Source organism: Pseudomonas fluorescens (assembly GCF_000730425.1).
GTDB lineage: Bacteria > Pseudomonadota > Gammaproteobacteria > Pseudomonadales > Pseudomonadaceae > Aquipseudomonas > Aquipseudomonas fluorescens_X.
Window position 1 is genome coordinate 1,488,039 of the sequence record NZ_CP008896.1, and the last position, 113,864, is coordinate 1,601,902.

Consider the following 113,864-nt stretch of genomic DNA (forward strand, 5'->3'; position numbering starts at 1 on the left):
GCGAGACCAACGGACCCTACGGCGTCTACGACGTCAAGAAGTTGCAGACCGTGGTGCCGATGAAATACGTCAACCCCAATGTCATTGGCGAGGTGTTCATCGCCCGCCCCGGCCAGAAAACCTATGGTTCGAACTCGCTCTACGGCGCCTGGAGCCTGAGTGGCAAAGAGCTGTTGGCGCCTGTCTATTCTGCGGTCGACGGGCAAGGCGCGTTTATCTATGCCACCTCCGCCGACAAGCATCAAACCGACGTCTATGACCTGCACATGAAGAAACTCAACCCGTCCGGCGCCACCGTCATCGGTCAGTTCGTGCAGGCCCAGCCTCTGCTGATCCAGGACCGCAACAGCCGCCGGTACAGTTTTATCAATGAACAGGGCAAGGCGTTGGCGTTCAGCCTGCCATTCGATGACGTCAACCCGTTCTCCAATGGCATGGCGGTGGTGCAAAAAGGCAACCGCTATGGCGCCATCGATGTGTACGGCAAGCTGCGCATACCGGTGACCTACAGCAAGCTCAACCCCTTCCAGAAAAACCTGGCCTCGGCGCAAATGGACGGGTTTGAAGGCCTGGTATTGATCGACAAAAACAACAGTGTGGTGAAAAAGCTGGGCTCATACACCAGCTACAGCTACCCGTACAACAGCAACGAGGCGACCTACAGCATTTGGGATACCCAGGTACCGAACCGGATCAATGTGTTCGACGCCGATGGCAACCAGACGGACAGCTTCGAGCGCGAGTGACGCCATACAGCCCTTTGCAGGAGCTGGCTTGCCAGCTCCTGCAAGAGCGCGGCTATTGCCTGTATGAAATTTATCCTGTAATTTTTCATGAAATTTCTAGATAAAAATTTCACGAAACCATCCCCATGGACAAACAAGAAGAACTGGACGCCCTGGCGATCCTGATTCACGACCTGCGCAAGTACAAGAAGCTCACCCTGGCCCAACTGGCGCAAAAGATCGAGCGTTCGGTGGGGTTCCTGTCCCAGGTCGAGCGTGGGTTATCGCGCCCCACCGTGGCGGACCTGACGGCCATCAGCCATGCGCTGGACGTGCCCACCACCTACTTCTACAGCCTGTCCAAACCCAAGGCCGTGGATTGGGTGACCCGCCCCAACGAGCGGCGCACGGTGTATTACGCCAATGGCATCACGGACATCCTCGTCTCGCCCAGCATGCAGGGGGCGTTTTCAATCCTCGACAGCTTGCTCGAACCCGGCGCCAACAGTGGCGAGCAGACCATGAGCGACCGCGCCGAACAGGCAGGTTATGTACTCGAAGGCCACCTGACGCTATGGGTCGAGGGCGAGGCCGATGCGGTCACCCTCGGCCCCGGCGACAGCTTCCACCTCGCCAGCTTCGCCCACTGCCGCTACGGCAACCTGACCGACCTGCCGGCCCGCGTGCTGTGGGTCTATAACTGAGGCACACCAAGGAGCGTCACCCGTGAAAAGCCATTCCTCCACGTTACTGGCCGAAGTGCGGACCTTTCGCCAGAACCACCCGGATGTACGTTACGTCGACCTGATTTCCCTGGACATTCCCGGGCGTTTCTACGGCAAGCGCTACCCGGTTGAAATGTTGGAAAAAGTCGCCGCCGGCAGCCCCCTGAAGCTGCCACAGAACGCCGTGCTGCTGGGCGCCCAGGGTGGTTTGTTCAAGATCGGCGACTATTGCTTCCACGACGGCGACCCCGACGCCAGCCGCCGCCTGGTGCCGGGCACACTCAAGCCAGTGAGCTGGGAGGCGCAGCCTCTGGGGCAGATGCTGATCACCTCCGACGGCACCGAAGCCCCCATCGAATTCGAGCCCCGCGAAGTGCTGGCCAAGGTCCTGGAGCGCCTGCACGGCAAGGGCATTCACCCGGTGGTGGCGTTCGAGCTGGAGTTCTACCTGTTCGACCGAAAACTCGCCGACGGCCTGCCGCAATTTGCCCGTGACCCGTTGAGTGACGACCCCGACGACCAACCGACCCTGCATATCGAGCGGCTGTCGCGTTTTGCCCCGGTGCTCGATGACATGGTGCAGACCGCCCAGGCCCAGGGGATCGACATTACAGTGATCACTGCCGAACTGGGCCCCGGCCAGTTCGAAATCAATTTCGGCCACCTCGACGACGGCCTGCGCGCCGCCGACTGGGCTGCCCTGTTCTGCCGCAGCACCCGTGGCGTGGCACTCAAGCATGGCTATCGCGCCAGCTTCATGGCCAAGCCCTACCTGCAGCATCCGGGCAGTGGCATGCATGTGCATGTCAGCCTGTATGACGCCGCCGGCAATAACCTGCTGGCGGCGCACCAGCAGCAGCCGTTGCGCCATGCGGTGGCGGGCTGCCTGGAACTGCTGCCCCACTGCATGCCGATTTTCTCGCCCAACCACAACGCCTTCCGCCGCCTGGGCGGGACGGTCAACGCAGCGACCAAAGCCTGCTGGGGCTATGAGGACCGTGACGCCTGCGTGCGCATTCCCGAGTCCGACCCGCGCAACCTGCGGATCGAACATCGGCTGGCCAGTGCCGACGCCAATCCATACCTGGTGCTGGCGGCGATCCTGGTCGGGCTTGAACATGGCCTGGAGGCGGCGTGCGACCCTATCGCCCCGCTGAACGAAGACCGTGACAGCGGCCACGACTTCCCCCTGGAAATGCTCGAAGCGGTGCGTGCCATGCAGCAGCAACCGGCCCTGCGCGAAGGCTTGGGCGCGGAGTTTGTCGACGTCTACTGCGAGAACAAACGCCAGGATCACCTGGCCTTCCAGCAGGAGATCAATGCGCGGGAATATCGCTGGTACCTGTAAGCCCTTGTAGGCGCTGGCTTGCCGGCGTCTACATTTTGATCTTCGTGTTACCTTGGAAAAGTCTTACGATCACCCTCTCCCGCGGACTGCCCATGACCGACCAAAGCCCCCCCGCCCTCAAGGAAATCTTCAACCTCGAACGCCTGCAGCACATCGCCGATGAAATGCTCGCGGTGTACCCGTCATTCGATGCCAAGGGCTTTCTCAAACACGCCACGCAAGGCCTGGCCGGGTTGTCGGTGATGCAGCGCATGGCCCGCGTCAGTGAAAGCCTGCACGCAGTGATCCCCCTGGACTATGCGCACACCCTCAAGCACCTGTATGCCCTGGCCCCGCGCCTGAACAGCGGATTTGTCAGCCTATTCCTCGGGCACTATGTGGCCAGCTACGGCCTGGATGATTTCAAGCGTTCGATGGCGGCGCTCAAGTACTTCACCACCTTTGGCTCTGCGGAATTTGCCGTGCGGCCTTTTCTGCTCAAGGATTTCGAGCGCACGCTGGCGGTGATGCAGCAGTGGTCGCTGGATGACAACGAACACGTGCGCCGCCTTGCCAGCGAGGGCTCACGGCCGAGGTTGCCGTGGTCGTTTCGCCTGGCCCAGGTGCAGGCCGATCCGAGTCTGTGCGCCTCGATCCTGGATAACCTCAAGGCCGACAGCAGCCTGTATGTGCGCAAGTCCGTGGCCAACCACCTCAACGACATCACCAAGGACCATCCGGGTTGGGTACTGGATGTGATCGAGGGCTGGTCCCTGGACAACCCCCATACCGCCTGGATCGCCCGCCATGCCCTGCGCAGCCTGATCAAGCAAGGCAATCCCCGTGCGCTGACGATCATGGGCGCAGGCGCCCGTGCCGAGGTGAAGATCCACCAATTCAAGGTCGAGCCTGCAGTGATTCGCCTGGGAGAGCGCATCACTCTTTCGTTTACCCTGGAGTCAATGGCCAGCGCCCCACAGAAACTGGTGGTGGACTACGCCATCGACTACGTCAAAAGCGCCGGCCATAGCGCCGCCAAGGTGTTCAAGCTCAAGGCATTTACCCTTGGTGCAGGTGAGCGGCACCCCGTGCTGCGTGGCCAACACATCCGCGACATGACCACGCGCAAGCATTACCCCGGCCAGCATACAGTGCATGTGCTGGTCAACGGCGAACGCCTGGCCAGCGCCGGGTTCGAGCTGGCCGGCTGACCCTTCCCACCCAACAAAAGGCTCTATCCCGGGCCTCTCGGCGATATTTATTGTCCTACAATGCTGGCCTTTGGTGTTGCGATCCATTATCATCTGGCGCCTCTTGGTACCCGAAAGGGTATCTGTGTCAACGCTCCACCCGAGGCGCCCATGCACCGTTTCTCGTTTTATCGCCCTTTGATTTGCGCAGGTTTGGGGCTTGTTTCGCACACCGCCCATGCCGCGTTGCAACCCATGGCCGAAGCTGCACTTGCCAACGAATCCGAGCTGCACTGCCACTTCAACCGTGACGCCAGCACCGATTGCACCACCACCTACCGCTACACCATCCTCCAGCCCAGTGGCCGAGAGATGTTGTCGCGCATCGACTTCAACTATGCCGAAGGCGATAGTTTTGAAGTGCTGCACGCCGAGTCCATCCAGCCCGGCGGCAAGCCGCAAGCGCTGGACGAGTCGCAGATCGACACGCGCACCGCGCCCAACCCTGACCAGGGGTTTTCCCGGCTCAAACAAACATCCCTGGCCTTCCCCAACCTGCGGGTCGGTACACAAGTCCGCTACACCGTGCGCGAACATCACCCGGCCAAGCCGCTGATGACCGAGTTCCACTACGCCCTGCAGTTTGGCCCCAGCAACGCCCGCCGCGACCGGCTCAAGGCACGCTTCACGGCTGAACGGCCAATCGAGTGGCGCGCTGAGTTGATGGACGGCTTCACCATCACCCCCTCGGTCAATCGCAAGACCCTGGATATCGAGCAAAAAGCGCCGACCTACCTCAACTACATCAATGAATCGGGCCATGCTTATATGCGGCTGATCCCGCGTATCGAGGTGGGCAGCAGCCTGGATGTGCAAAAGCACTTCGGCGGCTTTGCCCAACGCTACAACCAGATCCTCGCGGCCAACCTGCCGCAGGGCAGTACCGCCGCCGTCGCCGCGGTGAAGGGCCTGGCCCCGGCGCAGCAAGTGGCCGGGCTGATGCAGCACATCAACGACCACTACCGTTACCTGGGTGACTGGCGTGCCACGGACCGTGGCTATGTGCCGTTCAACCTGGCAGAGATCGAACAGCACGGTTATGGCGACTGCAAGGACCTGGCGATCCTCCTGACCGCCATGCTCAAGGCCAGCGCAATCAAGGCCGAGACCGCCTGGGTCAGCCGTGGGGATGTGGTGGACTCACTGCTGGTGCCAGGCGCTGGCGCGCCCAACCATGCCATCGTGCGCGCCGAAGTGGACGGCCAGGTGTGGTGGCTGGACCCGACCAACCCCGTGTTCACCCCGGGCCAGGCCATGCCCGATATCCAGGACCGCTGGGTGCTGGTCAACGACGCCCAGGGCCAAGTGCGCGAAGAACACATCCCCCTGGCGCGCCCTGACACCAGCATCCGCCTGGACAAACAGGTGCATTACGACAAACAGGGCAACGGCACGACTCGCGCCAGCGTCACCTTCAGCGGCCTGACGCTGATGCAGTTGAGCATCGCAGACCGTGAACAGGGGGCCACCGCCACCGACCAGAACATCTGCGACAACTTTGGCCGGGAGATCAGTGATTGTCAGGTCACCCGTCAACCCACCGGGTTCGTGCAGCCCGACCGCTACACGGTCAAGGCCAGCATGACCGACCTGGGCGCCCTGGAAAAACTCGATGAAGGCTACGTCTACACCGACCAGTCGCTGAAGGAGAAGTGGGACGACCTGCTCAACTACCGCCGCAATGGGCAACGGGGCGACCTGTACCTGGGCAATCCGGACACCGTCGACTACACCTTTACCTTGACCGGCGGGAAGATGGACAAGCCGGTCCCGGGCTGCAAGATCAACTCCCCCTGGTATGACCTGGAACTCGATGGCAAGCCGCTCAAGGATGGCTTGCGCTACCACTACCGGTTGACCCAGAAAGTACGCTGGTTGAGCCATGACGAAATCGTCAGTGCGCCATTTGAAAAAATGATCAACGATGCCCGCGCCTGTGGGGAGCAAGTGCATCAAACCGTAAAACTCTAAGCCCCCTCTGTAGGAGCCGGCTTGCCGGCGATGAGGCCCTTGAGCCCTGCGCAGGCCCTTTGGACGCCATCGCCGGCAAGCCGGCTCTTACCGTTCGCCCAGTAGCAAACCCTGCTCCTTGGCACATAACTGCACCACGTAATCCCACAACACCCGCAACCGCACCGACTTGTGCAGCTCGCGCCGGGAGCTGATCCAATAGCTGCGCTGGATGCCCTCCTGCGGCAATAGCGGCACCAGGTCCGGATCCCCCGCAGCCATAAAACACGGCAACACCGCAATTCCCAACCCCGAACGCGCCGCCTGGTGCTGGGCAATCACGCTGGTGCTGTGGAACACCACCCTGGGGTTGCGGCAAAAGCTGCTGAGCAATTTCAGTTCCTGGCTGAACAGCAGGTCGTCGACGTAATCGATCCAGGCATGGGCGGCCAGGTCTTCACGTTTTTCGATGGCCGGCGTGCGCGCCAGGTAATTGCGGCTGGCGTAGAGCGCCAGGCGGTAGTCGGTGAGCTTGCGCGTGACCAGTTGATCGACGCTCGGACGCTCCAGGTGGATGCTGATCTCGGCCTCGCGGTTGAGGATGCTGACAAACCGCGGCACCGCCACCAATTCCACTTCCAGCCCTGGATAACGCTCGAACAGGCCGCCCATGCGCCCGGCGAGAAACATCACCCCCAGCCCTTCGGCGACCCCCAGGCGAATCTTGCCCAGGGGAGCGGCGGAGTGGGTCAGTTCCTCTTCGGCCAGCAGCGCAACATTCTCCATGGCTTCGGCATGCTTGAGCAGCGCTTCGCCCGACGGCGTCAGCTCATAACCCTGGGCGTGCTGTACAAACAGCGCGGTACCGAGGCTTTTCTCGATCGCCTCGATATGCCGGGCAACAGTGGCATGCGTGGTTTTCAGGCGCTGGGCGGCGGTGAGCAGGCGCCCGCTGCGCTGCAGCTCAAGGAAATACCGCAGGTCATTCCAGTCGAACATGCCACCTCCCCTCTCGGCCATGGGAACAGTACTGTTTAAAAACGCACAGCAGCTGGGTAAAAACTAACATTTTTAAGACGAAAACTAACAACTAGGATGGAGCCAATAAGAAAAACAAGCGAGACCCGAAATGACTATTGCAGTTGAGCAATACGATTACGTGGTAGTAGGTGCCGGCCCTGCGGGCTGCCTGCTGGCCAATCGACTGTCTACCAACCCCGCCCATCGCGTGCTGTTGCTTGAAGCCGGTGGCCGCGACAATTACCCCTGGATCCATATTCCTGTCGGCTACCTGTTCTGCATCGGTAACCCGCGCACCGACTGGTGCTTCAAGACCCAAGCCCAACAAGGCCTGCAAGGCCGTGCCCTGAGCTATCCACGGGGCAAAGTGCTGGGCGGCTGCTCGTCGATCAACGGCATGATCTATATGCGCGGCCAGGCCAACGACTACGACGGCTGGGCCGCCGAAGGCAACCCGGGCTGGGCCTGGGACGACGTACTGCCGCTGTTCAAGCAAAGCGAAAACCATTTTGCCGGCGCCTCGCCCCTGCATGGCGACAGCGGCGAGTGGCGTGTGGAGCAGCAGCGCTTGCACTGGCCGATCCTCGACGCCTTCCGCGAAGCGGCCAGGCAAAGCGGCATCGCCAGCATCGACGACTTCAACCAGGGCGATAACGAAGGCTGCGGTTACTTCCAGGTCAACCAGAAGGGCGGCGTGCGCTGGAATGCGGCCAAGGCGTTTCTCAAGCCCATTCGCCAGCGTCCCAACCTGACGGTACTGACCGAAGTCGAGGTTGATCGCGTGTTATTGGACGACGGTCACGCCAGTGCCGTGATTGGCCGCCAGCATGGGCAAGCCGTCACCTGGAAAGCACGCAAGGAAATCATCCTGTGCGCCGGCGCCGTGGGCTCGCCCGGCATCCTGCAACGTTCCGGCATCGGCCCTTCCAGCGTCCTCAAGCCCTTGGGCATCGAGGTGCTGCACGAACTGCCCGGAGTCGGCGGCAACCTGCAGGATCACCTGCAACTGCGCCTGATCTACAAGCTGGAAAACGCCCGCACCCTGAACCAGATCGCCGGCTCTCTGTGGGGCAAGATGGGCATGGGCCTGCAATATCTGTATGACCGCAGCGGCCCACTGTCCATGGCCCCCAGCCAACTCGGCGCCTTCGCCCGCTCGGGGCCGGAACAGACCTCGGCCAACCTCGAATACCACGTGCAGCCACTGTCGCTGGAGCGTTTTGGCGAGCCGCTGCACGCGTTCCCGGCGTTTACCGCGTCGGTCTGCGACTTGCGCCCCCAGAGTCGCGGGCGTATCGATATCCGCTCGGCCGATCCTTCTGCGCCGCCGCTGATCCAGCCCAACTACCTGAGCCATCCCGAGGATTTACGCGTGGCCGCCGCGGCCATCCGCCTGACCCGGCGCATTGTCGGCGCCCAGGCCCTGCGCCCGTTCAATCCGGTGGAATACCTGCCCGGCGAGGCGTTACAGAGCGACGAGCAATTGCAGGAAGCCGCGGCGCGGATCGGCACTACGATCTTTCACCCGGTCGGCACCTGCCGCATGGGCCAGGATAAAGACGCCGTCGTCGATGCCCAATTGCGTGTGCATGGTGTGCCGGGCCTGCGCATTGCCGATGCCTCGATCATGCCCCGCATCACGTCCGGCAACACCTGCTCACCGACACTGATGATCGCGGAAAAAGCCGCGCAACTGATCCTGTCCCCTCAAACAAGGAGCCTGCCCCCCGAACGAGAGCTGACAACACCGGTATGACCTGTAGGAGCCCGGCTTGCCTGCGATGGCGCCCCCAACTGAGGCGGCCATCGCCGGCAAACCGGGCTCCTGCAGGGCAAGAGCGGCGCTGATGCTGGCGCCGACAGTGGAACAACAATAAATAATCACTGTGAGGGCTACCCCATGTCAGAACGTGCTCAACCCCTGGACGCCTTACCTGGCGCCACTGTCAGCAGCAAGGAGTCGCAAAAGGTCATTTTCGCCTCGTCCCTGGGGACGGTGTTCGAGTGGTACGACTTTTTCCTCTACGGCGCCCTGGCGGCGGTCATCAGCAAGCAATTCTTCGCCGGGGTCAACGACACCACGGCCTTTATCTTCGCCCTGATGGCCTTTGCCGCCGGCTTCGTGGTGCGGCCATTCGGCGCGCTGGTGTTCGGCCGCCTCGGGGACATGATCGGGCGCAAGTACACCTTCCTCGCCACCATCGTCCTGATGGGCGTGGCAACCTTCTGTGTGGGCCTGCTGCCCACCTACGCCAGTATCGGCATCGCCGCGCCGATCATCCTGGTTGTGCTGCGCATGCTCCAGGGCCTGGCCCTGGGCGGTGAATACGGTGGCGCCGCGACCTATGTCGCCGAGCACGCGCCCCAAGGCAAACGCGGCTTCCACACCAGCTGGATACAATCCACCGCGACCCTCGGCCTGCTGCTGTCCCTACTGGTGGTATTGGCCTGCCGCTACTTCACCGGCGATCAATTTGAAGTCTGGGGCTGGCGCCTGCCGTTCCTGCTGTCCATCGTGCTGCTGGGGATTTCCACCTGGATCCGCCTGAGCCTGCACGAATCGCCCGCCTTCCTGAAAATGAAAGAGGAAGGCAAGGCCAGCAAGGCGCCGATCCGTGAGTCGTTCGGCAACTGGGAAAACCTCAAGGTGGTGCTGATTGCCCTGTTCAGCATCAACGCCGGCCAGGCCGTGACCTTCTATGCCGCACAGTTCTACGTGCTGTTCTTCCTGACCCAGTTCCTGAAAATGGACCCGGCCCTGGCCAATATGCTGTTGATCATCAGCGTGGTGATTGGCGCACCGTTCTTTATCTTCTTCGGCTGGCTGTCGGATAAATGGGGGCGCAAGCCGGTACTGATGGTCGGCCTGCTGCTGGCCACGGCGCTGTACTTCCCGATCTTCAAGGGCCTGGCCCACTACACTAACCCGGCAATGGACCAGGCCAGCCGCCAGGCCCCGATCACCGTACTGGCGGACCCGGCCACCTGCACCTTCCAGTTCGACCCGGTGGGCAAGGCGCGGTTTGATAGCCCATGCGACAAGGTCAAGACCTTCCTGGTCAAACAGGGCCTGCCCTACAGCAGCGAAGCCGCACCTGCCGGCAGCGCCGTGCAAGTCAGCATCGGCGATGTACGCATCGATGGCTACGACGAAGATGCCCTGCGCGGCGCCGTGACCCTGGCCGGCTACCCGAAATCGGCGGACGTGGCCCAGGTCAACAAAACCATGGTGGTGGTGCTGATCGTCGCCCTGATCCTGATCGCTGCAATGTGCTACGGCCCCCTGGCCGCGCTGATGGTGGAACTGTTCCCGACGCGCATCCGCTATACCTCCATGTCCCTGCCCTACCACATCGGTAACGGCTGGTTTGGCGGGTTCCTGCCGACGGTGTCATTTGCCTTGGTGGTGTACACCGGCGATATCTTCTACGGGTTGTGGTACCCGGTGGTGATTACCGGGGTGAGCCTGATCGTCGGGCTGCTGTGCCTGAAGGAAACCAAGAACGTGGATCTGGATAACAACTGATATCCCGCAAACACTGTAGACCCCTTGTGGGAGCGGGCTTGCCCGTGATTGCGGTGGATCAGTCAATACATCTAGTGACTGACACCGCGTCATCGCGGGCAAGCCCGCTCCCACATTGGTTTCCCGGCTCCCACACAAATTGCTGTATATCCATCCAGATAAAGGTTGCTCAATTCTCTTCTTTTGCCCATTCTGCTTGCCATTCAACTGTGTAACGAATGGGCTGAGCATGCGGCTGTTCCTCTGTGAAAAACCCTCCCAGGCCAAGGATATCGCGGCTGTGCTCGGTGCCAGGCGCCGGGGTGACGGTTGCTGGCTGGGCACCGACGTCACCGTCACCTGGTGCATCGGCCACCTGCTGGAAACCGCCCCACCCGATGCCTACGACGCCAAGTACAAGCGCTGGGTGCTGGCCGACCTGCCCATCGTCCCGGAAAAATGGAAGATGACGGTCAAACCCAAGACCGCCGGCCAGTTCAAGGCCGTCAAGCGCCTGCTGGGGGAAGCCCGGGAACTGGTCATTGCCACGGATGCCGACCGCGAAGGCGAGATGATCGCCCGGGAGTTGGTGGAGCATTGCCGCTATCGCGGGCCGATCCAACGCCTGTGGCTGTCGGCGCTGGACGATGCCTCGATCCGCAAGGCCCTGGCCTCGTTGAAACCTGGTGCGGACACCTTCAGCCTCTATCATTCGGCCCTCGGCCGTTCCCGTGCCGACTGGCTGATCGGCATGAACATGAGCCGCCTGTTTACCCTGCTCGGCCGCCAATCCGGTTATCAGGGCGTGTTGCCGGTGGGTCGGGTGCAAACCCCGACCCTGCGCCTGGTGGTGGATCGAGACCGCAGCATTGCCGACTTCGTCCCGGTGGCTTACTGGGCGATCGATGTCGAACTGCTGCATCAGCAGATGAGTTTTATCGCCCAATGGCGTGCCGCCGACGATGTCTGTGATGACCAGGGCCGCTGCCTCAACCCAGAACAGGCACAACAGGCAGCGACGGCGATGAGCAATGCCGCCAGTGCGCGCCTGGTGAAGCTGCGTACCGAACGCATGCGCGAAGTGGCGCCCCTGCCCTTTGACCTGGGCACCCTGCAGGAAATCTGCTCGAAGAAACTCGGCCTTGGTGCCCAGGAAACCCTGGATATCGCCCAGTCCCTCTACGAAACCCACAAGGTCATCACCTACCCGCGCAGTGACTGTGGCTACCTGCCCGTGAGCCAGCACGGCGACGCAGCGACTATTCTCGCGGCTCTGGGACGCGCCGATCCGGCGGTGAACGCACTGGTGCCGTACCTCGATGCGCAGCGCCGTTCCCGCGCCTGGAACGACGCCAAGGTCAGCGCCCACCACGGCATCATCCCCACCGGCGCCGGCAAGGACCTGGCCCAGTTGCCCGGCAAGCACCGCGCCGTCTATACCTTGATCCGCGCCCGTTACCTGGCGCAGTTTTTGCCCAACCACGAATACGACCGCACCCAGGCAGATTTCGATTGTGCCGGCGAGGCCTTGCGTGCAGTAGGCAAAGTGGTGGTAGAGCCTGGCTGGAAGCGCGCATTGCCCGAAGCCCTGGCACCGAGCAAGGGCCGCGAGGCGCCGGCCCCGCAACCCTTGCCGCCGTTGGTGCAGGGCCATGATTACGGCGTGGCGAAGGTCAACCTCAAGGATTTGTGGACCCAACCGCCCAAGCCCTTCACCGAGGGCGACCTGATCAAGGCGATGAAGAACGTGGCCAAGTTGGTGGAAGACCCGCGGCTCAAGCAAAAACTCAAGGACACCACCGGCATTGGCACCGAAGCGACACGGGCGGGGATCATCCAGGGCCTGCTGGACCGTGGCTACCTAGTAAAGAACGGCAAGGCGCTGTCAGCCACGCCGGCGGCCTTCAGCCTGATCGACGCAGTGCCACGGGCGATTGCCGACCCCGGCACTACCGCGATCTGGGAGCAGGCCCTGGACATGGTGCAAAGCGGTGAGATGAGCCTGGAGACGTTCGTTGCCAAGCAGGCGGCCTGGATGAGCAAGCAGGTGGCGCGTTGCAATGGCATGCAGATGATCATCAGCGGTCCGGCCAGCCCGGCAGGTCGTGGCGCCGCCCCCTGGAAGAACAAACGCAAGCCGGCCAAGCGCAAGGCCGCTGCGAGCCCGAAACGGGCGGCAAAACCAGCAAGCAAGGGTTAAATGGCGGAAAAAATCCGCACAATGACGCTTTTTGACGGGATATACGCCGCTTTGGGTCTTGCTCCAGCGCCTGCGGTCTAGGATTCTGTAGGAACGGCCTAATAACAACACCGGGTGGACACCATGAAAACCGTCGCACAGTTGCTCAAGTCCAAGGACCAGAAAAATCAGAGCGTGCATACCATCAAGTCGGATCAGACCGTGATGGAAGCGCTGATACTGATGGGCGAAAAAAACGTCGGCGCCTTGCCCGTAGTAGATGATGGCAAGGTTATTGGGGTGATCAGCGAACGTGACTATGCTCGCAAGCTGGTCCTCAAAGGCCGCTCCTCAGCGACAACCGCCGTCAAAGAGATCATGAGTTCACCAGTGATTACCGTTAACACTCATCAAAGTGTCGAGCAGTGCATGGGCATCATGACCAATGGCCACCTGCGCCACCTGCCCGTGGTGGAGGATGGAAAACTGCTGGGCCTGCTGTCCATCGGTGACCTGGTCAAGGAAGCCATCGCAGAGCAAGCGGCCTTGATCCAGCAGCTGGAGCAGTACATCCGCGGCGAATGAGAACACCACAAATCCAATGTAGGAGCGGCTTGCCGGCGATGGAAACACCTCGGTGTGTCAGTTAAACCGAGTTGATGCCATCGCCGGCAAGCAGCTCCTACGCCGGGTAAACACCCGACCCGCTAGCACAAAAAATGACGCCTAAGTCACCTCCCCCCGTAGTTCTCCCCTCCCGGCAAAAATTTATGTAGTGAACAAAAATAATCACTACATAACCGTTGACGTAACCATTTTGACCTTGCATGATTCAGACGTCTCCCGGATCGGGAGCGTTGGTAACAAGCGTTTTGAACAGGCTCGTCTGACCGCCGAGCTGTTTTTCCGGATGTACACTGCCCACAAGGCAGATTGATGAAGCTGACCGGCCCGAAAGGATCGGTACAAGAAGCTCAAATGCTGCTTGTCTTCGTTATGAAACCATTGCGTAGCAGTTCATCAGAAACACTACATGCATCAGGTTCAAGACCCTGCCCGTATTCGGCAGACCGTTACTGACGCCCGGTTTTCGCAACCGGAGACAACTTAAAAGTGTATTAACGAATCAACTGAAGATCGCCAACTGGTCAAGGGGCTTACACATGAATCTGAACAACCAACCAACTATCGACGAATTGGCTGAGATGTTCGCAGCGCAGAAAGACACACTCGACGACCATATCCTGTGGATTGGCAAATCGGGCGAAGTGCAAATTGACTGCCTGGCGCCCCATACCGAAGAAGCCGAGTTCGACCGCAATAACCGTGAACTGGCGGCGCGCCTGAAGATGTACCGCCGTGGCCAGGGTTATGTCGGCAAAAAAGCGGCTGCCGATCGCAACTTTATCGAGCAAGTATTCGACACGCTTAACAATGCCTGGGAGTCCTTCAAGGACAACTCGCAAGTTAAAGTGATTGACCGCTACTACTAAAAACTATTTGCCCTTTGTAGGAGCTGGCTTGCCAGCGATGACGGTTTAACTATCAACACTGTTGTTGAATGTTAGACAGCTATCGCCGGCAAGCCCGCTCCTACAGTTGTTTGTGCAGACTTAAATACCGGGAAAGCGTCCCTTCCCCGCTTCGTCCCTGAAGATATCGAACAGGGCTTGCGCCGCCGCCGACAGTTCATGCCCCGGCTTGGTCAGGACGCCAATCGGTCGCTCAATCACCGGGTCACACAAGGTGATGCAATGGGCACCCGCTTCTTCCATCTGCTGTGCGCACAACGCTGGCACAGCGCTGACGCCCAGGCCACTGGCTACCATCTTGCCGACAGTTGCCAATTGATGGCTTTCCAACGCTACCGGCAGCTTCATCTGCAATGCACCCAGATGCTCTTCCAACATCACCCGTACCGTGGAAGGCCGTTGCAAGGTAATGAAGGGGTGCGCCAGCAGGGTTTGCCAAGCGATCTCGGACATGTGCGCCAACGGCGAGTCACCGGGCACTACCGCGACAAAGCGGTCCAGGTACAAAGGGGTAAAGAACAGTGATGAGCCCGCAGTTGGCTCGAACGCCACCCCCAGTTCGACCTGGCGATCGCGGACCATTTCCAGCACCTGTTCGTTGATCAAATCGTGCACGGTGACATTGACCTGGGGAAACCGCGCTCGAAAGATCTTCAGGATCGGCGGCAGCAGGTTGCCGGCAAACGACGGCATCGCCGCCACCGTCACCCGCCCGCGCTGCAGGGTGAAACGCTGACGCAATTCATCCTCGGCATTGTCCCAATCGGCAATCAATCGACGGGCCAGGGGCAGCAGGGATTCGCCTTCAGGAGTCAGCGCGACATTGCGCGTATTGCGGCTGAACAGCCGCCCGCCCAAACCTTCTTCCAGGCCCTTGATGGTCAAGCTCAGCGCCGACTGGGACAAATGCAGGCGCTCACAGGCGGCGGCGAAACTTAAGGTTTGGGCCACGGCAAGGAAGGCCCGCATCTGTTTAACTGTCATGGCACTGCTCCAGAACACGACCAATTGTCCTGTTTTTTAAATCAATCAATCCTAAAAAACAACTTAACAAATCAATCCGTCGGCGCAACACTCGACTTACTGGCTAGACCACAAACAATAAAAGAGGTGCATATGGCAGGTTTCGATAAACGCGTGGCGTCCTATGAAGAAGCGCTGGCAGGCCTGGAAGACGGCATGACCGTACTCTCCGGTGGTTTTGGCCTGTGCGGCATCCCGGAAAACCTCATTGCCGAAATCAAGCGCAAAGGCACCCGCGACCTGACCGTGGTTTCCAACAACTGCGGCGTTGACGGTTTCGGCCTGGGTGTATTGCTCGAAGAAAAACAGATCAGCAAGGTCATCGCCTCCTACGTCGGTGAAAACGCCCTGTTCGAGAAGCAACTGCTCAGCGGTGAAATCGAAGTGGTACTGACGCCCCAAGGCACCCTCGCAGAAAAGATGCGCGCAGGCGGCGCCGGCATTCCGGCGTTCTTTACCGCCACCGGTGTTGGCACGCCCGTCGCCGAAGGCAAGGAAACCCGTGAGTTCAACGGGCGCCCATACCTGATGGAAGAATCCATCACCGGTGATTTCGCCATCGTCAAAGGCTGGAAAGCCGACCATTTCGGCAACGTGATCTACCGCCACACCGCCCAGAACTTCAACCCGCTGGCCGCCACCGCCGGCAAGATCACCGTGGTCGAAGTCGAGGAAATCGTCGAACCGGGCGAGCTGGACCCGGCGCAGATCCACACCCCTGGCATCTACGTCGACCGGATTATCTGCGGCACCTTCGAGAAGCGTATCGAACAGCGCACTGTACGCAAGTAACCTGCCTCCAGCCCGAACAATAAGGACACATAAAATGGCTCTTACCCGCGAACAAATGGCTCAACGCGTCGCCCGCGAAATGCAGGATGGTTTCTACGTCAACCTCGGCATCGGCATCCCGACCCTGGTGGCCAACTACATTCCCGACGGTATGGAAGTGATGTTGCAATCGGAAAACGGCCTGCTGGGCATGGGGCCGTTTCCTACCGAAGACACCATCGATGCCGACATGATCAACGCCGGCAAGCAGACCGTCACCGCACGTATCGGCGCATCGATCTTTTCCTCGGCCGAATCGTTCGCGATGATTCGCGGCGGCCACGTTGACCTCACGGTACTCGGCGCCTTTGAGGTGGACGTACACGGCAACATCGCCTCTTGGATGATCCCCGGCAAGCTGGTCAAGGGCATGGGCGGCGCCATGGACCTGGTGGCCGGTGCAGAAAACATCATCGTGATCATGACCCACGCGTCCAAGGACGGTGAGTCCAAGTTGCTCAACCAGTGCAGCCTGCCGCTGACCGGCGCCAACTGCATCAAGCGCGTGCTCACGGACCTGGCGTACCTGGAAATCGAAAATGGCGCTTTTGTCCTCAAGGAACGCGCACCTGGCGTCAGCGTTGAAGAGATTGTGAGCAAGACCGCCGGTAAACTGATCGTCCCGGACCACGTTCCAGAAATGCACTTCCAGTGAGGACAGATTCCATGCAAGACGTCGTGATTGTTGCTGCCACCCGCACCGCCGTGGGCAGCTTTCAAGGGGCCCTGGCCGGCATCCCGGCACCGGAACTGGGCGCCGCGGTAATCCGCCGCCTGCTGGAGCAGACGGGCCTGGACCCAGCGCTTGTGGATGAAGTGATCCTCGGCCAGGTACTGACCGCAGGCTCAGGCCAGAACCCGGCGCGCCAGGCGTCGATCCTCGCCGGCCTGCCGCACGCGGTGCCGAGCCTGACCTTGAACAAGGTCTGCGGCTCAGGCCTCAAGGCCCTGCACCTAGGCGCCCAGGCCATCCGTTGCGGTGACGCCGAAGTGATCATCGCCGGCGGCATGGAAAACATGAGCCTGGCCCCCTACGTGCTGCCCGCCGTCCGCACGGGATTGCGCATGGGCCACGCGAAGATGGTCGACAGCATGATCACCGACGGCCTGTGGGATGCGTTCAACGACTACCACATGGGCATCACCGCCGAGAACCTGGTGGACAAGTACGGTATCAGCCGTGAAGCCCAGGATGCTTTCGCCGCAGCCTCCCAGCAAAAAGCCGCCGCCGCGATTGAAACCGGGCGCTTTGCCGATGAAATCACCCCCATCCTGATTCCCCAGCGCAAGGGCGACCCGATTGCCTTTGCCGTGGACGAGCAGCCTCGCGCCGGCACCACCGCCGAGTCACTGGGCAAGCTCAAGCCAGCCTTCAAGAAAGACGGCAGCGTGACTGCCGGCAACGCGTCGAGCCTTAACGACGGTGCCGCCGCAGTGCTGCTGATGAGCGCCAATAAAGCCAAGGCGCTCGGCTTGCCGGTCCTGGCACGTATCGCCAGTTACGCCAATGCGGGCGTCGACCCGGCGATCATGGGTATTGGCCCGGTATCCGCCACCCGTCGCTGCCTGGACAAAGCCGGCTGGCAACTGACCGACCTCGACCTGATCGAAGCCAACGAAGCGTTTGCTGCCCAGGCGCTGGCGGTGGGCAAGGAACTGCAATGGGATGCGGCCAAGGTCAACGTCAACGGCGGCGCCATTGCCATTGGCCACCCGATTGGTGCCTCAGGTTGCCGCGTGCTGGTGACCCTGCTGCACGAAATGATCAAACGCGATGCCAAGAAAGGCCTGGCCACCTTGTGCATCGGCGGCGGCCAGGGCGTGGCACTGGCCCTCGAACGCAACTGACTCAACGAGCAACAGGGAAGAGGCCTGGCTCCACGAAAAGCCGGGCCTTTTCTTTAGGTATCTGATTTGCCAACACCCGCCATTGCAGGAGCCGGCTTGCCGGCTCCTGCAGGATGTTCGCCGGCCGTTAGGCCGTGGCCAGTGGCACGGCAAATACCCCATTGGCCCGCACCACCACCTTCTCCCCTACTTGCAGGCTGACCGTGGCAAACGCCATCTGTCGCCCACGCTTGTGATGCTCCAACTGCACCTCGATCCACTCGCCCACCTGGACCGCCCCCAGATAATCGAGGGTCATGCTGGCGGTAATCAACGGCAGCGGCGGGTCGCTGGAAAACGCCATGGCATAGCCCATGCCTACATCTGCCAGGGTCGCCAACACACCACCATGCACCGTGCCGCGCCCGTTGGCATGACGGTTGTCGGCGCGCAGGCCCAATTGCAACTGCAGCCCTTCGCCACGGCAATACACTGGGCCCAGCAAGTCCAGGAGCGGGCTGCTGCGGGGCAAGGGAGCAAAACCTTCAGGGACATCAATCATGGCGGATCTTCCTTGTGATCAGGCAGCAGGTTTAACCTGCTCGGGTCGATACAGCCATCATGATCAACCCGGTAAATCTGTACCGATAAGCCTGCTCCCGCTTTGCGTTCGCCGGGTAAACCCGCTTTAATCGCCGCGCACTTTATCCCGCACACTTGAAGGAACCGTAATGCGCCATCTGGAAGGCAGATCGACTGCGTTGATGTTGTTGGCCGCCCTGCTACTCGGCGGCTGTTCGCCCAAGGAGTATTCCGAAGCCACGCTGATCAATGGCGAACAGGGCCGGGCCGGCGCGCAGCTGGCCTATGAACACGAGTTGAGCCTGGCAATGCCGCTGGCCCTGTTGGTGCCACGCATGCAGGCCACTCGCCAAGCCTGCGAGTCGGCGCAGTTCGGCGCCTGCAACATTCTGCGGATCGAAGAAAACAGCGACGGCGGCCTGATCGTATTGCGCATCGCCCCCAGCGGGGTCGAGCCGTTGGTGAGCATGGCGGCCGAGGGCGGCGAAATGGGCCAGCGCATCACCAGCGCCGAAGACCTGGCCGACGCGGTGGCCGATGTGCGCCGCCGCCAGGAGCGTTTGCAGGCCCATCAAAAACGCCTGGATGAACTGGCCGCACGCAAGGACATCACCGTGGGTGACCTGATCACCCTGTCCAAGGAACAGGCCGCCATCGAAAACGAACTGCAGGAACTGGCGCAGGTCGCCGCCGGCCAGCAGCGCCGCCTGGACACCAACCGCGTGACCCTGAACTTCCGCCCATCCGACGGCGAACATCAGCAATCACGCTTTGCGCGGATGTTCGGCAACCTGGGCGACAATCTGGTCGACGGCACCGCCGATGCCCTGGAGCGTTCCAGCTACGTGCTGCCGTTCGTGATCCTCGCCTTCCCGGTGTTGTGGCTGTGGGTCTGGCTGTGGCGCAAACTGGTCAAGCGTCGCCCTTAGCGCTTCATGCAACGCTGGTAACGCTCATCCACGCGCTTGGCGAACCAGGCCGTGGTGAGGTTGCGGGTGATCTTCGGGCTCTTGAGCACAATGCCTGGCAGGATCGCCCGCGGCAATGGCTTGCCCTCGGCTTTCTCGGCCAAGGCAAAGACCCGCTGATACAGGGTGGTCTCTTCAAAATCCAGACGATCCCCCTGCTCCAACTGACTGCGGATACTTGGGTTGCGCATATCCAGTTTCTTGCCCAGTGAACGCACCGCCAACTCCGTGGTGCCGGGCATGATCGAGCCGTAGCGGATCAAGTCGCCATCCAGCGCCAAACGGGTACCGGAAGCACGGCTGACCGCCGCCTGGAACGCGGCGTTGCGGCTGGCATACCAACCGGCGTTAAAGTCAGCGAAGCGATACAGCGGCTGCTCGTAGCTCACCGGATAGCCGAGCAAATGGGCAATGCCGAAGTACATGCCACCACGGCGGGTAAAAACTTCCCGGCGAATGCTCCCATCCACGGTGTAGGGGTAATCCCGGGCCTGTTTCTCGGCGAAGGCAATGCTCACCTGCATCGGGCCTGCGGTATGCACTGGGTTGAAGCTGCCAAACAAGGTGCGGCCCAACGGCACCGTGCCGATAAAGTCATCAAAGATCCCACTCAGGTCCTTCTCGGTACGCGCAGCGCTCAGGCGCTCGGCGTAGGACTTGCCCGTGGGCGAACGCAGTTGCAGTGCAGTGCGCACCAGCACAGCCGGCACGTGCACCTTGGCTGCACGCTTGAGGATCTCATCCTGGGCGATCTTGCCCATGTTCGGCACCGGCGGGTCGACCTGATAGGTGGACTCTTGCTCGGTCACCGCCAAGACCGCACAGATATTCTCGGTGCTGGGGTAGAGCTTCTGGTTGTCGAACGCCGTGTAGATATCCTGGGCCCAGCCGGCGCGATCCGGCACCTTGGCCGGTATCAGTCGCACGATCTGCGCCTTGACCTCGGTTTCACTGCATTCGGGAAGTGGCTGGCTGCGTTGGGTCGAACAGCCGGCCAGCACCCATAAGGCGGCCAGGCAGAGAGTCAGCCGGGATGAAAGCATGCGGGGTGTCCTGTAAGCCGATGAAAGCGCCCACTATCGCACAAACCAACCCCCATTCCCTGTAGGAGCCGGCTTGCCGGCGATGACGTTCAAGTCCGCTATCGCCGGCAAGCCGGCTCCTACAGTACGTCATCCACCGGGATCAGATTCCGGAGAGCGCCAGGTCCATCGCAAAGTAGGTAAAGATCAGGTCTGCACCGGCGCGCTTGATCGAACCCAGGGTTTCGCGTACCACACGGGCTTCGTCGATGGCACCGGCCTGGGCACCGAACTTGATCATCGCGTATTCGCCGCTGACCTGGTACGCCGCCACCGGCAAGCGCGAGGCTTCGCGGATGTCACGGATGATGTCCAGGTACGCACCGGCCGGCTTGACCATCAGCGAGTCGGCACCTTCTTGCTCATCCAGCAGGGATTCACGCACGGCTTCGCGACGATTCATCGGGTTCATCTGGTAGCTTTTACGGTCGCCCTTCAGCGCACTGCCGCCCGCCTCGCGGAACGGACCATACAGGGCCGACGCAAATTTGGTGGAGTACGCCATGATCGGGATATGGGTGAACCCGGCCGCATCCAGTGCCCGGCGAATGGCCTGGACCTGGCCGTCCATCGCCGCCGACGGTGCGATCACATCGGCACCGGCACGGGCCGCTGCCACTGCTTGCTTGCCCAAGTTGGTCAGGGTGCGGTCGTTGTCGACTTCATTGCCGTGCATCACGCCGCAATGGCCATGGTCGGTGTATTCGCAGAAGCAGGTGTCGGACATCACAATCATTTCCGGCACCGCGTCCTTGCAGATCGCGGACATGCGCGATACCAGCCCGCGCTCGTTCCAGGTGTCGCTGCCGCTGGCATCCAGGTGATGGGACACACCGAACGTCATCACCGACTTGATTCCGGCGCGGGCAAAGCGTTCGATTTCACTGGCCAGCTTCGACTCGGGGATGCGCATCACACCCGGCATGCTGGTAATCGGCACGAAGTCGTCGATTTCTTCTTCGACAAAGATCGGCAAGACCAGATCATTGAGGGTGAATTCGGTTTCCTGGAACAGGCTGCGCAGCTCGGGGGAACGACGCAAGCGGCGGGAACGGGCTTCGGGGAACTGACTGGACATGAATGCTCCTGAAAAAAACAGGCGAAAGCCTAGGGGCGCAAGCTTATGCCCTACACCCCCATCAGAACAAACGCCGAGGAACAACAGTTTATTCCCCACACAGTAACAATTGCATTGACCTACAGCCGTAGACTGCCTTCTATGCAAACCGTCGCGGCCCCACCGATCCAGATTTCATCACCCTGCTGCTGCACATGAATCCGCCCGGCGCGGCCCATGGCCGTGCCCTGGCTGACCACATATTGGCTGGGCGCCAGGCCTTCACCGAGCAGCCATTGCGCAACGCCGGCATTGAGGCTGCCGGTGGCCGGGTCCTCAGGGGCGCCGTCACCGGCAATAAAGGCGCGCACTTCAAACTGCGCATCGACGTCGTCGCGCACCGGGTCGCACGGGGCTATCACCCCCACCGCCAACCCTAGCAACTTTGAATAGTCCGGCTGCAAGTCCAACACTGCCTGCCGATCAGCCAGCATCACCGCCAACCAGCCGGCACCGTTGTCGACCCATTGGCTGCGCAGGATCGCCTCGGGCTCAAGGTTGAGCGCCAGGCCTACGCGCGCCAACAACTCGGCCTCCAACGGCCCTGAACGCAGCAAGGGGGGTGCGATAAACGCCAATTGGTGGCCCTGGCGGCGGATGCGCACCAGGCCGATCTCGCATTCCTGGATGATCTCGCTGCCCCGTGGCACACCACCGGCTTGCAGCCACGCCTGGCAACTGCCCAGGGTCGGGTGGCCGGCGAAGGGCAACTCCTGCACGGTGGTGAAAATCCGCACCCGATAATCAGCATGGGGGTCGCGGGGTTGCAACAGGAACGTGGTTTCGCTGAGGTTGGTCCACTTGGCGAAGTCGGCCATCTGCTGGTCGCTGAGGGTATCGGCGCCCAGCACCACGGCAAGTGGGTTGCCCTTGAGGGCCACGCTGCTGAACACGTCCAACTGCTTGAAATCGAAAGTCGCCATGACTCAGCTCGGGATATTCAGGCCACGAATCACCGCCGGCCGGGCGACAAAGCCATCCAGGGCGCGCAGGACATTGGGGAAGTCGGTGATGCCCACCAGATCGCCCGACTCATAGAAGCCAATCAGGTTGCGAATCCAGGGGAACGTCGCGATATCGGCAATGGTGTACTCGTCACCCATGATCCAACTACGGCCCAGCAGGCGTTTTTCCAGTACCTCCAGCAGGCGGCGGGCTTCAGCGGCGTAGCGGTCGCGGGGGCGCTTGTCTTCGTAGGCCTTGCCAGCAAACTTGTTGAAGAAACCGACCTGGCCAAACATCGGCCCGATCCCGGCCATCTGGAACATCAACCATTGCAGGGTTTCATAGCGTGCAGCAGGTGCCTTGGGCAGCAGTTGGCCGGTCTTCTCGGCCAGGTAAATCAGGATCGCCCCCGACTCGAACAGTGCCAGTGGTTCACCGCCCGGGCCGTTGGGGTCGATGATCGCCGGGATCTTGTTGTTGGGGTTGAGCGACAGGAACTCCGGTGAGAGCTGATCCTGGGTGTCGAAGCTGACTTTGTGCGCCTCATACGCCAGGCCCAGCTCTTCGAGCATGATCGACACCTTGACGCCATTGGGCGTGGGCAGCGAGTACAACTGCAGGCGCTCGGGATGCTGGGCAGGCCATTTGGCTGTGATCGGGAAAGCGGCGAGTGAAGTCATCGATATACCCCAAGGGAGGAAAACCCCATCATAGTCATCTGGCTGCAAACCTGCACCGGTCTTCAATTCGCAACATCTGCCGGCTAGTCTCTTGCCGCAAGCGAACCAAAACGCGCTGGCGCACTCTTAGGTGCGCTTGAACGGTTGAATGGAAGCGTACCGCCCTATCTGTCACGGAAAACCGCACGATGCTTGGAGCGTCGCTGTGGCTGGGCCCTGCAGCCTTGATCCGACGCACTGAAGACTCCAGTCCCAATGAAAATCAAGCCTCTGTGCCTTGGCAAACGTTTCAAGCGATATGCTTACTTTCTGGTGCCCACGCTGTTCTTCGGCGGCGCCTGGATGCTGGCCTTCGAGGCCCGCGAAAGCAGTGCCGAGCCAAAGAACGGCGTACAAACCCTGGTTTTCCTGCGCCATGGCGAGAAACCCGCTGGCGGCCTGGGCCAGCTCAATTGCCAGGGCCTCAACCGCGCCATGAACCTGGCCACCGTGCTGCCGGAAAAATTCGGCGCCGCCGATTTCGTGTTCGCAGCCAACCCGACGCGCAATGTCGAGGAAGGCGAGTTCGACAACTCCTACAGCTACATTCGTCCGTTGATGACCATCAGCCCCAGCGCGATCAAACTCGGGCTGCCGGTGAACATCAAGTTCTCAGCCAACGACACCAGTGACCTGGCTGACGAGTTCATGGAGGACAAGTACCACAACTCCACTATCTACACGGCCTGGTCCCACGGCTATCTGCCGGAGTTGATCAATAAGGTGGCCAGCGAGGCGATCGGCGAGAAGTACACCGTCACCGACGACTGGTCCGGTGGCGACTTCGACACCCTGTACGTGTTGACCCTGACCTGGCGGGACGGCAAGGCCAGCCTGCTCAGCCGCAACGACAAGCAAGGGCTGGATCACGGCTTGCATACCTGCCCGGACGCGACACACGTAAACGTCGACACCTGACCTGCCAGCGATAGCGTCCTGCCTGACATACCGCTATCGCCGGCAAGCCGGCTGCTACAGGGGTCATGAGCGCGTATGATGCGGCGCTATCGACTTATCTGCGGATCCTGACCATGTCTAACCTCACCTCTGCCAGCCCTGCACGCGGCTGGTCTTTCTGGTGGAAACCGGCGCTGTTCCTGTTAGTGGCCTGCGTCGGGCTGTATTACGTGAAATGGTCGCCCTACTATTTCAAGGCCTTTGTCGCGGCAGACAGCCACAGCCTCGGCAACTCGATTCTCAATGACCAGCAAGGCTCACCCTGGGCGGCGGCCCTGGCCTATGCCCAAGTGTATTTCCTGGCGATCTGGAAAGCCGCCGTGCTGGCGGTGATTCTCGGTTCGTTGCTGCAGGTGTTGATTCCACGGGACTGGCTGTTACGCCTGTTCGGCCGCGCCGGGCTTGGCTCCACAGTACGCGGCGGGCTGTTCGCCCTGCCGGGCATGATGTGCAGTTGCTGCGCTGCCCCCGTGGCGGCCGGCATGCGTCGCCAGCAAGTGTCGGTGGGCGCCGCCCTGGCGTTCTGGATGGCCAACCCGGTGCTCAACCCGGCGACGCTGGTGTTCATGGGCTTTGTCCTGGGCTGGGATTTTGCTGCGCTGCGGCTGGTGGCCGGGATCGTGTTGGTGATCGGTGTGGCACTGATCGCCCAGCGTATCGCCCGCCCAGAGCAGGTGCCTGAAATGGCGCTGGAGGCCGTGGCCGAGGTCAGCCACATCGACAGCCAACCGTTCCTCAGCCGCTGGTTGCGCACCCTGTGGCAGTTGTTCCGGGGCACCATCCCGGTGTACATCCTGGCGGTGCTGCTGCTGGGCGCAGCGCGGGTGTGGCTGTTCCCCCACGTGGACGGGGCGATGGCCGACAGTCTGTTGTGGCTGGTGCCGCTGGCGATTGTCGGCACCCTGTTTGTGATTCCGACCGCGGCGGAAATCCCGATTGTGCAAACCATGATGGCCCTGGGGCTGGGCACCGGGCCCGCCATGGCGCTGTTGATGACGCTGCCGAGCGTGAGCCTGCCGTCGCTGTTGATGCTGCGCAAGGACTTCGACACACGGGTGCTGGTGACGGTGGCCGGGCTGACCATGCTGATGGGTGTGGTGTGTGGAGGGGTGGCGATGCTCATCCTGTAGGGATCGGTTGGCTATCAGCCCCCATCGCAGGCAAGCCAGCGCCCACATTTTGAATGTGTTCACACTCCAACGTGTGGGAGCTGGCTTGCCTGCGATGGGGCCGAAAATTCAGCCGTTCACCCGCGCCGAACACTGCGATCGCGCAAATACTCCAACACCGCCCCCTGCTCCCCGGCAAACTCGATCCGGGCGCCCTTTTTCTCACGCTGGAACGCGTACATCGGGTCGTAGTATTCACGCAACCCGACAATCCACCCGCGATGCAAATCCACGCTCCCCGAACGAGCCTGCTCGGCCAGGGAGTCCTGCATCAGCCCGTGCAAGCGCTGGTAGCGCTCCCCACCCAGGCGCTTGTGGATATTGGCCAGGCTCTGTACCAGGCGCTCGGCAAACAGGGTGAATCCCGCTTCGCCAAACTCGGCATCGAACTGCGCGCAGAGGTCGATGACATACTCGCGCAGGACCCGTTCGACACGGTTTTCCAGGCTCTCTTCCAGCCATACCATCGGGTACACCTGCATGCCTCGGTGCAGGTTAAGCGGCAAGGCGCAGCTACCGATCATGCGGCTTTCGTCCTCAAGCACAAATTGCTCGATACCCCGCGCGCGCTTTTTCAGCACATCCACCGCCAGGCGGTTCTCAAAGTCGATGTTCGACGGCTGGCCCGTGGCGCGCTTGCCAAAGCTGGAGCCCCGGTGATTGGCATGGCCTTCCAGGTCCAGGCCATTGTGCAACTGATGGAGCATCTGGGTCTTACCACTGCCGGTCAGGCCACCCAGCAGGACAAAGTCGCACTGCTCGACAGCCTGGTCCACGGTCTCCAGCAAGAATGTACGCATGGCCTTGTAGCCACCGCCGACCCGGGGATAGTCGATACCCGATTCGTCCTTGAGCACCTTCTGCACCAAGTGCGAGCGCAAGCCGCCACGGAAGCAATAGAGGTAGCCGTCAGGGTTGGCCTGGGCAAACGCCGTCCAACGCGCCAACCGCTCCTGCAACGTCACCCCACTGACCAACTGATGCCCCAGCACGATCGCCGCCTGTTGCCCCTGCTGCTTGTAGCAAGTGCCCACCCGCTGGCGTTCGTCGTCGTTCATCAATGGCAGGTTGACCACGCCGGGGAACGCGCCCTTGACGAATTCGACCGGCGCGCGGGTATCCATCATCGGCCGGTCATTGAGAAAAATATCGCGGTAATCGGTGATGTCGATAGGCATCAAGACACCTCTACCGCGTGACTCTGTCGCTCAACCAACTGACCAATCGGCGCCAGGTTCAAGCCCAGTTCGGCAGCTGCCGCAAGAAACTCGGCTTCGCCTTGCGGCGTGACCGCCACCAGCAACCCGCCACTGGTTTGCGGGTCGCACAGCACGCGCTTGTGCAATTCATTGATGCGGCCCAACTGGCCGGAGTAGCTGTCGAAATTGCGCAACGTGCCGCCGGGCACACAGCCCTGGTCCAGGTAGTACTCGACTCCCGGCAGGCGTGGGACTTTTTCGTATTCGATAAGGGCTGTCAACCCACTGCCGTCGGCCATTTCCACCAGGTGCCCGAGCAGGCCGAAACCGGTCACGTCGGTCATGGCGGTCACGCCAGCCAGCTTGCCAAAGCGGCTGCCGGGCTTGTTGAGGGTACACATCCAGTCCCGCGCCAGGCCGACATCGGCCTCACGCAGCTTGCCCTTCTTCTCGGCGGTAGTGAGGATGCCGATACCCAGGGGTTTGGTCAGGTACAAGCGACAACCCGCGGTGGCGGTGTCATTGCGCTTCATATGGCGCTTGTGCACCAGCCCGGTGACGGCCAGGCCGAAGATGGGCTCCGGGGCGTCAATGGAGTGGCCACCCGCCAGGGGAATGCCGGCCTCGTCGCATACCGAGCGCCCACCGCGGATCACTTCCCGGGCGATCTGCGGCGCCAGCACATTGACCGGCCAGCCGAGAATAGCGATGGCCATCAACGGATCACCGCCCATGGCGTAGATATCACTGATGGCGTTGGTGGCAGCAATGCGCCCGAAATCAAAGGGGTCGTCGACGATAGGCATGAAAAAATCAGTGGTGGAGACCACGCCGCGCTCGTCGTCGATCGCATAAACCGCTGCGTCGTCGCGTGAAGCATTGCCTACCCAAAGCTTGGGGTCGAGATTCTGCGCGCCGCTGCCGGCGAGGATCACTTCCAGCACCTGTGGCGAAATCTTGCAGCCGCAACCGGCACCGTGGCTGTACTGGGTCAGGCGAATCGGCTCGTTCATGGTGGACCTCAAGCTATCAAGTGCGGGGATTCTAACAGACAGCAAAAGGCCGGCTGGGCTCTTGTGAGCGCAGCCGGCCTTTGGGGTTCAGCAGTTACTGGCGGGCAGCGAGCAAACGCTTGTGGCGATTGCGCCGCGCGATGTTCAGGCACTCGATAGCCGCCGAGAAGGCCATGGCCGCGTACACGTAGCCTTTAGGCACATGGGCACCGAAGCCTTCGGCGATCAAGGTCATGCCGATCATGATCAAGAAGCCCAGGGCCAGCATCACCACGGTCGGGTTGTCGTTGATGAACTTGGCCAGGGGTTCAGCCGCCACCAGCATCACGATCACCGAGGTCACCACGGCAATGATCATGATTGGCAAGTGCTCGGTCATGCCTACGGCGGTGATGATGCTGTCGATGGAGAACACCAGGTCGAGCAGCAGGATCTGCCCGATAGCCGCGGCAAAACCGATGGCCACTGTATTGCCGACGCTTGCCTTCTCTTCGGGCTCCGGGTCCATGCTGTGGTGGATCTCGGTCGTCGCCTTCCACACCAGGAACAGGCCACCGGCGATCAGGATCATGTCCTTCCACGAAAACGCCTGGCCGAACACCTCGAACACCGGGGCCGTCAGTTGCACGATAAACGCGATGGTGCTCAACAGGCCCAGACGCAGAATCAACGCCATGCTGATGCCAATGCGCCGCGCCTTGGCCCGGTGCTTCTCCGGCAGTTTATTGGTGAGGATCGAGATGAAGATCAGGTTGTCGATCCCCAGCACGATTTCCATGACGATCAGGGTCGCCAGGGCCACCCAGGCGGTGGGGCTGGCGGCCAGTTGTAAAAGGTAATCCATAGGTCAGTCCTGACGTTGTGCTGGGAGGTTAGGTTTCTTTGGTGTCCGATTCAGACTCTTTAGTTTCCTGATCGTCCTTTTTTTCTGGACTGATCAGGCCTTGGGTCGCTTCACTCAGTGCTTGCTCGGCGGCCTTATGGGTGTCATCGATCGCTTGCTTGGCCGATTCGCTGGCTTTGCCCAGGACCTGCTGCGCGCTTTTCTCGACCTGATCGCAGCCGCTGATCATCACCAATGAAAGCGCAAGCAGCGAAGCCGCGCCGAGAGATTTGAGCTTCATGATGTATTCCTCGTTAGAACCATTGGGTCCAAGTAGTGGCCCCGCGATAGCGACGCATTCTATGCAGGTGAACACTTCAGTAAAATTCGTATTTTTCTCGCGTATACTTCGGTTTTTACGAACTAAAAGCCACCATGCTCAATTATCGACAACTGCATTACTTCTGGGTGGTGGCCAAGACCGGCAGCATCGTGCGCGCCTGTGAGCAACTGAACCTCACGCCGCAGACGATCAGCGGGCAAATCAGCCTGTTGGAGCAGACGTTTGGTATCGCACTGTTTCAACGGGTAGGCCGCCAACTGGAGCTGACCGAGGCCGGGCGCCAGGCCCTGCCCTACGCCGAACAGATGTTCCAGACCGGCAATGAACTGGAAGCGATGTTGCGCGCCCAGCCCAATGAACAGCAAATCGTGTTTCGCGTGGGTGTCGCGGATGTCGTGCCCAAGTCCATCGTCTATCGCCTGATCGCGCCGACCATGGAGTTGAGCGAGCCGCTGCGCATTACCTGTCGCGAAGACAAACTCGAACGGTTGTTGGCCGACCTGGCGATCCAGCGTCTGGACCTGGTGATTTCCGACAGCCCCATGCCCAGCCATCTGGACATCAAGGGCTACAGCCAGAAACTGGGAGAGTGTGGCATCAGTTTCTTTGCCACCCAGGCCTTAGCGGACCTGCACGGCGGTGATTTCCCACAGTGCCTGCACGGTGCGCCGCTGTTGATTCCCGGTGCGGAAACCGTAGTGCGCAGCCGTTTGCAACGCTGGTTCGCCGAGCAGCAGATCCAGCCGAAGATCATCGGCGAGTTCGACGACAGCGCCTTGATGCAGGCATTTGGCCAATCCGGCAGCGGAATTTTCATTGCCCCCAGCGTGATTGCCGAGGAAGTGGTGCGCCAATACGGCGTAGCGCTGATTGGCCAGACGGATGCAGTCACCGAGTCGTTCTATGCCATCTCGGTGGAGCGCAAGGTCAAGCACCCCGGCATCGTTGCCATTACCGAAGGTGCCCGACGCGAACTGTTTACCGCGCTGCCGGCCTAGACGCAGGCGACCCGGGTCTTGGCGGTCATCAGCCACAGGGCCAGGAGAATCGACAGCAGGATAAAACCGGACGCCGCGAACCCAAGGCTGCCCAGGCCCAGAGTGTCGATCACCCGTCCACCCACCATCGCGCCCAGGCCAATGCCCAGGTTGGCCCCGGCAATGTTCAGCGATGCCGCGAATGCCGGGGCATGGGGCGCAGCCTTCATCAACCGCACATGGCTGACCAGGAACAGCGCGGCCTGGGTCACGCCCCAGATACCCATGGCCGCCGCCAGGCCGAGGGTGGAGTGAATCGCGGGAACCAACGCCACCATGCCGGCGATCATAAAGCCGCAGAACACCATGGAGGCGATCAGCGGGTGCTTGTCGACCATGCGCCCCCCCAGGGAGTTACCGATCAGACCAACGGCGCCAAAGCCCATCAGGCACCAGCCCACCAGGGTGCCATCGAAACCGGCCAGGCGTTCAAGAATGTCCGCCAGGTAGGTATATGCAGTGAACATGCCGCTAAATACCAGGATTGACAGCAAAACGTGGCCTTGCATCAAGGGGTTGCGCAGGATCTTGAACTGCGAGCGCAGGGTCACGGTTTGCTTCTTCACAATGGTCGCCGGCAGGTAAATCAACAGCAGCAGGGCCTTGAGCACCGCCACCCCGGCCAGAATGCCAAAGGCGCTGCGCCAGCCAAACACATCGCAAATCAGGGTGCCCACCGGGATACCGAAGACCGTGGCGCAGACGATGCCAAAGCCGATCTTGGCAATCGCCCGGCCGGCGTGGTCCGGCCCGACGATATCCACTGCCGTTTCACTGGCCAGCGCCCAGAACACCGGCAGCCCGAGGGCCGGAATCAGGCGGGCCACGGCCATCACCCAGATATTCGGTGCCAGGGCCGCCAGGGTATTGGCCGCGCCAAACATCAACAGAATGCTGATAAACAAGCGCTTGCGCTCGAAACGCGCGAAATACGCGGTGAGGAACGGCCCGAACGCGGCCACGGTAAAAGCAAACAACGTCACCAGAAGGCCCGCCTGGGACACGCTGACATGCAGGTCACGGGCGATGGAGGGCAACAGGCCCACGATGACAAATTCGGTGGTCAACACCGTAAAACCGGCTGCGGACAGCAGCAGGATGGGCAACAACATGCACAACTCCAGAAACAGCGACGCCAGCGCTGGCCCAGGGGCCCGCTGGCAGGAAGATAAGAAGAGGATGGCAAATCTTAACAGAATGTGACCAAAGCACCCATGGCCCTGGCGACTGAATGCCGCAGCAAACGGGATGTTTCCTACAGCATGTTAGACTTCGCGCCCTGCATCGCGCTGCACACATTAAAAAAACTAGAGACACTCTTATGACTGCTGCCCCTTCTCTGTTTCAACGCCTGCTGCGCACCAGCCTGGTGACCCAAATTGTCATCGGCCTGGTTGCTGGCATCCTACTGGCCCTGCTGTCGCCCAGTGCTGCCCTGTCCACCGCGTTTATCGGCAAGGTGTTTGTCTCGGCGCTCAAGGCCGTGGCGCCAATCCTCGTGTTTGTGCTGGTGATGGCCTCGATTGCCAACCACAAACATGGTCAGGAAACCCATATCCGGCCGATTCTGTTCCTGTACCTCTTGGGCACCTTTTCGGCCGCAGTGGTCGCGGTCATTGCCAGCACCCTGTTTCCGTCGAGCCTGGTGCTCAGCACCCATGACGTGGCCGTCAGCGCTCCCGGCGGGATCGGGGAAGTGATGCAAAGCCTGTTGCTCAGCGTGGTGGACAACCCCGTCAGTGCGCTGATGAACGCCAACTTCATCGGCATCCTGGCATGGGCCATCGGTATGGGCATCGCGATCCGTCATGCCGGGGACACCACCCGCACCGTGCTGGAGGACCTGTCCAATGGCGTCACGCTGATCGTACGCGTGGTGATTCGCTTCGCACCGCTGGGTATTTTCGGCCTGGTGGCCTCGACCCTCGCCGCCTCTGGTTTCGACGCGTTGCTGGGCTATGCCCACCTGTTGTTGGTACTGATCGGCTGCATGCTGTTCGTGGCCCTGGTGGTCAACCCGGCCATCGTGTTCTGGAAATTGCGTCGCAACCCGTACCCGCTGGTGCTGTTGTGCCTGCGCGAGAGCGGGATCACCGCCTTTTTCACCCGCAGTTCGGCGGCCAACATCCCGGTCAACCTGGCCTTGAGTGAGCGCCTGGGCCTGCATGAAGACACCTATTCGGTCTCGATCCCATTGGGGGCGACCATCAACATGGCCGGCGCTGCCATTACCATCACCGTGCTGACCCTGGCCGCGGTGCACACCCTGGGCATCGCCGTCGACCTGCCAACCGCCGTGCTGCTGAGCGTTGTTGCAGCAATCTGTGCCTGTGGCGCGTCGGGTGTGGCCGGAGGATCGCTGTTGCTGATTCCACTGGCGTGCAGCTTGTTTGGTATTCCGAGTGAAATCGCCATGCAGGTAGTGGCGGTAGGTTTCATCATCGGCGTATTGCAGGATTCGGCGGAAACCGCGCTCAACTCGTCTACCGACGTGTTGTTCACCGCCGCGGCGTGCCTGGGCCAGGAAGACAAGAACCCAGCCTGATACAACGGTGGGAGCTGGCTTGCCTGCTCCCACCGTTGTTTTGCGGTGTTACTCAGTACTTAGAACGCGCCCATGTAGTCGCGCTTGCCCACTTCCACGCCATTGTGACGCAGCAACGCGTAAGCAGTGGTGACGTGGAAGAAGAACTGCGGCAAGCCGTAGGTCAGCAGGTAGGACTGGCCGCTGAAGCGCTTCTCTTTAGGGGTGCCCGGACGGGTGACGATCTCGATACCTTCCTTGCCATCGATCTGTGCCGGAGTGATGGTGTCGATGAAGGCCAGGACCTTGGCGATCAGCGCTTGCAGGTCAGCGAAGGTGACTTCGCTGTCTTCGTATTTCGGCACTTCGATCTCGGCCAGACGCGCGCAAACGCCCTTGGCAAAATCTACGGCAATCTGCACCTGGCGAACCAGCGGGAACATGTCCGGGAACAGGCGGGCCTGGAGCAAGGCATTCGGGTCGATGTTCTTGGCGGTGGCGTGGGCCTCGGCCTTGTTCAACACATCGCTCAGGGCGTTGAGCATTTGCTTGAAGACCGGAGCGGAAGCGGCGTACAGGGAAATAGTCATGACAGTCTCGACAGTGGTGGCAGGGTTTGAACAGCCGCGATTATAGACACGAGCGCTGCTTGTCTTTTATTTTTTCGGGATTAGGCTAGTGGGTTCACTGCATAGGGAAAGCGCGATGACCACCGAGCATGACACCACCTCTTGCGAGCCGCGCCTCAACAGCACGGAAATCCGCGTTCTGGGCTGCCTGATCGAGAAGCAGGCCACCCACCCAGAAACCTACCCGCTGACCCTCAATGCCCTGGTCCTGGCCTGCAACCAGAAAACCAGCCGGGAACCGGTGACGAACCTCAGCCAGGGCCAGGTTGGCCAGAGCCTGCGAGCCCTGGAAGGCCGTGGTTTTACCAAACTGGTGATGGGCAGTCGCGCCGACCGCTGGGAGCACCGCGTGGACAAGGCCCTGGAGCTGGTGCCGGCACAGGTGATTCTCAGCGGCCTGCTGTTCCTGCGGGGCCCGCAGACCGTCAATGAATTGCTGACCCGCAGCGGGCGCATACATGACTTTGAAGACGCCGAGCAAGTGGTGCACCAACTGGAACGCCTGATCGCCCGCGACCTGGCGGTGCTGGTGCCCAAGCAGGCGGGCCAGCGTGAAGACCGCTACACCCATTCCCTGGGCGACCCGGCAGATATCGAGGCGATCCTGGCCGCTCGTGGCAATCCGGTGGAGCGTAGCAGCACCAGCGGGGTCTCCATGGAACGCATCGAAGAACTGGAGGCGCGGATTGCCGCGCTGGAAGAGCGTCTGTCGCGCCTCGAATAGCGTCCCCTTCGCAGGCGCCGGCTTGCCGGCGCCTACAAGGCCTGTCTTATGACTGCCGGGCGAAGGCCACGGCTTTCTGGAACTGTTCGTCCGTGGGCCGGATACCGGTGTACAGCACGAACTGCTCCAATGCCTGGATCGCAATCACTTCCAGGCCGGTAATCACCCGCTTGCCTTGGGCCCGACCGCGCACGATCAACGGCGTTTCGGCGGGGATCGCCACCACATCGAACACCGTGTCTGCTGCATCAATGGCGTCGGCCTCAAAGGCCAGGTCCTCGGCCTGGGCGCCGCCGGTCATGCCGATAGGCGTCACGTTGACCAGCATCTGTGGACGCGCCTGACCCAACGCCGCCTGCCACTCATACCCCAGGTTCTGCGCCAACGCCCGACCCGCCACTTCGTTGCGCGCAACGATCACGCCATTGGTATAGCCTCCATCACGCAACGCACTGGCCACGGCCTTGGCCATGCCGCCACTGCCATGCAGGGCGAAGGTCGAACCCTTGGGCACCGCGTGCTTTTGCAGGAGTTGCTCGATGGCGATGTAATCGGTGTTGTAGGCCTTGAGGTGCCCGGCGGTATTGACGATGGTGTTGATCGAGGCAATGGCGCGGGCCGAGTCGTCGAGCTCATCCACCAGCTCGATACAGGCCTCCTTGAACGGCATCGACACCCCACAGCCGCGAATGCCCAAGGCACGGATTCCGGCCACGGCGCCATTCAAGTCCTGGCTGCTGAAGGCCTTGTAGTAGAAGTTCAGCCCCAACTGTTCATACAAATGGTTATGAAATCGCAGGCCGAAATTGCCTGGGCGGGCCGACAACGACATGCACAGCTGGGTATCCTTGTTGGGATTCATCAGCATCGGTAGCTCCTCTTCAAGTAAGCAAATCGGTACAGACCTTACACAACCTTTACCGAACGGCCGTGCTGTTTTCCTGAAATACGTTGTCTTAAAAGTATCCCCGCGACAATCCTTGAGTCTATTGATTGCAGACCACAAGCGCAGGGGCCAACAGAGGAAAGACCATGATTCGTAAAATCCCCAGGATCGCCTTGCTGATCGGTGCACTCGCGGTGGCCGGCCAAGCCTCTGCCCATGGTGGCGGTTGGGGTGGCCCGGCCGTTTTGGGTGCGGTTGTCGGCGCAGCCGTCGTCGGCTCAGTAATCGCCAGCCATGATCGGCCGGTGTATGTGCAACAACAACCGGTGTATTACCCGCCGCAGCCGGTGTATGTCGCCCCGCCACCGGTCTATTACCAGCCGACACCGGTGTACGTGCAGCAGCCGGTGTATTACCGCCCGGCGCCGGTGTATTACGGGCCGCCACGCGGTTATTACGGCCCGCCACGCGGCTACTACGGGCGCGGCTGGTAAGCCCGGCATAAAGGCCCCGCATGCCCTGGCGGGGCTTTTTTATGGCCGCGGGGTCTGAATAAATCTCGCCAAGGTCGTTATGAGGACATTCCCGGCGATTAAATCCGCCATTATTAAGGCCAAAGTGTACTTGCCCCACCTGAGGGGGCGCTGTCATGTTTGTGTCACGCAACGATCTCACTATCGAAACGGTCCACCCATAACAGGCCATAACAACAAGGACGACCCAACATGCCCACACAAAACCCGCACCGTACCGCCGGCCTCTGCACGTCGAGCAAGGTCTATAGCGCCTTGACCGAACTCAAGCACCTGGAGGGCCATCGCAGCGCCAAGTTTCTCTCGCTGCTGGCAGAAAACCTGGTCCACAAGGGCCTGCTCAATGAACAGGAAGTGCTGCACATGCTGGACCTGGTGGTGGACTGAGCCACTCTCGACGCAGCCTCGATAACAATGATGTTGACTATCGAGCAGGGTGATTTTCCCTCGCAGCCTGGCTGCCGTAAGGTGACCTCCATCAGCAATGGAGGTAGATATGCCCACTATCCAGATCATGTCCGTCATTGGCAGTGCCGTCCCCGGCCCCCTTCGGGAATTGGGTTTGCTGGCCTGCTGGTACGTGGTACGCGACGGTGAAGCCATCAGCGGCCCGCTGACTTCACTGCCCGACGCCCAGGCCCTGTCCCGCAAGATGGCCCACCGCTTCTCAGCCTAGGGCAATGGCAGCCGCACCCGGGGTTTGGTCTCGACAAACAGCGCCCAGCTGGAGATAAACAGCGCGGCGATCAACGGCCCGATCACAAAGCCATTGAGGCCGAAGATCGACAGGCCGCCCAGGGTCGAGATCAGGATCAGGTAATCGGGCATCTTGGTGTCCTTGCCCACCAGGATCGGACGCAGCACGTTGTCCACCAAACCGATCACAAATACCCCGAACAGGGCCAGCACCACCCCTTGCCAGATTGAACCGCTGAGCAGGAAGTACGCGGCCACCGGCCCCCACACGATCCCCGCGCCCACCGCCGGCAGCAAGGACAGAAACGCCATCAGCACCGCCCAGAGCAACGCGCTGGGGATATCCAGGAACCAGAAAATCAGACCGCCCAGCGCGCCCTGGGTCACCGCCACTAACACATTGCCCTTGACCGTCGCCCGCACCACGCGGTTGAACTTCAGTTGCAGACGACGCTTTTGCGGCTCGGCCAGCGGCACTGCCGTGCGCACTTTGCGCACCAGCTCGGGGCCGTCGCGCAGAAAGAAGAACAGCAGGTACAGCATGATGAAAAAGCTCACCAGGAAATCAAAGGTGCCCTGGCCAAAGCTGAATGCCTGGCTGGCAAAGAACTGACTGCCCTGCATCGCAGCCTTGACGACTTTCTCGCGCAGGCCCTCAAGGTTGCCCATGCCGAAGCGGTCCAGCAGATGTTGGAAGTACGGCGGCAGGAAATCCTTGAACTGCTCGATGTAGCCCGCTACGTCCAGCTTGCCGCTTTCGACGTTCTTGTACAGCGTCGCCCCTTCCTGTACCAGCAAGGCGCTGGTGATGATCACCGGCAGAATCGCGATCACCAGGCACACCATCAAGGTACACAGCGACGTCAGGTTGCGGTTCCAGCCAAACTTGAGCTGCAGGCGCCGCTGCATGGGTGCAAAGATGATCCCGAGGATGACCGCCCAGAACACCGCGCCATAAAACGGCAACAGGATCCAGAAGAACGCAAGGGTCACGATGACCAGCAACAACAACAGGGTTTTGAATTGCAGATTCGTTTGGTTCATGTCCGATCCGTGCCAGAAAAGCGCCGGGCGCCCAACGCGCCCTGTTGCTTAGTCCGCCGCGCATCGTACGAGTGCCATCTTTATTTCTACAGCGTAGACCCAGATCAATAAGTCCCCGCTTCGGCTCGGCTACCCTGCCGCCCTTTTGCGACCTGAATCCCCATGCCCCCTGTCCTCGCCCCCGAATTGCTCGCCCCTGCCGGCACCCTGAAAAACATGCGCTATGCCTTTGCCTACGGCGCCGATGCGGTCTACGCCGGCCAGCCGCGCTACAGCCTGCGGGTGCGCAACAACGAGTTCGACCATGCCAACCTGGCCCTGGGCATCACCGAGGCGCAGGCCCAGGGCAAGCGTTTTTATGTGGTGGTCAATATCGCACCGCACAATGCCAAGCTGAAAACCTTTCTCAAGGACCTGGCGCCGGTGATCGCCATGGGCCCGGACGCGCTGATCATGTCCGACCCTGGCTTGATCATGCTGGTGCGCCGACACTTCCCACAGATGCCGATCCATCTGTCGGTGCAGGCCAACACGGTGAACTGGGCCAGCGTCGAGTTCTGGCAGCAGCAGGGCATCTGCCGGATCATCCTGTCTCGGGAGCTGTCCCTGGAAGAAATCGCCGAAATCCGCCAGCACGTGCCGACCATGGAGCTGGAAGTGTTTGTGCATGGCGCGCTGTGCATGGCCTACTCCGGACGCTGCCTGTTGTCGGGGTACATGAACAAGCGCGATGCCAACCAGGGCACCTGCACCAATGCCTGCCGCTGGAAATACCAGGCCACCCCCGCCGCCGAAAACACCGTGGGCGATATCGTCCAGCAGTACCTACCCGAGCCGACCCTGGGCCTGGGCGCCCCCACCGACCAGGTGTTCCTGCTCCAGGAAGCCAACCGCCCGGATGAGCAGATACCGGCCTTCGAGGACGAACACGGCACCTACCTCATGAACGCCAAGGACCTGCGGGCGGTGCAACATGTGGAGCGCCTGGCGCAGATGGGGGTGCATTCACTGAAGATCGAAGGCCGCACCAAATCCCACTTTTATGTGGCGCGCACCACCCAGGTGTACCGCCAGGCCATTGATGACGCGGTGGCCGGGCGCACATTCGACCGAGGCTTGATGACCCACCTCGAATCCCTGGCCCAGCGTGGCTACACCGAAGGTTTCCTGCGCCGCCATGTGCATGACGAGTACCAGAACTACCAGAACGGCAGTTCAGTCTCGCAGCGCCAGCAGTTTGTCGGGGAATTGACCGGCGAGCGGCGCGGGGAACTGGCCGAGGTCAAGGTGAAGAACCGCTTTGCGCTGGGCAATCATCTGGAACTGATGACGCCGGCGGGGAATTTGCATTTTGATTTGGGGATGATGCATAACACCCAGGGTGAGGCGATCGAGGTGGCACCAGGGGATGGGCATACGGTGTATGTGCCGGTGCCGTTGGAGATGGATATCGGGTTTGGCTTGTTGATGCGGGATGTGTAGGCGCCTGTGAGGACCCCTTCGCGGGCAAGCCCGCTCCTACACTTGGTCTGTGGACAGGGTCAAATGTGGGAGCGGGCTTGCCCGCGATGAGGCCAGAACAAGCACCGCAATTACCAGGTCAGATCCTGAACTGCCCCACCAACTGCCCCAACCGCTGCCCCAGATCCGCCAGGCTACGCGAGGTCTGCGCTCCCTGCTGGGTCTCGTCCGCCACGCTGTCCACCGCCACGGCAATCTGATGCACGCTGCGGTTGATCTCTTCGGCCACCGCAGTTTGCTCTTCGGCGGCGCTGGCAATCTGCGCGTTCATCGTGTTGATGGTGCCGATCAGCTGCGCCATGGTATCCAGGGACGCCCCGGCTTCATTGGCCTGGGCCGAGGTGCCATCGCCAGCATCGCTGGAGCGGCGCATGGATTCCACGGCCGCCTCGGTGCCCTTTTGCAGGCGGTCGATCATGCCCTGGATTTCCTGGGTGCTTTGTTGGGTGCGGCTGGCCAGCGCGCGCACTTCATCGGCCACCACCGCAAACCCACGCCCGGCTTCACCGGCACGGGCCGCCTCAATGGCAGCGTTGAGGGCCAGCAGGTTGGTTTGCTCGGCAATCGAGCGGATCACCCCAAGCACGCTGACAATCGACGACACGTCCTGCTGCAGACTGTCCAGGGACACGCCGCTGCTGCGGATATCGTTCACCAGTGCGTGAATCTGCGCGATGCTGCCGTCCACCACGCGTTTGGCGGCCTGGCCTTCGGCGTCGGTCTGTTGCGCGGCGACGGCCGCGCCTTGGGCACTGCGCGCCACTTCATGGGCGGCAGAGGACATTTGATTGATCGCCGTCGCTACCTGGTCAGTTTCCTGACGCTGGCGCTCCATGGCCTGTTCCGAACGCTGGGCCTGCGCGGACACCTGGCTGACCAGGCCGGTAAGTTGCGAGGTCATTTCGGTGATCTGCCGTACCAGGCCATGGATCTTGTCGACAAACCGGTTGAACGAACCCGCCAGCTCACCCAGTTCGTCCTGGCTGGTGATTGCCAGGCGCCGGGTCAGATCACCTTCGCCGGCGGCAATGTCGTCGAGGTTGACCTTCATCAGGTGCAACGGCCGCAAAATGGTATTGGCCAGCACCATGCCCACCGCCGCGATCAGCAACAGCAGCACCGCCGCAATGCCGACGATGCTCAGCAGCACCCCTTCCATACGCTCGTTGACCTTGGCTTGCACCTCACTGACCTGGGCGTCGATGCCGTCCAGATTGACTGACGTACCGATCACCATGTCCCACTTGGGCAGGTATTCGGTGTAGCCGAGCTTGGGCACCAGGTTCGTTTGCCCCGGCTGGGTCGAACTGTATTGCAGGTAATGGGTGCCGTCCTTGCCGACCTTGACCAGGTCGCGGTTGACGTAGACACCGTTGGGGTCACGGTTATCCTTGAAGCTTTTGCCAACGCCATCGGGGCTGTTGCCCTTGAACAGGCGGACAGTCTCGGAGTCGTAGCCGAAGAAATAGCCGTCCTTGCCGTAGGTCGTGTTGGACAACAGCTTGACCACCCGTGCCCGCACCTCGGTATCGCCAGGAGCGGCGGCGTCGTACAGCGGCTTGATGGTGGTCATCGCCACCTCGACATAACTTTGCAAGGTGGCCTTGGCGTTGTTGAGCAGGCGCTGGCGGGTTTCGGCCACCTCGGTGCGCGCCTGTTCCTTGAGGATCCACACCGTGCTCAGGCTGATGACCACGGCAAACAACAACACCGGCAGCACGGCGAGGGACAGGACTTTGGCCTTCAGACTCAGACGCATGGATCTTCTCTCTTGTAGGGCAACGTTAAGAGGTTAACGGCCTTATGAGAGAAAACTGTAGGAGCCGGCTTGCCGGCTTCTACACAGGGCGTTGTTACAGAGTCATCGCCGCAAACCAGCCGAACACCAGCAACGGCAGGTTGTAGTGCAGGAAGGTCGGCACCACGGTGTCCCAGATATGGTGATGCTGACCGTCGATATTCAAACCCGAGGTCGGCCCCAGGGTGGAATCCGACGCGGGCGAGCCGGCATCGCCCAGGGCCCCGGCGGTGCCGACGATGCACACAATCGCCAGCGGGCTGAACCCCAGTTGCACGCACAGCGGCACAAAAATCGCCGCGAGAATCGGTACGGTGGAGAACGAGGAACCAATGCCCATGGTCACCAGCAAGCCCACCAGCAACATCAACAATGCACCCACGCCACGGCTGTGGCCGATAAAGGCCGCGGACGCCTGCACCAACGTCTGGACCTGGCCGGTGGCCTTGAGCACTTCGGCAAAGCCTGACGCCGCGATCATGATGAAGCCGATCATCGCCATCATCTTCATGCCTTCGGTGAACAGATCATCGGTGTCGCGCCAACGCACGATGCCCGATACCGAGAAGATCAGGAAACCGACCAGGGCACCGATGATCATCGAGTCCAGCCACAGCTGGATGATAAACGCCGAAGCAATGGCCAAGCCGGCTACCAACAGGGTCAGCGGGTTGTATTGCACGGCCACCTGCTCGACTCGTTCGATCTTCTCCAGGTCATAGACGCGTTTTTTGCGGTAGCTGATAAACACCGCCACCAACAGGCCGAACACCATGCCCAATGCCGGAATGCCCATGGCATGGGTCACGTTGACCTGGCTGATATCCACCCCGCTCTTGGCAACGTTGGCCAACAGGATCTGGTTGAGGAAGATATTGCCGAAGCCCACCGGCAGGAACATGTACGGGGTGATCAGGCCGAAGGTCATGACGCAGGCGATCAGGCGACGGTCGATCCGCAACTTGGTCAGCACGTACAGCAGCGGCGGTACCAGCAGCGGGATAAAGGCGATATGGATCGGCAGGATGTTCTGCGAGGCAATCGCCACCGCCCCCAGCAGGCAGATCAGCAGCCATTTGACATGGCTGCCACCGCTCGCCTCCTGGCGGTCCACCAGCAGCAGGGCCTTGTCCGCCAGGGCATGGGCCAGGCCGGACTTGGCAATCGCCACGGCGAAAGCACCGAGCAATGCGTAGGACAGCGCCACCGTGGCACCGCCACCCAGGCCGCTGTTGAACGCGCTGAGTGTCGCGTCGATCCCCAGGCCGCCGGTCAAGCCGCCGACCAGGGCGCCAACAATGATCGCGATGACCACATGCACGCGGGACAGGCTGAGCACGAGCATGGTACCGACCGCGGCGATTACTGCGTTAATCATGGTGACCTCAAGACAGAAACATAAAAACAACACGTGCCGGTGCCCTGGCCAGATGGCGGCCACGGCACACGCAGAAAAGGGAGTTTTATTAGAGGTCGCGCACTTTGCAGCAGCCGGCGCGCCATGTCAAAGCACGACGTCGCAAACCGAACTCAATTGATCGTCTGAATAAAGAAAAAAAACGTGCGGCCGATACAACGGATCATCTCTGTCGTAACGAAAGGTTAAGGATCTCCATGTCGCTCAGGCAGCTGTCCATTCAATGGAAAATCACCCTCCTCGCCGGCCTTTGTCTGTTGGGGATCGTGACCCTGCTGGTGGGGCTTTCGCTGTATCGCATGGACCAGAGCTCACAACGGGTGCAGGCCTCCAGCACGCAGATGCTCAATGTCGCGGCCCAATCGCGCATCGAAGCCCAGGGTGAAGTGCAGGCGCTGGGCATCCGCCAGCAGTTCATGGACGCCTACCAGTACGGCCATGGTTTTTCGCGCCAGGTGTTGTTTTTGCGCGAACAGGCCGAAAAGCGCTTCCTCGATGCCTTCGACCTGCGTGAAGACCTGACCCGCCAAGTCAAGGCCGCACTGCAGGCCAACCCGGACCTGCTGGGCCTGTCCCTGGTATTCGAAGCCAACGCTCTGGATGGCAAGGATGAGTTGTTTGCCGGCCAGGGCGAGTTGGGCAGTAACGAGAAGGGCCGCTTCGCCCTTTACTGGTCGCAGCCCACCCCCGGCACGCTGACCTCGATGGCACTGCCGGAAAGCGACATGTCCGACACCAGCATCGGCCCCAGTGGCGAAAAGGCCAATACCTGGTTCACCTGCCCACGTACCAGCCTCAAGCCGTGCGTGATCGAACCGTATTTCTATGTGATCGACGGGCAAAACGTGTTGCTGACCAGCATCGTGTTCCCGCTCATGGTCAATGGCAAGGTCATCGCCTCGCTGTCGGTGGACATCAACCTCAACAGCTTGCAGGCGGTCAGCCAGAACGCCAGCCGCAAGCTCTATGACGGCCAGACCAGCGTCAGCATCATCAGCCCCGTGGGTTTGCTGGCCGGCTATAGCCCGGATGCGAGCAAGCTCAGCCAGCGCCTGGACAGCGTCGACACCAGCAGCGGCGCGCAACTGATCAGCGCCATGGCCAGCAGCACCCAGACCTACAGCCTGCGCACCGGCCAACAACTCAAGGTGCTGGCACCGTTCCAGCCCATTCCCGATGGCAAGTCCTGGGGCGTCTTGCTGGACGTGCCGGAAAAAGTCCTGGTCGGCCCCGCCCAGGCCCTCAAGGCCGAACTGGATGCCGACAACACCAAAGGGACCTTGCTGGAACTGGGCCTGGGCTTGCTGGCCGCGATTGTCGGCTTGCTGCTGGTGTGGCTGATGGCCCGCAGCGTCACCCGGCCGATCCTCGGCGTGGCCCATATGCTGGAAGATATCGCCAGCGGCGAAGGCGACCTGACCCGGCGCCTGGCCTACGACAAGCGCGACGAACTCGGTGAATTGGCCAGTTGGTTCAACCGTTTCCTCGACAAACTGCAACCGGTCATTGCCGAGGTCAAACGCTCGGTGCAGGACGCACGCAGCACCGCCGACCAATCGGCGGCCATTGCCAGCCAGACCAGCGCCGGGATGGACCAGCAATATCGTCAGGTAGACCAGGTGGCTACCGCCTCCCACGAAATGAGCGCCACCGCCCAGGACGTCGCCCGTAGCGCCGCCCAGGCGGCACAGGCCGCCCGCGATGCCGATCAGGCCACCCGCGAAGGCCTGACCGTGATCGACCGCACCACCACCAGCATCGGTGACCTGGCCGCGGACATGAGCACGGCCATGGCCCAGGTCGAAGGCCTGGCGGCCAATAGCGAGCAGATCGGCTCCGTACTGGAGGTGATCCGCGCGATTGCCGAACAAACCAATCTGCTGGCGCTCAATGCCGCCATTGAGGCCGCCCGCGCCGGCGAGGCCGGGCGTGGGTTCGCAGTGGTGGCAGACGAGGTGCGCAACCTCGCCCGGCGCACCCAGGAGTCGGTGGAAGAAACCCGCCAGGTCATCGAGCAATTGCAGAACGGCACCCAGGACGTGGTGAGTTCCATGAGCAACAGCCATCGCCAGGCCCAAGGCAGCGTCGAACAAGTGGGCCAGGCTGTTACCGCATTGCGCCAGATCGGCGATGCGGTGACCGTGATCAGCGACATGAACCTGCAGATCGCCAGCGCCGCCGAGCAGCAAAGCGCAGTGGCCGAGGAGATCAACAGCAACGTGGCGACCATTCGCGACGTGACCGAGTCGCTGTCGGGCCAGGCCAATGAATCGGCGCGGGTCAGCCAGACCCTCAACCGTTTGGCCAATCAGCAGCAAGGCTTGATGGATCAGTTCCGGGTTTGACGGCGATTTAGAACGCCGTGGGCCGGGCTCTGTACGCAGCCAGCTCACAACTCCAGAGTTCCAGCGCTGGCTGGCTCGACTGTGGCGGGCCGAGCCAGGTGCTGATCCAGTGACAACGCTGGTTGAAACACAATTGATAATCCCCCGCCTCGGGGGCTCGCCCCAGACGCAGGGGCTGCAAGGGTGGCAATTGGCGCCGGTAATGCCAACTGCCCTCGCGCAGTTCGGCGCCGTCCGGGATTTCCATGCCAGCCCCGGAACCCTTGACCCGCGCCTCACCCAGCACCAGCCCCGCAGGCGTAACGCGATAATCCTCCTCCCAGCGCACCCTCTCAATCGTATGCGTCCAGGCCAGGGTGAAGGCCGGCGTGGGAACGTGTGCCCACACCGTGCCTGCCAAGCCCAGACACAGACCGATCACGCAGCAGCCACCTGGGCGCGGTGGGCGCGCCAGCAATGCTGGGCAATCACCAGCGCTGCCAGGCCAAAGCCGATTTCATCGCTTAACGGCGTCGCCAGGATCAGGCTGGCCCCGGCAGCAAAGCCCAGCACCCGTTCCCACCCGCTCAACCGGGCCTGTAAGTAACCGGTAAACACCGCGCCCCAGATGCCGACAGCCAGCAGCGCCTTGGCCACCACATACACCGTGGCGAGCAGGCTATCGCCCTGTAGCATCAGCGCCGGTTCGTACACCGCCATGAACGGCACGACAAATCCGGCCACGGCGATACGGATCGCCCACAGGCTGATCTTCAGGCCACTCGCCCGGGCAATCGGTGCCGCCGCGAAACAGGCCAGCGCCACCGGCGGCGTGAGGTCGGCCATGATGCCGAAATAGAACACGAACATATGCGACACAATCAGCGGAACCCCCAAGTCCAATAGGGCCGGGGCGGCGATCGAGCTGGTGATGATGTAGTTGGGAATGGTCGGGATACCCATGCCCAGTACCAGGCAGGTGAGCATGGTGAGCACCAGCGAGAGGAACAGATTGTCCTGGCCAATGGCGAGGATGTAGCCGGCAAAGGTGGAGGCCACCCCGGTCAGCGACACTACGCCGATGATCACTCCCACCAGGGTGCATGCGATACCCACTGGCACCGCATGACGCGCGCCTTCCACCAGCGCATGCAGGCACAGGGCCAGGGTGTCGCGGCCACCTTTGACGAACCAGCACACCGCCACCAGCAGCGCTACCACTGCGAACACCATACCGATACCCAACCGGAAGAAGCCTGCGCACAGCAGGCCCAGGACGATCCAGAAGACAAAGCGCATGGCCGTGGACGAAACCCGCAGGATGATTGCCGAGCCGAGAATCACAATGGACGTCAGCGCCAGGCCGACCATGCCGGAAAACAAGGGGGTGCGCCCGGAGAACAGCAGATAGACCAGCACGAACAGCGGAATCAGCAGGTACCAGCGCTGCTTCACCGCCGCCCAGGGGTTCGGGCATTCGTCCTTGGGCAGGCCACACAGGTTGGAACGCCTGGCTTCCAGATGAACCATCCAGAACACCGAACCGAAGTACAGAATGGCCGGAATCAGCGCGGCCTTGGCCACCTCGAAGAACGGTACGTTGATCGTCTCGGCCATGATAAAGGCCACCGCGCCCATGATCGGCGGCATGATCTGGCTGCCCATCGACGAGGTTGCCTCCACGCCGCCGGCAAACGCCGGTTTGTAGCCAAAGCGCTTCATCAACGGGATGGTGAACTGGCCGGTGGTGACCACGTTGGCCACCCCCGAGCCGGTGATGGTACCCATCAGCGCCGACGACACCACCGAAACCTTGGCCGGGCCACCGAGCTTGTGGCCGAACAGGCCCATGGCGAAATCGGTGAACAGCTTGATCATCCCGGCCTGTTCGAGGAACGCGCCGAACAGGATAAACAGGAAAATGTACGTGGCCGATACATAGGTCGGCGTGCCATACAGCCCCTCGGTGCCAAAGGCCAACTGGTTGACGATCTGATCGATCGCGTAGCCCCGGTGCATCAGGTCGCCCGGCAGGTATTGGCCGAACAGCCCGTAGCCCAGAAACAGCGCGCAGATCAGCGGCAGGGCAACGCCCATTACCCGTCGCGCAGCTTCAAATACCAGCACGATCAGCAGCAGGCCGACGATCATGTCGCCGCCCGTCAGGTCGCCGGAGCGTTGAATCAAGTCACCTTCGAAATACCACTGGTAGAACGCCGTGGCCATGCCGGCAAGCCCCAGCAACCAGGCCATCGGCCGCCGGGGTTGTGCCTTGCCCCACGCCGGAAAACACAGAAACACCACCAGCAGCACAAAGCCCACATGCACCGCGCGCAGTACCTGGCTGGATACCGGATGGAAGGCGGCGGTAATGATCTGGAAGGTGGAAAACAACAACGCAACATAAAACAGTGCTCGGGGCCAATCCCTGGGATTGGCGGCGAGGCTTTGACCTTGCTCACTCATGGAGGTACTCCCACGTTACAACGTCGATAGGCCAACAAAACCTGGCGTACGGTGTACGCAGGCTTCATGGGCAGCCCTGGCACGTGTGCGCAGCAACGGACGCTGCCGCTACAGGGCGCCTACTTCCGTGTAGAAGCGCTCGGCGCCCGGATGCAGTGGGATCGGCAGCCCCTTGGCCGCCCCTTCGAGCTTGATATCCTTGGCGGCCGAGTGGGCGTTGCCCAGGCGATCGAGGTTGTCGAACATGAGCTTGGTCATCTGGTAGGCCACGTCATCGGCCACTCCGTCATGACTGACCAGGATGTTGGTGATCGCCACCGTCGACACATCGCTGTCCTGACCCTCATAGGTACCCGCCGGGATCGTGCCCGCCTGGTAGGCCGCGTTGTCGATCCTGGCGATGACATCCGCAGGAATGGCAACGAAGGTGATCGGCAAGGTCGCGGCCAGGTCGCGGATCGCCGCCATGCCCAGGCCCGAGGACTGCAGGGTGGCGTCCAACTGCCGGTTCTTGATCAGCTCGACCGACTCGGCGTAAGGCAGGAACTCGACCTTGCCCATGTCTTCGTAGCTCAGGCCTGCGGCCTTGAAGATCGCGCGGGCGTTGAGCTCGGTGCCGGATTTTGGCGCACCGACGGAGATGCGCTTGTTTTTCAGGTCGGCCAGGGTAGCGATCCCGGACTCCTTACTGGCAACGATCTGGATGTAGTTCGGATAGGTGCCGGCAATCGCCCGCAGTTTTTGCAGCGGGGCCTTGAAGCCGGCGTCTTCTACCCCCGTCCAGGCATCGGCTACCGAGTCGCCGAGGGCAAAGGCCAGCTCGCCGCGGCCGGCTTGCAGCAGGTTGAGGTTTTCCACCGACGCCTTGGTGGCCTGCACCGAGGTCTTCGCCCCTTGGATGCCGTTGCTGTAGAGCTGCGACAAGCCCACACCAATCGGGTAATACACCCCGCTGGTGCCGCCCGTCAGCACGTTGATAAAGGTTGGGGCAGCGAGTGTCGCCGTACTTGCAGCAAAAGCTGCGGCAGCAGCAAACACGCGCAAACGCTTGGTCATTCGCATGGGAGTCACCTTTTATCTTTCTTATTAGGTACCGAGCAAGCGAGTGCCCGGATGGCAAGAGCCCTGGCAGATGCAATGCGTTGCAAGCGAAAAAACCTGCTCGGCATGGCCAGCCAGGTGGCTGTTATAAGCGAAATTGTCTGGCCAGGCGTTACAAGAAAAGCCTTGTTGCAAATCCCTGCGCATCGACAGCAAGGTGCCAATCAGACCTGGCGTCGGGGTAACTCGATCAGTACCTTGAGCCCCCCAAGCTCACTCTCATGCAACTGCAACGTGCCGGCCCATACCTCGACGATATCCCGCACGATCCCCAACCCCAGGCCATGGCCATCGGTCTGTTCGTCCAGGCGCGTACCGCGGCTGAATACCTGACTGCGCTTGGCCTCGGGAATCCCCGGCCCGTCATCCTCGACCTGCAACAGAAAGCTGTGGGGCGCCTCGTCAATGCTCAAGCGCACCTGCGCATCCGCCCATTTGCAGGCGTTGTCCAGCAGGTTGCCCAGCAGTTCCAGCAAGTCCTCTCGGTCCCACGGCAGATGCAAGCCGGGGCGCACGTGGTAGCTCAGGTCCAGGTGCTCGCCATGGATCATGTTCAGGGTCGCCAGCAGGCCCGGCAGTTCGCTGTCGCAGTCGAACAGCGCGCCGGGCAGGGTCTCACCGGCAAGGCGCGCGCGGTTGAGTTCGCGGTTGAGCCGTTGCTGCACCTGCTCCAATTGCTCGCGCAATAGTTTGGCCACTTGCGGGTGGTCCTTGAGCGGCTCGCTGGAAGCCACGCTCAGTAACACCGCCAATGGGGTTTTCAGGGCATGGCCAAGGTTACCCAAGGCATTGCGTGAGCGCTTGAGGCTGTCTTCGGTATGCGCCAGCAAATGGTTGATCTGCGCCACCAGTGGCTCCAGTTCCAGCGGCACCTGGGTGTCCAGTTGCGAGCGCTGGCCTTGCTGCAATTGCGCAATCTGTTCACGGGCGGTTTCCAGTGGGCGCAAGGCCCGGCGCACGGTGACCCGTTGCAGGACGAGGATCAGCAGCAACGCCGCCAGCCCGAGGACCAGGCCGACCTGGCGCATCAAGAGAAAACTTTCCCTGACCGGCGTGTAGTCCTGAGCCACGCTGATGGAAATCGACTGGCCAAAACGCTTGTAGTCCGAGCGCAGGACCAGCAATTGTTGGCCTTCCGGGCCCAATTGCAGGTTGCCCTGCAAACCCGCCTGGGGCAGTTTCGGCAGTTCCTGGTCCCACAGTGAACGGGAGCGCCAGTGGTTGTCGCTGAAGTCGATGCGGAAATAATGCCCGGAAAACGGGCGCTGATAGGCCGGAGACAAGCGCTGTTCATCCAACTGCACGCCGACAGGACCACGCACCAGGGCCACCAGCAGGTTTTCGCTGTCGTTGCGCAGACCGGACTCCAGGTAGCGCTGCAAGCCCATTTCGAACAGCCACAGGCTGGTTTGCGCCAGCACCAGGCCAACGATCACCATCACACTGATCAACCCCAGGCTCAAACGTCGCTGGATCGACCTCATGTGGCACTGGCGCCAAAGCGATAACCCTGGCCGCGCCGGGTTTCAATCACGTTGCGACCCAACTTGCGCCGCAGATGATTGACGTGGACTTCAAGGACGTTGGAGTCGCGCTCGGTCTCACCGTCGTACAGGTGCTCAGCCAGATGGCTTTTGGACAGGATCTGCTGCGGATGCAGCATGAAGTAGCGCAGCAGACGAAACTCCGCAGCGGTCAGTTGCACCTCGGCCCCGTCGCGCACCACGCACTGGCGGCCTTCATCCAGGTGCAAGCCCGCCGCCTGCAAGGTCGGCTGGTTGGCCTGTCCATGGGAACGGCGCAGCAATGCCTGGATACGCAGGTACAGCTCCTCGGGGTGGAACGGTTTGCTCAGGTAATCATCGGCCCCGGCCTTGAGCCCTTCGATACGCTCGGCCCAGGAGTCACGGGCGGTGAGGATCAATACCGGGGCCACCAGTGCGGCGGCGCGCCATTGATTCAGCACCTCAAGGCCCGGCAACCCAGGCAGGCCGAGGTCCAGGATGATCAGGTCGTAAGGCTCGCTGCGCCCCTGATACACCGCATCGCGACCGTCCGCCAGCCAATCCACTGCATAGCCCTGGATTTTAAGCCCGGCCATCAATTCATCGGCCAGAGGCACGTGGTCTTCCACCAGAAGCAGGCGCATCAGTCGTCTTCCTCGTCTTTGAGCAGCGCGCCGGTGGCCGCGTCCAGTTTGATTTCCCGTACTACGCCGTCATTGGTCACCAGCTCCACCTCATAGATGTAACTCTCCTCTTTGCTCTCAAGCTCAGCCTCCAGCAACCGAGAGTCGGGGTGACGTGCCATCGCCTGCGACAACAGGTGCTCAAGGGGCAGTATCACCCCTTGCTGGCGCAGCGCCAGGGCTTCATCCTGATTGAGGTCCCGGGCAGCCACCACCGAGCAAAAGGCCAGGAGCACCAGCGCCAGTCGACTGCCGGAGCGTAGATTTACCTTCATTACGTATCCTGATGATCTGTGAGAACTTGCCCGGTGACGGCGTCCAATTCCACATCCCACTCGACGCCTTGGGCATCGCGCAGGTCAACCTGGTAAATATACTTGCCGTACTCCTGCTCCAGTTCGGTTTCATGCACGGTGCCCCCAAGGTGTTTGGACAAGGCGGCAGTATTGAGCTTCTCGAAGGGCAGGATAGTACCAGCGTCACGCAATTTCAGCGCCTCATCCGGCCCCAGGTCCCGCGCCTGGGCCAGGCCGGTGGTAAGGGCGATGATACTGGCGCCGACAATTGCTGTGAGGGTTTTCATGATGATTCTCCATTTCACAATGTTTTGCCTACGGCCCTCACAGTACGGGTCGCAACTTAACTGAAACTGAATTGCCACCATGGCAATTGTCCCACGACACCTTGCCAGCCCCCGGGGAAGATTTCCTATACTGCCCTGCTCGCCTGCACAGAGATCGGTATGACGGCCATCCACATCAAGTTCCCAGCCCTGACGCTCAAGGCTGGCCAGCGCGCCTTGACACGCATTCGCGAACAAGGCCTGGAGCCTCAAGACGTGGGCATTCTGCCCGGCGCCGCCGGTGGCCCCAAGGCCTTGGGCATCCAGGGCCTGGACCTGGCGCTGTTCGGTGACTGGCTGGCACGCGCACCTCGCGAGCGCTCGTTGATTGGTGCATCCATCGGTTCCTGGCGGTTTGCCAGCGCCTGCCTGGCCGACCCGGTGCAAGGTTTGCTCGACCTGGGCCGCCTGTACAACGAGCAACGCTTTGCCAAGGGCGTGACCATGGCCGAAGTCAGCCAGAGCTGCCAGCGCATGCTGGATGACCTGCTGGCCGGGCGCGATGCGACGTTGTTGGATAACCCGCACTACCGTCTGAATATAGTCGTGGTCAAAAGCCATGGGCTGCTGGCCGACGATCATCGTGGGCGCCTGGGCCTGGGCCTGTCTTCGGTGATCGCTGACAACCTGCGCAGCCGCACGCGCCTGTCCCGGCATTTTGAGCGGCTGATCATCCACGACCCGCGCCGGGCGCCACCGCTGCACCCGCTCAAGGATTTCCCTTCGCGCTTCCTCAACCTGGAACTGGGCAACCTGCGCCAGGCATTGCTGGCGTCAGGCTCGATCCCCATGGTGATGCAAGGCGTGCGCGACCTGCCAGGCGCCGGTGTCGGCACCTATCGCGATGGCGGCCTGCTGGACTATCACCTCGACCTGCCCTACTACGGCGATGACATCGTGCTGTACCCGCACTTCACCGATCGGGTCATTCCCGGCTGGTTCGACAAGAGCCTGCCGTGGCGACGCAGCGACCCTCAGGGTTTGCGGAACGTATTGCTCGTGGCCCCCTCACGGGACTACCTGGCTCGCCTGCCCTACGGCAAATTGCCAGATCGCAGCGACTTCAAGCGTTTTATGGGGGATGACGCCCGGCGCAATCATTACTGGCAAACCGCGATGAGTGAAAGCCAGCGGCTGGGCGATGAGTTCCTCGAACTGGCCGATAACGGCCGATTGGGTGAACGCCTGATTGCTCTCTGAGTTATAAAATCATTATTTTTCGCAATAAATTATTTCAATTCGATAATAATGCAGTGGATTGGCATCCTATTCACTATCACCCCATTGATAGCACGACGCCACTGGGATTACCGAAGCCAAACTGTTGTTATTGAAAAATGGAAAGATCAGCCGTTCTAAACTCGAAACCCTGAACGAGCCCAGGCCTTGGACTGTGCTGGCTGGCCCTCGGGCAGCCCTGTAGGACACTGATAAACCTAACGCGGACTTCCCCTATGAAACCCATGAAACGCCTGGGGCTTTGCACGATTACCCTGATTGCCGGCGGCTGCAGCAACGGCAGTTACTCCCCATCCTCGTACAACTTTTATGAGCCAGGCACACCGTTCGGCAACCGCTACGGCTCCTCTCTCCCGCTGGATACCGCCTGCCCCAAACGTGGTTGCGATAACAACAAGTTGTTCTTCAATCCAGCCCATCAAGAAACAACGTTGGAAAGATACAACCATGAATTCTAATCGAAAAAAAATGTACGGCCTTGGCCTGTTCCTGCTGCTGGCAGCAGGCCAGGCAGGTGCGCAAGACTTGCCCAATCTCTCGCTTCTCACTCGCTATGGCGTCACCGAGGAGCAGTTGCCAGCAGCCCCTGCAGAACTGGCACTGACAAGTGAACCGACGAAAAGCCACTTTGAAATACAGCCTGAGCGGCCCTTGATCCGGCTGGAGAAAAACGGCGGCCTGGTATCTGAAACCACTGGCAATATCAGCATTGATAACGCGACCGCCCAAGACCAGGTGCGGTGTGCTCGTGCGCAAGCGGAGCTGACGCGCCGAGGGACGCAGAACTCGTTGGCATGTGAGGATCGGGCCAAGGTCAGTACAACGGTGTGGTCCCGGGAATAACCGTGCTTTACACACGCCGCCAGATCGCCTGATAAAACAGGTTAGAATGCGCACCCAGTCGCTCGCCTGAGCCCGTCAAGCACTCACCCGGCACTGACAATCGCACACAGCCCCAGAAACTCCTGCCTTACAGGTCATACCTTGGAAATTTTCAAAGAGTTCACATTCGAATCCGCCCATCGCCTGCCCCACGTCCCCGAAGGCCACAAGTGCGGGCGCCTGCATGGTCATTCCTTCAAGGTGGCCATTCACCTGAGCGGCGACCTTGATCCGCATACCGGTTGGATCCGTGACTTCTCGGAGATCAAGGCGATTTTCAAGCCGCTCTATGAGCGTCTCGACCACAACTACCTCAACGACATCCCCGGCCTGGAAAACCCTACCAGCGAAGTGTTGGCCAAGTGGATCTGGAACGAGTTGAAGCCGCTGCTGCCGGAGCTCAGCGCCATTCGTATCCACGAGACCTGCACCAGTGGCTGTATCTATCGCGGTGAGTAAGTCCTTGGGTTGAATACGCAGGCTCTGCCGCCAATGTAAAGCAAGCTTGACATGCAAGGCCAGCCCTCATAATGTAAAGCACCCTTTACTCAAGGAGCTTCGCATGCCAATCAAACGCTACCTGATGGAATTTTTCATCGCCCTGGCCGCCTATGTGGTGGCCGTGCTCGTCAGTACCCACTTCCTGGCCGATGCCCCGCAAGGCGCAGGAAAAGTCGCACTGGCCCTGGTTCCAGTCATTCCACTGATTGCCATGGCAGGCGTGGCGATCCGTCAATTGGGGCGAATGGATGAAATGGGCCGCAAGATTCAATTGGAAGCCCTGGGCATCGCCTTCATCTGCACGGCACTGATCACCTCCAGTTATGGCTTCCTGGAAACCGCCGGGTTGCCACGCCTGTCGATGTTTTTTGTATGGCCGATCATGGGCGGTATCTGGGCACTGGCCACAGTGATCGGCGCCAGGCGTTATCGATGAACAACCTGATGCGCGAACTGCGCACTGAACGGGGCTGGTCCCAGGCCGACCTGGCGGCGCACCTTGACGTGTCGCGCCAGACCGTCAACGCCATCGAGACTGGCCGCTACGACCCCAGCCTGCCGCTGGCCTTCAAAATAGCCAGGCTGTTTGAACGGCCGATCGAGGCGATCTTTGAGGCGCCCTCGGAATAAGGGTTTGCGCTCCAGGATCACAGCGATTAAAACAGGCTTCGCCGCCACTCAAGGAATTGAACCATGGAATCCACCTGGCTGGCCCAGGCCAAACGCTTGCAGGCGTTGGCCTCCACCGGGCTGCACTTTTGCACCGATGACTTCGAGCGTGAACGCCTGGAGGAGATCGCCCATATTGCCCACAGTATGCTCGCGCAGTTGGGGCAAGTACCTCTGGAGCGCATTACCGGCCTGGTTTCGGATTTCGCCCAGCGTTATTCAACGCCCATGATCGATGTGCGTGGTGCACTGATTGAAGATGACCGGATCCTGCTGGTGCGCGAAGCAACGGATGGCTGCTGGGCCTTGCCAGGGGGCTATGCCGATGTCGGGTTGTCGGCCGCCGAAAACATCATCAAGGAACTTCGTGAAGAAGCGGGGTTAAGTGTCACCGCGCAGGCGCTGTACAGCGTGACCCACAAAGCCAAGGGCCTGTATCGGCCCGACGTGCGCGACTTCTACAAGTTGTACTTTCTCTGCGAACGCGCCGACCAGGCCGCCCCCATGGCAGGTTTTGAAACCACCGACGTCGGCTTCTTCCGCCTCGACGATCTGCCACCGCTGTCACGCGGGCGCACCATCGAGAGTGATCTTGAAGCCGCTTTCGCCTTTCACCGCGGCGAAATCACCCAGACGCTGTTCGACTGACACGGTGATCCATTTTGTATCACCGCTGCACCGCTTTCGCGCCTGACAGGGCACATCCGACAAGCAATCCCCCTTTCCAGCCCTCCCCCTCCTACAAACACCGTGCAACCTGCACAGCGCCCACCGTGCACCCATCACTGCCCGGTAGTTGGCACGCCCGCTGCAACAGGCCCTGCGTCACTCACAGGGGTACGGCACATGACGCAGAACGAACCGGGCAATGATTACCCTCTCAGCGAAGTGCCCATGCATGCACGCAAGGGCCTTGGCTCCACGGCCATGGTGTTGCTGGGCTTCACCTTTTTTACCGCGACCATGTTTGCCGGCGGCAAGCTGGGGGTGGCCTTCAGTTTCACCCAGATGCTCGGTGTCGTGGCCCTGGGTAACCTGCTGTTGGGTATCTACGCCGCAGGCCTGGGTTACATCGCCTTCAAGAGCGGCTTGAACTCGGTACTGATGGGGCGTTTCTGCTTCGGTGAAGTGGGTAGCAAGTTGAGTGACCTGATCCTGGGTTTCACCCAGATTGGCTGGTACGCCTGGGGCACCGCCACGGCAGCCGTGGTGCTGGGCAAATATTTTGAACTGGGCCAGGGCAGCGTGCTGACGCTGATGGTGCTGTTTGGCCTGGTGTTCTGTGCCACGGCCTACGTGGGCTACCGTGGCCTGAAAATCCTCTCTTACATTGCAGTCCCGGCCATGGGCCTGCTGCTGTTGCTGTCGATGTGGGTGGCCACCGTAAAAGTCGGCGGGCTTGAAGGCTTGCTCGCGGTGGTGCCCAGCGGCGAATTGGATCTGTCCACGGCCATTACCCTGGTGTTCGGCACCTTTGTCAGCGGTGCGACCCAGGCCACCAACTGGACGCGGTTTTCCCGCTCGGCCAAGGTGGCGGTACTGGCCAGCCTGATCGGCTTTTTTATCGGTAACGGCCTGATGGTGCTGATCGGTGCCTACGGCGCCATCGTCTATCAACAGCCGGATGTGGTGGAAGTGTTGCTGCTGCAAGGTTTCGCCATGGCCGCAATGGCCATGCTGCTGCTCAATATCTGGAGTACCCAGGACAACACCATCTACAACTTCGCCGTCGCCGGCTGCAACCTGCTGCGCACCAGGCGCCGCAAGACCGTAACCCTGGTCGGCGCCGTCATCGGCACCCTGCTCGCCTTGCTGGGCATGTACGACATGCTGGTGCCCTACCTGATTCTGCTGGGCACCGTGATTCCACCGATTGGCGGGGTGATCATGGCTGATTTTTTCTATCGCTATCGCGGTCGGTACCCTTGGCTGGCGGATGTGCGCTTGCCAGCGTTCAATTGGCCGGGGCTGATGGCCTATGCAGTCGGTACGGTGCTGGCGTTCAGTTCGCCGTGGGTCGCGCCGCTGGTGGGGATTATCGCCGCAGCAGCTACCTACATCGTACTCACCGCCGTCCTGCGGGTACGGGCGCCATTGGCCGACGCCCAGGCATGAGCCTGACCGTCGCGGATGTGCTGGCCCTGCCGGGACTGGAGCCCATGAGCCTGCGTGCTGGCAGCGCAGGCCTGGTTCCTCGACAATGGTAACCTTGTGGCTGCTGCCCTGCGGTTGGCGGTCCACCGCGACACCCTGACCCACCGTGTCCAACGTATCGAAGCCCTGTGCGGGCTGTCGCTGGACAACCCCAATGACCGTCTGGACATCGGCGTCGCGCTGATGATCTGGCGGCTGTCTGCCTGATTGCTTTTTGCCCAAGAGGAACGTGCCCATGCATATCATCAATGCCCGCCTGCGCAACCGTGAAGGCCTGCATGATCTGCACCTGGAACATGGCCGGATCGCCAGCATTACCCCACAAACCGCCCCGCCGTCCCTGGGGCCGGACGACCTGGATGCCGCGGGCAACCTGGTGGTGCCACCGTTTGTCGAGCCGCACATCCACCTCGACGCCACCCTCACTGCCGGCGAGCCGCGCTGGAACATGAGCGGGACGCTGTTTGAAGGGATCGAGTGCTGGGGCGAACGCAAGGCCACCATCACTCAGGAAGACACCAAGGCCCGTGCCAAACAGACCATTCAGGCCCTCGCGGCCCATGGCATCCAGCATGTGCGCACCCATGTCGACGTCACCGACCCGGACTTGACGGCGCTCAAGGCCATGCTCGAAGTGCGCGAGGAGAGCGGCCACCTGATCGACCTGCAGATCGTGGCGTTTCCTCAGGAGGGCATCGAGTCCTACCGCAATGGCCGTGAGCTGATGGAGGAAGCCATTCGCCTCGGCGCCGATGTGGTGGGCGGCATTCCCCATTTCGAGTACACCCGCGACCAAGGGGTCAGCTCGGTCAAATTCCTCATGGACCTGGCCGAACGCACGGGCTGCCTGGTCGATGTGCATTGCGATGAAACCGACGACCCGCACTCGCGCTTTCTGGAAGTGCTGGCCGAAGAGGCCCGCAGCCGCGATATGGGCAGTCGGGTTACCGCCAGCCACACCACGGCCATGGGTTCCTACGACAATGCCTACTGCGCCAAACTGTTCCGTCTGTTGGGGCACTCTGGCATCAGCTTTGTCTCCTGCCCCACCGAAAGCATTCACTTGCAGGGCCGTTTCGACAACTTCCCGAAACGCCGGGGCGTGACCCGCGTCAACGAGCTGTTGGAAGCCGGCATGAACGTGTGCTTCGGCCAGGATTCCATCGTCGATCCCTGGTACCCACTGGGCAACGGCAATATTTTGCGGGTGCTCGAAGCCGGGCTGCATATCTGCCATATGCTCGGCTACAGCAACCTGCAAAAGGCCTTGGACCTTGTCACCGACAACAGTGCCAAAGCCATGGCCCTGGGCGACCGCTACGGCCTGGAGCCCGGGCGGCCGGCCAACCTGCTGATCCTGTCGGCACACAGCGACTATGAAGTCATTCGCAGCCAGGGTCTGGCGTTGTATTCGATCCGTAACGGCAAGGTGTTGATCAAGCGCCAGCCTGCGCAGGTGACGTTTGTGTAACACGCAGGTCCAAGCGATCGGGTCCCAGCCCGGTGGGCCACTCACAGTGGCCCGCTGGCTAGCGCTGAGGGCCCGCCGGCCAGCGCTTCTTCCAACACCTGCAGTTGCCACTCTTGCCCATCTGCACCTCAGCCTTGAGGTGTTGCAGTCCCGAACAGACTGACACTCATCAACCTACCCGCCTGAACCTGCAAACGTACTGGCGCCGTGCCGCCCGGCATCACCACGGCAACCTCTCCCGCCTCGACCCAGCCCGCGCGCCATGCTGCACAGGCCACTGCGCAGGCACTGGTCCCGGAGGACGCCGTGGGCCCCTCGCCGCGCTCGAATACCCGGGCAATCACCCGATTGGCAGAGTCTCGAGCGGCCCATTGCAGATTGACCCCGGCAGCGCAGGGCCGACCATCACCTGCCGGAGGGGCAAAGGCAATCGCTCTCAGTTGCTCGAACAGCTCAGACTGGTGCATCTGCCGATTGTCCGGCAAACCCGATACATGCTCGACCAAGGTCACGCAATGGGGGTTGCCGATACGCACAAATTGACTGCGCGCCCATTGCGGGTTGATCGCAGCCAGTTCACTCACCCGGCAAGGCCCGGCGACGCCGAGCCCAATCGCCCCTACCGCCTGCGGCCCGAATGCCGGCCGCCCCAGTGCCAGCCAGAACCCCGAAACCTGCCCATAGACCGTCGGCTCGACCCAGGTTGCAACTGGCGATAGTACGTCGGGTTGGTCGTGGTGCACCCGCAGCTCGCAGGACTGGGTCATCAGGCCCGCATCTGCCAGGGACTGGGCAAAGATAGTCAAGCCATTACCGCTACGCTCGGCCAGGGAACCATCGGTATTGATGATCAGCAGGTCATAGGGCGGTGCAGTCTGGAACGGCCCGACCAGCAAGCCATCGCAGCGATAGACCTTGGCCCCGGTTGGACGCAGCGACGCCCCCCAGCCACATTCGGACGTTATCGCCGATGCTGCCCACCCCTGGCGTGTACTGGCGGCCTGGGCAGCACTCTCGGGGACGGCAACGCCCCGGCGGCGTAACAGAGCCGGGCTGGCCACACCGTAGATATTGCCGCGAGCGTCGTAGAACAGAGTCATTTGCAAGCCACCTCACATCCGGGAAAAGCGCCTGGCGATTGTGAGAGATGTCGGCGCTGGACACCACCTGCAGGAGTGGAGTGCATGAGCCTGGCAAAAATATCAGCGCGCCCTACACTCCTGTTTCCTCTGGATGAGCGTTCATCAGGCCAAAGTCCATGCGCAGTCGCCAAGGGAACCTGGCTCGCTCCACAGGGCCTGATGTGCAAGGATGTCGCGCCGGACATCGTTCGCTGAACGCAAAAACCAAGGACTTTCATGACTGCCATCCCCACCCCAGCGCCTGTGGTTCCAGGCCGCCTGGAACAAATGTCGACCCGTATCGCATTTTTTATTGCCGGCTTCGGCATTGCGGCCTGGGCACCGCTGGTGCCCTATGCCAAGGCCCGCGCACAGCTCAACGAGGGGACGCTGGGCCTGTTGTTGCTGTGCCTGGGTGTGGGGTCCATTATCGCCATGCCGGTGGCGGGCGCATTGGCATCACGCTATGGCTGCCGGCGCGTGCTCAGTGCCGGGACGATTCTGCTCTGTGTGGCGTTGCCGATGCTGGCCACCGTCAGCTCGATACCGTTGCTGATGGCCGGGTTGTTTCTGTTTGGCGCAGGCCTGGGTACGGTGGACTCCACCGTCAACCTGCAAGCGGTGATCGTTGAGCGGGCCAGTGGCAAGACCATGATGTCGGGGTTCCATGGGCTGTTCAGCCTGGGAGGGATTGTGGGGGCGGCAGGGGTCAGCGCGCTGCTGGGGCTGGGGCTGTCACCCCTGTCGGCCACCCTGGTGGTGATCGTGATTACCCTCGCAGCCCTGTTCAAGGCCGCCCCGCACCTGTTGCCCTATGGCAGTGAAAGCCGTGGCCCGGCCTTCGCCATTCCCCACGGGGTGGTGCTGTTTATCGGCTGCCTGTGTTTTATCGTGTTCCTGGCAGAAGGTGCCGTGCTCGACTGGAGCGCAGTATTCCTCAGCGATGAACGCGGCCTCGACGAAGCCTATGCGGGCCTGGGTTATGCGGCATTTGCCTTGACCATGACCATCGGCCGCCTGACCGGCGATGCCATTGTCCGGCGCCTGGGTGCCAAACGCGTGATTGTGATCGGTGGCTTGCTGGCAACCGCCGGCATGTTGCTCGCCACGCTACTCCCGGCGTGGGAAACCGCACTGCTGGGCTATGCACTGGTAGGCGCCGGCTGTTCGAATATCGTTCCGGTGCTGTACACCGCTGTCGGCAAGCAAAAGGTCATGCCTGAACATATCGCAGTGCCCGCCATTACCACCTTGGGTTACGCGGGAATTCTTGCAGGCCCGGCGCTGATCGGCTTTATCGCCCACGGCAGCAGTTTGAGCGTGGCCTTTGTATTGATTGGCGTACTCCTGCTGGGCGTGTCGATCAGTGGGAAAATACTGCGGGTGTAACGACCCCGGGGCGCTACAGGCTTTTGTTGTTTTCAAGCCAGCCATCAAGGTCTTTGTTGCTCAACCATCCCTTCTGGTAATGGCTGCCATAAAGGCGCCGCCAGCCAGAATGGATGCGTTCCAATGAGTTCAATAGCCTGGGACGGTCCACCAGGTTTTTTGACATGTACACCAGTTGTTCGCTGTACATCTTCTTTGGCAACCCCGTGGCCGGGTCCCGAATCACCGTGCCTTCCTTGTCGGTTTCATCCGGGTCCTTGCTGATTGAAACAAGCCTCTCTATCTGAACGTAGCCGACAGTCTCAAAAAAGCTTGTACGGTCCCGGGACCTGTCACGCAGCTCATCAAATGCCGCCCTGAAGGCCTGCACCAGCTCGACATTGGTCTTGGCGTGAAAAGGATCCGAGCTGAACGCATTGGGGTCGCTGTTGCCAAACATTCCCTGTACGGCCTTCGACAGGCTTTGCCGTGTAATAAAACCCTCCTCGTCGAGGATCGCGTCAATCAACCTCGGGCGCTGGACAAGTGCCCTGGCCAACAGGATGGCGTTATTGCGCGCCGGTATGTCAGTCATTTTTTCACCGGCAATTCGCCGTAGCGATGACAGCTTCAGTCCTTCATTTTTCATGAAAACTTTCCAGCACGGAAAAGTGATCACCCAGTGCCTTCACTAACTGGCTGTCTGGCAATTGGGTATAGGGGTTCATATGGGGGGTACGCGTCGACGGCGTGTTTCTCAGTTCCTGATGATGCAGCGTGACCTCATCGGGCGTGGCCCAGCGCAACGGGCGGCGAAAACCCGAAGATCGAATCGTACTGGGCAATGGTTGATTGTCGACGTGCCATCCACCCGGCGTGTTCTCGCTTGAAGCAGCATGAGCTTTCTGTTGTGCGTCATCCGGTATCGCATCATGGCGGCTCGTGATCTCGGGCCGCAGGAGAGGTACCCCACCGTCAATTGCCATGTTTCATATCCACCTTTTCTAGATCCGTACTCAGAGCGGCTACCACCCCTGTTACTGCAACGGAGGCTCTCCAACCAGCGCAAAGTATGTGGCCCGGCCCCCACATTGGTTCCGGGGCGGCCGATCAATTTCGATGACTGCATGTAAACAACGAACAGGACCTGGAGCGGCCTCGGTCCGACGTTCGAAGGGCACGACGCTGTCTATCTGGAAACACCCAGCAAGGCCTTTAGTGCATGGACCAATCCGGTTGTCATACCTGTCGTTTCCTGCACCGTGGCACCAGGCGTGAGAGTGGCCCGATGAGGAAGCAGGCCTTTGGCGAAATCATCCGCAGCCGGTGCCTTGAATGTGTACTGCCCGGGGAAAAACTTTGCTCGCTGGACTTCGCCCCCCTCCTCCACAAACATGTGCTGAGCCTGGGCATCGAGCCGTCGGCACTGCTCGCCATTGTCGCAGGTGGGTGCAAGAAGGGATTGCGGCAGGCCGGGAGTTTGAGTTCCAAACGACGTTGAAGTCATGTCAACACCCTCTCTTTGAGTGAAACTGCCGGCGTCATAAAGGCCGTCAGATACACGTTGTGTGGCAAACAGCGCAAAACAGTTCCTGACGATTGATGTAGCACAGGCGAGCCGGTAAAGCCGCGAAGAGCCCGCGGCCTTTTCCCGATGATGGAACACCTGTGCGATATAGAGGATTAACTAGGACAGCAGTTTACGTAGCGTCTGTCGGGTAATCCGACCGTCGTAGGGGTAACCTGAACTATTGTCCATTTGTTGCAAGAGGCTCGACCGGCTGACAACCTCTTTCGCCAGAAGGCTGAGTTGATCCTGTTGCACGTTGCCTGTCAGCGGACGCTGGGCCAAAGCACGCAGATCGGCGATCTTGATGGTTTGGCTCCAGAACCCGCCCTTTAACGTATTGAAGTTCTCCAGCATCGCACTGGCCAGTTGTTTGTCATCCTGGAACTTCAACGGATTGCTGGAACGTACAACGTCGTTGATATTCTGCCTGCTGAACCGACCGTCCAGTACGCCCGTGCGTCCGTCGCGATCCAGGGCGGTCATGAGTTCCGGCCGTTTCTCGATTTCCCTGGCCAACCTGATGTTCTGATCCATGGTCGGGTTGCCTGTCAGCGGTCTTGCAGCCATGTTGCTCAAACTTTGCCGCGTCACGTAGCCAGGGTTTTTCGGGTCCATGAACACGTTGAATTTGTCCAGCAGTTGTTGGGCCAACTGTTCATGACTGCGCTTTGAATAGTGCGGATCGGGCTGCTGGGGGAACGGCCTTGGCGGTGGGTTTCCATGGATCGGGTGCGGCCTGTGTGGCGGATGCCCATGGATCGGGTGCGGGCAATGCGGCAGGTGCCCATGATGGGGCGGCCTGGCCGGGAAGAAAAAACCTTTCATGCTGCCGAGAATGCCCCGAGCACCATCGCTCTGCGCCGTGGTTGCCTGGCTGGCCCCCTGGTCGCGGGCGCCCGCAGCGGCCTCTGCCAACGGCGGTGACCCGGCGAACACCGGTCCCGACTTACCCGCTGGCGCGCTGAAACTAGGGCCACTGGAAGGTGACCCGATAACCGCAGCCTTCACCTCCTTGGTGCTGGCCCCTTGCTGAGCCTCTTGATGTGTGCCGTCAGTTGGTAGATTGACAACAGGCTGATTGAACGCAGGTACCGACATAAATATTCTCCAGTGCGACTTGCTGACACGGTCCACTTCACACACTCAAGCACCTCGATAACGCAGTTATCACAAGGCACCCGTGCAGGGTGGGTTGACGGTGTGTGGCAGGCCTACGGAGTTCGGTTCCTGAAAGCGATGAAAGCCGCAAAAAAAAGGTAGGAAATGCCCCCAACGATCCTTCAACCTGCGTAGAAGAATCGTCAGGCGCATACGCGACAGCGCGAGGAAAGGCGCTGTGAACTGTGTCAGCAGCAACGTTTTGGATTGGCAAGCACATCGCCGTCGCCCGATCAAGGCGCGGCGACTCCCTCGTCACACGATCAGAAGCCCACGCTCGCCTGGACAAAGAACGTACGCGGCTCCCCCAGGTAGATCCCCGAATTGTTATCGCTGGAGCGGGTGAAGTGCTGCTGGTCGAACAGGTTTTTCACCCCCACGCCCAGCTTCAGGTTCGACAGTTGTGCGCCAAAGTCATAGCCACTGCGCACGTTGACGGAAACATACCCCGGGATATCCCCGTACTGGCCATCAGCGGTCGGCTGCGTGATGTAGGTGCTGGTGGTGCCTGGCGCCCGTTGGCCGGACTGGGCATACACATCAAGGTTGTGGGTCCAGCGGTTGACGGCATAACGCAGGCCCAGGGTCGCCACTTCACGGGAGTACAACGGCAGGTCACGGCCCTTGAACGCAACGTCACCTTCGGAGGTTGCCTTGGTGTAGGTAAAGCCGGCATTGGCACTCAGGCCTTCCAGGCGCGGGTCGAGGTTGGCCAGGTCATAATGGGCCGAGGCTTCGATACCCGTGTGCTTGGTAGCCCCCAGATTGGTCCAGCCCACGTCATTGCTGACATATTGCAGCTCATCGGAGAAGTCGATGTAGAACAGCGTCACTTCGCCGCCCCACACATTGTCGTTGTAGCGGGTGCCGATCTCGTAGGTCTTGGCCTTTTCCGGTTGCAGGCCATTGGCCGTCTGGTCGCCATTTCCGCCCTGGCCCAGTTGGAAGTACTGCAAACTGCCGAAGGACGTTTCGTAGTTGGCAAACAGTTTCCAGGCATCGGAAACGTGATACATCACGCTCAGGGCCGGCAGCGGCTCATTGTTCTTGATCTCGCGGCGCTTCTCCTGGGTGCGGGTGCCGTTCAAGCCCACCACCGGGCGGTCATGCCATTCGGTGCGGATGCTCTCGAAGCGGATGCCTGGCGTGATCGTCCACTTGCCGACATCAATTTTGTCATCAATGTAGAACGCGTTGGCCTCGGTGCCACCGGTACGGTCCTGATAAACGTGGCCGTCGTTTTGACCGATTGGCGTGGGGACGTTATTGACCAGTCTCAGGTTGCTGGCCTGTTCATGCATACCTTCTTTCAGGTAGCGGTAGCCGACGCTGACTTCCTGGCTGGTCGGCCCCAGGTCAAACACATGGGACACCCGCGGCTCGATGCCAAAGGTGTAGTAGGTGCGCGGAAAGGAGCCAAGGGTCTGCTGGTCACGGCTGGCGATGTTGCTGCCACGAAAGCTGTCGGAGTAGTACGTCAGCACTTCCGCCTGGGTGCGGTCGTCGATCTGGCGGATGTACTTGAACGAAACATCCTTGCGCCGACCGCTGAAGTTGTCCCAGTCGCGCACCGACTGGTAAGGGTTGGCGTCGAACTGCTTCTGGGTCAGGCCACCGGGCATGTCGGCGCTGGCGTCGTAGTAATGGAAATTCAGGGTGAAATCGTCTTGATCCGTCGGTGCCCAGTGGGTCTTGAGGATCACATCATCGATGTCGTTACCATTGTTGCTGTCGCGATAGCCGTTGCCATTGACCCCGGAGTACAGGAGCGCCATGCCAATGCCATTGTCCGCGGTGCCACCGATAAAGGCGCTGTCGACATGTTTCCAACCGCCATGGGAAGAGGTTTGCAGGGTGGTGCCGACTTCACCGGAAAAGGTCTCGGGGATCGCACGGGTCACGAAGTTGATCACACCGCCGACGTTCTGCGGTCCATACCGCACGGAACCGGCGCCACGCACCACATCGATACTCTCCAGGTTGCCGGCGGAAATCGGTGCCATCGACAACTGCGGCTGGCCGTAGGGGGCGAACGCTGCGGGAATACCGTCAATCAATACGGTGGAACGAGGCGACAGGCGCGACGTCAGGCCGCGTACGCCGACGTTGAGGGAAATATCGCTGCCGCCGGTACCATTGGACTCCTGCACCTGCACACCGGGCACCCGGCGCAGCACGTCACCGACATTCATCGCCCCCTGTTCCACCATGGCTTCGCGACGGATCACCGTCCGCGCGCCGGGGTGGTTCTGGACCACTTCGGCATTGGCATCGCCCAGCCAGTCGCCCACCACATTGATCGCGGTCGCACCGAGTTCCAGGGGCGCACCGGCTTCACCGCTGCCATTGGCAAGGGGATGCAGGGTCACTGAGCCCGAGTCGATCTGGTAGTCCAGGCCACTGCCTTGCAGCAACTGGCGCAGGGCCTGTTCCGGCGACAGGTTGCCCTCAACCGCCGGGGCTTGTTTGCCAGCCACCATCTGTGGGCTGAAAAACACTTGCAGCGAGGTTTGCTGGCCCAACTGGCTCAGCGCAGCCCCCAGGGACTGGGCCTTGATATGAATGGCGGCGTCGGCGTCGGCGTAGGCCGCAGGCATTGCGGCGCTGATTGCCATTGCCAGGGCCAGGGGGGCCCAGCGGGAGGTTTTATTGTTGTTCGCAGCGAGTTTTTTCACGTCGTACCTAGTCCAATGATGCCAAGAGCGCGCGGCCGTTAATGCAAACCAGTTGCAGTTGGGCAAGAAGACGAAGAACTCGGGAAAAACCTGAATCTAGCGTGGAATTATTTCCTGACTACCGTCAGGCAGCGTGCGCAAGGCCACCGGCAGGATGTGCGGCAAGGCCTTGAGCAAGGCATCGGTGTCGCTGGATTTGAACACGCTGGTCAGGCGCAGGTTGCGGGTAGCGGCACTGACCCGCAGGGGTTTTTCGCGGTAACGCGACACTTCCCGCGCCACCTCGGCAAGGCTGGCGTCGTTGAACACCAGCTTGCCAGTCTGCCAGGCCATGAGGGCTTGAGCGTTGACCGGGCGGGCCGCCTCGACCGCGCCCTGGCTGTCGATCGAGGTGCCAAGGCCAGCGGTCAATGTGACCACAGGCTGTGCAGCATGCCCTTGTACCTTGACCGTTCCCGCCTCGACCACCACGCGGGTCTGGTCATCGTCGCGGCGCACATCAAAGCGGGTGCCGGTGACCGTCACCTGCCCTGCCCCGGCCTGCACCACGAACGGCCGGCTGGTGTCGTGCTCGACACTGAACAGCGCCTGGCCCTGTTTGAGTTCGATCCCGCGCTGGCCTTTTTCATAGTGCACCACCACCACGCTGCGGCTGTTCAAATCCATTAGCGAGCCATCGGGCAATGCCACTTGGCGGCGCTCGCCCAGCGCGGTACGAAACTGCGCGTCATACACCGCCGCAGGCTCCAGGCCGCTGAACAGCCCAAGACCCACGGCCACCGCCAGCACGCTGGCCGCCATGGCGTAGCGCACCACCGCACGGCGCTTGCGCGGCACAGGTGTCGCAGCCAACGCCTGCAAACGGACCTTGGGCAACAGGTCGGCGGCGCTCCACACCCCTTGCAGCACCTCGAATTCGTACTGATGAGCGGGATGTTCCCCACACCAGGCATCGAAAAGCCCCTGGTCCTCAACACTCAAGGGTTGGGCCTGCAAACGCACGAACCACTGCGCCGCCTCGTCACGCACCGTTGCGCTGCCACAGGCACACTCACGGGTATCCATCATGGAAGATCCTGTTTCAAAGCCGGCATTGGTCATGGGGCCAGTGCGTCCAGGCGATCACGTAGATGCCGCAGGGTGCGGATCATATACTTTTCCACCATGTTTTTAGAAAGCCCCAGGCGCTCGGCGATTTCCTGTTGGGTCAGGCCCTCGATCTTTTGCCAGATGAAAATCCTGCGGCAATTGAGGGGCAATTCGGCCAGGGCCCGCTCGATGGACTCCGCCAACTGGACCGCGTGCATGAAATGCTCCGGGTCGCCACTGGGCAACGCATTCTGGTCAAGGCCTTGCAGCGCCAGTGCTTCGCGCCGGTCTGCGCGACGATAGGCATCCACCGCAATATTGCGCGCCGTCTGGTGCAAATAGGCGCGCGGCTGCTCGACCAGCACCGACTTGGACTCCAATACCCGCACAAACGTATCGTGGGCCAGGTCCTCGGCCTGCTGGCGATTGCGCAAGCGACGCGTCCAGGTCCCGACCAGTTCTTCGTAGTACGCGAAAAAGCCTGGTCTGCGTGGCGGCTGAGGAGTCATCGAGGGGGCACTGGGTCGGCGGGGCGTGAATAGTAATGCTTCCTATTAAGCGGAGCAATTGCTTCCCGTCGCCAATCCAGCCTCTAGACCAACCGCTTGATCTGCTTATGCCGCCACACCAACCGGTAGTACGCCGTCTGCAACCCCAGCATCACCAGATAGGTCACCGGCAACTCCACCCCCAACACACAGAAGATCGAGATCGCCACCGGCATCAGCACCACGCCGCTGGCGCGCATGATGCCGCCAATCACCGCCTGGAAACCAAATACCAGAAGGCTCCAGAGCATGATGTGCAGCAGGTGCTCAGCCTGGGCCCGGGCCTGCACATCGGTGATGAACAGGCCCAGTAGCCAGTGGGACAGGGCATAGCCGAGCAGGATCAGGCCACCCGTCAGGCACAGAAAGAACAGGTAGACCTGCCACAGCGGGCGTCGCAAAGAGGCCTGCATGAAAAGCGGGGCCTCGGATCTACACAGCGACCGAGGGGTTATAGCGTATTGGATCCGATCATGCTGTGTTTTGCCCAACCCACCCCGCCTATCCCAGCATTTCCCGAAGCCTGTACCACAGCATGCCCAGCGCCAGTAATGGCGAGCGCAACGCTTTGCCGCCCGGAAACGTCATATGGGGCACCCGGCTAAAGGTATCCAGGCCCTGGCTGACGCCAGCGTGGATACCCTCGGCCAGCAGCCGCGCACACCAGTGGGTGACATTCAGACCATGCCCCGAATAACCCTGGGCGTAAAACACGTTGGGATACTGTTGCAACCGACCGACCTGGGGAAAGCGATTGGCGGTAATACCAATCTTGCCGCCCCATTGGTACTCGATGGCGGTGTTAGCCAACTGTGCAAACACCTTGAGCATCTTCGGTCGCATGTAAGCCGCGATATCCACCGGGTCGCGCCCCGAATAATGGCAGGCGCCTCCGAACAGCAGCCGACGGTCGGCGGAAAGTCGGTAGTAGTCCAGGCCCACTTTCTGGTCGCACAACGCCAGGTTCTGCGGGATCAACTCGTCGGCGAGCGCAGCCGGCAACGGCGCCGTGGCGATGATATAGCTGCCGGCAGGCAGCACCTTGCCACTCAGGCGCGGCTCCAGTTCGTCAAGGTGTGCGTTGCACGCCAACACCAGGCTGCCGGCGCGCACGGTGCCACCGGCGCAGCGCACCTGCACAGTGTCGCCATGGATCAGTTGCAGCGCCGGGCTGTGCTCGAAGATCCGCACGCCCAGCGCCTCGGCCACACGGGCCTCGCCCAGCACCAGGTTCAGCGGATGCAAGTGGCCCGAGCCCATGTCCACCAAGCCACCGGCGTACACCTGGGAGCCGACCACCTGCGCCATATCCTGTGCCGCCACCAGGCGGGTTTCGGGCCTGTAGCCCAGGGCAGCCAGGCTGTCCTGTTCGCCCTTGAAGGCAGCAAATTGCGCCGGTGTGTTGGCCAACTCGCAAAAGCCCCAGCGCAGGTCGCAGTCGATCGAATGCTCACGGATGCGCTCCCCCACCAACGCCACCGAATCGATCCCGGCCCGCTGCAGGTAACGCACGCCGTCCTCGCCCACATACCGGGCAAAGCCTGAGACGTCATGGCCAATCCCGCGGATCAACTGCCCACCATTGCGCCCACTGGCCCCCCAGCCGATGCGCCGGGCCTCCAGGAGGACCACCGAAAGGCCGCGCTGGGCGAGTTCAATGGCGGTGTTGACGCCGGTAAAGCCGCCGCCGATCACACACACATCGGCACTCAGGTCCTCGGCCAGTGCAGGACGCTGGGGCATGGCGTTGGCCGACGCCAGGTAGTAGGAACGGGCATGGTCTTGGGAGGCGTTCATCGGTTGGACTTCACTTTGCTCCAGGCCCGGGTCATCACACGCATGATGGCGGGGCTGGGGGTGGTGGAAATGTACAGTTTGTCGAGTACGTCCTGGGGCGGGTACACCTCGGGGTTGTTCACCAATTCCGGCGCCATGAAGGCCTTCGCCGCCGGGTTGGGGTTGGCGTAGCCAACGTAGGTGCTGACCTTGGCAATCACCTCGGGGTCCAGCAGGTAGTTGATAAACGCGTGGGCCTGCTTCGGGTTGGTGGCGTCTGCGGGAATCGCCAGCAAGTCGAACCACAGGTTGCTGCCTTCCTTGGGAATCGCATAAGCGATGTTCACGCCGTTCTTGGCTTCCCTGGCGCGGTTGGCGGCCTGGAACACATCGCCGGAATAACCGAAGGCCACGCAGACATCACCGTTGGCTAGGTCCGAGATGTACTTGGATGAATGGAAATAGGTGATGTACGGACGCAGGGTCAGCAACTTGGCTTCGGCCTTTTTGTAATCGCCTACCTTCTCGCTACGTGGATCCATGCCCAGGTAATTGAGGATCGCCGGGAATGCTTCATCGGCCGAGTCGAGGAACGCCACGCCACATTGCTGCAGCTTCTTCAGGTTCTCAGGCTCGAACATCACCGCCCATGAATCGATGTGATCGATGCCCAGTACTTGCTTGACCTTGTCGACGTTATAGCCAATGCCATTGGTGCCCCACAGGTACGGCACCGCATGCACATTGCCGGGGTCGTTCTGCTCCAGCAGCTTGAGCAGCTTGGGGTCCAGGTTCGGGTAGTTGGGCAATTGCGCGCGGTCCAGCGTGAGGAATGCCCCCGCCTTTACCTGGCGCCCGAGGAAGTGATTGGATGGCACCACCACGTCATACCCGGTGCGCCCCGCCAGCAGCTTGCCCTCCAGGGTTTCGTTGGAGTCGAACACGTCATAGACCACCTTGATCCCCATCTTGGCCTGGAAGTCGGCCAGGGTGGTTTCGCCAATGTAATCGGTCCAGTTATAGACACTGACCGTTGGCGCGGCGTGGCTGGCGCTGCTGAACACCGCTGCCAGGGCCAGCGGGAGAAGCTGTTTGACGAGACGCATATCAACACCCCTTTACATGAGTAATTATTGTTAGAGCCCTGTAGGAGCCGGCTTGCCGGCGATAGCGATTTGCCCGTTGGCGCCTTACCGCCTGACGCACCGCGATCACCGGCAAGCCAGCTCCTACAAGGTGTCAGACGCTGAGCAGCAGGAACTCACGCTCCCAGGAGCTGATCACCCGCTTGAAGTTCTCATGCTCGGCGCGTTTCACTGCGACATAACCCTGTACAAACTTGTCCCCCAGGTACTGCTTGACCGTCTCGCAGGCCTCCATGCGTGCCAGGGCATCTTCGATGGTGATCGGCAGGCGCAGGTTGCGCCGTTCATAGGCGCGGCCTTCCACCGGCGCGCTCGGCTCGATCTTTTCGATCATCCCCAGGTAGCCGCACAACAGGCTGGCGGCGATGGCCAGGTAGGGGTTGGCGTCGGCACCCGGCAGGCGGTTTTCCACACGCATCGCGTCAGGGCTGGAAGTCGGTACACGCAGGCCCACGGTGCGGTTTTCTTCGCCCCACTCCACGTTGACCGGCGCCGAGGTGTCCGGCAGGAAGCGGCGGAACGAGTTGACGTTGGGCGCGAACATCGGCAGCAGCATAGGGATGTATTTCTGCAGGCCGCCAATGTGATGCAGGAACAGCGGGCTCATTTGCCCGCTGGCATCGACAAACACTGGCTGGCCCGTGGCGATGTCCACCACGCTCTGGTGCAGGTGCATGGCGCTGCCCGGCTCGTCGGCCACCGGCTTGGCCATAAAGGTCGCGGCCACATTGTGCTTGAGCGCGGCTTCGCGCAGGGTGCGCTTGAATACGGTGATCTGGTCGGCCAGGTCGAGGGCGTCGCCATGGCGGAAGTTGATTTCCATCTGCGCCGGGCCGTCTTCGTGGATCAGCGTATCGAGGTCCAGCCCCTGGGCTTCGCACCAGTCGTAGACATCTTCGAACAGTGGGTCGAATTCGTTGGCCGCGTCGATGGAGAACGACTGGCGCCCGGTTTCGGCGCGACCGGATCGGCCCACCGGAGTTTTGAGCGGCAGGTCCGGGTCTTCGCAGCGCTGGGTCAGGTAAAACTCCATTTCCGGCGCGACAATCGGCTGCCAGCCCTGCTCGGTATAGAGCTGCAGGACTTTTTTCAGCACATTGCGCGGTGACAGCTCGATGGGATTGCCCTGCTTGTCGAAGGTGTCGTGGATCACGATGGCGGTGGGTTCAATGGCCCATGGCACCACGTAAGTGGCATTGGCCACCGGGCGGCAGACCATGTCGATATCGGCGGGGTCCAGCAGGTCGTAGTAGATATCGTCGTCGACAAAGTCCCCGGTAACCGTTTGCAGCAACACACTTTCCGGCAGGCGCATGCCGCGCTCATGCAGGAACTTGTTGGTGGGCGCAATCTTGCCGCGGGCGATGCCCGTCAGGTCGCTGATCACACATTCGACTTCGGTAATCTTGTGTTCTTTCAGCCAGGTGGACAACTGATCGAAAGGGGCATTCATAAAGACCTCGGCATGGGTTGGGTGCTGCGACGGCTTGTACTCCCGGCGCATTGAGGTCTATCTTGGGCCAGCCCTACCCAGGCATCTATCCACTTTGCACGACCCACAACGCACCAATAGAGTGCGCACGGATCACCCATGACACAGGCAACAGCTTTGCGCGTACAGGCCTTCACCACCGGTGATGTGGCCGCCCAATGCAGTGCGACACCCGGTTGGGTGCAGCAGTACCAGCAGATGTCCCCGGGGCATTTTGCCGGGCAGGTCCGCTACCTCGACTTGCAGGGGGTGCAGGTGTACGAAGAGTGCATGAACACCCGCGTCGAGCAGCACTTCAACGCGCCGCCAGGTTCTCTGGCCTTCTGTTTCGACGGCAGCGACAACGCGCTGTACCTGCTCAATGGCGAAAGCCGCAACACCTGGATCACCCCGGAAAACTACCGCGAAGTGGCAGTGGTGTTCGGCCCGCAGTTCGTGCAACGCCATGGCCTGGATGTGGCACGGCTCGAAGGCCTGTTCATGGCACCGTTGACCTGCCAACAGAACGCGCTGTTCAGCCGCTGGCTCAGTGGCACCCTGACGCGCCTGTCCAGCGTGATCGACCCGATCAGCCGCGATGCCCTCACCCGGCAACTGCTGGACGATTGCCTGTTTATCCTCGACAACGCCTGCGTATGCCTGGACCGCCCCTCATTGCAGCGACGTAGCGCAGAACGCCAACTGATGGCACGTATTGGCGCGTGGGCGGCGGATGCGCCGGATGAAACCGTCAACCTGCTGCAACTGGCGCAGATTGCCGGTGTGCCGCTGCGCCAGTTGCAGCAGGGCTTCAAGACCTACACCGGGATGAGCCCGGCACAGTGGTTGCGCCTGCGCCGGTTGAACGGCGCGCGGCGCGAGTTGTTGAGTTCAACCCAGAGCACGGTGGCCGAGGTGGCGATGAATTGGTCGTTCTGGCATTTGGGGCGGTTTTCCAACAGCTACCGAGAGCTGTTCAAGGAACTGCCCAGCGAGACCCGCAAACGTCACTGCTGAACTGCAACCCTCTGCAGGAGCCGGCAAGCCGGCTCCTGCAGAGGGTTGCATTGCATCTGAGGGGCAGCGAGCACTTATAAAGGCGTGCACTTATGCCTAGCTTATGCGCCCCCGCCCCGCGCTTTAAGGCCTCGCCCCCATGGTTGTGCGTTTTCGTCCCGTCGTCACCTCACGTTTGGCCCTCGGCCTGCTGCTCAGCGGCGGTATCGGCAACAGCCTGGCAGCTGAGCTTGAACTGCCAGCGCTGAACATCCAGGGCCAGGATCAGTCCGGTTATCGCGCGCAAAGCGCCTCAGTCGGTGGCTTCGACGAAGCACCGCTGCTCGATACCCCGGCCTCGATCACGGTGATCAATGCCGCGCTGATCAAGGACCAGCAGGCACGCCTGCTCAGTGAAGTGCTGCGCAACGATGCCTCGGTGGGCGAAAGCTACGCGCCGATCGGCTACTACGAAAACTTCGTGGTGCGGGGGTTTTCCCTGAATGCTGCCAGCAGTTACAAGATCAACGGCCGCACCATCACCGGCGAGCAGAACGTGGCCCTGGAAAACAAGCAACGGGTGGAGTTGCTCAAGGGCCTGGCGGGCTTGCAAAGCGGGATCTCCGAGCCCAGTGGTGTGATCAACTACGTGACCAAGCGCCCGGAAGATGTGCGCTCGGTCACGGTCGCCACCGATGATCGCGGCAGCGGCTATATCGCCACTGATGTCGGCGGCTGGTTTGGCAGCGAACAGCAGTTCGGCCTGCGCGCCAACGTCGCCCATGAAGACCTCAATTCCTATGTCGAACACGCCAATGGCCAGCGCGATTTTGTGTCCCTGGCGTTCGACTGGAACATCAGCCCCGACGCCGTGCTGCAACTGGATGCCGAATACCAGGACAAGCAACAGCGCTCGGTGCCCGGCTACCAGTTGCTTGGCGGCACCGCAGTGCCCCATGACGCCTCGCCGAAAAAACTGCTCGGCCACCAGAGTGGCTCCAAGCAGGTGAGCATCGACTCGCTGAACCTCAACGGCAAGTTCGAGTACCGCTTCAGTGACCAGTGGAAAGGCAACATCAGCGCCGCCCGCAGCAAGGTAGTGATTGACGACTACAGCTCGTTTGCCTGGGGTTGCTACGGCTCCGCCAGTTGCACAGGCGTCAAGGTGCCGAACTACTTCAGCCCGGAAGGCAACTACGACATTGCTGACTACCGCAGCCCCGACGACACCCGGCGCAACGATGAAATCCAGGCGGCAATGACCGGGCTGTTCGACACCGCAGGAATAGGCCATGAACTGACCTTCGGCACCAGCGCGTTCCGCCGGGTGATCGACAAGCGCAAGTCAGTCAACGAGTACCTCGGCACCGCCAATATCGATCAGGACCCGCCAACCTTCCCGCCTACCGACAAGCCGTTGAACGACCGTCACCGACGCCTCGACAGCCGTCAGTACGGCCTGTTCGTCACCGACCGCATCAGCTTCAACGAGCAATGGCAAACCGTGCTCGGTGGCCGCCAAGTGCGCCTGGATGAAAAAGCCTTCGATCAAGGTGGCGTACAGGAGCGTCACACCCAGCAGTACGAGTTCCTGCCCAATGCCGCGCTGATCTACAAGCCGATGGACAACCTGTCGCTGTACACCAGCTACAGCAAAGGCCTGTCCCTGGGCGGCGAAGCGCCGTGGTATGCGAGCAATGATGGGGAGATCCTCGCCCCGACTGTCTCGCGCCAGATCGAAGCCGGGGTGAAATACGACTGGCGCCGTATCAGCTTTGCCGCCGCCGTGTTCCAGACCCGCCAGGCCTATCAGTACGCCAAGCCCGATAGCGCAGGCGACTTCACCTACGTGCAGCAGGGCCAGCAGAAAAACACCGGGCTGGAACTGTCGGCCAATGGCTGGGCCACCGAGCGGCTGCAGATCGCGACCAGTGTGGCGGCGATTCGCGCCCGGGTCAGCGGTACTGGCACGCCGCAATACGAAGACCACCAGACGATCAACGTGCCCAAACTGCGCGCCAGTGTGTACGCCGACTACGCCCTGCCCTGGGTCAATGGCCTGGCGGTACTGGGCGGCGTGCAGTACAGCGCCAGCAAGAACGCCAACCGCACCGGCAATGTGGAGGTGGGGGATTACGCGGTGGTCAATGTCGGCAGCCGCTACACCACCAAGGTCGACGGCTATGAAACGGTGTTGCGCCTGAGCGTCGACAACCTGTTCGACAAGCGCTACTGGCGTGACGCGGGCGAATACATGGGCGATGACTATCTGTTCCAGGGCGCGCCATTGACCGCACGCCTGAGTGCCTCAGTCAACTTCTGACCCCACCCCATCCACGGTAGGCGCTGGCTTGCCAGCGATGGCGGTGGGTCAGTCGCAGACAATTTGGCTGACCTCCCGCTATCGCCCGCAAGCCGACTCCTACAGTGGGGGGCAATTGTCTGGGTTACTTGGGCATCTTGCGAAAGCCCACTGCCAAGCGGTTCCAGCTGTTGATGGTAGCGATGGCCACGCTCAGGTCAACTTGTTCGGCGGCGCTGAACTCGGCCTTGAGCAATGCGTAATCTTCATCCGAGGCGTGGGTCTGGCTGATCAATGTCAGGCTTTCGGCCCAGGCCAGGGCTGCACGCTCGCGCGGGGTGAAGAACGGCGTTTCGCGCCAGGCCGAGACGGTGTACAGACGACGCTCGGTCTCGCCGCCCTTGCGGGCATCGGCGGTGTGCATGTCCAGGCAGAAGGCGCAGCCGTTGATCTGTGAGACCCGCAGGCGCACCAGTTCCAGCAGGGGCAGTTCGATGGACAATTTGCCGACGGCAGCTTCCAGGGCCAGCATGGCTTTCATGGCGTCAGGGGAAGCAGTGTAGAAATCGATGCGGGCAGACATGGTGTTACTCCAGGACAGTAGGAATTGGTGCCCAGCTTAATCACCCCACTGCCCTGCACAAATAGCCAATCCCGGCGAAGAACAGGTAGCCAATGCCCGGTGGTTCAGGCCCGGCTGCGCAGCCAATGCAAGAAGCCCTTTTTCACGGGCACGATCGGCGCGTCCTGGATCAGGTGCTGGGCGGCGTGCAGGCGGAAGTCCAGGAGGTTCTGCATCGCCTCGCTGATATCGTGGCGCGCATCCAGGCACGGCTTGAGGTATTCCTTTTCGATGCGGTAGAGGGTGCAGTAGGTCTTGGCCACAAAATCCGCCGGTACGCCCTGCTCCTCGAGGATCCCGGCTTCGCCGATCACTTCCCCCGGCCCCATGCGTGCGGCTTCGAACGTATTGGCAGCCTTGATGAGCATCACCGAAACCACCCCGGACTCAATGATGAACAGGTGATCGCTGGCTTCCCCCGCCGGCAGGATCATCTCGCCGGCGCGAAAGCTGTGCAGGGTCATGTTCTGGCTGAAGGTCTCCTTCTCTTCCTGGCGCAGGGTCGAGAAGATATTCGAGCTTTCCAGCAATGCCCGTGCTCGCGATGTCGTCGGCGAAGTCGGGCTTTCGGCACTCGACAGCAGGCTCACGCCGGCCGCCTGCAAATGCCGGTAGGCCAGGTCATACAGCTGATTGCGCACCTCGCGTTTAAGGCCCATGGCCGGCACGAAACCGCTGATTTCATATTCCACGCCGCCGCCCGTGGAGGTCTTGAACGCCACGCTTGGCGCCGGGGTGACCAGCAATTGCCGGCAGCCTTGCATGGCACGCTCCAGGGCCTCAAGCACTGTTTGTGGACGCGCATGGGGGCTGACCTGCAGGCTCACTGCCAGGCCGAACATATCGGCCGGGCGCGAGAAATTGATGATCTTGGCCTTGGCCGCCAGCGAGTTGGGGATCACCGCCATGCTGCCCTGGGAGGTTTGCAGGCGCGTGGCGCGCCAGTCGATATCCGTCACCCGGCCTTCGGTGCCGTCGATGGAGATCCAGTCATCCAGTTGGTAGGGCTTGGTGGTGTTGAGCACGATCCCGGAGAACACGTCGCTCAAGGTGCTTTGCAACGCCAGGCCGACGATGATTGCCACCGCGCCGGACGTCGCCAGTACCCCCTTGACCGGCAGGTCGAGCACGTAGGCCATGGCGGCGATGATCGCGATCAGGAAGATCACCGCGCCCATCAGGTCTTGCAGCAACCGCCCGGTATGGCCGACCCGTTGCATCATCAAGGCCCCGAGCAACACCGTCAGGGTGCGTGCGGCAAATAGCCACCAGCCGATCTGCAAGGCCGTGGCGGCCATGTGCAATGGCGTGTTGCCAGCATAAGGCGCGATTTGCATGGGGTTCATGCCGTCGTTGAACAGCACCGCGCTGTAGGCAGCAAAAAGCACCAGGCGGGTGGCCAGTTTCCAATTGCCGGAGTTGGCAGAAAACAGACGCCAGACGACGATATCGATAAGGATCAGCGCCAGGGCGCAGAGCATCGGGTGATCGGAGATAAAAGACAGCATCCAGACGACTCCAGGGCGAATGCCGTGAAGATCGCACGAAATGGGGTTGGCGGGTATAGGTTCCAACGAACGAAGCGAAAACCCTGTAGGAACTGTCTCGCCCGGCGAGGCTGCGATAGCGGTGGGTCGTCTGCGCTACCTGCTGGGCCTTGGTATAACGTTCGATCAGCCGTTGGGGCATGGGGGTTTCCTCCTTTCACGGGCAACCGCCATCCTTGGCCGGTCAACCGGCCTGGCTGTCAGGTTGGGTAAGTCGGGGCGCTGCGCAGGCCTGTCAGCCGTGCATCTGGCCGAACTGGCCGGACTGGAAGTCGACAAAGGCCTGGTGAATCTCTTGCTCGGTGTTCATCACGAACGGCCCGTGGCCAACAATCGGCTCGTCGATAGGGTCACCGCTGAGTAGCAAGACCATGGCATCGTCATTGGACTCCAGGCTGATCTGCTTGCCGTCGCGCTCAAACAACACCAGTTGCCCTTCGCGTGCCAGCTCACTGCCGTTGACTTGCACGGTGCCCTTGAGCACCACCAGCGCGGTGTTGCGCCCGGCGTGCAGGTCCAGGGTCACCGCCTTGGCGCCATTGAGCCGCAGGTCCCACACGTCAATTGGCGTGAAGGTCCGCGCCGGGCCAGTTTGACCGGCGAACTCACCGGCAATCAGGCGCAGGCTGCCGGCGCCATTGGCCAGGGGCAACGACGGGATATCCCCGTCGAGGATGGTCTGGTAGCCGGCGTCGCTCATTTTGTCCTTGGCAGGCAGGTTGACCCACAGCTGCACCATTTCCAGGGCGCCACCGCGTTTGGCGAACGCTTCGGAATGGAACTCTTCATGCAGGATCCCTTTGGCTGCCGTCATCCACTGCACGTCGCCCGGGCCGATGGTGCCGCCTGCTCCAGTGGAGTCGCGGTGCTCCACTTCCCCCTTGTAGACGATGGTCACGGTTTCAAAACCGCGATGCGGGTGTTGGCCCACGCCACGTCGCTGCGTAGTGGGGGGGAAATCCGCCGGGCCGGCGTGATCCAGCAGCAGGAACGGGCTGATGTGCTTGCCCATGGTGTCGTAGGAAAACAGGGTGCGAACCGGAAAACCGTCGCCTACCCAGTGGCCCCGTGGGCTGGTGTAGATACCAATGATGTTTTTCATGGTGTTTCTCCTAATCAGTGCATGGATACACCTTAAATCCGTTACCTTTATTGCACTAGATGGCAAAAACGACCCTTAGCGTTCTATTTGGAGAACGATGGTGGAAGACCTCAATACCCTCTACTACTTCACCCAAGTGGTCGAACACGGCGGTTTCGCCGCCGCCGGACGGGCCCTGGACATGCCCAAGTCCAAGCTCAGCCGGCGCATCAGCGAGCTGGAGGAGCGCCTGGGCGTGCGCCTGATCAACCGCACCAGCCGCCATTGCTCCCTGACCGAGATCGGCCAGGCCTATTACCAACGCTGCCTGGCGATGCGTATCGAAGCCGAAAGCGCCGCCGAAGTGATCGAACGCAACCGCTCCGAACCCCAGGGTATCGTGCGCATAAGCTGCCCCACCGCCCTGCTCAACTCCTGGGTCGGGCCGATGCTCACGCGCTTTATGCTGCAGTACCCGTTGGTGGAGTTGCATATCGAGAGCACCAACCGCCGCGTCGATGTGGTCCACGAGGGCTTTGACATCGCCCTGCGTATCCGCTTTCCGCCACTGGAAAGCAGCGAATTAGTGATGAAGGTGCTGGGCAACAGCACCCAATGCCTGGTGGGTAGCCCGCAGTTGCTGGCGCGCATGTCCAGCCCTGCACTGCCGGCCGACCTCCATGGGCTGCCGAGCCTGCATTGGGGCTCGGCGCAACGTGAATACCAATGGGAGTTGTTTGGCAGCCATGGCGCCAGCGCGGTGATCCGCCATGTACCACGCATGGTCACCGATGACTTGCCGGCCCTGTGTCACGCGGCAAAGGCCGGCATCGGCGTGGTGCACCTGCCCAGTGCAGTGGTGCGCGACGACATTGCGGCCGGGCGCCTGGTCAACCTGGTCCCCGGCTGGGCACCGCGCACCGGGAGTGTCCATGCGGTATTCCCCTCGCGCCGGGGCTTGTTGCCGTCAGTACGGGCCCTGATCGACTTCCTCGGTGTGGCGTTCGGGCAGAGCGATATGGTGTAGCTCACAAGGACAACATTTCCCCCCTTGGCCCCGTAGGCGCTGGCGTGCCAGCGATCGCGGGCTGCCTGCTGCCGCATCGCTGACTGAACCGCCGTTATCACTGCCAAGCCAGCGCCTACAAAGGAGCGGCCAGCCACATACCGAAGATGAAGAGAAGCTGGATTAAATTATATTTCGGTCATAATATGCGAATTAATATTACGACCGTAATTTTTTAATTCCCCGCATCAACAGGAGCCTGAAATGAGCCCACGCCCTCTCCTCCAAAGCCTTTTCCCGCCCCTGGCCCTGTTGCTCCTGCTCAGCGGCTGCAACAGCCAGGCCGACCCCACTGCCGAGGCTGCCGTCCCGCGTGCGGTGCTGGCGGCCAAGGTCGAAGCCGCCGCCAGCCAGCAGAATGCCTATACCGGGGTGGTGGCGGCCCGTACCGAAAGTGACCTGGGGTTTCGGGTCAGCGGCAAGGTGATCGAGCGCAAGGTCGATCCCGGCCAGCATGTATCCCGCGGCGACGCCCTGCTGGTCCTGGATATCGGTGACTTCGAGCTCGCTCTGCGTTCGGCGAAAAACCGTGTCAACGCCGCCCAGGCGCAACTGCGCCAGCGCCGTGATGACGCCCAGCGCTACCAACGCCTGACCAGCACCGGCGCGGTGTCACGGCAGATTTTCGACCAGTCCGCCACTAACCTGCAGGTTGCCCAAGCGCAGCTCACCGCCGCGCAGTCGGATGCCAGCCAGATCGAAAACCGCCGTACCTACTCGGTACTCAGGGCCGATGGCGATGGGGTGATCACCGATGTGCAGGTGCAGCGCGGGCAGGTGGTGGCCGAAGGGCAGGTCGTCGCGCGCCTGGCCCACGACGGGGCGCGGGAAGCCATCATCCACCTGCCGGAAAACCAACGCGACCATGCCTCGCAAAAAGCCCTGGCCCTGCCATTCGGCGCGCCGGACCAGGCCATCAACGCGACCTTGCGCGAATTGTCTGCCAGCGCCGATCCCGTCACCCGCACCTATCGCGCGCGCTATGTCTTGCACGGCACGGTTGAGCGTCTGGCCCTCGGTTCCACCATCACCCTGCGCCTGCAAGGCAACGGCCAGCCGCCACAGACCCGCGTGCCGATTGGCGCCCTGCAGGATACCGGCAACGGGACCGGGGTCTGGCTGATTGGCGCAGACGACAAGGTCAGCTTCGCCCCCGTCACCGTGGCCAGCCTGGGCCAGGAAGAGGCCCTGCTTTCCAGTGGCGTCAGCCCCGACCAACTGATCGTCGCCCTCGGCGCGCACCTGCTGCATCAGGGTGACAGCGTGCGCCTGTTGCCCGCCCAGGCACTGACCCTCAATCGTCGCCAGGAACCTTGAGCATGCATGGCCTCAACCTCTCCGCACTGGCGGTCAAGCACCGCGCTGTCACGCTGTTCCTGATCCTCGCGATCCTCGCGGCCGGGATTTACGCCTTCGACAAACTGGGGCGCGCCGAAGACCCGTTGTTCACCGTCAAGGTCATGACCATCACCGCCGCCTGGCCCGGCGCCACGGCCCAGGAGATGCAGGAGCAAGTGGCCGACCGCCTGGAAAAGCGCCTGCAGGAACTGGACGACTATGACCGCGTCGAAACCATCGCCCAGCCGGGTTTTGTGTCGATGCGCATGACCTTCCTCGAATCCACGCGCCCCAATGAAATCCAGGACCGGTTCTACCAGACCCGCAAAAAGCTCAGCGACGAAGCCGCCAGGCTGCCCAAGGGCGTGATCGGGCCGTTCTTCAACGATGAATATTCCGATGTGTACTTCGCCCTGTACGCTCTGGAAGCCGAACACCTGCCCCATCGCCAACAAGTGCAGATGGCCGAAGCGATGCGCCAGGATTTTCTCAGGCTGCCAGGGGTAAAGAAGGTCAATATCCTCGGTGAACAAGCACAACGGGTGTTCGTCGAGTTTTCCTATGAACGCCTGGCGACCCTGGGAATCAAGCCCGAACAGATCTTCGCCGCCCTCGCCGCACAAAACGCCGTGGCACCCTCGGGGTTTGTCGAAACGGCCGGCGCCCGCGCCTATATCCGTATTGACGGCGCCTTTGACAGCCTGGCGCTGATTGAAAACGTACCGCTGCCGGTGGACGGCAAGGTATTGCGCATCGCTGATGTCGCCACCGTCAGTCGTGGTTATGAAGACCCGCCCAGCTACCGCATCCGCCACCAGGGCGATCCCGCCTTGATGCTCGGCATCATCATGGAAAAACACTGGAACGGCCTGGACCTGGACAAGGGCCTCAAGGCCCTGGAAGACAAAATCCAGGCGGACCTGCCCCTGGGCGTCACCTTTGCGAAAGTCTCCGACCAGGCGAAAAACATTCGCCTGGCGGTCAATGAATTCATGCTCAAATTCTTCGTCGCCCTGGCCGTGGTGATGGTCATCAGCCTGTTGGCCCTGGGCTTTCGTGTCGGTTTGGTGGTGGCGGCAGCGGTGCCGCTGACCCTGTCCATCGTGTTCGTGATCATGCTGCTGACTGGCCGCGAATTTGACCGTATCACCCTCGGAGCACTGATCATTTCCCTGGGCCTGCTGGTGGACGACGCGATCATCGCCATTGAGATGATGGTGGTGAAACTCGAAGAAGGCTTCGACCGCATCCACGCCGCCACCTTCGCCTGGAGCTCCACCGCCGCGCCGATGCTGACCGGCACCCTGGTGACCATCATCGGCTTTCTGCCAGTGGGTTTCGCCCGTTCTGGCGCGGGCGAGTATGCCGGCAACATCTTCTGGATCGTCGGCTTTGCCCTGATCGCTTCGTGGTGGGTGGCAGTGGTGTTTACCCCGTACCTGGGGGTCAAGCTGCTGCCGGACATCAAGCCAGTACTCGGCGGCCATGACGCGATCTACGCCGGCCCCTGGTACCAGAAACTGCGCCGCCTGGTGCAGGCCTGTGTACGCCGGCGCTGGCTGGTGACCGGGCTGGTGGTGTCGGCGTTTGTGCTGTGCGGCGTGGGCATGGGCGTGGTGAAGAAGCAGTTCTTCCCCAACTCCGACCGCTCGGAACTGATCCTGGAGGTGTACATGCCACCGGGCAGCGCCTTCAAAAACACCGAGGCGGTGGCAGCGCAACTGGAAAAGGCACTGCTGCAAGAACCGCAGGCCCGCCTGGTCGACACCTACGTGGGCGGCGGTGCGCCGCGGTTTTTTCTTTCCCTGAACCCCGAGTTGCCCGACCCGGCGTTCGCCAAGCTGATCGTGCAAACCCCCGACGCCCAGGCCCGGGACGCCTTGAAACTGCGCATGCGCGAGCGTATTGCCGGCGGTGAATTCCCCGCCGCGCGGGTGCGGGTCACACAATTGCTGTTCGGCCCGCCGGTGCCCTTCCCGGTGGTGTTTCGCGTGTCTGGCCCCGACTTGAACCGGTTGCGCAGCCTGTCCGAAGAGGTACGCCAAGTGGTTGCCGCCAACCGCCTGGCCAAGGACGCGTTCCTCGACTGGGGCGAACGCAGCAGCGGTTATCGGCTGGTGCTGGATCAGGATCGCCTGCGCCTGCTGGGCTTCACCCCCAACGAGGTCAAATCCCAGCTCAATGCCCTGCTCAGCGGCAACCCCATTACCGAAGTGCGCGAAGGCAACCGTACCGTGTCTGTGGTTGCCCGGGCCCAAGGCAGCCAGCGTGAAGATCTCGGCAACCTCGACAATATGACCCTGACCAACAGCACCGGCGTGTCGGTGCCCCTGGCCCAGGTCGGGCATTTCCAGGCGGTGATGGAAGAACCGATCCTCAAGCGCCGCAACCGTGCGAGCACCTTCGAGGTGCGCGCCGACATCGTCGACGGCGTGCAACCGCCCGATGTGGAAATGGCCGTCTACAAAGACCTGCAACCACTGATCGCGCGCCTGCCGCCCGGCTACCGCGTGGACATCGGCGGCCCGGTGGAAGAAAGCGCCAAGGCCAACGTTGCCCTGGCGGCACTGTTCCCGATCATGATCCTGCTGACCCTTACGGTGATCATGTTCCAGGTGCGCTCGTTCGGCGTGATGCTCATGGTCTTCGCCACCGCCCCGCTGGGGTTGATCGGTGCAATGCCGACTTTGCTGCTGTTCGACCAGCCGTTTGGCTTCAATGCGATCCTGGGTCTGATCGGGATCGGCGGGATCCTGATGCGCAACACCCTGATCTTTACCGATCAGATCCGCCAGAACCAGGAACAGGGCATGGCGACCGGCGAAGCGATTGTCGAAGCCACCGTACGCCGCGCACGGCCAGTGATCTTGACCGCGCTGGCGGCAGCGTTGGCGTTTATTCCGTTGACCTTGTCGGTGTTCTGGTCGTCGCTGGCCTATGTGCTGATTGGCGGGGTTCTGGTGGGCACGTTGTTGACGCTGCTGTTCCTGCCGGCGTTGTGCAGCTTGGTGTTGGGACGGGACAAGGTGGGGGCGGCAATCCCCCAAACACACCGTCACCCCCTGTAGGAGCGGGCTTGCCCGCGATGGCGGCATGCCAGTCGTCGCCGATATGACTGACCCACCGCTATCACGGGCAAGCCCACACACAGAGGGCTATGTGATCGCACCCGACTCATGTCGCTGAGGAATCTGCGGTAGCGGCGGGCCAGCCAAATCTCCACTCACTGACCGGACGCCATCGCCGGCAAGCCGGCTCCTACAGGTTGAGCGCTTAGGGTTTGGCCAGTTCCATGATCATCCGGCTCAACAGGTAGATCCTCGGCGCCACGCTCTCCACCTCGGCATATTCCTCTGGCGTATGGATATTGCCGCCGACAATCCCGAACCCATCCAGTGTCGGGGTGCCGACGCCCGCCGACAGGCTGGCATCCGCCGCCCCGCCGCTGCCTTCAATCGTCAGCTTGCGGCCCAGTTCGGCGTAGATGCCCTGGGCAATCACCACCAATTTGTCGGATTCAGGCGTCTGCGGCATGGGTGGCAACCCCCGTCGCAAGGTGGTCGTGACTTGCGTTTCAGCAATCAACTTATTGGCGGAAACCCGCGCCAGATCCTTCTCGATCCGGTCAAACTCTTCCGGCAACACCGCCCGCACATCCGCCTTGGCCGTGGCCTGGTCGGGAATCACGTTAGTGCGATCACCGGCCTTGAGCACGGTGAAGTTGATGGTGGTCTTTTTCTCTTCATCCCCAAGCTTGCCCAGTTGCAGGATCTGGTGGGCCACCTCCATCGCCGCGTTGCGCCCCAGCTCCGGGGCCACGCCAGCGTGGGCGGCTTTGCCCTTGACCTCGACCACGGCAGTGGCGCTGCCCTTGCGCCAGACCACCAGGCCATCGGCTGGGCGCCCGGGTTCCAGGTTCAGGGTGACATCATGGGCCTTGGCGGTTTTGCGGATCAGTTCGGAGCCGGTCTCGGAGCCGATTTCTTCGCTGGCATCGAGCAGGAAGGTGATTTGGGCGTAGTCCGTGAAGCGCTGGTTTTGCAGCACTTTCAAGGCGTAGATCCCGGCGACGATCCCGCCCTTGTCGTCCATCACCCCAGGGCCATAGGCGCGGCCATCCTTGATATGGAAGGGCCGCTCGGCTGCCGAACCTTCCTTGAACACCGTATCCATATGCGCCATCAACAGGATTTTCGCCTTGCCCGTGCCTTTGAGGGTAGCAATCACATGGCTGTTATTGGCCGCAGCATCCGGCACCTGTTCGATGCTGAAACCCAGTTGTTTCAATTCATCGACGGCAATGTCGCGCACCTGGGTCAGGCCAGGCTTGTAGCCGGAACCCGAATCGATATTCACCAGACGCTCCAGCAACTTCAACGCCTGGGCCTTGTACTGCTCGGCATCGGCCAGGATCTGCGGGTGGGGTTCGGCGCTGAAGGCCGGCATGGAGATGCCCAGGGACAGCGCCAGGGCAGCGGACAGTACCGTGCGGTGGAGGGTGAGAGTCATGAACAGATCCTTGCTTTTTGTTAGAGAGGGAATGTCACACCCTACCTGACAATGGCCTCGTTGTTCACCCGCAAAACGGCAGGAATATATTCGGCAGGCACCACCGAAATATCCCACCCAAGCGCCGGATAAGCTCTACTTCTACGCCCTGAAAACCGCGGCAAAGTCCCTCGCCTGATCACACAGCGCAAGGGACCGCCGATGTACTTTCCAATTGATGCCCCAATCCTTGGGGCAACCTCTTGAATGCCGCCATTGGCTTTATGGGCCTGACGGCCATGGACCCAAAGACGCGGGACGTCGAAGCCGTGCTCGCCCACTTCCGACAATGCCTGAAGGAGGTGGAGCAGGTCTTCAAGGTGGGCGATGAAGTGGCGCTGGTGCGGGAAAAATCCGCGCCCAAGACGGCGCGGGTCAAGCATGAGGCCGTCGACGATGTACCGTCCTGCGCCAAAACCCCCAACGGCCAGGCCAGTGCCCACGCCGACAAAACCGCGACCCACGGCTGCCCGGTCTCCATGGTCACCGGCGAGGAACTGCTGACCCTGACCGATGGCGAGCTGGACGGCGTGCTGCCGTTGGCCTGGACGCGCCTGTATCGCACCAGCGCCGTGGAGGTGGATCGCGGGCTGGGGTTTGGCTGGAGCCACCCGTTGGCGCAGCGGCTGGTGGTGGTCGATGAGACTGTGGTGTGGACGGACCATGAGAACCGCAGCACCACCTTTCCCCTGCCCACCACTGCCCGGCCGGCTATCAGCAATAGCCTGGCCGAGGCGGCGATTTATCTGGGAGCAGCGTCGGATGAACTGATGTTGGCTCAAGGGGCACGGTTCTACCACTTTCAGAACGGTGTGCTGACGGCGATCAGCGATGCGTATGACAACCGCCTGCACATTGCCCGCGATGGGCTCGGGCGGATTCAACGCCTGGATAACGGCGCTGGCCGGGCGTTGCTGTTGCGTTATGACCGGGCGCATATCGTGGCGGTGGACTACCAGGTGTTTCGTGTTGAAAGCGAAACGGATGACACCTGGGTTACCGAGCAAAACGTCGTTTCCTACCGTTATGACGAGCACTGGCGTCTGGTTGAGGCGACCAATGCCGTCGGAGAAAGCGAACGTTATCAGTACGACAGCCTGGCAGTGATCACTGAACGGCAGTTGGCGGGTGGGGCGAGTTTCTTCTGGGCGTGGGAGCGGTCTGGCAAAGCAGCAAGGTGTGTCCGGCATTGGGCCAGTTTTGCGCAGATGGATACGCGTTATGTCTGGGATGACAACGGTCGCGTCACCCTGCTTAACGCCGATGGCAGCCAGGAAATCTATGTGCATGACCAACGCGCACGGCTGGTGCAGCGGGTTGATCCGGATGGCGGCGAGCATTTCAAATCCTACGACGCACAGGGCCGGCTGACGGTTGAGCAAGACCCACTGGGCGCGATCACCGCCTACCAGTACGACAAGGCTGGGCGCTTGGTTGCGCTGTTTCCTGGGGATGACACGCCTACCTCCTACGAACATGAGCATGGCTTCGTACGGGTTATGCGCCGGGGTGAGGCGGTCTGGAAATACCAGCGTAATGATCAGGGCGATATCACACGCCAAACGGATCCGGACGGCAATGTCACCGAGTACAGCTATGACAAACGGGGCCGACTGACGCAGGTCTGGTACCCGGACCACAGCTGTCAGCGCCTGACGTGGAACGCTCTTGGGCAACTGATTGGGGAACAACTGCCTAATGGCGGTGTGCGGCGTTATCGCTATGACGACCTGGGCCGGCAGGTTGCCCGTGAAGATGAGCACGGTGCCCAGACCCAGTATCACTGGGACGCCGTGGGCCGGCTGGTCAAGGTGGCCTTGCCCGGCGGCGCCACCCGCGAATTGAGCTACAACCCCTACGGAAAAATCACCGCCGAGCGCGATGAACTGGGGCGCGTGACCCGCTATGAATATGCCGATGGCCTGCACCTGATCAGCCGCCGCATCAACCCCGATGGTTCCCAACTCAAGTACCGCTACGACAACGCCCGCCTGCTGCTGACTGAAGTCGAAAACGAGGCTGGTGAGCTGTATCAACTGGAGTACCACGCCAACGGCCTGCTCCAGCAGGAAACCGGCTTCGACGGCAAACGCACCGCCTACGCCTACGACCTCAACGGCCACCTGCAGGAAAAAACCGAATTTGGCGATGATGACCGTCAGCGGATTACCGCCTACCAGCGCGATAACGCCGGCCGCCTCATCAGAAAAACCCTGCCCGATGACAGCACCGTGGATTACACCTACGACCGCCTCGGCAATCTCCTCAGCGTCGATGACGGCCACTGGCCGCTGCACTACGAATATGACGCACAAAACCGCCTGAGCGCCGAACACCAGGGCTGGGGCACCTTGCGTTATGGCTACGACAGCTGCGGTCAACTCGAAACCCTGCGCCTGCCGGACAACAACCGTCTGACCTTCAACCACGACAAGGGCGGCCACCTGGCCACCGTCGACCTGAATGGCCAGACACTCACCTCGCACCTGTTCAGGTCAGGCCGCGAATACCATCGCCAGCAGGGCCTGCTGCTGAGCCATTACCACTACGACGACCAGGGCCGGCTGAGCCAGCACGAACACCTGCACGGCCTTCGCCACTACACCTATGACAAAAGCGGCAACCTGACCCGCCTGCGCGACACCCGCAAGGGCCAGCACGACTACCACTACGACCCCCTCGACCGCCTGACCCGCGCCGACCATTCCCAGGCCCCCACCGAACGCTTCGCCCACGACCCGGCGGGCAACCTGCAGATGCAAGACCGCCCAGGCCCCGGAATCGTCGTTGGCAACCGCCTGTTGCTACAAGGCGATCGGCATTACGACTACGACGCCTTCGCCAATCTCATACGTGAACGCCGTGGCCGCGCGCAGCAACGGGTGACCGAATACCGCTACGACTGCCAGCACCGCCTGATCGGCATCACCCAGCCTGATGGCAGCCAGGTCAGCTATCGCTATGACCCGTTTGGGCGGCGCATCAGCAAAACAGTGGCCGGCAAAACCACCGAGTTTTTCTGGCAAGGCGACAAAGTCATCGCCGAGCACACCCACGGCCAGCACCGCAGCTACCTGTACGAGCCCGATAGCTTCAGGCCGTTGGCCTTGTTGCAAGGTTTTGGTCCGGCCAATACAAAGGCCTTCCACTACCAACTCGACCATCTGGGCACGCCGCAGGAGCTGACAAACCCCGAGGGCAGAATCGTCTGGTCAGCGCACTACCAGGCCTACGGGAAAATCATCCAGCTGGACGTGAGCGAGGTCGACAATCCGCTGCGCTTCCAGGGCCAGTACTTCGACCGGGAAAGCGGGCTGCACTACAACCGCCATCGCTACTACAATCCGGACAATGGCCGCTACCTGACACCCGACCCGGCGAAGTTGGCGGGTGGGCTGAACGGGTATTTGTATGTGCCCAGCCCGACGGGGTGGGTGGATCCGTTGGGGTTGAATGCGTGTCCTGGTGAAAAAATGTAAGCCTGAGACTAACGGCCAAAACCCATCAGCAAAAACAAAGATGGACGACGGAGTTCCCTCTCCACCGACTCCCGCAACGACAAAACAATATCTTTATCGGGGAGACTCCAGGCATCCAGATGAAACTTTCGAAAATGGATTCAAGAGCCGAGGAAAAAGTACGGGACGACTCTTGCTTGAATACGACCGAAACACGTCCACGTTCTTTATAACCTTTCTCGAGCAAACAAAAAAACAGAGACCATCGTGATAAAAACGCGACAAATAGTTCGCAACACCCTGTTCTGAAGCAACAACTTCAATAGGTGCGCGGGGCTATAAAAGACTCAATGAGCCCCAACTTCAAGGGTGATTATCAAATCGCCATCACCGGCAAGCCGGCTCCTGCGGGGCAGCAAGTAGCCTGTGACGGCCTTTCAAACCGAGCGCACCCATCCCTGCAACGACCGCACCCGATTACGCCCACTGCTCTTGGCCTCATACAAAGCCTGATCCGCATCACTCAGCCAACTGGTCGCATCACTATGCGACGGTTGATACGGCGCCAGGCCAATGCTCAGGCTCGCGCGCAAGGTGGGGTCCTGGGCATAGCCCAGGGAACTGAAGCGGTCGCGCAGGGCGTCCATTACTTCGGTGGCGCGCCCCAGGGGCATGTCCGGCAGGATCACACAGAATTCGTCGCCACCGTAGCGCCCGGCCAGGTCAGTGGCGCGTAGGTTCTGACGCAGGATCTTGCTCAGTTGACGCAGCACGATGTCGCCCGTGACGTGGCCGTAGGTGTCGTTGATGACCTTGAAATGGTCGATATCGATCAGGGCAATCGCCGCGCCCTGCTGTCCGCCCCGGCAACGGGCGAATTCGATTTCCAGATGGTCTTTCCAGGCGCCGTGGTTGAGCAGCCCGGACAAGCTGTCGGTTCGGCTTAAGGCAAGCAGCTCGCGCTTGTGCCGGGCCAGGGTAATGGCCTGGCGATAACAGATCCACCCCAGCGCCAGCGGATAGAACGTCAGGATCGGCAAGCAGGCGTAGAGTTGGACGGGCGTGGTCAGGGCGATATAGGCCGGGGCGAATAGCAGCAGCGCCACCCCGATGCCCAAGGCCTGGGCCATCCAGCCCATCAGCATGAAACGGGGCCCGCCGATGGCAACGTTGTTCATGGTCATCATCGACAGCGTGGTGACGCTGGGCAGCGGGTTGAAGTGCATGGCGCCGACCCAGAAGCCGCCACAAAACGAGTCCACCAACAGGTGGCGGCGTTCGGTGCGCAGGGAGTTTTCGCAGCGGCGCGAGAGTTGGTAGGCCAGGTGCGGCCAGGCGAAGGCGTTGATCAGCATCCAGGCCCAGACCCAGCCAGGAGGGTCCAGCGGGTACATGCCAGCCAATACACAGACAAACCCGAGCGCCAGCCCCAGGCTCCGGGATTTGTACAGGCGTCTGGCGAGCGGAAGTCCTTTTCCTCCTGCGGCTGGCATGAGCTGGCTGATCCTGGATGAATGCTGGAAGTCTATCAGGGTAACGGCAAATAGCCACTACCGCTCAGAGGCTTATGCCCCACGCCCATCACCTTGCCAAACCCTTGACGCCAGGGGCCTAGCTGGAGAACCCGCGGGCCAACAACAGCGCCACAGCCAGCAGCAACACTGCCGTGACCTTCTGCAATAGCACGCGCTTGCGCGGCGACTCCAGCACATGCTTGATCCGCTGGCCGAAGTAGCAGTACAGGCAACCGCTGGCAAACTGCAGGATCAGGAACGTCAGGCCGAGGATGGCAATGTCGCCAGTGGCACTGTCTTCGCCCACGGCGGCAAACTGCGGGAACACCGTGCTGAACAGGATGATCGCCTTGGGGTTGGACAACCCGGTCAGCAAGCCCTTGCCGAACAGGCCACGGGGCGTCTCTGGCCCCTGGCCGGTGGTGTTGATCTGTACACCGCTGCTGGTCCACTGCTTGTAGGCCAGGTAGAGGATGTAGGCCACGCCCACCAGTTGGATGCCTTGGGTAATCAGCGGGTAACCCCTGATCAACTCGCAAAAGCCCACCGCAAAGATCAGGATCGAGACCAGGTACGACACACTGGCGCCGAACTGTGCCGGCAAGGAGTGGCGCAAGCCGTCCTTGAGCCCCAGGCTCAGCAGCAGCAAAGTCATGGGGCCCGGGCTGAAGGCCAGGGTGCCGCACAGCACCAGGAAATACAGGAAAGACGACAGCGTCAGGGCGGTGACCATAGTGGGTAGTTTCACAACGGGGAGGAATATTGCGCAGTCTAGGGCGCGGATTCGGCAGCGGGCAGGTAAACTCTGCGGTTATTCATGCAGGCTTTACCGGTAAAGTGACCGGCAAACTTCAGGACCTTGCGATGCCCCTTCCGCAGATACGCTTCCATGACCAAGGCCCCAAGGTCCAGCAGATCGTCGACGCCTATGCCCGCGCCATTGAGCAAGGCGAACTGGCCGCCGGCAGCAAACTCCCGTCGGTACGTGAATTAGGCGCGCAACTGGGCGTCGGGAAATTTACGGTCAATGAAGCCCTCGACCGCCTGCGCGGCCAACATCTGCTGACCTCGCGCCAGGGCCGTGGGCACTTTGTCGCCCAGCGCCAGGCACAGCCGTCGTCCAGCAGTTGGGTCGAGCTGCTGCCCCAGGATTTGCTCAGCGTGCTGCGCCGGCCGATGCTGACCGGCCAGGGCGAACTGCGCCCCGGTGGCGGTCACCTGCCCGAAGACTGGCTCGATTCCGAGGCCATGCGCCAGGCCATGCGCAGTGTGGTGCGGGCCCCTTCCCTGCGCGTCGCTGGCATGGGTACACCGGCGGGTTTCCTGCCGCTGCGCCAGGCCCTGCAACAAAAACTCCAGGGCGATGGCCTGGCGGTTTCGCTGGAGCAGATCATCACCACGCCCAGCACCCTGCAGGGGTTGGACATGTTGATGCGTTTGCTGGCCCGCCCCGGCGATACGGTACTGCTGGATGCGCCCTGCTACTTCAACTTCCACGCCAATCTGGCGTTGCACGGGGTCAAGGTGGTGACGCTGCCACGGGGCCCGGACGGTTTCAACTTGGCGGCCCTGGAGCAACTGCTGCTCGAAGAGCGACCCAGCCTGTATTTGACCACGGGTATTTTGCACAACCCCACCGGTCATTCCTTCAGCGCGGCCCAGGCCTTTGGGCTGCTGCAACTGATGCGTCAATATCACTGCCATATCATTGAGGACGACCTCTACGGCGACTTGCATCCCAACCCACCGCCACGTCTGGCGGCACTCGCCGGCCTGGACCAGGTGACCTACCTGTCGGGTTTCTCGAAAACCCTCAGCGCCAACACCCGGGTCAGCTATGTGGTGGCCGCGCCGCAACTGGCAGCCAACCTGACCAATATGAAGTTGATGAGCGGTGGCGTGACCTCGGAGCTGTTCGAACAACTGGTCTACCGCCTGCTCAGTGAAGGCAGTTATGCCCGACACCGCAAGCGCATGGTCCAACGCTTGCTGGAAGCCGGCGCCCGGGTGGAACAGTGGCTACGCCGCTGTGGCTGTGAGTTGCCCATGGGGTATGAAGCGGGGATGTTCATCTGGGCGCGCCTGCCGGCCGGGGTCAAGGGTGAGCAACTGGCCGAGGCCGGGCTCAAGCGCGGCATGGTGTTGGCGCCGGGAGCGCTGTTTGGGTATGAGCCAGGGATGGGGGAATTTATGCGCTTCAATGTGGCCCATTGTGATGACCCACGGGTATGGACTGCGATCGAGCAATTGTTGCGCTGAGCCAATGTGGGAGCGGGCTTGCTCGCGAAGGCGGCCGGTCAGCCAGTGCATTTATCGACTGATACTCCACATTCGCGAGCAAGCCCGCTCCCACAGTCGCGGCCATTGAGTGCACACAAAAACGCAACACTGTGGCGCTTCGAATGTGATGGTCGCTGCTGCCCAGGGTTTATATAGTCCAGACCAACAGCCACCCGCCATGAGCCCCAAGGCCCATCACCAGGAAGCGCTCAATGACCGATCTTCATGACCTCACGGCCGCGCAATTACTCGCACAGTTCGCCAGCCGCCAACTCTCCCCCATCGACTACTACGACCACCTGCTGACTCACATCGACCGCTGGGAGCCGAAGATCCGTGCCCTGTATGCCTTCGATCCGCAGCAGGTGCGCCGGCAGGCCCAGGCCTCCACAGAACGCTGGAACAAAGGCCAGCCCAATGGCGTACTGGATGGCGTACCCGTGACCATCAAGGAGCTGGTGGCCACCGAGGGTACGCCGATCCCCCTCGGCAGCGCCGCCACCCGCCTGACCCCGGCACTCAGGGACGCCCCCCCTGCGGCGCGGATGCGTGAAGCCGGGGCGATTGTCCTGGCCAAGACCACGGTCCCGGATTTCGGCATGCTCTCCTCCGGCCTGTCGAGCTTCCATGGCATCACCCGCAACCCATGGAACACCGCCAACAACACCGGCGGCTCCAGCTCCGGCGCGGCGGCGGCGGCAGCGGCCGGTTACGGGCCGCTGCATATCGGCACTGATATCGGCGGCTCGGTACGCCTGCCTGCCGCCTGGTGCGGCCTGGTGGGTTTCAAGCCGACCCTGGGGCGCATCCCGATTGACCCTTACTACACCGGCCGCACTGCCGGGCCCATGACCCGCACGGTCGACGACTGCGTATTGATGATGCAGCACCTGGCCCGCCCCGATGCCCGCGACGCCACCAGCCTGCCACCGCTGACCGGCGAGTGGAGCGACCAGCCGCTATCGGTCAAGGGCCTGCGCGTTGGTTTGATGCTCGAGCCCGGTGCCGGACTGCAGCCGGAAGGATTCGTCTGTGAGGCCGTCGAACAAGCTGCACGCCTGTTCGAAGCCCATGGCGCCAAGGTCACGCTGATTCCGCCGATCATGGACCGCACCCTGCTCGACGGCCTCGACCACTTCTGGCGCGCCCGGCAATGGGGCGACTTGTCAGCCTTGAGCAGCGAGCAATTCGATAGAGTCTTGCCGTATATCCGCGACTGGGCCGCGCCCGGTGCCGATATCAGTGGTGTACAGGCGGTGCAGGGTTTCAACCAGACCTTCGAGATGCGCCGTCGCGCCGCCCAGGCCTTGAGCGACCTGGATCTGATTCTGTCACCCACCAACCAGGTCAACGCATTCCCTGCGCAATGGCCATCACCGAGCAATGATCCGCAACGACCGTTCGAACACATCGTGTTCACTGTGCCCTGGAACATGGGCGAGCAACCGGCGCTGTCGATCAACTGTGGTTTTGCTGCCGACGGCATGCCCATCGGCCTGCAGATGATCGCCCCGCGCTTTGCCGATATCTGGCTGCTGCAAATCGCAAAGACCTACGAGAGCTGGCGTGGCGCAATCCACCAATGGCCGAACCCGAACTGACCTTGACGCTGCACTGAACTGCCCACCCACACGCCCTTTCCCTGGCCACAAGGCCTTGGCCTGGACGACCTATAACTAAAAAACCGAGGGGCTGGTATGCACACTGAACAATTGACCCGCGAGGGGCCCGAACACACACCCGAAACGCCGTCGCCGGACGCCGGCCGCAAGAGTATCTTCGCCGTGGTGCTGGGCAATGCAGTGGAGTTTTTCGACTTTGGGGTCTACGCGACATTCGCGGTGATGATCGGTCACACCTTTTTCCCATCCGACAGCGCCTTCGTCAGCCTGATGCTGTCGGTCACCGCCTTTGGCATCGGCTTTATCGTGCGGCCCTTGGGCGCGGTGCTGATTGGCGCCTACGCCGACCGCGTGGGGCGCAAACCGGCGATGTTGCTGACCCTGGTGATGATGGCCGTGGGCACCGGCAGTATCGCGATACTGCCCGGCTACGAGACCATCGGGATTGCCGCGCCGATCCTGCTGGTGGTGACGCGCATGATCCAGGGCCTGGCGTGGGGCGGTGAAGCCGGCCCCGCCACCACCTACATCCTCGAAGCCGCGCCGCCGCACAAACGCGGGACCTACGCCTGCTGGCAGGTGGTGGCCCAGGGCGTCGCCGCCATGGCCGCCGGGCTGGTGGGTTATACCCTGACCAAAGTGATGTCCCCCGAAGACCTCAACAGTTGGGGCTGGCGCGTGCCGTTCGTGTTTGGCCTGCTGGTGTTGCCGATTGGTATCTATATCCGCCGCAACCTGGCCGAGACGTTCCACGGCCAGGGCGAAACCACCAGCACCGGCGATCTGGTGCGCGAAGTCTGCGGCAAGCATCGGCGGGCGCTGGTCCTGGGTTTGCTGATCCTTTCGGGCAGCACCATCACCCAGTACTTCCTCAACTACATGACCACCTTTGCCCTGACTGAACTGAAGTTGCCCACCAGTATCTCCATGCTCTCGACCCTGGTGGCCGGCGCGGCCATGGCGGTGTGCGCCGTGGCCGGCGGCATGTTGTGCGACCGTTTCGGGCGCCGCGCCATTCTGATGACGCCACGGGTGGTGCTGTTGCTGATCCTGTTCCCGGCCTTGCAATTGATGACCGAACACCCCAGCCCGTCGACCTTCCTCCTGACCCTGGCGGTGCTATCGGGCCTGCATGGCATGAGCGGCGCGGCGTTGATCGTGCTGTTGGTGGAGAGTTTTCCCAAGTCCGTGCGCTCCACGGGTTTTTCCATCGTCTACGCCTTTGGTGTGGCGGCCTTTGGCGGTACCGCGCAGATCATCATCACCTGGCTGATCGGCACCACGGGCGACCCGATGTCACCGGTGTGGTACCTGCTGATCGCCAACCTGGTGTGCCTCACCGCCGCCTGGTTCGCCAAGGAAACCCGGCCTGTGCTGCCCGGCACCCCGGCCCGCGAAACCCGGCTCACAGAAGCCCCGGTTCGCTGAACAGCGCGGATGCCCCTCATGCAGGGGGCCCGACATAACGCTCGTCTTATCTTTTTTGTGTGGGGATTGACCATGTATCCACGCCTTTTCCTGGTCGCCACCCTGGCGACCGGCACCCAGGCTTATGCTCAAGAAAACGCCCAGGCCAGTGCCCCAGGCTTTATCGAAGGCAGCAGCCTGGACCTGAACCTGCGTCACTATTATTCCAACCAGCACACCCAACGCAGCACCTACCTGAGCATCAAGAAACCCGGCGGCATCGAACGCACCCGCGTGCGTGAAACCTGGGTGCAGACCGCCATGCTCAAATACAGCTCCGGCTACACCCAGGGGGTGATTGGCGTGGGGGTGGATGTCGGGGTGTTCAGCGCGGTCAACCTGCAGCGTGGGCATGGCAAGGTGGCCAATGGTGGCGACCGCGTGCTGGTGGACAGCGACGGCGATGCGGTCCCGACCTGGAGCCGGCTGGGGGTGGGCGATGTGCGGTTGCGCCTGTCCAACACCGAACTCAAGGCTGGCCGCCTGATGACCGAAAACCCGATCCTGCGCTACAAGGACAACCGCGCCCTGCCCGCAAGCTTCCAGGGGGTGGGCCTGTACAGCAACGAACTGGACTGGCTGTCGATCCAGGGCGGCAGCTTCGACCGGGCCATCCCGCGCACCGGGACCGGCGCCGAGCGCCTGACCACCACCTTCGGCAACCGCGCCTACAGCGGCGCGCGCATCAGTTACCTGGGCGCCACGCTCAAGCCGGGCTACGGCCTGGAAGCCAGCCTCTACGGCTCACGCTTCGAGGACATGTGGGACCAGTACTACCTGGGGCTGAGCCATCGCATCGGCGACAAAAACACCGTCGCCCTCAAGACCGCCCTGCACTACTACCATACCCAGGACTCCGGCCAGCAGCGCCTGGGTTACATCGACAACGACGCCGCCAGCCTGGCCGTCACCGCCAACCACCAGGCCCATAGCCTGACCCTCGCCTGGCAACAGGTGTCCGGCAACGAGTACTTCGATTATGTGTGGGAGTCCACCGGCAACTACATGGCCAACTCGCTGTACTCGGACTACAACGGCCCCAACGAAAAATCCTGGCAACTGCGCTACGACATCGACCTGGCTGCCTACGGCGTGCCCGGCCTGACTGCCAGCCTGTGGCACGCCAAGGGCTGGGGCATCGACGGCACGCACTACGAGGGCGACCGCAACGGTCGCAACACCGGCTACAACGTGCGCGGCCTGGACAATGCCAAGCACAACGAAAACGGCCTGATGCTGGCCTATGTAGTGCAATCCGGGAAGCTGAAAAACTCGGTCCTGCGCACCATCGTCTACAACCATCGTGCCAGCGGCGGCCAGATCGATGGCAGCTACGACGAATTCAGGATCGTCGGCAACTTTCCTATCAACCTGTTCTGACCCAACCCCGCCGGCACCAGTCAATGCCGACGGAAAATATTCAGACTTCTTACACCCTGCATGAGACTGCTCCGGCATTGGCTCAGCGCCGCACTTGGTAAAAAGCCTGTCCCTATGGACGGTTACCCAGGAACGCGGATGAAACCTTTGAAAGCAACAGCGCTTTGCGTCATCAGTGGATGGTTGACGCTCTTGAGTACACCCGCTCATACCGCGCCGCCGGGCATCGACTGGCTGGTAGATTGCCCGCGCCTGCCCGGGCGGGCCCTTGACCAGGAGGTGGTTGCCCGCACCCAATGCGGCATCGTCACCGTGCCACAGGACCACCAGGCACCGAACGCACGCACGTTGCGCCTGACCATCACCCGCGTCGGGGCCCGCCAGCCCCTGGAACGCCGGGGCGTGATCTTCGCCCGCCCAGCCACCGCACAAGCAGATTTGCGCGGGGTGTTCGCGGTGCATCTGGCGACCGTGTGGAAGTACTACAACAATGAGGCGTACCGCACGCTGATACGCTTCTACGATGTGATTGAGCTAAGCCCGCGCAATGGGACAGACCACGACCAATCGGCCTGGGACATGGAGTTCGTGCGCCAGCAACTGGGTGAGCAACGGATCAGCTTCCTGGGTATCGCCCAGGGCAACCTGCTCGGTGCCGGCTACGCCCAGTTGTTTGCCGAGCGCGTCGAACGCATGGTGCTGATCCAGCCCGACAGCGCCACCGTCCAGGCATCCGAACCACTGCCAGCTACCCTGCGACTCAAGGGCCCTTATCTGCAAAGCACAACCACGGATGCCAGCCAGTGCGTCAATCGCTGGGCTGGCACCTATCTGGCCCATGGACGGCAGCCGCCGCCATCGACCGACTGCCTGGACGACTAATCCACCAGCGCGCAACGCTGCATGGCGCTGGCCAGCATCTCCTGGCACTTGAGCACCGCCACTGAGCGCGGCCGGTTGCGGTACCCGCATAGGTCGATGCGAATCCGCCCCAAGTGTTCATCGGCAATCGGTACCGCCACCAGGCCATCGCCCAGGTCACGGGCGTCGGCATCCACCTGGGGCAGGATCAACACCGCCGCCCGTTGCCGGGCCAGGCTTTTCTGCACTTCCAGGGAACTGGTAGTGAATACCGGCTGGATCGTCACCCCACGCTTTTTCGCCGCGGCCTCCAGCGCCTGGCGCACGCCGTACGCCGAATCGGGGATGGCCAGGGGTTGGCCTTCAAGCTCGTGCAACTCAATGCTGTCGCGCTGGGCAAAGGGATGTTCGGCGCTGACCAGCACCCGGTGCCACAACTCGCATTGCGCGAAGACCTCGACATCGGCCCGCTCCTGCAGATAGAACGCCAGGCCCAGGTCGGCCTCGCCGCTGCACAGGGCATCCAGCGTGGCCGAGGCGCTGGCGATCACAATATTGAACGTGACCTTGGGGTGCGCGCGGTAGAACGCCGCGAGCACCGGCGCCAGTACCGTGGAAACGATACTTTCTGACACATGGATACTGATGTTACCGGCCACCTGGCTTTGCCGGCTGGCGATCACATCGCGCACCTGATCGAGGCCACGCAAGGTACTGGTCACCTGCTCAGCCAGGCACTCGCCCTCCACCGTCAGGCGGATGCCACGCGGGCCGCGCTCAATCAGGGCGGCCCCAAAGAAGTGTTCCAGGTGTTCGATCTGCCGGCTGACGGCAGTGGGCGTGACATACAAACGCTCGGCCGCCTTACGCAACGAGGCGCAGCGCGCCACCTCGTGAAAATACCGCAAGGCTCGTAATTGCATGGTCGGGTGCTCCTGCACAAAGACTGGACCGGAAAGGCACGCAATTACTGCGCCAGGCTCCACCTGCCTACCTCCTACATAGGGTCGCATTTCACACACCGATTTGCGGTTGTCACACTACAATGTCCCTCCACCCACCCCGGAGCCAACATGGACATCGAACTGGCACGCACTTTCCTGGAAATCACCCGCTGCGGCAGCCTGGCCGCAGCAGCCGAGAAACTGCACGTCACCCAGACCGCCATCACTGCCCGGGTGCAAAAACTCGAAAGCCAGCTCGACAGCACGCTGTTTGTGCGCAACCGCGCCGGGGCGCGGTTGACTGCCGATGGCGAGGCGTTCGTGGTGTATGCCAATCAGTTGGTGCAGACCTGGGAAGCCGCGCGCCGCGACCTGCCGTTACCCGAGGGCTATCGCAATGTGTTGCATATCGGCGGTGAAGTCAGCCTGTGCAACCCATTGATGCTCGGCTGGGCCAAGGCCTTGCGCGAGCATATCCCCAGCCATGCCCTGCGCACCGAAGTGCGTGACGGTGATTACCTGTTGCGCCAACTGGAACTGGGGGTGCTGGACGCCGCACTGGTGTTCCAGCCGCAGTACTGGCCGGGGTTGCAGGTGGAGCAGGTGCTGGAGGAAAAACTGATCCTGGTACGCCTGGCCGCCCGCCCCGATCCCTATGTGTATATCGACTGGGGCCCAGGCTTTCGCCAGCAACACGACGCCGCCCTGCCGGACAAGGCCCGCGCCGCCGTGAGCTTCAACCTGGGGCCGCTGGCCCTGCAGTACATCCTGGAGAACGGCGGCAGCGGCTACTTCCGCACGCGGGTGGTGCAGAGCTACCTGGAAAGCGGGGTGATGGAGCGTGTGCCCAAGGCCCCGGAGTTCAGTTTCCCGACTTACCTGGTGTATTCGCGCGAACGCGATTCGGCGATCCTGCAACAGGCCCTGGTGCTGCTGCGCGAGGTGGTCAAGGCCGAGAGCGATTGGTCACAGCGCTGGGATCCGGTGCTTTGAGCCGATGCCCATGTTAGCCTCCTGATGTTTTCTCCTGGTCCCACCTGCCGATGAACAAGAAAAAATCCGTCACCATCAGCGACATCGCCAAACGGGTCAACATGACCACTATCACGGTGTCCCGGGCGTTGAGCAAACCCGATCTGGTCAAGCCCGCCACCCTGGCGCGGATCCTCGAAGTGGCACGTGAGCTGGACTACGTGCCAAACACCTTCGCCCGTGGGCTCAAGCGCAGCGAGAGCCTGATCATCGGGGTGATCACGGCGTCGGTGGACAACCCGTTCTACAGCGAAATGATCAAGGCGATTTCCCGCGAGGCGAAAAAGCACGGCTACACCATCATGCTGGTAGACACCGACGAGCTGGAAGAATTGGAAAGCAAGGCCGTGGACACCTTGCTGGGCTATCGCGTGGCGGGGATTATCCTGTCGCCGGTCTCCGACGAGCCGCACTACCAACCTGGTTACCTGGAACGCCTGGGCAATGGCAAGACCCCGGTGGTGCTGCTCGACCGCACGATCCACGACAGCCCGTTCAGCCGCGTGGTGCTGGACAACTACCACAGCGGGATCGAGGCCGCACAGTACCTGTTGCGCCAGAACCCGGCGCTCAAGCGCCTGCTGGTGCTGACCGGGCCTGAACATTCGCGTATCACCGTGGAGCGTCTCAAGGGCCTGCGCGAAGTGCTGGCCGCCCATCCCCAGGTGCAGGTCCAAGTGTGTGCCGGCGACTACACCTTGATGCCCTCCTACCTGCACACCCTCGACTACCTGGCCGCCCACGCCACACCGGATGCAATCATGGGCTTCAACCAATTGATCACCCTCGGCGCCCTGCGTGCCTTGCGCATGCACAACATCCCCCACGACAGCCTGACCATCTGTGGCATCGACCGCCTGCCCTTTGCCGATATCTTCGGCGTGCCGATTGCCTGTGTGGCCCACGATGCGTCGCTGGCCGGCAGCAGTGCGGTACGCCTGTTGCTCGACCGCCTGCAAGACCCTTACAAGCCCCGGGACAAGGTGGTGATTGCCGGTAAGCTGGAGAATGGCTAGCGGCTGGTGTAGCCACCATCGATTGGCAGGCTGACCCCGCTGATCATGCTCGCCGCCTCGCTCAACAGGAACAGCACCGGCAACGCCACTTCCCGGGGTTGTGCAAAGCGCCCCAGGGGAATCGCCGCCAGGGCCGGGTCGCGCTTGGCCGGATCGGACCAGGCCTGTTGCGCCATGGGGGTCAGGGTCACGGTAGGGTTGACGCTGTTGACCCGAATCCCGAAACGCCCCCATTCGGCACATTGCACGCGGGTAATCGCATCCAGGGCGGCCTTGGAGGCGCAATAGCCGAGGTGGTCGTCCAGCGCCACCAGCGCGGCCTGGCTGGAGACGTTGACGATACTGCCGGCGATACCTGTCGCGATCATCGCCGCCCCCACCCGGCTGGCGACTTGCGCGGCAGCACGGGCATTGACGTTCATCACGTGGTCAAAGGCTGCGCTGCTGATCGCCGCTGCCGGTTCCAGGCGCGAAATCCCGGCGCAATTGACCAGGCCGTGCATCGCCGGCAAGCCCTTGAGGGCCAGATCCAGTGCGGTGCTGTTGGCGATGTCCAGGCACAGGGTTTCACAGCCCAGTTGGGACAGGGCATTGGCGTCACGGCCAATGGCGAACACCTGGGCGCCGCTGGCGATCAGTTGCAGGGCGATTTCCCGGCCAATGCCGCTGGTGGCGCCGGTGACAAGGATGCGCTGCTGGGTGAAGTCAAAGGTGGTCATGGCGATATTCCCTGGAACAATAAAGGTCCCCTGTAGGAGCCGGCTTACCGGCGATAGCGGTACAGCAGTCACAGATGCAGGAACTGACAGGCCGCGATCACCGACAAGCCGGCGCCTACAGGTCGTCAGGTTTTTTGCAGGCTGTGCATCACCGGCTTGAGCGCCGGATACAGCGTCAGGTAATCGGCAAAAGCGCGGTCATACGCCTGCACATGTTCAGCCACAGGTTGGGCCCGCAGCTCCAGTTGCACCCACCCCTGCTCCATCTGCCCCTCATCCACCAGCCCCGCCGTATGCGCCGCCAACAACGCCGCCCCCAGTGCCGCCTCCACTTCCTGGACGATGGTGTACACCGGGTAGCGGGTCACATCCGCAATGATCTGCATCCACAAATCCGAATGGCTCGCCCCGCCCACCACGATCAACCGCGGGTCCAGGGAATGGGCGCCGCGCATGCCCGCCTCAATGTTGTGCCGCAGGGCGAAACTCACCCCTTCGAGCACCGCGCGGTACAGATGGATACGGCTGTGATACAGGTTCAGGCCGACAAAACTGCCGCTGGCCTGGTCATCCCACACCGGGCTGCGCTCGCCCATCAGGTAGGGCAGGAACAACACCCCGTCACTGCCCGCCGGGATCTTGCGCGCACTCTGTTCCAGCAGCCACAGGCTGTCCTGGCCGGTGTCGTTGGCCTGCTGTTCCTCGGCCTGGCAAAACTGCTCGCGAAACCAGCTGACCGAGGCGCCAGCGGTAATCGCGCCGCCGAAGATATACAGGTCCTGCTGGCCGTTATAGACATGGGGCATGCTCACCAGGCCATGCCGGGCATCCACCTGTTGGTTGAGGTAGCCCCAGCACATGCTGGTGCCGATCATCGCCACGTGGTTGCCCGGCCGGGTGACGCCGGCCGCCAGGGTTGCCATGGCCGCATCGACGCCACCGGCCAGCACCGGCATGCCCACCGGCAACCCCAGGCGCCGGGCCCATTCCGGCAGCAGGCCACCCACCACGTCGCCCGAATACAGCAGGCGTTCGGGCATCATCGCCAACGGGATATCCAGCGCCGCCAGCATCTCGGCAGACCAGTTGCGACGCGCCACGTCGTAGACCCCGCCGATATTGCCGGCGCTGCTGTGATCTACCGCCACCTCACCGGTCAGGCAGTAGTTGATATAGCTGTTGGGCGGCAGCAGATAGCGGGTGCCGGCCCAAACCTGGGGTTGGTGCTGCTTGAGCCAGAGCATCTTGGTAAAGCCGTAGTAGCTGTCCACCGAGTTACCGGTGACCTCGAATAGGCGCTCCAGGTCGACATGCTCGCGTACCCAGGCCACCTGTTCGCCGGCGCGGCGGTCCATCCAGATCAGGCACGGGTGCAATGGCTTGATCGCGGCATCCACGGCAATTCCCGAGCCGCCATACAGGCTGCTGATGCACAGCGCCTTGACGTGTGCCGGGGCGATGGCGGCCTTGGCCATGCATTGGCTTACGCAGGCCTCGACCGCGTCCAGCCAGACCTGCGGCCACTGCTCGGCCCAGCGCACTTTCGGCGTATCCACGCGATAGCCCTGGCTGTGCTGGGCGATGATCCGACCCGCGCCATCCACCAGCAGCGCCTTGGTGCTTTGGGTGCCTATATCCACGCCCATTACGTAATGCATGATCATTGCCCCGGCTTGAGCAGCACCTTGATCGACTTCACCGAGTTGGCCAGGTCGAACGCTTCGGCCCAGTCATCCAGGGGGAAGTCATGGGTGACGATGCCCTTGGACGTCACCAGGCCGCGCTCGAACAGGTCGATGGCCACCGGGTAGCAATACGGCCCCAGGTGAGCGCCGCGTACATCCAGCTCCTTGCGGTCGCCGATGATCGACCAGTCAGCGCTGGTCTCGGCACCGAACACGCTGAACTCGACAAAGCGCCCCAGCTTGCGGATCAGATCCAGCCCCTGGGTCACACCGGCGGGTACACCCGTGGTCTCGATATACACGTCGCAGCCGTAGTGGTCGGTCAGGCCATTGATGATGGCGCGGGCGTTGTCCCGGGAGGGGTTGATCACGACATCGGCGCCGTATTTTTTCGCCAGCTCCAGGCGCTCGTCGACCATGTCGATCACCACCAGTTTTTTCGGGGTTTTCAGCGCGGCCACCTGGACCATGCACAGGCCCAGGGTACCGGCACCGGCGATCACCACCACGTCATCGAGTTGCAGGTCGCCACGGTTGACCGTATGGATCGCGCAGGCCATCGGCTCGATCAACGCCGAATCTTCCAGGGACACCGACTCGGGAATCTTGTGCACGATGGCGGTCTTGGGGATGCGCATGTACTGGGCCATGCCGCCTTCGGCCACTTCACGCTGGAAACCGAAGATGTTGTGCACCTCGCACATCCAGTACTTGCCGGACTTGCAGAAACGGCACTTGCCGCAAGGCACGATCTGCTCGGCGATCACCTTGTCACCGACCTTGACCTCGAAGTGCTCCTCGGCGCCCGCGCCGACTTGCTCCACGTAACCGAAAAACTCATGCCCCGGCACCACCGGTGCCTTGACCCATGGGTTGTCGCCGCCCCAGAACATCGCCGCCCCAGAGTGGCATTTGCAGTCACTGGCGCAGATCCCGCAGGCCGCAATGCGGATCACCAGTTCGTTGGGCCGCGCCAGGGGTTTGCCGATGCGCTCCAGGCGGTAGTCTTTCGGGCCGTGGCAGACGACGGCTTGCATGTGGGTGTGCTTATCCATGAGGTACTGACCTTTATTGAAGATGAGAGAGCCCGTCGCGGCCACGGCGGCCGCGTTGAGGTGCTGCGTTGTTTACCTGTGGCGCTGACGGCTGATAAAGATCGCCAGCAAAATAATTGCGCCCTTGATCACGCTCTGCACATAGGGCGAGACCCCGAGCATGTTCAGGCCGTTGTTCAATACCCCCAGCAGCATGGCGCCGAGCAAGGTGCCGACAATCACCCCGCGCCCACCGGCGATCGAGGCACCACCCAGGACCACGGCGGCAATCGCATCCAGCTCGAAGCCGATGCCCGCATTGGGCTGGCCACTCATCAGGCGCGAGGTCAGCACCAACCCGGCAATGGCGGCGGTCAAGCCGCTTATGCCATACACCAACAGCTTGAAGCGCGCCGCCCGCACCCCGGACAAGCGCACCGCTTCTTCGTTGCCGCCAATGGCGTAGATATAGCGACCGATGCGCGTGTGTTGCAGCAGCACATAGGCCACCAGATAGGTGACCAGCATGATCAGGATCGGCACCTGGATGCCCAGTACGCTTTCGCGGCCAAAGAAACCGAACCACTCCGGCAGCCCGGAAATCGGATAGCCATCGGTGTACATCAGGCCAAAGCCCCGGGCGATACCCATGGTGGCCAGGGTGACGATGATCGGAGGCATATGCAGGTAGGCCACGAACAGGCCGTTGCCGACACCGAACGCCACGCCGATCAGCAGCCCGGCGCCAATCGCCAGGCCCGGTGGCAGGCCCGCCACCATCAGGCCGGCGGTCAAGGTGCCGGACAAGGCCATCACTGGCCCCACTGACAAATCGATGCCGCCGGTGAGGATCACACAGGTCATGCCCACTGCGATGATCGCGTTGATCGACACCTGGCGGGCGATATTGGACAGGTTACTGGCGGTGAGAAAAGTATCGCTGGCCACGATCATCACCGCCGTGACCAGCAATAGCCCGATAAACGGATAAAACGCTGGCGAGCGCACCAGTCGCGCCAGGTTCTGGCGTAGCCGCTGGGTGCCTGCGCGGTTAATGGACGTATTCACTTGAGCCCCCTGTTGCATGGCGCATGACCTCTTGTGGGTTGACGGCAGACGCTTCCAGTACCTTGACGATGGCGCCCTTGTGGAACACGGCGACGCGGTCGCACATGCCGACGATTTCCGGCAGTTCCGAGGAAATCATGATGATGGCGTAGCCTTGCTCGGTGAGCTTGCGCATCAGTGCGTAGATCTGTGCCTTGGCACCGACATCGATGCCACGGGTGGGCTCGTCGAACACCAGCACATCGCAGTGATGGTTGATCCAGCGCGCAATCACCACTTTCTGCTGGTTGCCGCCGCTGAGGTTGAACACCCGGCTTTCGCCGCTCGGGGCCTTGATCGACAGCTGTCGCATCAACTCATCGACACTGGCGCACTCCTTGCCCTTGTCGATCAGGCCGCTGGCGCCCTGGTACTTGTGCAGGTTGTTGATGGAGATATTTTCGCGAATGCTGAAGTCGGTGATCAGGCCTTCGCTCTTGCGGCTTTCCGGCAGCAGGCCGATTCCATGGGCCAAGGCCTGGGCCGGGTCGTCGAGGCTGACTTTGACCCCGCGCAACCATACGTCCTTGGTCACCGTCGCCAGCGCGCCCATCATGCCCAGGGCCAGTTCGGTGCGGCCCGAACCCACCAGCCCGGCAAAGCCGAGGATCTCACCCTGGTGCAGTTGGAACTGGTTGTGCGGGCCATTGCGCTGCAGTTGAATGTCCTTGACCTCCAGCAGCAGCGGCCCGCGAGCGGTAACCGGTTTTGGGGGGAAACTGCATTCGAGTTTGCGGCCCACCATCATCTCGACCAGGCGGTCGATATTGCTGTGCGCCACATCGGTGACGCCGACATTGCCGCCATCGCGCAATACGCTGATGCGGTCGCACACCTGGAAAATTTCCTCCAGGTGATGGGAGATAAAAATCACCGCCACACCCTGGCGCTTGAGCTCGCGCATGATCTCAAACAACAGTTCGGCCTCGCTCGGCGTGAGGGTGGCGGTGGGCTCATCGAGTACCAACAGCCGCGCGTCCAGGGCCAGGGCCTTGGCGATCTCGACAAACTGCTGCTCGGCCACGCTCAGGTGCTTGACCGGGCATTGCAGGTCGATACTCACGCCCAGGCGCTGGAACAGCGCCTGGGCGGCTTGATGCATGTCACGCTTGCGCAACAGGCCGAAGCGGTTGTTCAGCTCATGGCCGAGGAAGATGTTTTCTACCGCCGTGAGGTAGGGAATCAGGCTGAACTCCTGGAACACAATGCCGATGCCGGCGGCAATCGCATCGCGATAGGTCGCGAACTGCTGCGCCTGGCCGTCAATCAGGATGCGCCCTTCGTCCTGGTGCTCGACCCCGCCGAGGATCTTCATCAAGGTCGATTTACCCGCGCCATTTTCCCCGAGCAAGGCATGAATCTCGCCGCGCTCCACCTGCAGGTTGATGGACTTGAGGGCTTGCACCCCCGGGTAGCGTTTACAGATATTTTCCAGTTGCAAAAGACTGCTCATGCCGCCGACCTCTCGTTCATAAGGATGCCCAGGGTCCACGGTTGACGTGGACATGGGCGCCTTACCAGCTGAAATCCCTGGCCTTGGCCTGATCGATCAGGGCGATATCCACCGGGATAGTGGCGGGTACTTGCGAACCCCACTTCTTGGCCAGGGCGATGCCCAGGGCCAGGCGGATCTGGTCGCGGGGGTACTGCGCCGAAGTGGCGATGAACTTGCTGCCGGGCTTGAGGATGGCCTTGATCGCTTCCGGCGCACCGTCGACGCTGACCAGCTTGACGTCCATGCCACTGGCCTCGATGGCCGACAGGGCGCCGAGGGAGCCGTTGTCATTGACGCTGAAAATGCCCTTGAGGGTGGGTTGGGCCTGGAGCATGTTTTCGGTCACGGTCAGCGCCTGGTCACGCTCCTGCTTGCCGTTCTGGATGCTCACGATCTTGATCTGCGGGTGCTTGGCCACCGCCTCTTTGCAACCGCGCACCCGCTCCAGGATCGGCACCACGGCGATGCCGTCGAGGATTGCGATATTGCCTGTGTCGCCGATGTTTTTGGCCAGGTACTCACAGGCCTGGAAGCCGGCGTCGAAGTTCTTTGAGCCGACGAAAGAGTCCAGCGGGCCATCGGCCTGGGCATCGACTGCGACCACCACCACACCGGCCGCGTGGGCCGATTTGACGGCGGACTGCACGCCCACCGAGTCCGTGGGGTTGATCAGCAGGATATCGATGCCCTTTTGCAGCATGTCTTCGACGTCACTGACCTGTTTGGACACGTCGTGGCGGGCATCGGTGATGATCAATTGCGCACCGATGGTCGCCGCCGCTTCTTGCAGGGCGTCTTTCATGGTGACGAAGTACGGGTTGTTGATTTCCTGGAAGGACGCGCCGATGCGCATGGGCACAGGCTTGGTGTCGGCCAGGGCGACGGTGCAGGTGCTTAGAGCCAACAGACACAGGGTTTTGCGAAGCTTTTTCATGGTGTGGGTCTCTGTTTTGTTTTTATTTTTAGAGCAAATGTTATCGTTAACATTTCGCCAGAAGCTAGCAAGGAAACGAGGCAGGTGCAAGCCCCCTTGCGCTTTCCCTGTAGGAACCGGCTTGCCGGCGATGGTCTTTAACGATGAAGGATCATTATTTGACGTGGCGGGTGTTCTGGCTGGCGCCATCGCCGGCAAGCCGGCCCCTACAGGGGCGAGCTCAGTTCGCAAAATTGGCAGGCCGGACTAAGCTTGGTCCCCAACAAAAAATACAACGAGCGCCACCATGACCCATCCCACCGAGGCTTTTCGCGAACGCTACCGCGCCGCTGTCCACCCACGCTATAACCCGTGGCTGCATGCCGGCTTTGTGCTGATCTATGGTGTGTCCTGCATCCTCCTGGCCTGGGGCAGCACCCAACATATCCAGGCCTGGGAATGGCTGGCCATCCCCCTGACGCTGGTGTTCTTCAATCTGTGCATCTACCTTGTCCATCGCCACCTTGGCCATCACAAACACGGTTTCGCCAAGCTGTTCTATGCCCGTCACACCGGGGATCACCACAGCTTCTTCACCCCCGGCCATATGACCTACGACAGCCCCAGGGACTGGCGGGTGATCCTGTTTCCAGCCTGGCTGATTGTGCTCCACAGCCTGGCCGCCACCCTCCCCGCCTGGTGGCTGCTCAAGCAGTTCAACCCCAACGTGGCCGGGTTGTTCGCCGGGTGCATGATCCTGGGTTACCTGCTCTATGAAACCTTCCATGCCTGCGAGCATTTGCCGCCCGGGCATCCCCTGGCCCGCCTGCCGTGGATCCGCCACATGCACCAGCTCCACGCCCTGCATCACCGCCGTGAATTGATGCAAGGGCGCAACTTCAACATCGTGCTGCCGCTGATGGATTATCTGTTCGGCACGTTGCACTGGGAGCCCGCCACAACCCCTTCCAAAGACGCTCGGGAAGCACCATGAGCCAAAAAATCCGTCATCTGCTGTGGCTGGTATTGATCGCCGTCGTCGCCTTTTTGCTGCTGATGCCCACCAAGGTCCAGCCAGTCAATTGGGCACCCCCCAAGGCGCCGTCGATGCAGGATGGGCCCTACAGCGAGAACCAGCGCCTGAAGGAGGTCCAGCGGATCGGCGCCCAGGACATCGCCGGGCCCGAGGCGTTGCTGGTGGATGCCCAGGGTTGGCTGGTCACCGGCCTGCATGACGGGCGGATCATCCGCACCGCACCTGACAGCAACACCCTGCAAGTGCTGGCCAACACCGGCGGCCGCCCCCTGGGCCTGGCACAGCACCCGGACGGGCGCCTGATCATTGCCGATGGGGTCAAGGGGTTGCTGGCGCTGGACGCCCGGCACACATTGAGCACCTTGAGCACCAGCGCCAATGGCTTGCCCTTCGGTTTTACCGATGATGTAACGGTGGATGCTGCCGGGCGCTACGCCTACTTCAGCGACGCCTCGAGCCGCTGGGGCTATGGCCAGGATGGTGAAGCGGTGATCGAGCATGGTGGCGACGGTCGGTTGCTGCGCTATGACTTCAACAACGGCCAAACCGAGGTGCTGCTCAATCAGTTGCAATTTGCCAATGGCGTGGCGTTGGGGCCGGATGAGCACTATGTGCTGGTCAATGAAACCGGCGCCTATCGCATCAGTCGCTATTGGCTCAAGGGCGACAAGGCTGGCACCCATGACCTGTTTATCGACAACCTGCCGGGGCTGCCGGACAACCTCACCTTCAACGGTCGGGATCGGTTCTGGGTCGCGCTGTATTCGCCGCGTAACCCCTTGCTCGATGGCTTGGCCGGTTACCCTGCACTACGCAAGATGATGGTGCGGGCGCTGATGGTGGTGCCCAAGCCGATAGAGCGCAGAGCCTTTGTGCTGGGGCTGGATGTGCATGGCCAGGTGATCGCCAACCTGCAGGATGCCAGCGCGGGCAACTATTCACCCATTACCAGCGCCCGCGAAGATGGCGAGTGGTTGTACCTGGGCTCGCTGAAGAACACCAGCATGGCGCGCTTGCCGCTGAAGCGGGCATTGGCTTTGTAGGAAACGATGAGGCCCTCAGGTCACTGCATGACTTGAGGGCCTCATCGCCGGCAAGCCGGCTCCTACAGGTGCGGGTGAATCAGCGCACGATGGTCTGGCTGCAGATATGCCCCAGGCTCACGTACTGCGAGATATTGCCGCCTACGCCCACACCCGGGAACTCCTTGAGTTCGATGCGCCAGCCGCCCATGTTGAACCAGGTCCGCCAGTTATACGTCTGGCCGGACGAGCTGTCCGGATAGACCACATTGAGATCGCCGGAGCAGGTGCCCAGGTCGACGCTGCCGGAGGCCGCGCCGGTGATGCCGGTCTTGGCCTCATAGTTGACCCAGTGGTAGTTGGTGGAGTCATCGAAACGTTTGTCGACCCGCAGCACCGGGGTCACGCCACGCAGCGGTTCGCCGGTGCTGTCCGACCATTGGGTGCTCCAGCTCAGGCTACGGGCGGCCTGGGTGGCCAGTTGCACGATCGAACTGGGGATACGCACCACATTGTCGCCATTCACATTGTTCTGGTTCAGGCGCGGTGCCGAGCCAAAGGACAAGAGGTATCGCGCCTGCGGGTTGAGCGCCACCGCCGGGTTGGCCCGTACTCGAACCTTGACCGTGTAGCCAGGGGTAAGGCTTGGGTAGGTGGAGGTGTTGTTTGGCTGGATCACCACCCAGTTGTTGCCATCGAAGCGCTCGAAGATCCACTGGTTGCGGGTGCCCGCGCCGTCATCACCGAGGAACATGCCCACGCCCTGGCCACGCAGCGAGGTGAAGTCGAAGTAATCGACATCGTTGACGCTGTCGAGGTTACCGGTCACCTGGTTCAGCCCGTCCGGCAATGCGAACGCGGTTTGCGCGGTGTCGTTGGGCTCGAAGGCGTCGATATTGCTGTCCACGGCCACGCCAAAGCTGAACTGCGAATTGCTCGCGGTGTTGGCCACCATGTACCAGTAGTAATCGCCGGCGGGCATCACACCGTTGAGGTACTCGTCGGCGTTGCCTGCGTTATCAGAGGTGCCCAGCAGCGTCAGGTTACCCTGGCCGTCGTCATGGAACAGGCTCAGCGACATATCGGTGCCGGCGCTCTGATTCAACAGTTGCAGCTGGATGCGCGCGCTTTGCGCCAGGTTGAAGTGGTAAGCGACTTGCGCCCCGGTTTCCACGCCAGTGACGGTGTACAGGGTGTTGATATCCAGGGTCGGGAACACCGGCACAAACGCTGCAATCGCGGCGCCTTGCAGTTGATTCACGGTGGGTTTTTTCAGCTCATCAACCACCGCATCCACCGGCGCGTTGCTGGCGGCGGCCTTGCTTGCCACAGCCTTGCTCTTGCCGGCCTTGGCCGCCTTGAGTTTTTGCTTGAGCTCGGCCGACAGTGTCGACGCCTCAACCTTGCTCCCCACTTTCAGCGCCTGGTCGACCGCATGCTTGACCGCCTGGGCGGACAACTTGGCTGGCGCTTGCGAAGGGTATTGCTCGGCCAGGGCAAAGGCCGAAACGAAGCAGGAGGCCGCCATGGCCGCGCCCAGCATAAAGGCTTTTTTCGATTTCATTTTTTATCCATCCATAGTTAAAAAATTGTGGCTTGGGTGCGCGGTGAAATCCGTTCACCTGGGATGGACTGTAGGACATTACTGTACATATGTACAGTATTGTTTGAAGCGAATGTGTGAAAAGGCAGCCACCGCCAAGGGACAAAACTGACCTTGCGCCAGCCCTCCACCACAAAGGCAATTTTTTCACATCGATTTCACTGGCCCACCACGCCCCTGACCCTAGATTGCCCGGCAACACAAACAGCTGTACCTCAGGTGCCAGGATGAATAGCGTGGTCGACATAAATTGCACCGACGGGGGCCGGGAGAAAACCCTCAAGCAGTTATGGCTGCGTTTCGCTACGCTCATTGCCCTGTGCCTTGTCGTGATGGGCGCGATGCTCTGGCCTACCTCACCGCAGAACCTGGGCATCGATAATCGCCTGGTCACTTCCGGGGCGCTGGCGGCCTGGCACGATGGCAACCTGATTGTTCTGGTGCGCCATGCAGAGCGCTGCGATCGCTCCAGCAATCCCTGCCTGGGCCCCGCGGATGGTTTGACCCGATCCGGTAGCGTCTCGGCAACGGCTGTGGGTACCGCGTTTCATACCCTGGGCATGTCCCACAGCGACGTGTTGAGCAGTCCCACCACACGTACCGTGCAAACGTCGCAATTCATGTTCGGCGACGCCCACGTGTTGCCCGACCGCTTGACCTTGTGCGGCACAACCCTTGCCCACGATCTGCCTGCACGTAAGCTCGCCGGGCGCAACCTGCTGTTGGTCACCCACAGCGAATGCATCGCCGACCTGGAGCGGGTACTGGGTTATCCCCACGCCGATGGCGCCGAATACGGCAGTTCGCTGTTTGTCCAAGTGGGCTCCCACGGCAAGCTCAAGGTGCTCGGGGTACTCAACAGCCAGGACTGGGCATCAGCCCTCGGGCACCTTTAACACTCAACTCACGCCAGTATCACCCCGGCAATGGAATCACCCGCAGCGGCCTGACCGACTTGTAGGAAAAGCTCGAATAGATTTCCTTCACGCACGGCAGTGTCTGCAACACCTCGCGGGCAAATTCGCCAAAGGATTCCAGGTCCTTGGCCACCACTTCCAGCAAAAAATCATAGCGTCCGGACACGTTGTGGCAGGCGACGATTTCCGGGATGTCCAGCAGCCGCTGTTCAAACGCCCGGGCGATTTCCTTGGAGTGGGTGTCCATCATGATGCTGACAAAGGCCGTCACCCCGTAGCCCAGGGCCTTGGGCGAGAGGATCGCCTGGTAGCCGCTGATCACGCCGCTGTCTTCAAGGTTCTTGACCCGGCGCCAGCATGGCGAGGTGGTCAGGGACACACGGTCTGCCAGCTCGGCGACGGTCAGGCGGGCGTTGCCTTGCAGGGCGTTGAGCAGGGCTTTATCGGTACGGTCCAGTCCTACAGGCATGTCTTGCCTCGAATAGTTGTTTTTATAGGTTTTCGTCCTTTGCCGAAGGTTTTTCTCGGCAAAGTAGGCAATGTTCAGCCTCGGTTATGAGCATAGCATTGTAGGAAATAAGGAGCGCCCGACATGAACAATAAACACAACACATTCGGCTTTTCCACCCGTGCCATTCACCACGGCTACGATGCCCAAGACCACCACGGTGCCCTGGTGCCGCCGATTTATCTGTCGGCAACCTTTGCCTTCCCCACCGCTGAATACGGTGCCGGTTGCTTTGCCGGCGAAGAAAGCGGGCATTTCTACACGCGCATTTCCAACCCGACCCTGGCCTTGCTCGAGTCGCGTATGGCCACCCTGGAAGGTGGCGAGGCAGCGGTGGCATTCAGCTCCGGGATGGGGGCGATTGCCGCAACCTTCTGGACCCTGCTGCGCCCCGGCGATGAGGTGATCGTCAGCCAGACCCTGTACGGCTGCACCTTCGCCCTGCTGCACCACGGCATCGGCGAGTTCGGCATCAAGGTGCGCCATGTCGACCTGTCGGACCTCGACGCCTTGCAGGCCGCACTCTCCCCCGCGACCCGCATGATCTACTGCGAAACTCCGGCCAACCCCAACCTGCAATTGATCGACATTGCGGCCGTTGCGAGGATCGCCCACCAGCAACCCAACATCACTGTGGTGATCGACAACACCTACTGCACACCCTACCTGCAACGCCCGCTGGAACTGGGCGCCGACGTGGTGGTGCACTCGGCCACCAAATACCTCAGCGGCCACGGCGATATCACCGCTGGCATCGCTGTCAGCCGCCATGACCTGGCGCAGCGCATTCGCCTGCAAGGCTTGAAGGACCTGACCGGTGCCGTACTCTCGCCCCAGGATGCCTTTTTATTGATGCGCGGTCTCAAAACCCTGGCGCTGCGCATGGATCGCCATTGCAGCAATGCCCAGGCCGTGGCCGAAGCCTTGCAGGCCCACCCGGCGGTCGAGTCAGTGACCTACCCCGGCCTGCGCTCCTTCCCACAATATGAATTGGCAGCACGTCAGATGAAACTGTCGGGCGGCATGATTGCCTTTGAACTCAAGGGTGGCATCGCCACGGGCAGGCGCTTCATGAACGCACTCAAGCTGTTCAGCCGCGCGGTCAGCCTGGGCGACGCCGAATCCCTGGCCCAGCACCCGGCAAGCATGACTCACTCCACCTACACCCCAGAGGAACGTGCCCAGCACGGTATTTCCGAAGGCCTGGTGCGCTTGTCGGTGGGGTTGGAGGATATCGCGGACCTGCTGGCCGATATCGCGCAGGCACTGGCGCATTGCACCAAGCGGACACCTGCGAGCAAACCCGCAACGCACACTGCGTAGAAGACGGCTTGCCGGCGTCTGCACGGGTCATTTCACCAGCCGGGTTTCCTTCGAGGGCCGGTAGCCGAAGTAGGCGCTGTAGCATTTACTGAAGTGGCTTGGCGACACAAACCCGCAGGCCACCAGCACATCGACCTGGGACAGTTCGGTGTGCTGCAACAGCCGCCGGGCCTCGGTGATGCGCAGCTCCATGTAATAGCGCTGCGGCGTGGTGCCCAGTTGCTCGCGGAACAAGCGCTCCAGCTGGCGCCGCGAGCGCCCGGCATACAC

General features: G+C 61.6%; 102 protein-coding genes and 4 pseudogenes (2 of these 106 cut by a window edge). 53 read left to right on the forward strand and 53 right to left on the reverse strand.

Annotated elements, in window-relative coordinates; all coding sequences use genetic code 11:
• The 5 genes from HZ99_RS06230 to HZ99_RS06250 all read left to right on the forward strand — a co-directional run.
• Positions 1–746, forward strand: partial view of a WG repeat-containing protein gene (locus HZ99_RS06230; RefSeq protein WP_038441865.1) — the final stretch only. It extends 1,417 nt beyond the left edge of the window; the window shows 746 of its 2,163 coding nt (coding positions 1,418–2,163); its start codon lies off the left edge, out of view; the stop codon is at positions 744–746.
• A gap of 125 nt (positions 747–871) precedes the next feature.
• A complete protein-coding gene (locus HZ99_RS06235; protein ID WP_038441866.1) occupies positions 872–1,429 on the forward strand; it encodes a helix-turn-helix domain-containing protein in 558 nt (185 codons plus the stop codon).
• A gap of 22 nt (positions 1,430–1,451) precedes the next feature.
• Positions 1,452–2,798, forward strand: a complete 1,347-nt coding sequence (locus HZ99_RS06240) for a glutamine synthetase family protein (protein WP_038441867.1) — start codon at positions 1,452–1,454, stop codon at positions 2,796–2,798.
• A gap of 92 nt (positions 2,799–2,890) precedes the next feature.
• Entirely contained in the window at positions 2,891–3,988 is a 1,098-nt protein-coding gene (locus HZ99_RS06245; protein WP_038441868.1) for a DNA alkylation repair protein, read from the forward strand.
• Positions 3,989–4,138: 150 nt separating this feature from the next.
• Complete coding sequence (locus HZ99_RS06250) at positions 4,139–5,998, forward strand: DUF3857 domain-containing transglutaminase family protein (protein WP_038441869.1); 1,860 nt, start codon at positions 4,139–4,141, stop codon at positions 5,996–5,998.
• An 87-nt stretch (positions 5,999–6,085) separates the two neighbouring features.
• Here the strand turns inward: HZ99_RS06250 and HZ99_RS06255 are convergent, their stop codons facing one another.
• Positions 6,086–6,976 carry a LysR family transcriptional regulator gene (locus tag HZ99_RS06255; protein WP_038441870.1) on the reverse strand — a complete coding sequence of 297 codons (891 nt, stop codon included), beginning with the start codon at positions 6,974–6,976 and terminating at the stop codon, positions 6,086–6,088.
• A gap of 130 nt (positions 6,977–7,106) precedes the next feature.
• On the opposite strand from HZ99_RS06255, the gene HZ99_RS06260 reads away from it, so the two are divergent.
• The 5 genes from HZ99_RS06260 (at position 7,107) to HZ99_RS06280 (ending at position 14,174) form a co-directional block, all read left to right on the forward strand.
• Positions 7,107–8,753 carry a GMC family oxidoreductase gene (locus HZ99_RS06260; protein WP_038441871.1) on the forward strand — a complete coding sequence of 549 codons (1,647 nt, stop codon included), beginning with the start codon at positions 7,107–7,109 and terminating at the stop codon, positions 8,751–8,753.
• A 144-nt stretch (positions 8,754–8,897) separates the two neighbouring features.
• Positions 8,898–10,523 (forward strand): MFS transporter, encoded by a 1,626-nt coding sequence (locus HZ99_RS06265; RefSeq protein WP_038441872.1) that lies wholly within the window; start codon positions 8,898–8,900, stop codon positions 10,521–10,523.
• Between the two features lie 229 nt (positions 10,524–10,752).
• Positions 10,753–12,702 carry a DNA topoisomerase III gene (locus HZ99_RS06270; protein ID WP_038441873.1) on the forward strand — a complete coding sequence of 650 codons (1,950 nt, stop codon included), beginning with the start codon at positions 10,753–10,755 and terminating at the stop codon, positions 12,700–12,702.
• 123 nt (positions 12,703–12,825) lie between these two features.
• Complete coding sequence (locus HZ99_RS06275) at positions 12,826–13,266, forward strand: CBS domain-containing protein (protein WP_038441874.1); 441 nt, start codon at positions 12,826–12,828, stop codon at positions 13,264–13,266.
• 578 nt (positions 13,267–13,844) lie between these two features.
• Positions 13,845–14,174 carry a hypothetical protein gene (locus HZ99_RS06280; protein ID WP_029296579.1) on the forward strand — a complete coding sequence of 110 codons (330 nt, stop codon included), beginning with the start codon at positions 13,845–13,847 and terminating at the stop codon, positions 14,172–14,174.
• 120 nt (positions 14,175–14,294) lie between these two features.
• Here the strand turns inward: HZ99_RS06280 and HZ99_RS06285 are convergent, their stop codons facing one another.
• The gene (locus tag HZ99_RS06285) at positions 14,295–15,197 is read right to left on the reverse strand and encodes a LysR family transcriptional regulator (protein ID WP_038441875.1); all 903 of its coding nucleotides are present in this window, start codon (positions 15,195–15,197) and stop codon (positions 14,295–14,297) included.
• Between the two features lie 132 nt (positions 15,198–15,329).
• Between HZ99_RS06285 and HZ99_RS06290 the strand changes: the two genes are divergently transcribed.
• From HZ99_RS06290 to HZ99_RS06300, 3 genes are read left to right on the forward strand one after another with little or no spacing between them, the layout of a single operon-like run.
• On the forward strand, positions 15,330–16,028 hold the full coding sequence (locus tag HZ99_RS06290; protein ID WP_010211319.1) for a CoA transferase subunit A: 699 nt from the start codon (positions 15,330–15,332) through the stop codon (positions 16,026–16,028).
• Positions 16,029–16,062: 34 nt separating this feature from the next.
• Positions 16,063–16,722 carry a CoA transferase subunit B gene (locus HZ99_RS06295; protein WP_038441876.1) on the forward strand — a complete coding sequence of 220 codons (660 nt, stop codon included), beginning with the start codon at positions 16,063–16,065 and terminating at the stop codon, positions 16,720–16,722.
• Between the two features lie 11 nt (positions 16,723–16,733).
• On the forward strand, positions 16,734–17,915 hold the full coding sequence (locus tag HZ99_RS06300) for an acetyl-CoA C-acetyltransferase (protein WP_038441877.1): 1,182 nt from the start codon (positions 16,734–16,736) through the stop codon (positions 17,913–17,915).
• Between the two features lie 127 nt (positions 17,916–18,042).
• Here the strand turns inward: HZ99_RS06300 and HZ99_RS06305 are convergent, their stop codons facing one another.
• Entirely contained in the window at positions 18,043–18,456 is a 414-nt protein-coding gene (locus HZ99_RS06305; RefSeq protein ID WP_038441878.1) for a PaaI family thioesterase, read from the reverse strand.
• Positions 18,457–18,625: 169 nt separating this feature from the next.
• Between HZ99_RS06305 and HZ99_RS06310 the strand changes: the two genes are divergently transcribed.
• Complete coding sequence (locus HZ99_RS06310; RefSeq protein ID WP_038441879.1) at positions 18,626–19,405, forward strand: DUF4349 domain-containing protein; 780 nt, start codon at positions 18,626–18,628, stop codon at positions 19,403–19,405.
• Here the strand turns inward: HZ99_RS06310 and HZ99_RS06315 are convergent.
• The 4 genes from HZ99_RS06315 to HZ99_RS06330 all read right to left on the reverse strand — a co-directional run bounded on the left by HZ99_RS06315 (position 19,402) and on the right by HZ99_RS06330 (position 23,268).
• Positions 19,402–20,487: a DUF1615 domain-containing protein gene (locus tag HZ99_RS06315; protein WP_038441880.1), complete on the reverse strand. Its 1,086-nt coding sequence runs from the start codon at positions 20,485–20,487 to the stop codon at positions 19,402–19,404. The two genes, HZ99_RS06310 and HZ99_RS06315, sit on opposite strands and share 4 nt — an antisense overlap.
• A 142-nt stretch (positions 20,488–20,629) precedes the next feature.
• Positions 20,630–21,604 (reverse strand): porphobilinogen synthase, encoded by a 975-nt coding sequence (gene hemB / locus HZ99_RS06320; protein WP_038441881.1) that lies wholly within the window; start codon positions 21,602–21,604, stop codon positions 20,630–20,632.
• 119 nt (positions 21,605–21,723) lie between these two features.
• On the reverse strand, positions 21,724–22,566 hold the full coding sequence (locus HZ99_RS06325; RefSeq protein ID WP_038441882.1) for a PhzF family phenazine biosynthesis protein: 843 nt from the start codon (positions 22,564–22,566) through the stop codon (positions 21,724–21,726).
• Between the two features lie 3 nt (positions 22,567–22,569).
• Positions 22,570–23,268 carry a glutathione S-transferase N-terminal domain-containing protein gene (locus tag HZ99_RS06330; RefSeq protein ID WP_038441883.1) on the reverse strand — a complete coding sequence of 233 codons (699 nt, stop codon included), beginning with the start codon at positions 23,266–23,268 and terminating at the stop codon, positions 22,570–22,572.
• 255 nt (positions 23,269–23,523) lie between these two features.
• Here HZ99_RS06330 and HZ99_RS06335 point away from each other — a divergent pair, with 255 nt between their 5' ends.
• Positions 23,524–24,225 carry a hypothetical protein gene (locus HZ99_RS06335; protein WP_038441884.1) on the forward strand — a complete coding sequence of 234 codons (702 nt, stop codon included), beginning with the start codon at positions 23,524–23,526 and terminating at the stop codon, positions 24,223–24,225.
• Positions 24,226–24,338: 113 nt separating this feature from the next.
• Positions 24,339–25,394 carry a permease gene (locus tag HZ99_RS06340; protein ID WP_038447960.1) on the forward strand — a complete coding sequence of 352 codons (1,056 nt, stop codon included), beginning with the start codon at positions 24,339–24,341 and terminating at the stop codon, positions 25,392–25,394.
• A 116-nt stretch (positions 25,395–25,510) separates the two neighbouring features.
• On the opposite strand, the gene mnmH is transcribed toward HZ99_RS06340, so the two are convergent.
• From mnmH to HZ99_RS06360, 4 genes are all read right to left on the reverse strand, one after another.
• Positions 25,511–26,611: a tRNA 2-selenouridine(34) synthase MnmH gene (gene mnmH, locus HZ99_RS06345; RefSeq protein WP_038441885.1), complete on the reverse strand. Its 1,101-nt coding sequence runs from the start codon at positions 26,609–26,611 to the stop codon at positions 25,511–25,513.
• Positions 26,611–27,645 (reverse strand): selenide, water dikinase SelD, encoded by a 1,035-nt coding sequence (gene selD / locus HZ99_RS06350; protein WP_038441886.1) that lies wholly within the window; start codon positions 27,643–27,645, stop codon positions 26,611–26,613. Before selD ends, mnmH begins: the two co-directional genes overlap by 1 nt.
• A 94-nt stretch (positions 27,646–27,739) precedes the next feature.
• On the reverse strand, positions 27,740–28,489 hold the full coding sequence (locus tag HZ99_RS06355) for a TerC family protein (protein ID WP_038441887.1): 750 nt from the start codon (positions 28,487–28,489) through the stop codon (positions 27,740–27,742).
• A gap of 28 nt (positions 28,490–28,517) precedes the next feature.
• Positions 28,518–28,769 carry a hypothetical protein gene (locus HZ99_RS06360; RefSeq protein WP_038441888.1) on the reverse strand — a complete coding sequence of 84 codons (252 nt, stop codon included), beginning with the start codon at positions 28,767–28,769 and terminating at the stop codon, positions 28,518–28,520.
• 134 nt (positions 28,770–28,903) lie between these two features.
• Here HZ99_RS06360 and nhaR point away from each other — a divergent pair, with 134 nt between their 5' ends.
• Positions 28,904–29,809: a transcriptional activator NhaR gene (gene nhaR / locus HZ99_RS06365; RefSeq protein WP_038441889.1), complete on the forward strand. Its 906-nt coding sequence runs from the start codon at positions 28,904–28,906 to the stop codon at positions 29,807–29,809.
• On the opposite strand, the gene HZ99_RS06370 is transcribed toward nhaR, so the two are convergent.
• Positions 29,806–30,960: an MFS transporter gene (locus HZ99_RS06370; RefSeq protein ID WP_038441890.1), complete on the reverse strand. Its 1,155-nt coding sequence runs from the start codon at positions 30,958–30,960 to the stop codon at positions 29,806–29,808. The two genes, nhaR and HZ99_RS06370, sit on opposite strands and share 4 nt — an antisense overlap.
• Positions 30,961–31,169: 209 nt before the next feature.
• On the opposite strand from HZ99_RS06370, the gene sstT reads away from it, so the two are divergent.
• Complete coding sequence (sstT, locus tag HZ99_RS06375) at positions 31,170–32,393, forward strand: serine/threonine transporter SstT (RefSeq protein ID WP_038441891.1); 1,224 nt, start codon at positions 31,170–31,172, stop codon at positions 32,391–32,393.
• Between the two features lie 59 nt (positions 32,394–32,452).
• Here sstT and HZ99_RS06380 read toward each other — a convergent pair whose 3' ends face one another.
• Positions 32,453–32,962 carry a DUF1993 domain-containing protein gene (locus HZ99_RS06380; RefSeq protein WP_038441892.1) on the reverse strand — a complete coding sequence of 170 codons (510 nt, stop codon included), beginning with the start codon at positions 32,960–32,962 and terminating at the stop codon, positions 32,453–32,455.
• A 115-nt stretch (positions 32,963–33,077) separates the two neighbouring features.
• Between HZ99_RS06380 and HZ99_RS06385 the strand changes: the two genes are divergently transcribed.
• The gene (locus HZ99_RS06385; RefSeq protein WP_038441893.1) at positions 33,078–33,725 is read left to right on the forward strand and encodes a YceH family protein; all 648 of its coding nucleotides are present in this window, start codon (positions 33,078–33,080) and stop codon (positions 33,723–33,725) included.
• 46 nt (positions 33,726–33,771) lie between these two features.
• Here HZ99_RS06385 and HZ99_RS06390 read toward each other — a convergent pair whose 3' ends face one another.
• The gene (locus tag HZ99_RS06390; RefSeq protein ID WP_038441894.1) at positions 33,772–34,593 is read right to left on the reverse strand and encodes a shikimate 5-dehydrogenase; all 822 of its coding nucleotides are present in this window, start codon (positions 34,591–34,593) and stop codon (positions 33,772–33,774) included.
• A 164-nt stretch (positions 34,594–34,757) separates the two neighbouring features.
• Between HZ99_RS06390 and HZ99_RS06395 the strand changes: the two genes are divergently transcribed.
• The 3 genes from HZ99_RS06395 (at position 34,758) to HZ99_RS06405 (ending at position 35,820) form a co-directional block, all read left to right on the forward strand.
• Complete coding sequence (locus HZ99_RS06395; protein WP_038441895.1) at positions 34,758–35,105, forward strand: hypothetical protein; 348 nt, start codon at positions 34,758–34,760, stop codon at positions 35,103–35,105.
• A gap of 231 nt (positions 35,106–35,336) precedes the next feature.
• Entirely contained in the window at positions 35,337–35,531 is a 195-nt protein-coding gene (locus HZ99_RS06400; protein WP_038441896.1) for a hypothetical protein, read from the forward strand.
• A gap of 109 nt (positions 35,532–35,640) precedes the next feature.
• Entirely contained in the window at positions 35,641–35,820 is a 180-nt protein-coding gene (locus HZ99_RS06405) for a hypothetical protein (protein ID WP_038441897.1), read from the forward strand.
• Here the strand turns inward: HZ99_RS06405 and HZ99_RS06410 are convergent.
• The gene (locus HZ99_RS06410) at positions 35,817–36,884 is read right to left on the reverse strand and encodes an AI-2E family transporter (RefSeq protein WP_038441898.1); all 1,068 of its coding nucleotides are present in this window, start codon (positions 36,882–36,884) and stop codon (positions 35,817–35,819) included. The two genes, HZ99_RS06405 and HZ99_RS06410, sit on opposite strands and share 4 nt — an antisense overlap.
• Before the next feature lie 162 nt (positions 36,885–37,046).
• Here HZ99_RS06410 and yegQ point away from each other — a divergent pair, with 162 nt between their 5' ends.
• Entirely contained in the window at positions 37,047–38,366 is a 1,320-nt protein-coding gene (gene yegQ, locus HZ99_RS06415) for a tRNA 5-hydroxyuridine modification protein YegQ (RefSeq protein WP_038441899.1), read from the forward strand.
• A gap of 118 nt (positions 38,367–38,484) precedes the next feature.
• Here the strand turns inward: yegQ and HZ99_RS29505 are convergent, their stop codons facing one another.
• The 3 genes and pseudogenes from HZ99_RS29505 to HZ99_RS06425 all read right to left on the reverse strand — a co-directional run bounded on the left by HZ99_RS29505 (position 38,485) and on the right by HZ99_RS06425 (position 41,578).
• On the reverse strand, positions 38,485–39,306 hold the full coding sequence (locus HZ99_RS29505; protein WP_404942450.1) for a methyl-accepting chemotaxis protein: 822 nt from the start codon (positions 39,304–39,306) through the stop codon (positions 38,485–38,487).
• Positions 39,307–39,342: 36 nt separating this feature from the next.
• Positions 39,343–40,164: pseudogene (locus HZ99_RS29510) on the reverse strand (cache domain-containing protein); the annotation flags it as partial.
• A 94-nt stretch (positions 40,165–40,258) separates the two neighbouring features.
• Entirely contained in the window at positions 40,259–41,578 is a 1,320-nt protein-coding gene (locus HZ99_RS06425) for a Na+/H+ antiporter family protein (protein ID WP_162473195.1), read from the reverse strand.
• A gap of 1,424 nt (positions 41,579–43,002) precedes the next feature.
• Between HZ99_RS06425 and HZ99_RS29515 the strand changes: the two are divergent.
• A pseudogene (locus HZ99_RS29515) lies at positions 43,003–43,059 on the forward strand (hypothetical protein); the annotation flags it as partial.
• A gap of 201 nt (positions 43,060–43,260) precedes the next feature.
• Complete coding sequence (locus tag HZ99_RS29520) at positions 43,261–43,965, forward strand: methyl-accepting chemotaxis protein (protein WP_404942451.1); 705 nt, start codon at positions 43,261–43,263, stop codon at positions 43,963–43,965.
• A gap of 7 nt (positions 43,966–43,972) precedes the next feature.
• Here HZ99_RS29520 and HZ99_RS06435 read toward each other — a convergent pair whose 3' ends face one another.
• The 7 genes from HZ99_RS06435 to HZ99_RS06465 all read right to left on the reverse strand — a co-directional run bounded on the left by HZ99_RS06435 (position 43,973) and on the right by HZ99_RS06465 (position 50,282).
• Complete coding sequence (locus HZ99_RS06435) at positions 43,973–44,386, reverse strand: DUF1850 domain-containing protein (RefSeq protein WP_038441903.1); 414 nt, start codon at positions 44,384–44,386, stop codon at positions 43,973–43,975.
• Positions 44,383–46,410, reverse strand: coding sequence for a TRAP transporter permease (locus HZ99_RS06440; protein WP_038441904.1), 2,028 nt, complete (start codon positions 46,408–46,410; stop codon positions 44,383–44,385). The genes HZ99_RS06435 and HZ99_RS06440 overlap by 4 nt, the downstream gene beginning before the upstream one ends.
• Positions 46,411–46,518: 108 nt before the next feature.
• Positions 46,519–47,472, reverse strand: a complete 954-nt coding sequence (locus HZ99_RS06445) for a TAXI family TRAP transporter solute-binding subunit (RefSeq protein WP_038441905.1) — start codon at positions 47,470–47,472, stop codon at positions 46,519–46,521.
• Between the two features lie 203 nt (positions 47,473–47,675).
• Entirely contained in the window at positions 47,676–48,995 is a 1,320-nt protein-coding gene (locus HZ99_RS06450) for a sensor histidine kinase (protein WP_038441906.1), read from the reverse strand.
• Entirely contained in the window at positions 48,992–49,660 is a 669-nt protein-coding gene (locus HZ99_RS06455) for a response regulator transcription factor (RefSeq protein ID WP_038441907.1), read from the reverse strand. The genes HZ99_RS06450 and HZ99_RS06455 overlap by 4 nt, the downstream gene beginning before the upstream one ends.
• Positions 49,660–49,974, reverse strand: coding sequence for a PepSY domain-containing protein (locus HZ99_RS06460; protein ID WP_038441908.1), 315 nt, complete (start codon positions 49,972–49,974; stop codon positions 49,660–49,662). The genes HZ99_RS06455 and HZ99_RS06460 overlap by 1 nt, the downstream gene beginning before the upstream one ends.
• Positions 49,974–50,282 (reverse strand): PepSY domain-containing protein, encoded by a 309-nt coding sequence (locus HZ99_RS06465; protein ID WP_038441909.1) that lies wholly within the window; start codon positions 50,280–50,282, stop codon positions 49,974–49,976. The genes HZ99_RS06460 and HZ99_RS06465 overlap by 1 nt, the downstream gene beginning before the upstream one ends.
• Positions 50,283–50,441: 159 nt before the next feature.
• Here HZ99_RS06465 and HZ99_RS06470 point away from each other — a divergent pair, with 159 nt between their 5' ends.
• The 10 genes and pseudogenes from HZ99_RS06470 to codA all read left to right on the forward strand — a co-directional run bounded on the left by HZ99_RS06470 (position 50,442) and on the right by codA (position 57,237).
• Positions 50,442–51,521 (forward strand): patatin-like phospholipase family protein, encoded by a 1,080-nt coding sequence (locus tag HZ99_RS06470; RefSeq protein WP_038441910.1) that lies wholly within the window; start codon positions 50,442–50,444, stop codon positions 51,519–51,521.
• Positions 51,522–51,775: 254 nt separating this feature from the next.
• Complete coding sequence (locus HZ99_RS06475; RefSeq protein ID WP_144243157.1) at positions 51,776–52,018, forward strand: hypothetical protein; 243 nt, start codon at positions 51,776–51,778, stop codon at positions 52,016–52,018.
• Positions 52,019–52,028: 10 nt separating this feature from the next.
• Positions 52,029–52,403 carry a hypothetical protein gene (locus HZ99_RS06480; RefSeq protein WP_051903089.1) on the forward strand — a complete coding sequence of 125 codons (375 nt, stop codon included), beginning with the start codon at positions 52,029–52,031 and terminating at the stop codon, positions 52,401–52,403.
• A 141-nt stretch (positions 52,404–52,544) separates the two neighbouring features.
• Positions 52,545–52,901 carry a 6-carboxytetrahydropterin synthase QueD gene (queD, locus tag HZ99_RS06485; protein WP_003190259.1) on the forward strand — a complete coding sequence of 119 codons (357 nt, stop codon included), beginning with the start codon at positions 52,545–52,547 and terminating at the stop codon, positions 52,899–52,901.
• A 103-nt stretch (positions 52,902–53,004) separates the two neighbouring features.
• Complete coding sequence (locus HZ99_RS06490; protein ID WP_038441912.1) at positions 53,005–53,379, forward strand: hypothetical protein; 375 nt, start codon at positions 53,005–53,007, stop codon at positions 53,377–53,379.
• Positions 53,376–53,573 carry a helix-turn-helix transcriptional regulator gene (locus HZ99_RS06495; RefSeq protein ID WP_038441913.1) on the forward strand — a complete coding sequence of 66 codons (198 nt, stop codon included), beginning with the start codon at positions 53,376–53,378 and terminating at the stop codon, positions 53,571–53,573. Before HZ99_RS06490 ends, HZ99_RS06495 begins: the two co-directional genes overlap by 4 nt.
• Before the next feature lie 63 nt (positions 53,574–53,636).
• On the forward strand, positions 53,637–54,260 hold the full coding sequence (locus HZ99_RS06500; protein ID WP_038441914.1) for an NUDIX hydrolase: 624 nt from the start codon (positions 53,637–53,639) through the stop codon (positions 54,258–54,260).
• A gap of 198 nt (positions 54,261–54,458) precedes the next feature.
• A complete protein-coding gene (gene codB, locus HZ99_RS06505) occupies positions 54,459–55,727 on the forward strand; it encodes a cytosine permease (RefSeq protein WP_038441915.1) in 1,269 nt (422 codons plus the stop codon).
• A gap of 66 nt (positions 55,728–55,793) precedes the next feature.
• A pseudogene (locus HZ99_RS06510) lies at positions 55,794–55,973 on the forward strand (helix-turn-helix domain-containing protein); the annotation flags it as partial.
• A gap of 28 nt (positions 55,974–56,001) precedes the next feature.
• Positions 56,002–57,237, forward strand: coding sequence for a cytosine deaminase (codA, locus tag HZ99_RS06515; RefSeq protein WP_038441917.1), 1,236 nt, complete (start codon positions 56,002–56,004; stop codon positions 57,235–57,237).
• A 128-nt stretch (positions 57,238–57,365) separates the two neighbouring features.
• Here the strand turns inward: codA and HZ99_RS06520 are convergent, their stop codons facing one another.
• Positions 57,366–58,337 carry a DeoR family transcriptional regulator gene (locus tag HZ99_RS06520; protein ID WP_038441918.1) on the reverse strand — a complete coding sequence of 324 codons (972 nt, stop codon included), beginning with the start codon at positions 58,335–58,337 and terminating at the stop codon, positions 57,366–57,368.
• Between the two features lie 258 nt (positions 58,338–58,595).
• Between HZ99_RS06520 and HZ99_RS06525 the strand changes: the two genes are divergently transcribed.
• On the forward strand, positions 58,596–59,747 hold the full coding sequence (locus HZ99_RS06525) for an MFS transporter (RefSeq protein WP_038441919.1): 1,152 nt from the start codon (positions 58,596–58,598) through the stop codon (positions 59,745–59,747).
• 13 nt (positions 59,748–59,760) lie between these two features.
• Here the strand turns inward: HZ99_RS06525 and HZ99_RS06530 are convergent, their stop codons facing one another.
• The 11 genes and pseudogenes from HZ99_RS06530 to HZ99_RS06575 form a co-directional block, all read right to left on the reverse strand.
• Positions 59,761–60,375: a hypothetical protein gene (locus HZ99_RS06530; protein WP_038441920.1), complete on the reverse strand. Its 615-nt coding sequence runs from the start codon at positions 60,373–60,375 to the stop codon at positions 59,761–59,763.
• On the reverse strand, positions 60,365–60,712 hold the full coding sequence (locus HZ99_RS28410) for a hypothetical protein (protein WP_144243158.1): 348 nt from the start codon (positions 60,710–60,712) through the stop codon (positions 60,365–60,367). The genes HZ99_RS06530 and HZ99_RS28410 overlap by 11 nt, the downstream gene beginning before the upstream one ends.
• Before the next feature lie 203 nt (positions 60,713–60,915).
• Positions 60,916–61,233: a hypothetical protein gene (locus HZ99_RS06535; protein ID WP_038441921.1), complete on the reverse strand. Its 318-nt coding sequence runs from the start codon at positions 61,231–61,233 to the stop codon at positions 60,916–60,918.
• Between the two features lie 180 nt (positions 61,234–61,413).
• Positions 61,414–62,430: a type III secretion effector protein gene (locus HZ99_RS29170; protein WP_235205569.1), complete on the reverse strand. Its 1,017-nt coding sequence runs from the start codon at positions 62,428–62,430 to the stop codon at positions 61,414–61,416.
• Positions 62,431–62,717: 287 nt separating this feature from the next.
• Complete coding sequence (locus HZ99_RS06545; protein WP_038441923.1) at positions 62,718–65,129, reverse strand: TonB-dependent siderophore receptor; 2,412 nt, start codon at positions 65,127–65,129, stop codon at positions 62,718–62,720.
• Between the two features lie 96 nt (positions 65,130–65,225).
• Positions 65,226–66,194 (reverse strand): FecR family protein, encoded by a 969-nt coding sequence (locus HZ99_RS06550; RefSeq protein ID WP_038447962.1) that lies wholly within the window; start codon positions 66,192–66,194, stop codon positions 65,226–65,228.
• Positions 66,195–66,226: 32 nt separating this feature from the next.
• Complete coding sequence (locus HZ99_RS06555) at positions 66,227–66,727, reverse strand: sigma-70 family RNA polymerase sigma factor (RefSeq protein WP_038441924.1); 501 nt, start codon at positions 66,725–66,727, stop codon at positions 66,227–66,229.
• Between the two features lie 83 nt (positions 66,728–66,810).
• Positions 66,811–67,140: pseudogene (locus HZ99_RS06560) on the reverse strand (MATE family efflux transporter); the annotation flags it as partial.
• 127 nt (positions 67,141–67,267) lie between these two features.
• Positions 67,268–68,563 (reverse strand): NAD(P)/FAD-dependent oxidoreductase, encoded by a 1,296-nt coding sequence (locus HZ99_RS06565; RefSeq protein WP_038441926.1) that lies wholly within the window; start codon positions 68,561–68,563, stop codon positions 67,268–67,270.
• On the reverse strand, positions 68,560–69,648 hold the full coding sequence (locus HZ99_RS06570) for a polyamine ABC transporter substrate-binding protein (RefSeq protein WP_038441927.1): 1,089 nt from the start codon (positions 69,646–69,648) through the stop codon (positions 68,560–68,562). Before HZ99_RS06570 ends, HZ99_RS06565 begins: the two co-directional genes overlap by 4 nt.
• A 133-nt stretch (positions 69,649–69,781) precedes the next feature.
• On the reverse strand, positions 69,782–71,140 hold the full coding sequence (locus HZ99_RS06575; protein ID WP_038447964.1) for a glutamine synthetase family protein: 1,359 nt from the start codon (positions 71,138–71,140) through the stop codon (positions 69,782–69,784).
• 138 nt (positions 71,141–71,278) lie between these two features.
• Here HZ99_RS06575 and HZ99_RS06580 point away from each other — a divergent pair, with 138 nt between their 5' ends.
• Together HZ99_RS06580 and HZ99_RS06585 are read left to right on the forward strand one after the other, a co-directional pair.
• Entirely contained in the window at positions 71,279–72,175 is an 897-nt protein-coding gene (locus HZ99_RS06580; RefSeq protein ID WP_038441928.1) for a helix-turn-helix domain-containing protein, read from the forward strand.
• A 139-nt stretch (positions 72,176–72,314) separates the two neighbouring features.
• The gene (locus HZ99_RS06585) at positions 72,315–74,477 is read left to right on the forward strand and encodes a TonB-dependent siderophore receptor (RefSeq protein WP_038441929.1); all 2,163 of its coding nucleotides are present in this window, start codon (positions 72,315–72,317) and stop codon (positions 74,475–74,477) included.
• A 124-nt stretch (positions 74,478–74,601) separates the two neighbouring features.
• Here the strand turns inward: HZ99_RS06585 and HZ99_RS06590 are convergent, their stop codons facing one another.
• The 3 genes from HZ99_RS06590 to HZ99_RS06600 all read right to left on the reverse strand — a co-directional run bounded on the left by HZ99_RS06590 (position 74,602) and on the right by HZ99_RS06600 (position 77,727).
• Positions 74,602–75,039: a carboxymuconolactone decarboxylase family protein gene (locus tag HZ99_RS06590; protein WP_038441930.1), complete on the reverse strand. Its 438-nt coding sequence runs from the start codon at positions 75,037–75,039 to the stop codon at positions 74,602–74,604.
• A 104-nt stretch (positions 75,040–75,143) separates the two neighbouring features.
• Positions 75,144–76,586: a mechanosensitive ion channel domain-containing protein gene (locus HZ99_RS06595; protein ID WP_038441931.1), complete on the reverse strand. Its 1,443-nt coding sequence runs from the start codon at positions 76,584–76,586 to the stop codon at positions 75,144–75,146.
• Positions 76,587–76,860: 274 nt separating this feature from the next.
• Positions 76,861–77,727, reverse strand: a complete 867-nt coding sequence (locus HZ99_RS06600; protein WP_038441932.1) for a pirin family protein — start codon at positions 77,725–77,727, stop codon at positions 76,861–76,863.
• Positions 77,728–77,824: 97 nt separating this feature from the next.
• Here HZ99_RS06600 and HZ99_RS06605 point away from each other — a divergent pair, with 97 nt between their 5' ends.
• The 3 genes from HZ99_RS06605 to HZ99_RS06615 all read left to right on the forward strand — a co-directional run bounded on the left by HZ99_RS06605 (position 77,825) and on the right by HZ99_RS06615 (position 83,178).
• Complete coding sequence (locus HZ99_RS06605; protein WP_080727679.1) at positions 77,825–78,733, forward strand: LysR family transcriptional regulator; 909 nt, start codon at positions 77,825–77,827, stop codon at positions 78,731–78,733.
• 243 nt (positions 78,734–78,976) lie between these two features.
• Positions 78,977–80,089 (forward strand): efflux RND transporter periplasmic adaptor subunit, encoded by a 1,113-nt coding sequence (locus tag HZ99_RS06610; RefSeq protein WP_038441933.1) that lies wholly within the window; start codon positions 78,977–78,979, stop codon positions 80,087–80,089.
• Between the two features lie 2 nt (positions 80,090–80,091).
• The gene (locus HZ99_RS06615; protein ID WP_038441934.1) at positions 80,092–83,178 is read left to right on the forward strand and encodes an efflux RND transporter permease subunit; all 3,087 of its coding nucleotides are present in this window, start codon (positions 80,092–80,094) and stop codon (positions 83,176–83,178) included.
• 205 nt (positions 83,179–83,383) lie between these two features.
• On the opposite strand, the gene HZ99_RS06620 is transcribed toward HZ99_RS06615, so the two are convergent.
• Complete coding sequence (locus HZ99_RS06620) at positions 83,384–84,619, reverse strand: M20/M25/M40 family metallo-hydrolase (RefSeq protein ID WP_038441935.1); 1,236 nt, start codon at positions 84,617–84,619, stop codon at positions 83,384–83,386.
• Between the two features lie 242 nt (positions 84,620–84,861).
• Between HZ99_RS06620 and HZ99_RS06625 the strand changes: the two genes are divergently transcribed.
• Positions 84,862–88,137: an RHS repeat-associated core domain-containing protein gene (locus HZ99_RS06625; protein ID WP_235205570.1), complete on the forward strand. Its 3,276-nt coding sequence runs from the start codon at positions 84,862–84,864 to the stop codon at positions 88,135–88,137.
• A 416-nt stretch (positions 88,138–88,553) separates the two neighbouring features.
• On the opposite strand, the gene HZ99_RS06630 is transcribed toward HZ99_RS06625, so the two are convergent.
• Complete coding sequence (locus tag HZ99_RS06630; protein ID WP_038441936.1) at positions 88,554–89,609, reverse strand: diguanylate cyclase; 1,056 nt, start codon at positions 89,607–89,609, stop codon at positions 88,554–88,556.
• Between the two features lie 118 nt (positions 89,610–89,727).
• Complete coding sequence (locus HZ99_RS06635; protein ID WP_038441937.1) at positions 89,728–90,363, reverse strand: LysE family translocator; 636 nt, start codon at positions 90,361–90,363, stop codon at positions 89,728–89,730.
• A 131-nt stretch (positions 90,364–90,494) separates the two neighbouring features.
• Here HZ99_RS06635 and HZ99_RS06640 point away from each other — a divergent pair, with 131 nt between their 5' ends.
• The 5 genes from HZ99_RS06640 to HZ99_RS06660 all read left to right on the forward strand — a co-directional run bounded on the left by HZ99_RS06640 (position 90,495) and on the right by HZ99_RS06660 (position 97,261).
• On the forward strand, positions 90,495–91,889 hold the full coding sequence (locus HZ99_RS06640) for a PLP-dependent aminotransferase family protein (RefSeq protein ID WP_038441938.1): 1,395 nt from the start codon (positions 90,495–90,497) through the stop codon (positions 91,887–91,889).
• A 233-nt stretch (positions 91,890–92,122) separates the two neighbouring features.
• Positions 92,123–93,511, forward strand: a complete 1,389-nt coding sequence (locus HZ99_RS06645) for an amidase (protein ID WP_038441939.1) — start codon at positions 92,123–92,125, stop codon at positions 93,509–93,511.
• Between the two features lie 96 nt (positions 93,512–93,607).
• The gene (locus HZ99_RS06650; RefSeq protein WP_038441940.1) at positions 93,608–94,960 is read left to right on the forward strand and encodes a citrate-proton symporter; all 1,353 of its coding nucleotides are present in this window, start codon (positions 93,608–93,610) and stop codon (positions 94,958–94,960) included.
• Between the two features lie 72 nt (positions 94,961–95,032).
• Positions 95,033–96,379: an OprD family outer membrane porin gene (locus tag HZ99_RS06655; protein WP_038441941.1), complete on the forward strand. Its 1,347-nt coding sequence runs from the start codon at positions 95,033–95,035 to the stop codon at positions 96,377–96,379.
• A gap of 192 nt (positions 96,380–96,571) precedes the next feature.
• Entirely contained in the window at positions 96,572–97,261 is a 690-nt protein-coding gene (locus tag HZ99_RS06660; protein ID WP_144243159.1) for an alpha/beta fold hydrolase, read from the forward strand.
• Here HZ99_RS06660 and HZ99_RS06665 read toward each other — a convergent pair.
• Entirely contained in the window at positions 97,258–98,163 is a 906-nt protein-coding gene (locus tag HZ99_RS06665) for a LysR family transcriptional regulator (protein WP_038441943.1), read from the reverse strand. The genes HZ99_RS06660 and HZ99_RS06665 overlap by 4 nt on opposite strands.
• Positions 98,164–98,313: 150 nt before the next feature.
• Between HZ99_RS06665 and HZ99_RS06670 the strand changes: the two genes are divergently transcribed.
• Both HZ99_RS06670 and HZ99_RS06675 read left to right on the forward strand, forming a co-directional pair.
• The gene (locus HZ99_RS06670) at positions 98,314–99,177 is read left to right on the forward strand and encodes a LysR family transcriptional regulator (RefSeq protein WP_038441944.1); all 864 of its coding nucleotides are present in this window, start codon (positions 98,314–98,316) and stop codon (positions 99,175–99,177) included.
• A gap of 50 nt (positions 99,178–99,227) precedes the next feature.
• Entirely contained in the window at positions 99,228–100,232 is a 1,005-nt protein-coding gene (locus HZ99_RS06675) for a LacI family DNA-binding transcriptional regulator (protein ID WP_038441945.1), read from the forward strand.
• Here HZ99_RS06675 and HZ99_RS06680 read toward each other — a convergent pair.
• The 6 genes from HZ99_RS06680 to HZ99_RS06705 form a co-directional block, all read right to left on the reverse strand.
• The gene (locus HZ99_RS06680) at positions 100,229–100,951 is read right to left on the reverse strand and encodes an SDR family oxidoreductase (RefSeq protein WP_038441946.1); all 723 of its coding nucleotides are present in this window, start codon (positions 100,949–100,951) and stop codon (positions 100,229–100,231) included. The genes HZ99_RS06675 and HZ99_RS06680 overlap by 4 nt on opposite strands.
• Before the next feature lie 125 nt (positions 100,952–101,076).
• A complete protein-coding gene (locus HZ99_RS06685) occupies positions 101,077–102,609 on the reverse strand; it encodes an FGGY-family carbohydrate kinase (RefSeq protein ID WP_038447967.1) in 1,533 nt (510 codons plus the stop codon).
• A 2-nt stretch (positions 102,610–102,611) separates the two neighbouring features.
• Positions 102,612–103,691, reverse strand: coding sequence for an alcohol dehydrogenase catalytic domain-containing protein (locus HZ99_RS06690; protein WP_038441947.1), 1,080 nt, complete (start codon positions 103,689–103,691; stop codon positions 102,612–102,614).
• Between the two features lie 72 nt (positions 103,692–103,763).
• The gene (locus HZ99_RS06695) at positions 103,764–104,756 is read right to left on the reverse strand and encodes an ABC transporter permease (protein WP_038441948.1); all 993 of its coding nucleotides are present in this window, start codon (positions 104,754–104,756) and stop codon (positions 103,764–103,766) included.
• Positions 104,722–106,230, reverse strand: a complete 1,509-nt coding sequence (locus HZ99_RS06700; RefSeq protein WP_038441949.1) for a sugar ABC transporter ATP-binding protein — start codon at positions 106,228–106,230, stop codon at positions 104,722–104,724. Before HZ99_RS06700 ends, HZ99_RS06695 begins: the two co-directional genes overlap by 35 nt.
• Positions 106,231–106,291: 61 nt before the next feature.
• Positions 106,292–107,206 carry a substrate-binding domain-containing protein gene (locus tag HZ99_RS06705; RefSeq protein WP_038441950.1) on the reverse strand — a complete coding sequence of 305 codons (915 nt, stop codon included), beginning with the start codon at positions 107,204–107,206 and terminating at the stop codon, positions 106,292–106,294.
• A 286-nt stretch (positions 107,207–107,492) separates the two neighbouring features.
• Here HZ99_RS06705 and HZ99_RS06710 point away from each other — a divergent pair, with 286 nt between their 5' ends.
• Both HZ99_RS06710 and HZ99_RS06715 read left to right on the forward strand, forming a co-directional pair.
• The gene (locus tag HZ99_RS06710) at positions 107,493–108,179 is read left to right on the forward strand and encodes a sterol desaturase family protein (RefSeq protein WP_038441951.1); all 687 of its coding nucleotides are present in this window, start codon (positions 107,493–107,495) and stop codon (positions 108,177–108,179) included.
• A complete protein-coding gene (locus HZ99_RS06715; protein ID WP_038441952.1) occupies positions 108,176–109,264 on the forward strand; it encodes an SMP-30/gluconolactonase/LRE family protein in 1,089 nt (362 codons plus the stop codon). Before HZ99_RS06710 ends, HZ99_RS06715 begins: the two co-directional genes overlap by 4 nt.
• Before the next feature lie 79 nt (positions 109,265–109,343).
• On the opposite strand, the gene HZ99_RS06720 is transcribed toward HZ99_RS06715, so the two are convergent.
• Positions 109,344–110,807, reverse strand: coding sequence for a hypothetical protein (locus HZ99_RS06720; RefSeq protein ID WP_038441953.1), 1,464 nt, complete (start codon positions 110,805–110,807; stop codon positions 109,344–109,346).
• 266 nt (positions 110,808–111,073) lie between these two features.
• On the opposite strand from HZ99_RS06720, the gene HZ99_RS06725 reads away from it, so the two are divergent.
• Positions 111,074–111,742: a histidine phosphatase family protein gene (locus HZ99_RS06725; protein WP_038441954.1), complete on the forward strand. Its 669-nt coding sequence runs from the start codon at positions 111,074–111,076 to the stop codon at positions 111,740–111,742.
• A gap of 19 nt (positions 111,743–111,761) precedes the next feature.
• On the opposite strand, the gene HZ99_RS06730 is transcribed toward HZ99_RS06725, so the two are convergent.
• Positions 111,762–112,232 (reverse strand): Lrp/AsnC family transcriptional regulator, encoded by a 471-nt coding sequence (locus HZ99_RS06730; RefSeq protein WP_029294365.1) that lies wholly within the window; start codon positions 112,230–112,232, stop codon positions 111,762–111,764.
• 123 nt (positions 112,233–112,355) lie between these two features.
• On the opposite strand from HZ99_RS06730, the gene HZ99_RS06735 reads away from it, so the two are divergent.
• A complete protein-coding gene (locus tag HZ99_RS06735; RefSeq protein ID WP_038441955.1) occupies positions 112,356–113,594 on the forward strand; it encodes a methionine gamma-lyase in 1,239 nt (412 codons plus the stop codon).
• Between the two features lie 27 nt (positions 113,595–113,621).
• Here HZ99_RS06735 and HZ99_RS06740 read toward each other — a convergent pair whose 3' ends face one another.
• Positions 113,622–113,864: the final stretch of a GlxA family transcriptional regulator gene (locus HZ99_RS06740; protein WP_038441956.1), read on the reverse strand. It continues 768 nt past the right edge of the window; only the last 243 of its 1,011 coding nucleotides appear in the window; its start codon lies beyond the right edge, outside the window; the stop codon is at positions 113,622–113,624.

What these genes read in the sequence shown, in the direction of transcription:
- HZ99_RS06635 (WP_038441937.1), bottom strand. Translation starts at nt 90,363, where the DNA reads ATGGTCACCGCCCTGACGCTGTCGTCTTTCCTGTATTTCCTGGTGCTG.
- sstT (WP_038441891.1), top strand. Translation starts at nt 31,170, where the DNA reads ATGACTGCTGCCCCTTCTCTGTTTCAACGCCTGCTGCGCACCAGCCTG.
- HZ99_RS06380 (WP_038441892.1), bottom strand. Translation starts at nt 32,962, where the DNA reads ATGACTATTTCCCTGTACGCCGCTTCCGCTCCGGTCTTCAAGCAAATG.
- HZ99_RS06255 (WP_038441870.1), bottom strand. Translation starts at nt 6,976, where the DNA reads ATGTTCGACTGGAATGACCTGCGGTATTTCCTTGAGCTGCAGCGCAGC.
- HZ99_RS06700 (WP_038441949.1), bottom strand. Translation starts at nt 106,230, where the DNA reads ATGAGCAGTCTTTTGCAACTGGAAAATATCTGTAAACGCTACCCGGGG.
- HZ99_RS06710 (WP_038441951.1), top strand. Translation starts at nt 107,493, where the DNA reads ATGACCCATCCCACCGAGGCTTTTCGCGAACGCTACCGCGCCGCTGTC.
- HZ99_RS06245 (WP_038441868.1), top strand. Translation starts at nt 2,891, where the DNA reads ATGACCGACCAAAGCCCCCCCGCCCTCAAGGAAATCTTCAACCTCGAA.
- HZ99_RS06390 (WP_038441894.1), bottom strand. Translation starts at nt 34,593, where the DNA reads ATGCTGATGAATCCCAACAAGGATACCCAGCTGTGCATGTCGTTGTCG.
- HZ99_RS06705 (WP_038441950.1), bottom strand. Translation starts at nt 107,206, where the DNA reads ATGAAAAAGCTTCGCAAAACCCTGTGTCTGTTGGCTCTAAGCACCTGC.
- HZ99_RS06440 (WP_038441904.1), bottom strand. Translation starts at nt 46,410, where the DNA reads ATGAGTGAGCAAGGTCAAAGCCTCGCCGCCAATCCCAGGGATTGGCCC.
- HZ99_RS06290 (WP_010211319.1), top strand. Translation starts at nt 15,330, where the DNA reads ATGGCAGGTTTCGATAAACGCGTGGCGTCCTATGAAGAAGCGCTGGCA.
- HZ99_RS06480 (WP_051903089.1), top strand. Translation starts at nt 52,029, where the DNA reads ATGTACGGCCTTGGCCTGTTCCTGCTGCTGGCAGCAGGCCAGGCAGGT.
- HZ99_RS06550 (WP_038447962.1), bottom strand. Translation starts at nt 66,194, where the DNA reads ATGGATACCCGTGAGTGTGCCTGTGGCAGCGCAACGGTGCGTGACGAG.
- HZ99_RS06405 (WP_038441897.1), top strand. Translation starts at nt 35,641, where the DNA reads ATGCCCACTATCCAGATCATGTCCGTCATTGGCAGTGCCGTCCCCGGC.
- HZ99_RS06260 (WP_038441871.1), top strand. Translation starts at nt 7,107, where the DNA reads ATGACTATTGCAGTTGAGCAATACGATTACGTGGTAGTAGGTGCCGGC.
- HZ99_RS06630 (WP_038441936.1), bottom strand. Translation starts at nt 89,609, where the DNA reads ATGCCAGCCGCAGGAGGAAAAGGACTTCCGCTCGCCAGACGCCTGTAC.
- HZ99_RS06235 (WP_038441866.1), top strand. Translation starts at nt 872, where the DNA reads ATGGACAAACAAGAAGAACTGGACGCCCTGGCGATCCTGATTCACGAC.
- HZ99_RS06595 (WP_038441931.1), bottom strand. Translation starts at nt 76,586, where the DNA reads ATGCTGTCTTTTATCTCCGATCACCCGATGCTCTGCGCCCTGGCGCTG.
- HZ99_RS06525 (WP_038441919.1), top strand. Translation starts at nt 58,596, where the DNA reads ATGACTGCCATCCCCACCCCAGCGCCTGTGGTTCCAGGCCGCCTGGAA.
- HZ99_RS06575 (WP_038447964.1), bottom strand. Translation starts at nt 71,140, where the DNA reads ATGAATGCCCCTTTCGATCAGTTGTCCACCTGGCTGAAAGAACACAAG.
- HZ99_RS06520 (WP_038441918.1), bottom strand. Translation starts at nt 58,337, where the DNA reads ATGACTCTGTTCTACGACGCTCGCGGCAATATCTACGGTGTGGCCAGC.
- HZ99_RS06455 (WP_038441907.1), bottom strand. Translation starts at nt 49,660, where the DNA reads ATGCGCCTGCTTCTGGTGGAAGACCACGTGCCTCTGGCCGATGAATTG.
- HZ99_RS06500 (WP_038441914.1), top strand. Translation starts at nt 53,637, where the DNA reads ATGGAATCCACCTGGCTGGCCCAGGCCAAACGCTTGCAGGCGTTGGCC.
- yegQ (WP_038441899.1), top strand. Translation starts at nt 37,047, where the DNA reads ATGCCCCCTGTCCTCGCCCCCGAATTGCTCGCCCCTGCCGGCACCCTG.
- HZ99_RS06275 (WP_038441874.1), top strand. Translation starts at nt 12,826, where the DNA reads ATGAAAACCGTCGCACAGTTGCTCAAGTCCAAGGACCAGAAAAATCAG.
- HZ99_RS06535 (WP_038441921.1), bottom strand. Translation starts at nt 61,233, where the DNA reads ATGACTTCAACGTCGTTTGGAACTCAAACTCCCGGCCTGCCGCAATCC.
- HZ99_RS06360 (WP_038441888.1), bottom strand. Translation starts at nt 28,769, where the DNA reads ATGAAGCTCAAATCTCTCGGCGCGGCTTCGCTGCTTGCGCTTTCATTG.
- nhaR (WP_038441889.1), top strand. Translation starts at nt 28,904, where the DNA reads ATGCTCAATTATCGACAACTGCATTACTTCTGGGTGGTGGCCAAGACC.
- hemB (WP_038441881.1), bottom strand. Translation starts at nt 21,604, where the DNA reads ATGTCCAGTCAGTTCCCCGAAGCCCGTTCCCGCCGCTTGCGTCGTTCC.
- HZ99_RS06605 (WP_080727679.1), top strand. Translation starts at nt 77,825, where the DNA reads ATGGTGGAAGACCTCAATACCCTCTACTACTTCACCCAAGTGGTCGAA.
- HZ99_RS06250 (WP_038441869.1), top strand. Translation starts at nt 4,139, where the DNA reads ATGCACCGTTTCTCGTTTTATCGCCCTTTGATTTGCGCAGGTTTGGGG.
- HZ99_RS28410 (WP_144243158.1), bottom strand. Translation starts at nt 60,712, where the DNA reads ATGGCAATTGACGGTGGGGTACCTCTCCTGCGGCCCGAGATCACGAGC.
- HZ99_RS06355 (WP_038441887.1), bottom strand. Translation starts at nt 28,489, where the DNA reads ATGGATTACCTTTTACAACTGGCCGCCAGCCCCACCGCCTGGGTGGCC.
- HZ99_RS06335 (WP_038441884.1), top strand. Translation starts at nt 23,524, where the DNA reads ATGAAAATCAAGCCTCTGTGCCTTGGCAAACGTTTCAAGCGATATGCT.
- HZ99_RS06490 (WP_038441912.1), top strand. Translation starts at nt 53,005, where the DNA reads ATGCCAATCAAACGCTACCTGATGGAATTTTTCATCGCCCTGGCCGCC.
- HZ99_RS06385 (WP_038441893.1), top strand. Translation starts at nt 33,078, where the DNA reads ATGACCACCGAGCATGACACCACCTCTTGCGAGCCGCGCCTCAACAGC.
- HZ99_RS06460 (WP_038441908.1), bottom strand. Translation starts at nt 49,974, where the DNA reads ATGAAGGTAAATCTACGCTCCGGCAGTCGACTGGCGCTGGTGCTCCTG.
- HZ99_RS06610 (WP_038441933.1), top strand. Translation starts at nt 78,977, where the DNA reads ATGAGCCCACGCCCTCTCCTCCAAAGCCTTTTCCCGCCCCTGGCCCTG.
- HZ99_RS06470 (WP_038441910.1), top strand. Translation starts at nt 50,442, where the DNA reads ATGACGGCCATCCACATCAAGTTCCCAGCCCTGACGCTCAAGGCTGGC.
- HZ99_RS06530 (WP_038441920.1), bottom strand. Translation starts at nt 60,375, where the DNA reads ATGAAAAATGAAGGACTGAAGCTGTCATCGCTACGGCGAATTGCCGGT.
- HZ99_RS06620 (WP_038441935.1), bottom strand. Translation starts at nt 84,619, where the DNA reads ATGACTCTCACCCTCCACCGCACGGTACTGTCCGCTGCCCTGGCGCTG.
- HZ99_RS06585 (WP_038441929.1), top strand. Translation starts at nt 72,315, where the DNA reads ATGGTTGTGCGTTTTCGTCCCGTCGTCACCTCACGTTTGGCCCTCGGC.
- HZ99_RS06615 (WP_038441934.1), top strand. Translation starts at nt 80,092, where the DNA reads ATGCATGGCCTCAACCTCTCCGCACTGGCGGTCAAGCACCGCGCTGTC.
- HZ99_RS06685 (WP_038447967.1), bottom strand. Translation starts at nt 102,609, where the DNA reads ATGCATTACGTAATGGGCGTGGATATAGGCACCCAAAGCACCAAGGCG.
- HZ99_RS29505 (WP_404942450.1), bottom strand. Translation starts at nt 39,306, where the DNA reads ATGACCTCGCAACTTACCGGCCTGGTCAGCCAGGTGTCCGCGCAGGCC.
- HZ99_RS06590 (WP_038441930.1), bottom strand. Translation starts at nt 75,039, where the DNA reads ATGTCTGCCCGCATCGATTTCTACACTGCTTCCCCTGACGCCATGAAA.
- HZ99_RS06305 (WP_038441878.1), bottom strand. Translation starts at nt 18,456, where the DNA reads ATGATTGATGTCCCTGAAGGTTTTGCTCCCTTGCCCCGCAGCAGCCCG.
- HZ99_RS06270 (WP_038441873.1), top strand. Translation starts at nt 10,753, where the DNA reads ATGCGGCTGTTCCTCTGTGAAAAACCCTCCCAGGCCAAGGATATCGCG.
- HZ99_RS06720 (WP_038441953.1), bottom strand. Translation starts at nt 110,807, where the DNA reads ATGAAATCGAAAAAAGCCTTTATGCTGGGCGCGGCCATGGCGGCCTCC.
- HZ99_RS06265 (WP_038441872.1), top strand. Translation starts at nt 8,898, where the DNA reads ATGTCAGAACGTGCTCAACCCCTGGACGCCTTACCTGGCGCCACTGTC.
- HZ99_RS06465 (WP_038441909.1), bottom strand. Translation starts at nt 50,282, where the DNA reads ATGAAAACCCTCACAGCAATTGTCGGCGCCAGTATCATCGCCCTTACC.
- HZ99_RS06655 (WP_038441941.1), top strand. Translation starts at nt 95,033, where the DNA reads ATGTATCCACGCCTTTTCCTGGTCGCCACCCTGGCGACCGGCACCCAG.
- HZ99_RS06410 (WP_038441898.1), bottom strand. Translation starts at nt 36,884, where the DNA reads ATGAACCAAACGAATCTGCAATTCAAAACCCTGTTGTTGTTGCTGGTC.
- HZ99_RS06325 (WP_038441882.1), bottom strand. Translation starts at nt 22,566, where the DNA reads ATGGCGACTTTCGATTTCAAGCAGTTGGACGTGTTCAGCAGCGTGGCC.
- HZ99_RS06395 (WP_038441895.1), top strand. Translation starts at nt 34,758, where the DNA reads ATGATTCGTAAAATCCCCAGGATCGCCTTGCTGATCGGTGCACTCGCG.
- HZ99_RS06340 (WP_038447960.1), top strand. Translation starts at nt 24,339, where the DNA reads ATGTCTAACCTCACCTCTGCCAGCCCTGCACGCGGCTGGTCTTTCTGG.
- HZ99_RS06690 (WP_038441947.1), bottom strand. Translation starts at nt 103,691, where the DNA reads ATGGATAAGCACACCCACATGCAAGCCGTCGTCTGCCACGGCCCGAAA.
- HZ99_RS06315 (WP_038441880.1), bottom strand. Translation starts at nt 20,487, where the DNA reads ATGCTTTCATCCCGGCTGACTCTCTGCCTGGCCGCCTTATGGGTGCTG.
- codA (WP_038441917.1), top strand. Translation starts at nt 56,002, where the DNA reads ATGCATATCATCAATGCCCGCCTGCGCAACCGTGAAGGCCTGCATGAT.
- selD (WP_038441886.1), bottom strand. Translation starts at nt 27,645, where the DNA reads ATGAACGAGCCGATTCGCCTGACCCAGTACAGCCACGGTGCCGGTTGC.
- HZ99_RS06475 (WP_144243157.1), top strand. Translation starts at nt 51,776, where the DNA reads ATGAAACCCATGAAACGCCTGGGGCTTTGCACGATTACCCTGATTGCC.
- HZ99_RS06640 (WP_038441938.1), top strand. Translation starts at nt 90,495, where the DNA reads ATGCCCCTTCCGCAGATACGCTTCCATGACCAAGGCCCCAAGGTCCAG.
- HZ99_RS06645 (WP_038441939.1), top strand. Translation starts at nt 92,123, where the DNA reads ATGACCGATCTTCATGACCTCACGGCCGCGCAATTACTCGCACAGTTC.
- HZ99_RS06725 (WP_038441954.1), top strand. Translation starts at nt 111,074, where the DNA reads ATGAATAGCGTGGTCGACATAAATTGCACCGACGGGGGCCGGGAGAAA.
- HZ99_RS06310 (WP_038441879.1), top strand. Translation starts at nt 18,626, where the DNA reads ATGCGCCATCTGGAAGGCAGATCGACTGCGTTGATGTTGTTGGCCGCC.
- HZ99_RS06370 (WP_038441890.1), bottom strand. Translation starts at nt 30,960, where the DNA reads ATGTTGTTGCCCATCCTGCTGCTGTCCGCAGCCGGTTTTACGGTGTTG.
- HZ99_RS06670 (WP_038441944.1), top strand. Translation starts at nt 98,314, where the DNA reads ATGGACATCGAACTGGCACGCACTTTCCTGGAAATCACCCGCTGCGGC.
- codB (WP_038441915.1), top strand. Translation starts at nt 54,459, where the DNA reads ATGACGCAGAACGAACCGGGCAATGATTACCCTCTCAGCGAAGTGCCC.
- HZ99_RS06445 (WP_038441905.1), bottom strand. Translation starts at nt 47,472, where the DNA reads ATGCGAATGACCAAGCGTTTGCGCGTGTTTGCTGCTGCCGCAGCTTTT.
- HZ99_RS06695 (WP_038441948.1), bottom strand. Translation starts at nt 104,756, where the DNA reads ATGCAACAGGGGGCTCAAGTGAATACGTCCATTAACCGCGCAGGCACC.
- HZ99_RS06650 (WP_038441940.1), top strand. Translation starts at nt 93,608, where the DNA reads ATGCACACTGAACAATTGACCCGCGAGGGGCCCGAACACACACCCGAA.
- HZ99_RS06280 (WP_029296579.1), top strand. Translation starts at nt 13,845, where the DNA reads ATGAATCTGAACAACCAACCAACTATCGACGAATTGGCTGAGATGTTC.
- HZ99_RS06730 (WP_029294365.1), bottom strand. Translation starts at nt 112,232, where the DNA reads ATGCCTGTAGGACTGGACCGTACCGATAAAGCCCTGCTCAACGCCCTG.
- HZ99_RS06735 (WP_038441955.1), top strand. Translation starts at nt 112,356, where the DNA reads ATGAACAATAAACACAACACATTCGGCTTTTCCACCCGTGCCATTCAC.
- HZ99_RS06565 (WP_038441926.1), bottom strand. Translation starts at nt 68,563, where the DNA reads ATGAACGCCTCCCAAGACCATGCCCGTTCCTACTACCTGGCGTCGGCC.
- HZ99_RS06295 (WP_038441876.1), top strand. Translation starts at nt 16,063, where the DNA reads ATGGCTCTTACCCGCGAACAAATGGCTCAACGCGTCGCCCGCGAAATG.
- HZ99_RS06570 (WP_038441927.1), bottom strand. Translation starts at nt 69,648, where the DNA reads ATGCGTCTCGTCAAACAGCTTCTCCCGCTGGCCCTGGCAGCGGTGTTC.
- HZ99_RS06600 (WP_038441932.1), bottom strand. Translation starts at nt 77,727, where the DNA reads ATGAAAAACATCATTGGTATCTACACCAGCCCACGGGGCCACTGGGTA.
- HZ99_RS06715 (WP_038441952.1), top strand. Translation starts at nt 108,176, where the DNA reads ATGAGCCAAAAAATCCGTCATCTGCTGTGGCTGGTATTGATCGCCGTC.
- HZ99_RS06680 (WP_038441946.1), bottom strand. Translation starts at nt 100,951, where the DNA reads ATGACCACCTTTGACTTCACCCAGCAGCGCATCCTTGTCACCGGCGCC.
- HZ99_RS29520 (WP_404942451.1), top strand. Translation starts at nt 43,261, where the DNA reads ATGAGCGCCACCGCCCAGGACGTCGCCCGTAGCGCCGCCCAGGCGGCA.
- HZ99_RS06495 (WP_038441913.1), top strand. Translation starts at nt 53,376, where the DNA reads ATGAACAACCTGATGCGCGAACTGCGCACTGAACGGGGCTGGTCCCAG.
- HZ99_RS06665 (WP_038441943.1), bottom strand. Translation starts at nt 98,163, where the DNA reads ATGCAATTACGAGCCTTGCGGTATTTTCACGAGGTGGCGCGCTGCGCC.
- HZ99_RS06675 (WP_038441945.1), top strand. Translation starts at nt 99,228, where the DNA reads ATGAACAAGAAAAAATCCGTCACCATCAGCGACATCGCCAAACGGGTC.
- HZ99_RS06400 (WP_038441896.1), top strand. Translation starts at nt 35,337, where the DNA reads ATGCCCACACAAAACCCGCACCGTACCGCCGGCCTCTGCACGTCGAGC.
- HZ99_RS06555 (WP_038441924.1), bottom strand. Translation starts at nt 66,727, where the DNA reads ATGACTCCTCAGCCGCCACGCAGACCAGGCTTTTTCGCGTACTACGAA.
- HZ99_RS06580 (WP_038441928.1), top strand. Translation starts at nt 71,279, where the DNA reads ATGACACAGGCAACAGCTTTGCGCGTACAGGCCTTCACCACCGGTGAT.
- HZ99_RS06450 (WP_038441906.1), bottom strand. Translation starts at nt 48,995, where the DNA reads ATGAGGTCGATCCAGCGACGTTTGAGCCTGGGGTTGATCAGTGTGATG.
- HZ99_RS06300 (WP_038441877.1), top strand. Translation starts at nt 16,734, where the DNA reads ATGCAAGACGTCGTGATTGTTGCTGCCACCCGCACCGCCGTGGGCAGC.
- mnmH (WP_038441885.1), bottom strand. Translation starts at nt 26,611, where the DNA reads ATGCCTATCGACATCACCGATTACCGCGATATTTTTCTCAATGACCGG.
- HZ99_RS06330 (WP_038441883.1), bottom strand. Translation starts at nt 23,268, where the DNA reads ATGACTTCACTCGCCGCTTTCCCGATCACAGCCAAATGGCCTGCCCAG.
- HZ99_RS06285 (WP_038441875.1), bottom strand. Translation starts at nt 15,197, where the DNA reads ATGACAGTTAAACAGATGCGGGCCTTCCTTGCCGTGGCCCAAACCTTA.